Below are 105,860 nucleotides of genomic sequence, written 5' to 3' on the forward strand. Positions count from 1 at the left end.
CCATCCTTATCGATATTGTTACCCGATACTTTACCTGAAACCAGGATCAATTTGTCGACATACCGGCTGTTAGCTGCTGTTTCATTCTGTTGAAAGCTTTTTACAAGGTCTGCGGCCACTATTGCTGTGGTGGGTGTTTGCTTTCGGGTGTCTGCCGGCTTTTTATTATACAAATACCAGCCATACGATGCACCGGCCAGCAACACCACTGCAATGGCCGCCACGATTTTTTTCCATCTTCGCATATGATCTGTTTTAGTTATTAGGTGTTCCTGAATTGATCCAACAGGTTAAGATGGCAATTTCCGAGGTGGTTAGTGCAGCTCCGGGGGGCATGGTTTTGTCAACCAGAGCCCGTTGCTTTATGCGGCCCGCCAGTGCTTTCACCTGGTCATATGTTTCAAGCACCGTTGATCCGGCAGCCGATGCTGCATTGTGACAACCTGTTGTATTGCATTTGCCGGCCACGATCGGTTTAACGGCGGTGTAGGTAGCCGTTACCTTGCTACAGTCAACCGTACTGTCCGGATAAATTAGTTCCCCCTTGTCATAATAACATCCGGTTAATAGTACAATTATTATGGTAAGTAACGCCAAAGCGCTTGCTGAATGCTTCTTTTGTTTGTGCATATATTTTAATTATTGGGAGTTCCCGCCTGTATCCATTTTTCAACCTGCTGTATCTGGCAGTCTGCCAGTTTATTACCGCCCTGTGGCATGGCCGCATAACCGGTGGCATGTTTAATACTGCCCAGCATTCTTCCGCTCTGGGCCGCCGTTTTCACACCTGCATAGGTGCTTAGATCAACGCCGCCGCCCAGCGAGGCAGGGTTATGACAGCCTTTGCAATAGGTGTTCATTAAAGGCATCACTGCCCCTGAAAAAGTAAATAAGGTGGTGTCACAACCGCCGGTACATTGATTGTTTTTAGCACCCTGGTTTATCCATTTTTGAATGGAAGCTTTTGCTGATGCGCTGAATGGCTGATGAGGCGGCGGCGGCATAATATCGCCGGGGTTGGTAGTGTTGATGACCTGGTACAGTTTGCTGCCCGACGCATTTCCGGAAGTTACAATTTTCATGATACCGGAATAGCTGTTCAATACCAATCCTTCTTTATGCGTAGTGGCATCATGGCAGCCACTCAAAGCACATCCTGAGCTGATCAATGGAAGAATGGTATTGCCAAAGTAAACGGTATCTGCGCTGCATGAGTTGCTGATAACGGGCGGATTATTGCCGTTATTACCATTGTTGCCTGTAATCGGTATTTCGTGCTTACAGGTGATGAAAAGGCATGCGGTTGCCGCAACCGTAATAATGAATGTTAATTTCACAGTTGTTTTCTTTTGGGTGATGAATAGCGGTAAGGGGAACAGGTAATGTTCGTGGGGGTAGAGGCGCCTCTTATATTACAGACAAAATAAAATGTACATGGTCCCAGTGAGTTTTAAAGAATATTTGCCGGCTTTCAGCCGTTATGGTATTTTGCATGGTCACATGGCCTGTTTATTACACCTTTATTTACTTCCTGTAGCATAAATGAACGCAACAGATGATATCGTATGGCAGCAGATCCGCCAAAGAAATATGCCTGCTTTTGAAAGCTATTACAAGGAGCATTTCAAAAAGTATTTACTGGTTGCCTATAAATTTGTGCGGTCGGTCCCTGTAGCGCAGGAGATCGTGAACGACGTGTTCCTGAAGATCTGGGAAGATGCTGAAAAGATCATGATCGAATCCTCACTAAAAGCTTATATATATAAAGCGGTGGTAAACCGAAGCATCAATGCCTTGAACAAACAACAAAAGGAACAACAGCACCAGCGGGCACTTTCCCTGTTGCCAGAAGCATTCTATGAAGAAAAGCAACTGGAAACCAATGAATTGAAATTGCAGTTGTATAAAGCCATTGACAACCTGCCCGATCAGTGTAAAAGAGTATTTCAGCTAAGCCGCTTCGAGGGGCTGAAGCAACAGGAGATTGCAGACAAACTGGGCATTTCCATAAAAACCGTAAAAAACCATATAACACTGGCTCTTAAAACATTGGCCCGGCATGCCGATAGATCCCTGCTCCTGTTTTTGATTATAAAGTCTTTTTTATAGGCGACTGGGACCAGGCCTTATTTTATTTGTCATACCTATAGCGCATGGATCATTTATCAAACAATACTACCCCCTGGCCCCTGATCGGCTCCGCTTTACAGGGCGATCTCAGCGGGGAAGAAGACGTGGAGCTGCAGCAATGGCTGGCAGCTGATGTACAAAACAGGGAATTATTCAGGCAGTTACAAAATGCCTGGAATAATGACCTGGAAGAATTGCAAGCCTACCTGCAAGCCGATGAATCGGTTGCCTGGAATGCTTTGAGAACTAAAATGGAAGAACGGGCAACCCGTGAAAATGACGGGCACGAGAGGGGTATTGCCGGTGCAGGAAAAAGCCGCGCCCGTTTGATAAGGCTGGTAGCTATAGCTGCCCTTTTTGTTTTGATAACAGGTATAGTCATTTGGAAAATGAGCATTGATAGCAGTAGTAACTATAGCACAGGTAGCGCTGAACAACAGTCGGTTGCCCTGGCCGACGGTACCCGCATAAACCTGTTTCCTGCATCCCAGCTGGAAGTACCTGAAGGGTATAATAAGAAGTTACGAAAAGTGGTATTAAAAAGCGGGGAAGCATTTTTTGACGTACGGCACAAACAAATACCATTTATTGTAGACCTGGGTGTTGCCAGTGTAAAAGATATTGGCACCAGTTTCCGCATAAGGAAAGCAAAAGACAGTATACGGGTTGCTGTAGTTTCGGGCATAGTGGAACTAAGGAATAAAACAAATAACGAGGTGCACCTGTTAAAAGCTGGTATGCAGGTAACATTACTGCCAGGTACGGGCAATTCGAGCCCGCTTATTGTTATTGATTCTATTGACACTGCCGGGGATAACCCGTTGCGGTTTATTAATACTCCGCTGCCTGAAGTGATCAAAAGATTTGAAACCGTTTATAACAGGAAGATAGTTATAGCGGATCCGTCAATAATGCAAAAGCGCTTTACCGGTAATTTCGATGGACTGTCATTTGAAGGCGCCATGGAAGTACTTTGCCAATCTCTTAACATAACATTTATGCGGGAGAAGGATGCTTATTATTTAAAAAAGGAATAAATTCAGTAAAACCAGGAATACTGTACCATAGCAAAAAGAAAACGATGTGGCCTGTTACCATTGGGGTAGTTAATAAAGTGTTATTGCAGGTGGCTTCACTTGCAGTATTTGTATTGCTGTTTACCGCCGGGTTAAGGGCGCAAACCATCACTGATAAAGAGCAAAAGATCACTGTCGACGTAAAAAATGAATCGCTGCAAAATATACTTTTGAATATAGAATCGCAATCATCTTTCCGGTTTGCCTATGATGCAGCGCTGATCTCGGGGCTAAGCAGGATCTCGTTCAGGGCCATCGATCAGCCGATGACCGATGTATTGAATAACCTGTTTAAAGGAACCGGTATTACGTTCAGTATTAGCGGTAACCAGGTGATCTTACAAAAAAGCCAGCAAAGCAAAGTAACGCTCAGTGGTTTTACCAGTGATAAAAAGAACGGAGAGCTGCTGATTGGCACCAATATCTATTTCCCGGCCATCAAAAGAGGGACGGTGTCGAACAGGTATGGGTTTTATTCCATTACAATACCTGCTGCAGATTCTCTTGAAGTAGAAATATCCTATACCGGCTATCAAACCTTTCGAACTGTTTTAACTGGCCGTAAAGACGTGAAGCTGAATATACAGCTCAATCATCGGGAAGATTCTTTTACCTTCAAACCGGTTATTGTAGTGAACGATAAGGATAATGCCGTTACCAGGAACCAGGTAGACCTGATCGACCTCACGGCCGATATGATAACTGCAACACCTGCCGTGAGCGGCAATGGCGATATCATCAATGCGGTACAATTGTCGGCAGGGGTTCAGGCCGGCATGGATGGAACCGCAGGATACCTTGTAAGAGGCGGCAATGCCGATCAGAACCAGGTATTACTCGATGAAGCCACGCTCTATAACCCGGGCCATCTGTTGGGGTTGGTAAGTGTTTTCAATTCTCCGGCCATTAAGAAAGCGACGTTGTTAAAGGGCGGTTTTCCTGCTTCTTATGGCGATAATCTGAGTTCAGTGCTCGAAGTGCAAATGAAAGACGGAAGCGATCAGCAGTTGGGCGGCGAATTACAACTGGGCACCATGACCTCTTCACTGGCCTTATGTGGGCCTATAATTCCGGGTAAATCCTCCTTCTTTTTGTCGGCCCGCAGAAGTACGATCGACTACCTGCTTCGCCCGGTTTCAACGACCGCCTATTTCAGCAATTATTATTTTTACGATCTGAATGCGAAACTGCAATTTCAGCTATCGCCCAATGACCGGGTATATTTCAGCATTTACCAGGGGTACGACAAAGGCGCTTATAATTCGAATGGTGAAGATGATGGTTATAACAAAGAGGATTACATAGATTATAATATCGCATTCGGTAACCGGACCTTTGGTGCCCGGTGGAACCATGTTTTTTCAAAAAAACTGTTTTCCAATACTTCCCTGGTTTATACTTCGTATTTTCAGCGGCTTTCCACTATTGAGAAAAACTATTTTGCAGAATTGTATTCCGGCATCCGCGATCTTCATGCACGCACCGACCTGTATTATTACCCGAATGTGTCGCACCGGATACGGGTTGGGGCCGACTACCTGCAGCAATCGCTTTTCCCTGCTACTTTATCTGATAAGGTTTCGTCGGCAGGGTTTTTAGGCATCAATGAAAATGACATTCCTCAAAGAAGTTCCGACCGTTTTGCTGCTTACGTGGGTGATGATTATAAAATAAGCAGCAGATTCAATATATATGCAGGGGTAAGAATACCCCTTTACCGGAAAGTTGATGTGCAGTATATGAATGTTGAGCCGCGGTTATCGTTGTTATATCTCACCGGGGCCAACAGCAGCGTAAAATTGTCTTACAGCAATATGCATCAGTATATTAACCTGGTGCAAAGTTACAATGCCACATTCCCGGCCGAAATATGGATGGGAAGCAGCAACAAAGTGAGGCCACAGGGCAGTCACCAGGTATCTGCCGGCTTTTATAAAAATGTAAGTGGAAAAATGTACCAGGCAAGCCTGGAAGTTTATTATAAAACAATGAGTGACCAGTTGCTGTTAAAAGGAGGCGGGTCCTCTTCTGTAATAGACAACAACCTGGAAGATCAGCTGATTTTTGGTAAAGGTTGGAGCTATGGCAGTGAATTTATCGTCAGGAAAACCATTGGAAGAATAAAGGGATGGATCTCCTACTCATTCACCAATGCATTTCAACAGTTTGATTCATTGAACCAGGGCGTTGCTTTTCCACTGGCCATCAACAGAAAACACAGTCTGTATGTATTGTGCAATTATGACTTTGATAAGCATTGGTCAGCCTCTGCCACGGCATATGTTACAAGTGGCCGGTCTGTGACATTAAATTCAGGTTCAGGCAATCAGAATGGCAATCCTTTGTATGATGAAGATGATCATAATGAAGCCTATAACCACCAGCTTTCGCCATATAACCGGTTAGATGTAAGCGTTTCCTATAAAAAAAGCAGGGCTGCTGCAAACAGGACCTTTACAAGTGAGTGGGTGTTGTCGGTATTTAATGTATATGCGCATAAGAATACACAATTTTATTACAGATCAATTGATCCGCAGACTAAAAAACCATATATAAAGGAAATACCGTTTTTCCCGGTTATACCAACCCTTACATACAAGTTAAGTTTTTAAGGGACAAAACGACGCCATATTGAAAATGCCCCAATACAGGGCTGTTAACCTGGACCTTACTGCTACAAACTGAGAAAGATCAATCAGTTTTAATAATTCGTTTTGGCCGCCATGAGCTGGCCAGGCACAATTTTTTTATTTATGAAATTTCTTTTCGTGCTCTTGATCACCGGCATAAGCGGGTCATTCGCCGACTGGCAAACCGATTTCGAAAAAGCTAAAAAGCTGGCGAAAGAAAATGACCGGTATCTTCTGCTGAATTTTTCCGGCTCTGATTGGTGCGGTCCATGTATCCGGTTGAAAAAGGAAGTGTTTGAAAGCGATGCATTTAGCGAACTGGCTACCAGTTCATTGGTATTGTTCAATGCAGATTTTCCGCGTAGTAAAAAGAACCAGCTGCCGAAGGACATACAGGAACGGAATGATGCACTGGCCGGGCAATACAATCCATTGGGCAAATTCCCTTTTACGTTACTCTTAACAGCAGATGGTAGGGTCATTAAAACCTGGGAAGGCTTTCCGGGGAACGACAGCCGGTTATTTATTGATCAGATCAAATCTGCCTTACATGCAAACAATAACTAAATCGGCTTTGCTGGAATACAAACAGTCACAACGGCTGATGGGTAATACTTTTGAAATTACGGTGGTAGCCGATAATGAAGCCTGGGCGAAGGAAAAGATCGGCCTCGCCGTTGCGGAGATCAAAAGGATTGAAAAACTGTTTACCACATTCGACGACAACAGTGAAACCAACCTCATCAACAGGAATGCCGGTATTCAGCCGGTGAATGTATCCACGGAAGTTTTTAACCTCATCGAAAGATCGCTTAGGATCTCAGCTGTTACCGACGGCGCTTTTGACATTACTTATGGTTCAATAGACAAGGGCCTATGGAATTTTGACCGTAATATGACCCGGCTGCCTGATAAGGAAACTGCCCGCAAAATGGTGCGGTTGATCAATTACCGCAATGTGCTCCTTGATAAAGCAAGCGGTACCGTGATGCTGAAAGAAAAAGGAATGCGCATTGGTTTCGGTGGTATAGGTAAAGGGTATGCGGCTGATATGGCAAAAGCACTATTGATAAAAGAAGGCGTGCACAGCGGTATTGTCAATGCTTCCGGCGATCTGGTTACCTGGGGCCGCCAGGCTGATCAGCAACCCTGGACCATTGGCATAGCCCATCCCGATGATGCCCGCAGGGCCTTTTCCTGGCTCAATATTTCTGACCTGGCTATTGCCACCTCAGGCAATTACGAAAAATATGTAATGATCGACGGGAAGAAATATTCCCATACCATTAACCCCAAAACAGGTTTGCCGGTAACGGGTATTAAAAGCGTTACCATTATAAGCCCTTATGCTGAAATTGCCGATGCCATGGCTACCCCGGTGATGGTGATGGGCGTGCAGGCAGGGCTTCATCTCATAAACCAGATCCACTATTTAAGCTGCATCATTGTTGATGAGCATAATACTATTTATTCAACCAAAAACATTCAATTAACATGAACGGCAAAACGAAAATAATGCCAGTGTTCTTATTGGCCATGGGCATGCTTATGCTGGCAACAACAGGATGCCAGCCGGTGAAAGAATACCAGAAAAGCAAGATCAACGATGGGGAAATGAACCTCAGCAACCGCAAGGTGGAGAAAACAGAGCTCAGTTTTCAGGGATACCGCGAAGGTGCTTCAGGAGCCAATGCCGGTAAAAGCGGTGGCGGCTGCGGTTGTAATTAATTAATTTGTAAAACGATTTTCAAAATGAAGAAAATATTCCTGACTGTTTTGGGAATTGCTGCGTTGTTAAGATCATTTTCTCAACAGAACCCCGACACTACCGGCTTTCAAAGCAGGAAACTGAAAGTAGATGAGGTCAACCTGGTATCAAGCTACTACAACCAGATGGGCGATCATGCTGCGGTTACCGGCGGCATTGGAACACAAAAGCTCACTGATATTGCCAATGTAATTGATGTAAAACTGGTTAAGTATGACCGTAAGCTCCGAAAGCATGCATTTGACCTGGAAATAGGGATCGACCATTATACATCTGCCTCTTCAGACCAGATAGACCTGAAGGCCAATTCTTCTGCCTCGCATGCCGATACCCGTATTTATCCTTCATTGGCCTGGAGTATGGAAAATGAAAAGAAAGGCACAACGATAAGTGCAGGGGTTTCTTCTTCTACTGAATTCGATTATCAGTCCTTCGGGGCTAATATAGGTTTTTCCCAAAAAACGAAAGACCGGAACGGGGAATTTTCTGCAAAGGTGCAGGCCTATTTCGACCAGGTTAAACTGGTGACGCCTACTGAATTGAGGACCGGGGGAGGTGGTGGCAGGGGAGATAGCTATGGTTCTGACAACCGAAATACCTTCGCTGGTTCTTTGTCGTGGTCGCAGGTCATTAATAAAAACCTGCAGATCATGTTTCTGGCCGACCTGGTGAAGCAGCAGGGATTTTTGAGTCTTCCCTTTTACCGGGTGTATTTTACTGATGGCAGCGTGCACGAGGAGAAGTTGCCCGATTCCCGTTTAAAGGTACCGTTAGGTTTCCGCGCTAATTATTTTCTGGGCGACAACATTATCATTCGCACCTATTATCGTTATTATAAAGATGATTGGGGTGTTTCGTCGCACACGGTGAACCTGGAAGTGCCGGTGAAAATTACCCCGTTCTTTTCCATCAGCCCATTTTACCGCTTCTACAGTCAGTCGGCCATAAAGTATTTTAAACCTTACGGGCAACATACGGCGGCCGATGAATTTTATACCAGCAACTATGATCTGTCGAAGTTCAACAGCAATTTCGTGGGAGCGGGCATCCGGCTGGCGCCGCCTAACGGAGTTTTTGGTGTTCAACACTGGAATATGATAGAACTGCGTTATGGACATTATACCAAGAATATTAATATGAATGCAAATATTGTATCCATGAACCTCAGGTTTAAATAGCAATAAGCAATGAAATATTTGATTGTATTTACAGTATTTCCAATTTTCTTAGCGGCTAAGGTTAAGGCGCAGGCGACGAGGCCCGACCTGGCAGTTGTTGTAGAACTCATGGAAGATCGTAAGGAAGAACCCACTGAATTTTTTCAGCATTTATCCAATTCAACAAATTATGTAAGTATGTTAGTGCCCCTGTCGGTATTGGCCACAGGGTATGCCAGGGGAGAAAAAACTACTGTTCAAAAAGGATGGTACATGGCAGAGTCACTGGTTGCCTCCTCGCTAATTACGTGGGGATTAAAATATACGATCAGGCGCAACAGGCCATTTACAACCGATCCTTATATAGTGCCGGCCAGTTCGGGCGGCGGGCCTTCTTTTCCATCGGGCCATACCTCAGAAGCTTTTGCTACTGCCACTTCCCTTACACTGGCTTTTCATAAATGGTGGGTGGCGGTGCCTGCCTATGCCTGGGCGGGCTCAGTAGGCTATTCAAGAATGTACCTGGGTGTTCATTATCCGTCCGATGTGGCTGCAGGCGCGCTTGTGGGCGCCGGCAGCGCCTGGTTAATGTATAAAGCCAACCAGTGGCTGCACCGGCATAAAGCGGGTAATATGCAGCCGGTGCTATAACAGAGCCTCAGCTCATTAAATAGGATAGGCTGTAATGCTTTTAGTCTCTGATAATACAAAAAAGCTTTGAACGGTATTGATATTCGGTAACGTAGCCAGTTTATTTCTATAAAAATCATGGTAGGCATCCATATCGCTGGTAGCGATGCGCAGAATAAAATCAAAAGTGCCGGTCATTTGAAAACATTCCATCACCTCGGGAAAGCGGGACACTTCTTTTTCAAAGGTGGCGAGGGTTTGCGCCGTATGGTCATTTAACAGCACCTGGGAAAAAGCGATAAGCCCCCGGTTTACTTTCTTCCGGTCGAGCAGGGCGACGATCTTCTTTATATAGCCCTGTTCTTTCAATTTTCTGATGCGTTCATGTACCGTAGCTACAGATTTGTCGAGTTCAAAAGCGATCTCCTTATTGGTAAGAGAAGCGTCTTTTTGCAGCAGGCGCAGGATCTGTAGGTCAACTGTGTCTAATTCGGTGGTTTGCATATTGAAAAAAGTATCGGGAATTACCGTTTAATGATGGGGTTGGGCGAATAAAATTAAGAAAAGATGGTTGTTTGCCATAAAATTTATGGAAGAACGGCAACTCTATTGGAAATAAAAAGAAACTTCTCCAACTTTAGTTCCACAAGCAAGGGCTAGTAGCCAAACCCGATTCCTGGTATCATTATTTTTCCATCCTGATCTAAATTATAGTTTATGCGTTTTACAACGAAAGTGATTTTCGCTGCTGTACTTGTATTGCCATTCCTGAACGGGAAGGCCCAGATCCTTACCCCGGTACATTGGAGTTATGGCGCAAAAAAGATCAGTGCAACCGAAGCGGTGGTATTTATTAAAGCCACCATTGACCCCGGTTGGCATTTGTATTCTCAAACGGTTGCTGAAGGCGGCCCGGTTAAAACTACGTTTACATTTGCCCCTGCTGCTGCATACACCCTCAATGGCGCTACCCAGGAACCAAAGCCAATTGTACGCATGGAACCTGCCTTCAACATGAACGTAGCCTTCTTTGAAAAGTCAGTGATCTTTCAGCAAAAGGTAAAAGTGAAAAAGTTCCCCGTTGCTGTAAAGGGCTCGGTTGAATATATGACCTGCAACGATGAAAAATGCCTGCCCCCCGACACGCAATCTTTCAATGTTACTATTAAATAATTGCCCACACTTCCCTTATGCGTATACGTAAAACCTGGTTTGGCTGTCTGTTGGTGATCGTGCTGCTGTTCGCAGGAACACAGACCGGTTATGCGCAGGATACCGTTTCAACAGAGGATGTGGAGTTTACGCCAATGGCCGACAGCGCCCTTACAACTGCCGTGGATACCGCCGCGCATGCCAGGGATACCGGGGTGCATGTACAAACAGTTGCCCCGGCTACCAGTGCCGCAACGCCCGAAACCCTGCCTGCCATCTTTATTGCCGGCCTGCTGGGCGGTTTTGCCGCCGTGCTGATGCCCTGTATATTCCCGATGTTACCGATGACGGTGAGCTTTTTTACAAAGAGCTCAAAAGGGAAGGGGGCTGTTGGCAAAGCGGTCACTTACGGACTAAGTATTATTGTATTATATGTATTGCTGGGCCTGCTGATAACGGTGTTGTTTGGCGCCGATGCGCTCAACGATCTTTCAACAAACGGCATTTTCAATTTTTTCTTTTTTCTGCTGCTTGTCGTTTTTGCCGCTTCTTTTCTGGGCGCCTTTGAAATTGTATTGCCTTCCAGTTGGGTGAATAAAGTGAGCAGTAAGTCGGGCAATAGTGGGTTGGGCGGCATCTTCTTTATGGCGGCAACACTGGCGCTTGTTTCATTCAGCTGCACCGGGCCTATCATTGGCACTTTGCTGGTGCAGGCTGCCACTACAGGCGCCCTGCTGGGGCCGGCGGTAGGCATGTGTGGCTTTGCACTGGCGCTGGCGCTTCCGTTCACCCTGTTTGCAATGTTCCCCTCGTGGATGAATGCATTGCCCAAATCGGGTGGCTGGCTCAATAGTGTAAAAGTAACGTTAGGTTTTCTTGAACTGGCGTTTGCATTAAAATTCCTGAGCAATGTAGACCTGGCCTATCACTGGAAGTGGTTCGACCGTGAGATCTTCCTGGCCTTGTGGATCGTGATCTTTGGATTGCTTGGTTTGTATTTATTAGGCAAGCTGCGTTTCAGTCATGACAGCCCGCTAGCGCATTTGACCATCCCGCGCTTATTTATTGCGATCATTTGTCTTTCGTTTACGATATATCTTATTCCCGGTTTGTGGGGGGCGCCGCTGAAAAGTGTAAGTGCGTTTCTGCCGCCCATGTCGAGCCAGGATTTTGACCTGTCGGCCGGCGTTAGTCATGAAAAGCTTTCAAATAATAATACGCCTCATAAGTATGCTGACTTATTTGAGGCGCCGAAAGGATTTCAACCGTTTTTTGATTATGATGAAGGTATAGCCTACGCTCATCATGCAGGCAAGCCGGTAATGATCGATTTTACCGGCCATGCCTGTGTGAATTGCCGGAAGATGGAAGCGAATGTGTGGCCCGATGCGGAAGTGGCCAAACTGATCAATGACGATTATGTGCTGATCCAATTATATGTTGATGATAAAACCACATTGACCGATGCGGAACAATTCACTACTGCAGAAGGACGCCGTATAAAAACGATCGGCAATAAATGGAGTAACCTGCAAACAAGCGACTTTAAAGCCAACTCGCAACCTTTTTATGTGTTGCTTGATCCTCAATCAAAACAATTGTTGACGCCGCCGCAGGGCGCCGACTATGATGTGGAACGCTATAAGCAATTTTTGAAAAGCGGATTGAGCGCTTTTGGTAACCTGAAAAATAGTATTAAATAATTTGATCACCGGATGACAAAGCAACCTGTATATTTAGATAATGCCGCTACCACGCCGTTGGCTGAAGAAGTGCTTACCGCCATGTTGCCTTATATGAAGGAAACATTCGGCAATCCCTCTTCCACTTATTCTGTTGGCCGTATGTCGCGGCTGGGCGTTGAAACTGCCCGCAAAAAGGTAGCGCAATTATTGGGCGTGCCACCTGCGGGTATTTATTTCACAAGCGGTGGTACCGAGAGTAACAACACCGCCATTGCATCGGCCATTCGCGATCTGGGGTGCACACATATCATTACATCGCCTATTGAACACCATGCCGTTTTGCATACGGTTGAGTATTATAGCCGCACCAATCAAATTCCCTTTTCCCTGGTGGCCTTAACACCGGCCGGCGAAGTGGACTATAATGACCTGGAGCGTCAATTGAACCAGCTGTCCCTGGCAGGGGTTAAGCCGCTGGTTTCGCTCATGCATGCAAATAATGAAATTGGCGCCCTGTTAGATATTGCCCGTGTTGGGCGTCTTTGTAAACAATACAACGCCATTTTTCATTCCGACTGCGTGCAAACCGTGGGGCATTATCCATTGAATTTACTGGAATATGGCGTGCATTTTATTTCCGGCGCCGGTCATAAATTTCATGGGCCTAAAGGCGTTGGTATCCTGTATGTTCACAGCGAGTTGAAAATACAGCCACTTATTCATGGCGGCGGGCAGGAACGGAACCTGCGGGCGGGCACCGAAAATGTATATGGCATTGTGGGCTTTGCCAGGGCCCTGGAGTTGGCCATGGAGGAATATGAACAGGAAAGCAAAAACATTGCTCACCTGAAAGCATATATGAAACAGGAACTGGTGAAGGCCATACCCGGTGTAGGCTTTAACAGTCCCGATAATTCATTGTATACCGTGTTGAGTGTTTGCTTTCCAAAATCACCCAATGGCGAGTCATTGTTGCTTGAGCTGGACATGGCGGGTATTTGCGTATCGGGCGGAAGCGCCTGCAGCAGCGGTGACGATAGCGGTTCTCACGTTATTAAAGCCTTAAACAAAAATGCGGATTGTAACACCATCCGGTTCTCGTTCAGTAAATACAATACAATAGCAGAGATCGATAAAGTTATTATGGCATTGCAGGCAATACTGCAGGTGGCACCGGCCGCAATCGCCATTAAATAGTCTCATGTGACCATATATCTATAATAAGGGGCTTGTTTCTACTTGCCCCTTTTTTTATTTGACCTGAAACCACAACCCCTCGTTTTTTTAACTAAACCTTCCCTGGTTTAAGATGATAGCAGATCATTATATAGATCGCCGGCATTAACTTTAGGTATATCACCCGCCAGAGCCGCCAGTTCTTTATTTTCATCAAACAGCAATGGGAAAAAGCGGCTGTCAAGCACCTTGTTCTGCTCCATAGGCGGAAAATTATGCAAGGCCTCCATGCGTTCGTAGTTGGCCGTATTTCCCAATGTATGGCTGGCCATTGCATTCAATACAACAGCTCTTCTGGGGCGCGCAGAATAATTGGCATACGATCCATGGATCATCAACGGGTGATGGAAGCTCGCATAACCTTTTGGTAACTCATTGGCTACCTTATTTTCAAAAACGGTGTTTTGTTCTTCATTCAAAACGTTTTTGATCGCATTCATATCTCCTGTTAGACCAGTAATGGGCAATAAACCCCATTTGTGACTGCCGGGTAAAAAATAAAGACACCCATTTTCGGTATTGGCATCATCCAGGCCTATCCAGCAGGTAAGATGGTGCATCGGTTTGGTAAACGTCCAGTAGGAAAAATCCTGGTGCCATGCTACTACACCGCCATGAAGCGGCGGTTTGCAAAACAATTGATCATGGAAAAGTCTGAATGATTGTCCTAATAACTGGTAGGCAGCCATGCGATAAGCAGGCGACCAAATCAAGTCATGAAAGCCCGGTGTAACCCGCCAACCCCCAATGGCATGAAAAAGCACTTTATCGGGATCTTCCGCCTCATTGCTTTCGTAATGATAAAAGAGCTTCTTCTCTTCTTCGTTCACCGATTGAAGCTTTACCAGTTCTTCATTAAGGAGGCCTACCTGTTCCTCTGTCAATATGCGGATACCGCTAACAAAACCGTGTTCCTGAAAGGAGGCAACCTGCTCGCGGGTTAGCATATACTTTTCCCATTCTGCGGCAGTTTTTGGCTGTTCAAACAGGCCGGCGACGGGGCTGCTATACTGCGACAGGTCATTGTTTAATTTTAAAATCGATTCGTTCATATTGGCAGTTTAGAAATTAGCATTAATTAAATACTCAAATAGATTCCTGCAGAAGTTTTATTATTTGTTTGCTGCTATTGAGCTATTCCAGGATAAAACTGGCAGGCCCAAATGCTTTGATCGTACAACTGAATTTCCCGTTTATGATTTTGACAGGCTTCCCGTTTACTTCGCCCCGAAGATCTACCGGCGTGGCTTTCGTGCGTTGTTGCCCTGCCGGAAGCATGATCGTTACTGCTCCTGCGCTTCCTGCCTGTTCCCATAAACGCAGCAGGGTTCCTTTATTCCCATCAGGGTCTTCGCCAAATGCCGTTACCAACACGCCTTTCCGGGAAAGTTCAATTCCTTTTTGTGTGGCGGGTAATTTTCGGGAACTGTTTTCAGGAGCTATGGCCTGCAATGGATTGCGGGCTTCCAATGCAGGAACAGTCATGATCTGTTCTTTTGCTGTGTTGCGATCAAATGTCCAGATCCTTACACGTGAACTCCAGGTGCCGGGATACCAGTAACGGTAATTGGTATTCCATTGATTGTTGTATAAGTTGATATACACAATAGGTTTCTTCGGTATAAAGTTCAATGAAAACTTCCAGCAGCCGGGCGTATCCAAACTAATGAGCGGATGATCGAGCGGCGTCACGGCAATGCCTTTACCCGTTGCATCGGTTATCGTTACTCCTTGCCCTACTGTGTACATATCCTTGTTGGCGCCCATTTGAATATCTGTTGCCGGATCCATAGTGCCCAGTGGACGATATACCTTAAATACAGGGTTTTGAATATTAAACGGAAGCGCCAGCCAATCAGCTTCGGGCCAGTTATCTTTTGCTTTGTTAAGAATTGTTATTTCCATATCAAGATAAGGCTGGCCCCCGGTGAGTGTTACTGTTAAACGTGATGCAGGCAAATGATTGGCCGTATCGGCAGGCATGTTTACAATTGCCGTTTGTTGTAACGGGGTAGTGGCAACACTAAGCGTTCCGCCAACAGGAGAAGCTTTGCGATAGGGAACAATTTTTTCTGAGATCATACCGGGTTTGAATAAACCCGGATGCAGCCAGTCGCCACTTTCACCGAATACCTGCCAGGCGCGTTTTTGCTGGTAATCGGCTGTATATTTTGCAGTTTGTTCGTATGTAAAGCGTTCGTTGAAATATTGCCCTGTTTGGTTGCCCGAAATGTTTGCCGCCCAATTGTGGCCGGTACGTTTATCAATCAATGAAGTGATAGCACCCCTGGTTGCATCAAAACTTATTTTATAAAATTCATTTTCGATAAATTGACTGGTTGAGGTTGCTGCTATTTGCTTAGCCGGCAAAGCCACAGTTGTATAGCCGCCTGCGGGAATATTTTTCACCAACACCTGCTCACCATTCACGTCAACCACTCCGTTTCGCTGCCAGGGCAAAGGGTTGTAAACAAGTAAACTGTTGGGTGCGGCTTTTACCGATTGTGCCAATAATAGCAGGTTGTCTTTTTTTAGATTGTTGGCAATGCGCCATGCCGTGCGGATGTAATCTGTTTTATCCTCCCAGGAGGCCTCCAGGCCGGCATATTTTGATGCGGGCAGTTGTTTGAACTCATCGCCATACTTGTCAACAGAAGCCGCACCGCCCCAGGTGTGTTCGGCATACAGCGCCATCATTTCATACGCTTTGGCTATTGAATCGCTAATAGAAGACACAGGCAGTTTCCAGTTTTTCAACTGTGTATGCAATAGTTCATCTGCAGCTAACAGGGGCGCAGCATCTCTCGACATTTTTGAACCGCCCGGGTCGCACATAATACCATGCACCCAGGTATCGGGCATTTCTTTTTTAACAACAGGGAAGGTGGGGTTGCCGGCAAGTATGGATCTTACAAAGTCGTCCATTGTACCCACACGTATATTTACTCCCGGCATTTTTTTCCGGGCCTCTTCAAATAGTGCTTTTACATCCCTTTCTTTGGGAGGTCCGGTATTATCCATTGTTACAAGGATCGCCGGCCAAACCTTATAGGGCCAGTCAGCCGGCGGCAGCAATCCGTGTCCTACAAAATGTTCATTGCCTCCCCATTCAGAAGACCAGCCAGGGCCAATGGCAGTACTGTAAATGCTGGAGTAAAAAGTAAGCACCCTTGAGCCGTCAGGCCCTTCCCACCAGAAAAGCCCTGGTGTTTGTACAAAGCCACTTGGCCAGTTGCAGCCAATATGTAAAAATTTTACGCCTGCGTTCGCCAACACTGTTGCCAGCTCACCTCCATGCGAAGGCATGTCTGTAACTTTTGCTGATTGTGGTAGCGGAAGATGATATTGTCTGGAGAGTTTGGACGCAAAACCAAGCCCCCTTGTAATTACTTCCGGTTCGCATACATCGGTTTCCACGGTAAAAGGCATGGCATGGGTGATAAAGCGTCCTTTACTGAATGCGTCATCCAGTTTTTTTCTTCGCTCATCTGTTTGTCCCGGCCAGGGCTCCATCACTTTCGACATAACCCATCCGGGACAGGTCCATTTGAACTGTTGCCCGTCAGGCATTGACTGCGATGCCTCCATGGCTTTGAGTGCATTGTCAATCATGCCGGTACGGTAATATTGTACAACGTCTTTCGCGCGATGCGTATAACCGATATCGAAATGGGTTTTAAATACAACAATGATCTCTTTTACGTTATTGTTAAGGACAAAATTATCCGGCTGTTTTTTTCGCGGGATGGTCGTCTGCGACCATACATTGTTTTCAACAATGCATAAGATTGATAACGAGAAAAATAAAAGCTTTGATTTTTTCATTGCATATTTTTTATCGTTGCCACACTTTAATTTTTTGTTTTCCGCTTTGTTTAATTTCAAAAGCCCCTGGTGATGGGTTGGCTGTATTGCGTTGATTGCCTAAATAATCGGTATCGATCTTAAGTGTCGATCCGTCTGTATTTTCAAAAGGCAGGCTGGGAACAATAGCCGGTCTTAGTGATTGTGTTGTTACTAATTTTCTTGTTTGTTCGCTAAGCCAGTTTTTATCGAGATCGATCTCCAGGAAAAACGTTTCGTTTTGTGTTGACAAATCAGCAATGGCATCAAAATCATTTTTTACCAACGCATTTTTTTCAACAGCAGCTTGTTCTTTGTAATTTTTCATTTTCTCTTTTGCATCTTTGTCCATCTCGCCAAATTGCATTTGCTTATCATTATTGATGGCTCTTACCGTTCCTTTTGTATAAACGTTCCCGTCAAAGGTTACTGGCATCAGCGCCTTACTGTATTGACTCGCATTGCCTGCATTTACAAAGAGGTTGTTGATAAACTGGATATCGCCACCGGGATTATCGTGTAATCCGGCAACATAAGTGGAGTGGGGAAGATGGTAAGGAGTTAATCGTCCGTCGTAATTAATAATAGTCATTCCTCCACCAAAAATATTGTGCACAAAAGCCGCCCCGCTTGAATTCATCAGCAGGTTGGTTTTCGATAACAGGATATTATTGCTTACCAGCATGGGGCCATGGTCCACTTCCAGGAAAATGTCGTGGTCATTATCATGCATCAGGTTGTTTTTGATCTGTGCGCCCTGGGCCATCCAGTCGAGCCAAATACCAAAATTGCTGCGATAAATATGGTTATTGCGGATTTGCACATCTACCGCACCGTGAAATTTAATAGCGGCCTGTTCAGCTCCATCAAACAAGCGATGAATGTGAATGTCGTGGATGGTATTGCCTTCTACAATGCTGAACGCACAACCCATGCTGCCTACAATACCTGTTTGCTCGCAGTTAGTGATGGTATTGTTGCGAACAAGATGCCCGCCAATAGTAGCCTTGTTCCAACCGAATGCCAGGGCTCTGTTGATAGTACCTACATAACCTTTTGCCGATTCGGTTTCCCTGTTATCGAATTCATCGCCATATTTACCCAGTGCGATGCCCACGCATTTTGAATACCGGATCACATTATTCTCAATGATCCAGCCACGGCTCCAATGCGTGCCAATAAGGCCATGCTGTTCGGCAGTAGGTGGCGCCCAATTGGTAGCGGCCTGTTCCAGGGTAAATCCACGAACAGTAAGAAAATTTATGAATGGTTTATCGGGATAAAATACAGTTGCGCGAACATTGATCTCCACCAGCGCTGTATTGGGATCTGCATTTTTAAACTGCGCCCAGATGGTGGTGCTGTCGGCATCCACTGTTGCACACCAAAGTGGATTTTTTGCATCAGCTGTTTTGTTGAGCACTTCTTCTTTTTTCGCTGCCTCCATCAGCCAATCGCCATTTAGGTACACAGCGCCCCGCAGGTATTTTCTGTCTTTTGGCCTGGGCCAAAACCAATCGCCATGAATGTATTCTTTATACGGATTGAAATTTCCAAAGAAACTGTTGGGTAGCTTCAGCACCCAGGTATCATTCTCTTGCTTTTGCCAGCCTTTCACTACTTCTGATCCTTTTACGGCCACCTTCTCTCCTTTGGCTGCCTGATAAGTAATTCTTTCTTTATCAGAGTTACCGCCACGGGGCGGTACGATGGATTCACGGTAAATACCGGCGTGCACGGTAATTATATCTCCGGGCAGGGCTTTGCCGGCCGCCGCCATAATGGTTTTTAAAGGGTTGCCTGCCGAGCCATCGTTGGCATCATTGCCGTTTACCGAAACATGGTATTCTTTATATGCTTTGGCATTGCCATTGGATGTTTTTACTTGTGCAAATGTGCAGAAATAGCTGAATGCAAGCAGTGCGCAAAAGAAGGATTTCATTTTATAAACCAGTTTTTATTTTCAATACTTCGGGTCTCAAATAGGGTTTGTTTAGATCTACAAGCGGTTTTTGCACATAAGGGTCTTTACCTGCAACAAGTACAATGTTGCGCCAGATGGCCCAGCAAGATGGAACTCGCCTGTTTTCTGCATGGTCTACATTGTTTATGGAGTTACTGATAACGCTTTTTTAGCAATCGCATCATGTACACATTGATATCCCATTGGCTCGATAAAGGTTGCTTTGTATAAGGTACAGATGGTATGTACGGCCAGGGGCCAAATTCCGGAGTAATTGTAATGGCGCCTGCGCCGGTATTCTGATGATTGGCAATGATGGCATCCCACCATTGTAAATGTGCATTCAATGCATTTTGCCATTCGGGTGCACGGGGGTCATTCACCTGCGGTCCTTCTTCATACCCAATGCGTGCATGAATGTGAATGGCATGTTTGCAGGCCAACGCGGTTGCTTCTTCCTGATCTTCCAACAAAGTTTCGGCCACTGCACACCAATGCGAAAAATCGGCAGTGACAGGCAGGCCGGGTAATCGTTCTAAAATTAATTTTGAAGTATGTGCTGCAAACAATGCTTTATTGCGATGCGTTTCATGTGCAATAGGGATATTGTATTCTTCCGATAGTTTTTGGGCAAGGTCAAACAGTTCTTTATTCTGTTCAAACGAAAAATAATCCTTCCCGGTTTGCGAATCGATCTTCACCGGTTTTGCCTGTATCAGACTGATCAAATGTTTTTCATAATTGCTTTTATGTTCGGCAAAATCTTTTTCAAATGATTGGTAATACTGGCCTATCAGCAGCAGGTTGTACTTAACAAGTGCATTCGCCTGTTCTTCTCTCTCATTTGCATCAAAAGAAACAGGCGCTTCAATACCATCATATCCTGCTTCTTTTACTTTTCGGCAAAAGGCATCGTAGGTTTCATGTTCCTGCCCCCATCTGGGGCAGAAAAACTGCAAGCTTACATTAGTTGGTTGCATGTCGGCAATCGTTTTGTGCCAGCATTTTTTCAATCTCTTCCAAACTCTTTCCTTTCGTTTCCATCAGTTTACTTTTGGCATAGAAAAATGACAGGATACAGAAAAATGAAAAAATAAAAAATGTAACAGCTATACCCAATCCGTCGCGCAGGATAGGAAATAAAAGGTTTACCAGCCAGTCAGATACCCACATGGTCATAATACAAACAGATAATGCCGTGCCCCGGATGTGGGTTGGAAATATTTCGGTGGAAATGACAAATTTTAAGGGCCCCAGCGAAAGCGCAAAAAACAAAAGAAAGAGAATAATACAGCCCAGCATCAGCCATCCGGTGATGTTCAGCCAAAAACAAAAACCGGTTAGTGCCAGCGCTACTGCCGCGCATATGGAACCATACAGGTATAAGGGACGGCGGCCCCAGCTATCTACTTTCATAATGGCAAAAAATGTAAAAACCGTATTGGCAACCCCCAGGATCACCTGGTAAAACAGTGCGTCGCTGGTAACTATGCCGGCCGATTTCATGATGGTAGGGCCATAAAAAATAACCCCGTTAATACCGCTGAGTTGCGACAACGCCGTAAGTACCATGGCCAGAGCGAGTAATTTGCTTAATGGCAAACGCATCAGTTCGGCAAAACCGCCTTTTTTCTGCGACGCCATTTCCTGGATGGCCTTTAATTCAATGAGCGCATTTTTTTCGCCGGCCGTTTTAGTGAGCACCGCCATCGCTGCCGCTGCCTGTCCGTTTTGTACCAGCCAGCGCGGGCTTTCGGGCACTATCAGCAGTAACAGGGCAAATGTCAGGGCCGGTAGTACGCCCACCAAAAACATCCCACGCCATACGTTTTCAATAAACAACCAGTGAATTAAGCCCTGCCCGCTACCGGTATAGGTTGCCGCGTTCCTTTGTAAAAACAGGTTGCTCAGGTAGGCGCATAATATGCCAATAGTAATGGCCAACTGATAAAAGGTGACCAGTCCGCCGCGTTTATGCGCCGGGGCGATCTCTGAAATGTACAGGGGCGATACATTGGATGCCACGCCTACTGCCATCCCGGCCAGTATTCGAAAGAAGATCAATACTCCATAGGCTGTTGAAAAGGCAAAACCCGCTGCGCTGATCAGGAACAGGAAAGCAGCAATAAACAACACTTTCTTTCTTCCTGTTTTATCACTGAGATAACCTGAAACCGCTACGCCCGCAATACAGCCCAGCAGCGCACAGGAAACAAACAACCCTTCCTGCGAGGAAGATAACCCGTATTGCGTTTTTACGGGTTCAATAATGCCACTCACCACGGCCATATCGAAGCCAAAGAGAAAGCCTCCCAGTGCGGCAATCAGCGTTATAAGCGCAATGAACCGGTTTGTATTTGCCTGTGCCATATACTGTCGTTGTATGTTGATGGTTTTTATGCTTTAATTCATAAGGTTCAACAGTGCTCCGCTTTTACCTGCGCCACTACGAGAAATGCTTTTTCATTGTTGTTGGTGATCACTTCATATGCTCCGGTGGCCGCGGGTATCACAAAAGTTTCGGCAAAATGAAAATGGGAAGTGCCTGTTTTGGCTTTTACCGTAACGCTTTTCCCTTCTACCAGCATACAGATATGGCATTGATCATTGGTATTGATCAGCACGCTTCCTGTAAACTCATAGCGGTGTACGCTGTAAAAATGTTCTTCATGCGTGGGCAATTGTAATCTTCTGCCTCCCGGCCATTCTTCTTCTGTTACCGGGTGCGAGATCAGTTTTTTCGTTACATAATCGCCTTTCCTGTCGAAGTAAAGGTTGTTCATCGCATGTTCAATATTAATAGGGCGGGGTTGGCCGTTGAGGCCGGGGCGCAGCCAGTCATACTTCTTGAAAGTGAAAATATAAGGGGTGCTGCTTATTTCCAGCACCAGGTTGTTTTTGCCTGAAGCGTGTATGGTTCCGTTGGGGATCAGGAACAGATCGTGCTTATGCGCGGGAAACTTTTGTACATATTTTTCAACGTCCATTTCAATGCCGTTCTCCTGCGATTCGATCAATGCGGTCTGGAACGCTGCGGGATCAATGGGGTCCTGGAAGCCGAGATAAACAGCTGCGCCGGGCGCACAATCCAGGATATAATAAGTTTCGTCCTGCGTAAAATTTTCGCCGAAATGTTCTTTGGCATAGGCTGGTCTTGGATGACATTGAACAGATAGATTGCCGCCATTAAATGTGTCGAGGAAATCAAAGCGGATGGGGAACTCTGTGCCAAACCGTTGTGCTGCTTTGCCAAGCAGTTTTTTATTATCCTTGTAAAGCAGAAAATCAAAAGACACTTCCAGCAAATTGTTGGCGCCCTCTATTACAATGCCATTTTCAGGCGTGATCAGTTCAAACGACCAGGCATAGTTTATTTCATCCTGGTTTAGTTGTGGTATGTGCTTTTTCATCCAGTCGCCACCCCACACACCGGCTTCAAACCACGGCCTGGCGCGAAAAGGTTGTTGTACTATCTGGTGCAGGGTGCTCCTGAATGCATCGCCCTCCATCCAGGTAATTTCGGCTATGCGTTGCTCATCAATAATGCAATTTATCTGTGAAAGCAGTTGCGCTTTATGTTTATTAAGCACAGGCCAGTCAACAAAGTAAAAACGTTTGTACATCTGTGAGGGTTCGGCTACGGCATCGGCGCCCAAATTAGTAATGCTGCCCGCCCGCATGCGATACTGGATCTCATTTTTGGGCACTTCTGCATACAGCAACTTTCCTTTGATGCCGGTTAATGCGGCGCCGGTTCCGTAGATAATGCAAATGTCGGCCGATGGGTCGGGCGTGATCAGTTGCAGTTTTTTTTCATCAAAAAAATCAACCAGGTTACCGGTGTACCTTTTCCCAAATACCGGGTCTTCGCCGTTCAGGCTGCCGGCTATCATGGCGAGTATTTCATTAACTGGTTTCAGACAGGTACTTACATCATACCAGAAAACCCTTTTGTTTTTACGGCTTAGCGCTGCCTGCAGCTGCGTTCTGAATGGCTCCCATAATACCCCGCCATAGCCATCAAGGATAACTATTTTTTCTGTAGCTATCTCTGCTGCCAGTGAATCGAATCCTTTGCCAATATTTTTCCCGGATTGAAAGGAAGGGTAGAGGCCATAAATACCTGTATCTATCGTTGAGGCTGTTAGCGGTAAAAGTTCCTGTGAAGTTTTTCGCATTGTCTTTTTACTGTTTGAAAGTGTAGCATTGCCGGCAATAATGGCCGCACCGGTGATGATGCAGGCTTCTGTATCCTCAGTTACTACAATGCTGAGCTTATTGCGCAATTCTCCGAGTGCTTGTTTTAATGCAGGTGCAAACAGAGAAAACGCTTTCGCAATATTTCCACCAATGACCAGCTCGTTGCATTGAAATTTTTGCAGCCAGGGCAGCAGAAAGCGCCCGAGGTTCTTACCTAATTCACCCATTACTGTATTGGCGCTAACGGTACCACTCTCCACTAATTCTTTTACAGAAGAAATACGGGTGCCGGAAATTTGTTTATAGGCATTCAGGATCCACCGGGTAGAAAAACAGTCATCTGCGATGGTATCCAGAAAAGGCTGGTCGAAAAATGCGCCGGACGGGGGAATGTCTGGATGGGTTTGCACTAATTCGCCATTCTGCATAAAGGCAGAGCCCAACCCGGTACCCAATGTTATAAAAACTGTTCGTTTACCCGTTAGCCGGTGCAGCTCACAGGCGCCGGCAGCAAAGCAATGCGCATCATTGGAAAATGTAAATGCTGCGTTGTGCAGACCGGTAAGGTCCTGTACACACTGCCCGATATGCAGGCCAAAGGTTTTCTCAAATTTTCCGCCCACATTGGTGATTGCACTTACACCGTTTTCGTAGTTAAATGGGCCCGGAAAGGCAATGCCAACGGCTTCAATATCCTTTACCTGGGCCGTGAGTTCTTTAATACTATTACTTAATGCAGTAATGATAGCCCAGGCGCTGTCACTGGAATCAAGTGTTATTCTTGTTTTTAAAGATGATTCCCAACCACTGCCGGTATTACCAATAACAGCAGCAGTTATATGACTGCCGCCTACATCTATTCCTATTCTTTTACAATTCGCTGCCATCTGTTTTGGGGCGTTTTTATACTGATCCTTATTGTAAAGATATGTACATATGTTCAAACATATGGTTTAATTGGGTACTGGCCAAAAAATAAATACTTCACCGCAGTGCGATGAAGTATTTATAAAGATTTTATCAGTAAGTTAAAGGGGCAAAAAAACGCGGCTGTTGAGCAGCCTGGTGACCAGGAGCCGGGAGTTATTGGTCTCTTCTGCTTTCTATGGTATACACAAAGCTATCGGCCTTATAATAGCCTAAATTATATTCTATGGGACGTTCCGCCTGGTCAAAAACAAACCTTTTTCTTAGCAGGATGGGGCTGCCCAGGTCGAGTTTTAATTTGCCGGCTAAAAATTTGTCGGCCCCTTTGGCGCTGATCTCTTCTTTGGAAAGATCGGCCACAACATGATAATCCTGTTCCAGAATATCATATAATGGTCTTGTAAAATCTTCCTCGCCTGTAAGGCCGATACGGGGGTGAAAATAAGATACGAAATAAACAAATGGCCCTTCAGGCCGGCCCCTTAGCTTTTCTAATTTTAATACTTTCCTGTTCCCCCTTATATCAAAAAAATTGGATACCACTTCTTCCGGTTTGGCCCAGCTTATTTTGGTCTCAAAATCTTCAATGGGAATGCCCCTAACGGCCATTTCCTGGGAAAAGCTCAACCAGCTCACTGCTTTTGAGCTTACTATATTATTGACTTTAGTCCCAAATCCCTTTTTCCTTACAAGAAGGCCTTCATACACCAGTTTATTGATCGCCTGCCGTAAGGTGCCCCTGGAAATATTCAATTTTTGGGCAAGCTCAATTTCATTGGGCAGGTGCTTGCCTTTTTGATATTGCGGCTGCTTAATGAGCTTTCTAAGCAGTTCCTCCGTTTGAACATGCAGCGGGATGGGGCTCTTATGGTCAATTGTAAACGTCATATGATGCAATATTACCTTTTTTAGGGCAGTTTGGCAGCAGTAAAACCGGTGGGGTGAAAAAAAGTAAAGGAAAATGTAAATTATATGTACATATGTATATACATTTGAAGTGGAATGATTTTATTTGGTCCAATTATATTAAAATCATGATAAAGATTGCCAGGCTGACCTTTCTATCCCTGATCTTGTTTACTTCTGTAACTGTTGCACAGAAGAATAATAATAAGGAGTTTCATCCATCGCAATGGGTCGATCCGCAAATTGGTTCCGTGCATGGCCGGTGGTTTTTTTATACCCCTGCTTCCTTACCTTTTGGCATGGCCAAACTGGCCCCGCATACCAATGCCTGGGGAAGCAAGGGCGGCTGGGAGCCCTGTGGCTACGATGATCGCCATACTTCCATTGAAGGGTTTGGTCATTTTCATGAATTCCAGATCGGTGGCCTGGTGGTTATGCCCATTACCGGCCCGTTACAAACCATTCCTGGTCCGCTGGGAAATCCGGATGCAGGGTATCGTTCCCGTTTCGATAAAAGTGCTGAACACGCTGAGCCGGGCTATTATTCGGTTTTCCTGAAAGACTATGGCGTTAAAGCAGAGCTCACTGCCACCGAAAGAGTAGGGTATCATCGTTATACATTTCCCCAATCGAAGGACGCGCATATTATTTTTGATGTGGGACACCGCCAGGGCGAAAGCAGTGAGGTAACGGCGGCCTTTATCCGATTATCAGGGAAAAAAGAACTGGAAGGTTCCATTGAAACCTATCCCGAATACCTGAAGTTTTGCGACCCGGGCAAAAGGGTGAAAATGTATTTTGTAATTCAGCTAAACAAAGAACCCCGGTCGTACGGAACGTTTATTGATTCCATGGCCTCACTCAATAAAAGCGAATCAAAAGGAATTAATAATGGGATGTTTGTAACTTTCTCAACTGCCAGAAATGAAGTGATTGAAATGCATGTTGGGCTTTCTTACACCAGCATCGCCAATGCCAGAAAGAACCTGGAGGCTGAATCGGCTGGGAAGGATTTTGACCTGGTGAGAACAGCGGCCCGCACCCAATGGAATGAAAAGCTGGGCCGCATTAAAGTGGAAGGAAAGGACAGTATCGACAAAGTGAAATTTTACACCGGGCTTTATCATGCACTTTTGGGAAGGGGGCTGGCCAGTGATGGTAACGGACAATACCCAAAGAACGATGGTGGTATTGGCCAGATCCCATTGAACAAAAACGGGAAGCCTGCATACAATCATTATAATACCGATGGCATATGGGGTGCATGCTGGAACCTTGGCCAGTTGTGGGCATTGGTGTATCCGGAATATCAAAGTGAATACATGCGGTCGAACCTTGATTTTGCACAGGAAACCGGTTGGCTGCACGATGGGGTGGCCGCAGGCGCCCATGCAAACGGCGTATCAACTAATTTTTTCGGCTTTATGCTGGCGGCCACTTATAACTGCGGCATCAGGGATTTTGATGTGAACAGTGCCTATGCGGCTGCTTACAAAAATGAGACCGGGTACAGTAACAGGCCATTTGGTTCGGGTAAATACGATTTGCATTACCTGGTAAATAACGGCTATATCCCGTCAAAAGATACCACTTTGTCTAACGGTTGGGTTTTTAACTTCGGCGCCTCCCATACGCTTGAATTTTGCTTTAATTCCTATGCCGTTGCACAATTTGCCAAAGCGCTTGGAAAACAGGACGACTGTAACCGCCTTACAAAACAGGCGGCCTGTTGGAAAAACCTGTTCGATAAAAAAACAAAGTATATACGCCCCCGGTATGAGAATGGAACGTTTATAGAAAACTTTGATCCCATGCAGGCCTGGCGGGGATTCCAGGAAGGAAATGCGGTTCAATATACCTGGTATGTGCCGCAGGATGTGGCGGGGTTGATGCAGCTGTTGGGTAAAGACACTTTTAATGCGCGGTTAGAGAATACCTTTAATGAAAGCCGGAAATCAACCTTTGGCGGCGGTAAAGAAATAAACAGTTTTTCCGGATTGGAAAAATTATATAACCACGGCAACCAGCCCTGTTTACATCAATCGTGGCTGTTCAATTATTCGGGCAAACCATGGCTTACACAAAAATGGACCCGCGCTATTTGTGATGAATTTTATGGGGCTGATCCTTTGCATGGGTATGGCTTCGGTCAGGATGAAGACCAGGGACAACTGGGCGCCTGGTATGTAATGGCCGCTATGGGATTGTTTGATGTACAGGGGCATGCCGCCACGGACCCCACCTTCCAGTTTGGCAGTCCCCTGTTCGATAGAGTGACGATAAAACTGCATCCAAAATATTATACAGGCAAAACCCTGGTTATAGAAGCCAGGAACAACACGAAGCAGCATGTATATATTCAATCGGTATCCTTTAATGAAAAGAAAGGGAACAATTGCTGGATAAACCGGAAAGAACTTACCGGAGGAGGTGTTTTGCGTTTTGAAATGGGACCGCAGCCAGATACTTCATTTGGGATTACGGTGCCCCCGCCTTCGATGAGCACCGGCCAATAGATTGCTTAATAACAAATTTAATTGTAATGCCAGGAGTGAAAAAAGTAGTGCTCTTCTTTATGGTATTATCCATAACAGGAGCACATGCCCAACCGCCAAAAGAAAATAAGAATACCAACGCTAAAGTAACCGATATATGGGTGGTGTTTAAAACCCACTTTGATCTTGGCTATACCGATCTGCCCGAAAACGTGTTTAAACGTTACCGGGAAGAAATGATGGATAATGCCTTAAAGGTTATTGAGAACAATGCAACGTTACCACCCGAAAAACATTTTGCGTGGACGGTTTCAGGTTGGCCTTTACAGGCCCAGATCCTCGGCCCCCAACAAACGCCCGAACGCAAGGCAAGGATTGAAAAAGCGATCAGATCAGGCGCGTTGGCAGTGCATGGCCTTCCTTTTACAACACATACAGAATCGTTAGACTATGAAGACCTGGTACGCGGGATGGGTTTTTCTTCAACCGTTGCAAGAAAATACAGACTCCCGTTGCCCATCAGTGCAAAAATGACGGATGTGCCCAGCCATTCATGGATCATGCCCTCTTTACTAAAGCAGGCGGGCATCCGCTTTTTGCAATTGGGTTGTAACGACGCCAGCCAGTATCCCCGTTTTCCCGAACTGTTTTGGTGGGAAGGCGCCGATGGGTCGAAAGTACTCTGCAACTATACGGTATCGTATGGTTCCGGTATAAAACCAACCCCCAACTGGCCCTGCAAAAATTATCTGGCGATGCAAATGACAGGCGACAATCATGGTCCGCCCACCTCACAGGAGTTAGATAAGCTCCTGGCTTATGCCGCAAAGGAATTGCCCGGGGTGAAAGTACATTTTGGAACGCTTGATGACTTTGCCAAAGCTGTTTTGGCTGAGGGGCCCGATCTGCCAACTGTTAAAGGCGATTGTCCTGATACCTGGATCCATGGATTACAATCCAATCCGCAAGAAACAAAAATTGCAAGGAATATCCGCCCCCTTGAATCAGCGTTAGATGGCCTGCACACGCAAATGAAAGGGTGGGGCATAGGAGTTGCGCCTATTGCGGCAGAGCTGGCAAAAGCTTATGAGCAAAGTCTTTTGTATGGCGAGCATACCTGGGGAATGAATTCTGCTTTTGGCCCCCGCAATAGTTATGGCGATGACTGGAAAAAATGGATGGAGGAAGCAGCTGCAGAACCATTGCCTGAAAATGGCAATTATGCCCAACTGAAAAATGGGGATGCACATAACACCGCAACAGGAAGCAAAAGAAAATGGCTTCGTTCTTACGACGATAAACGGCAATACATTCTTACAGCAAAGGATATTGTAAGTAAAGAATTAAATGAACACCTCAACTTACTGGCGTCGTCCCTGCATATAAAAGGGAAACGCCTTGTTGTATATAATCCACTGCCCTGGAAAAGATCGGGGATCATTGAAAACCCCTGGGAAAAAGGAAGCTATTTCTTTGTGAAGGATGTGGCTGCCTCGGGTTACAGTAGTTATACCATCGATGAGTTAAAAGCACCTGATATTACCCATGATGAACAACCTGTCTTCAGCACCCCATATTTTAAAATAGCATTTGATTTAACAAAGGGCGGCATTGTTTCCTTAATTGAAAGATCAACAGGACGTGAGTTGGTTGATCAATCATCCCCGTATGTAATAGGCCAGTTTTTGCATGAGCGCTTCAGCAAAAATGAAGTGGATAGATTTTTTAATGCCTACCCCAGGATAAAAGAAGGCTGGGGGTTGAACGATTTTGGTAAACCCGGAATGCCCAATGCCCAGGAAGCGCCTTATGTAAGTTTTACGCCCAATGCCTGGAAAATTAACGTGGCCCATTCGGCTGTTGCAGACATAGCTACCTTAACAGCGGTGGAAACAAATGGTTATGCCAAAGGATATACCCTAACGTTTACGTTCCCCCGGAATGCGGCGTATGTTGATGTTGAATGGGGGGTAGATTCAAAAACGGCCGAGAAACAACCGGAAGGCGGCTGGCTTTGTTTTCCATTCAAAGTAGAGAACCCAACTTTTACAATAGGCCGCCTCGGCGGCCCTGTTAATCCGGCTACAGATATTATACCGGGTACCAACCGGCACCTGATGGCAGTGGCTACAGGGGTGTCAATTACACAAGCCGATCAGTCGGGCGCAGCACTCACGTCAATGGATGCTCCCCTGATAAGTTTGGGCGAACCGGGCTTATGGAGATTCTCGATGGATTATGTGCCAACGAAAGCATCGGTGTTCGTGAATCTTTACAACAATATGTGGAACACCAATTTTGCTTTGTGGCAGGATGGTTCATGGAGTGAAAGCGTGCGCATATGGCCGGTTGGTAAGCAAACACAAACTGTAGCCAACCTGGTTCAGTATGGCTGGGAAACCCGTTTGCCATTATTGACAGGAAAGGCGGAAGGTGAGCCCGGACGGTTGCCCGTTAGTAAGACAGGTATTTCTGTTTCCAGACCGGGCGTATTAATAACAGCATTCGGCGATAATCCTGATGGCGACGGAACAATTCTGCGTTTGTGGGAGCAAGCCGGTAGTACTGGTAACTGCATAGTAAGTTTGGGTAAAGAAAGTAAAGTAAAAGCCGTGGTGCCAATTGATTTGCGTGGAAATAAGACCGGGAATAAAATTTTGGTAAAGAACGGCGTATTCAATTTTAACCTGGGCAAATATGCACCTGCTTCCTTCCTGCTTGTTTATTGAGATAATAAAACTTGATTATAACGAATACACATAAAATGAAAAAGGGTTATTCATTGTTATTACTGCTTATTGTTTTTGCGGCTGCAGCACAGGAAAAAAATGCAGGTAACAAAATACTTGTTGAAAAAATAAAGAGCAATCAATATTTCCCGCTGGTAAAGGCCAAAGCGCTGGAAGTAATGAAAACCGGTTTTAATGCCGGTGATGGTTATCGCGAAGTGTGGATCCGCGATTACAATACATTTATAGAGCTGGCGGCACAGGTTTATCCAAAAGAAGTGTTGAAAGAAAACCTGCTGGTTTTTTTCAGAATGCAGGGCGATGACGGAAATATCATAGACGGGTTTACGCCCGCGGAAAAAATTGGCGCCGTGAATTATGATTTTTCCTATTCAAAGCTGGAGCCTCGTTATGCCGGGCATAAGAATACTGTGGAAACCGACCAGGAAACCTCGTTGGTACAGGCGGTGTATAAATACATTCAGCTCACCGGCGATAAAACAATTTTATCGGAAAAGGTAGGCGATAAAACCGTAAGCGAAAGATTGAAGTGGGCCATGGAATTTTTGATGAAGTACCGGTTTAACGGTAAATATGGTTTGTTGATTGGCGCTACCACGGCCGACTGGGGCGATGTGCAACCCGAGCATGGCTGGGGTGTTGACCTTGACAGCAATACGCACCCCGCTATTGATATTTATGACAATGCCATGTTTGTTGTTGCTTTGAATAATTTGATGAGCATGGACCCTGCTGCAAAACAGCAATGGAACAAGGTAAAAAACAATGTTGCCAGTAACTGCAGAAAGTATCTGTGGGATAAGCAGCAGCAAAAATTTATTCCGCATATCTACCTGAAAGGATCTCCTTTTCCGGCTGGTTTTGATGAGAACAGGATCTATTATTTCGGCGGCACAGCGGTTGCCATTGAAGCCGGGCTGTTAAACCGGGAGGAAGTAAAAGCCTCGTTGAACGAAATGATCAAAAGGGTTAAGCAGGCAGGTGCGGCTTCCATTGGCCTCACCCTGTATCCACCTTATCCCAAAGGGTATTTTGTAAATAAGATCATGAACCCCGTATATAGTTACCAGAATGGCGGCGACTGGACGTGGTTTGGGGCCCGAATGATTCAGCAGTTGATCAAATATGGGTTTGCAACAGAAGCGTACGAGCAATTACAACCCATGGTAAAACGCGTAAAGGACAACAATGGATTTTATGAATGGTACTCGGTCGATAACAAGCCCCGTGGCTCAGGTACATTCAGAGGCGAAGCGGGTGTTTTATATACAGCTATTGTGATGCTGGAAAGTTTGAAGTAGCAAAGCACGCTTATTGGCAACTGGTAAATTTTATTCTATGAAACGAATACTATATTTCAGCTTATTGTTTCAATGCGCCTGGTCCCAGAGGGGTTTTGCGCAGGAGACAATTTGGAAAATAGGAAAAGCCGATAACTCGGCCAAAGAGTTTGCGTTGGCCCCCGATAAATTCAGGGATTTTGTGAAGCATGATTTTGGCTATGAGGACAAATATTTTTTAATCGGGTATTCAAAAGAAGAAAACAACTTTCCTTATGTGCTGCCGGGACCAGTTGATACCTGGGGCGGTACCTGGCCTACTTCAGGCTGGCGCACGAATCAAATAAATATATTATTTGGAATAGAAAGCCTGCCGGCAAATGGGTCGTATAAATTGCTTATTAAGCTGGCCGATTATGCGAAGAAGTTCCTGCCTTTGATAAAAGTGGTCATTAATGGCCAGGAGGAAACGTTTCAATTAACAGCGCCCGGTTATGAGGTAAAAACGCAACCCACCCCCCGGCTGAACGAACCATTTGTTGACACGGCCTCCATTACCGGGCACCTGGCCGCTGCAATCGCGAAGACAATTGAAATTCCCATTAAGCCTGGGGTGCTCACAAAAGGCGGTAATAAGGTTACGATAACCGTATTACAAGGTTCCTGGATACTCTTTGACCAGGTTCAGTTAACTGGCCCCAACTGTAAATTAGCAGTACCGGAGAAGGTCTTTGTTTGTAATGTTGAACCGGCAAATTATACGTTGGAAAAAGCCGGTAAGGAAATACAGCCGCTATTGGTGAACGTAGAACATTTGAGCGGAAGACCAAAGTTGACCGTTGAATTAGATGGCAGGAATGTATTTGACGAAATGGTGGAGGAGGGGAGTTACGTATTTGAAGTGCCCATGGCTGCTGTTGCTGCACCTACGCAAAGCAGGTATACCATTTTTGCCGATGGTAAGGTGGTTGACGAAGGAGTGGTTAACCGGTCAGTACAAAAACGGCAAACCCCGGCCGATTATATTGATACCCGCATGGGTACAGCCCATTCGCGCTGGATGATTGCGCCCGGCCCATGGATGCCGTTTAGTATGGTTAAATTGAGCCCCGACAATCAAAATGCCGGTTGGCAGGCCGGGTACGAACCTGCTTATGAAAGTATAGGAACATTCAGTTATATTCATGAATGGACGTTGGGCGGGTTAGGGATCTTTCCAACAAATGGGAAGTTGAAAACAACTATGGGTGATGAATTAGGCCGGGTTCCGGGCTACCGGTCAAAAATAGATAAGCAATCGGAAGAAGCGCCCATTGGTTATTATAAAGTATTGCTGACCGATTATAACATCAAAGCCGAACTTACGTCAACTACCCGTTGCGGTTTTCAACGATTTACTTTTCCTGATAACAGCGATAGTTCCAGGATTCTAGTTGACCTGCACATCCCAACAGAGTATGATTACCAGTTAAAAAAAGTTTTTATCCGCAAAACAGGGAACAACCGGATAGAGGGATTCTCGAATCAACTTTCGCCCCAGGTGTGGAGCAATGACGCCGGGCAGGATTATACCGTAAACTTTGTCATTGAGTTCGACCAACCCATACAACGAATGGGCCGTTGGATAAATGGAGAAATTAAATATGAAGACATCGTTGATGTAAAGGATATAAAGGATGCCGGCATTTTTTTAGAATTTGATACGAAGACAAATCCTGTTGTGCAGCTTCGCACCGGCATCTCCCTGGTAAGCATTGCCAATGCCGGGGAAAATCTGGAAACAGAAATAATCCGCCCTTTCAATTGGGATTTTGATGCAGTTAGAAATAATCAAAAACAGGTTTGGAACGACATCCTCAACCGGGTTGCGATCACCACGGTAAACCGGCTCGATAAAATTCGTTTTTACAACGCCATGTACCGGTCGGTTTGCAGTAGAAATACCTGGAGTGATGTAAATGGCGAATGGAAAGGAACGGATGGCGCCATTCAGCAATTGAAAGGAAAAGACGAGGTGGCGTTAGGCTGCGATGCTTTTTGGAATACCTTCTGGAATTTAAATCAGTTCTGGAACCTGGTAACACCCGAATGGAGCAGCAGGTGGGTACGATCTCAACTGGCCATGTATGATGCCTATGGCTGGTTAGCCAAGGGACCGGCGGGTATGAACTATATTCCTGTGATGGTGGCAGAACATGAAATTCCCATGATGGTGAGCGCTTATCAAATGGGCATAACAGGGTTCGATCCTAAAAAACTGTTGAACGCATCGCTTAAAATGCAAACTACCCCGGCACAAAAAGTATTTACCGGTTTTGCCGGCAACCGTGACCTTACTGCCTACCTGCAATATCACTACGTGCCTTCCGATAAAGGCCGTTTCTCCAATACAATGGAATATTCTTATGACGATTGGTGTGTGGGCCAGCTGGCAAGATCGATCGGCGATTCAGCGGTATATAAAACCTATAACGGCAGGGGGTATTGGTGGAAGAACGCTATTGATAAAGCAGGCTATTGCCATATGAAATTAAGCAACGGCGAGTTTACAAAGAACTTCAATCCTTTCCGTAGCGGCGCCAATGAACATTATGTAGAAGGAAATGCCTGGCAACTTACTTTCTTTGTTCCGCAGGATGTGCCGGCATTGACCCGCCTGATTGGTAAAGATGAATTTGCAAAAAGGCTTGATTGGGGATTCACGCAAAGTGAACCCTGGCGATACAATGGAATGAACGACCAGTATTGGGATTATCCGGTTATGCAGGGTAATCAACAGTCCATGCATTTTGCTTTTCTCTTTAACTGGGCCGGCAAACCCTGGTTAACACAAAAATGGAGCCGTTCAGTTGTGGAACGTTATTACGGCAAAGGCATCGCCAATGCCTATCTCGGCGATGAGGACCAGGGCCAAATGAGTGGCTGGCTGGTGATGGCTTCCATGGGTCTGTTCCAAACAGATGGCGGCTGCAGCGTAAACCCCATCTATGAAATTGGAAGTCCGTTGTACGAAAGGGTGGAGATCAACCTGGGAAAACAATATGGACGGGGAGAGCAGTTTATTATTGTAGCGCACAACGCAAGCCGGCGTAATAAATATGTGCAAAAGGCCACGCTGAATGGTAAACCCCTGCACACATTTTATTTCCCCGCCAGTGAACTCCTGAAGGGCGGTGAATTACAATTGGAAATGGGGCCTGAACCAAATTATAATTGGGGAAAGAATTAAGTCATTGATAGCAAAAATAGCATCAGAAATTATCAAAATTGTGGTGGTTTCAACTTGTAGTCAACACGAGATTTGCTCTCCTGCCAATCGGGACTATATGCATACGCCAACCATAACGATGAATTGTAAGAAATTTAGCGGCTTTATTATTCTTTGTTTTTTTCTAAATATCCCTGCCTTTGCTGAAAATGATTCTGCTTTAATTCTTCCCATAGCCGGTAATACCTGGGCGCGGGGCAATACAGGTGGTGTAGACGTTATTACCGATGCAGGCATTGAAAACTGGAAAAATGCCGCCACCCAATTCGATACGTATGTGCGCATTGATCACCCGGGATCAATAAAGCTCAGGATCAAAGCTAAAACAGAAGGGGAATGCCAGCTGCGTATTGCTATTAAAGATAAATTCAACCCGGTAGTGATCAGGGGCAATGAATTTCAACTCTATGATGCGGGTACCTGGCAAATAAAAGATACCGGTTATATCAGGATCACGCTTAGTGGTGTTTCAACAACCGGTAAACAGATAGCCGATGTAAGCGATTATGAAATAAGTGGCTCTGCCACCAGGTCAGGAGTAAACTTTGTAAGATCAAATGAAGGCAACTTTCATTATTGGGGGCGCAGAGGGCCTTCGGTACACCTCAGCTATCCGTTCGACGAAAGCATTAACGCGCAATGGTTTTATAATGAAGTAACCGTTCCCGCAAAACAGGATGTCATTGGCTCCTATTTTATGAGCATTGGTTTTGGTGAAGGTTATTTTGGAATACAGGTGAACTCAGCCACAGAGCGAAGAGTGCTATTTTCAGTATGGAGCCCTTATAGCACCGATGATCCTAAAAGCATTCCGCAAAATATGCGGATCGAAATGCTAAGGAAAGGCAGCGATGTTCATACCGGTGAATTTGGCAGTGAAGGTTCTGGCGGACAAAGCTATCTGCGTTACAACTGGAAAGCAGGTACAACTTATAAATTCTTATTGAAGGGGGAACCGGATGGCAATAATAACACGGTATATACCGCCTGGTTTTTTGCTCCTGAAAAAAGCGAATGGATGCTGATCGCTTCCTTCAAACGGCCCCAGACAAATACTTACTTAAAGCATTTCCATTCTTTTTTGGAAAACTTTATTCCGGAACAGGGTAATATAGAAAGACAGGTGTTGTTCGGCAATCAGTGGACCGGTGATGCGAATGGAAACTGGATAGAACTTACAAAAAGCATTTTTACCTACGACAATACCGCAGCAAAAGGATACCGCATGGATTATGCAGGCGGTGTTTTAAACGGTAATTTTTATTTAAGAAACTGCGGATTCTTTAATCAGCATACACCTTTAAGATCCGGGTTCACCCGCACAAAGCGAAATAGTAAACCTGTCATCGACCTGGAGAAACTGCCTTAGGGCGCAGTAAAATTCATGCAAACGGTTGCGGAATAAACGCATTACTGAAAGTGGTATATTTGAAACAGATCATTGCTTTTAATCATAAACCCCGGAAGAAAGCTTCTTATCCATTTACTCAAAAGATCATAGTTAAATGCGCCGTTTATTATTTAATTAGTAGCGAGTGAATATGATTTGCCTGCATAATGAAAAGGAACTGCTGAAAAATGTAGCGGAAGGTAACCAGGCTTCATTTGGTATTATCTATGAAGCTTATCACGATGCCCTTTGCCAGTTTGTGCAGAAATACGTCAAAGCAACAGACCTGGCCAGTGATCTTGTACAGGATGTATTTGCCCATATCTGGGTTAAACGGGTTGATTTACCGGCTGTTGATTCTTTCGGCGCTTATATTTTCACTTCCGTTCGCAATCATACACTTAATTTTTTAAAAAAGGCTTCCCGGGAAAATACCCTGAAAGCAGCGATACTGCATAATTATCAACCGGCAGTAGGAAATGCCGATTATCATTTGCTGGCAAGTGAGTACAGGCAGTTCATACAGGATATTCTTAACACCCTTCCGCCACAAACACGCACCGTTTTTCAGCTTTGCCGGGAAGAAGGCATGTCGTACGACGAAGCGGCCAGCCATCTCGGCATTTCACGCAATGCAGTGAAAAAACATATGGTGCGCTCACTCAAATTATTCCGCGAGAAACTGCATTCCGATCCGCATTCAGCTTTGCTGTTGTTACTATTCTTTATTAAGTCCTGAATTTATTTCAAAAAAAAATTATAAAAGGGGTACCCTGCTTTCAGTAGAAGGTTGTCATCATGGTATATTAAATAATTGTTAATGGAAGAAAATTCCCCTTATTATAAGGAATTGATCCGCCGGTACAGAGATAGTAAGGCGACTGAAGAAGAGCTGGAAGTTTTTTTTCATTTATTGAGCGAGGGTACTATCAACCAGGAGTTGGAAGACGTAATGAATGAGGATATGCCAGGGGAAGAAAGAACGGTTCATCGCATCCCTTTTTATAAACTCACGGCTGTACGGGTGGCGGCCGCTGTGCTGCTGATACTGGCTACGGCTGGTGGTTACTGGCTTTCGAAAAAAAGACGGGAGTCTCCATTACTTTCAGATAACAAGCCGCTTATAAAGCATGATCTGCCACCCGGCGGAAACAAGGCTATCCTGGAGTTGGCCGATGGTTCTTCCATTGTGCTCGACAGCGCCTCAAATGGTACCCTCTCGCGGCAGGGCGCCACAGAAATTTCAAAGAAAGATGGCATGCTGGCTTATAACCAGGCTGGAAAAAAGCAGGGTGAAATTCTTTTCAACACAATAAAAACACCAAGAGGCGGGCAGTACCAACTTAAATTGGCAGATGGTACGAAGGTTTGGCTGAACGCCGCATCTTCTCTCCGTTTCCCCGCAGCCTTTTCAGGTAACGTAAGAAAAGTGGAACTAACCGGCGAGGCCTATTTTGAAGTGGCGAAGAATGCCAAAATGCCTTTTATTGTACAGGAAGGCGGAATGAGTGTGCAGGTACTGGGTACTCATTTTAATGTGAATGGTTATGATGATGAAGATGCAGTGAGAACCACCTTACTCGAAGGCTCGGTAAAAGTTTCGAAAGGTGGCGCCTCAGTTATGTTAAAGCCTGGAGAACAGACATCCGTATCCCATACATCCCAACTGTCCCAACCCATCCCGGTTCAGACAGATGAGGTAATGGCCTGGAAAAACGGCCTGTTCTATTTCAATGGCGAAAATATAGCCGTTATCATGCGGCAATTAGCCCGGTGGTACGATTTCGACGTAACGTATGAAAAGCCGGTAAAGGAGAAGTTCTATGTGAAAATAAACAGGAACACCAACGTTTCCAATGTTTTTAAAATACTGGAAACAACAGGCGGTGCGCATTTTAAAATTGAAGGAAAGAAGATCACGGTAATGCCGTAAACATAGTGGTTGCTCCAAAAGAAAGCTGGAGGCGCTTGCAACACCCCCAGCCAATAGTTTGGGTAACCCATAATGAAGGTCCCGCAAGACTGCTTTCCTCCCGACAGGTCGGGAGGAGTATACATTACTTAACCCAAACAAAACAAAGTTATGGATTTAAAATCTCTTTGTTTTCCCCTGCATGCTTACAGGAGAAAATTAAACCAAACACTGCGGATCGTGAACAGTACAATTCTTTTATTGCTGGTAGCCTGCCTGCAGGTGAGTGCCACCGGATATTCACAGCGAATTACGCTGTCGCAGCAAAACGCCCCATTGGAAAAGGTGTTGAAGGAAATTGAAAAGCAAAGCGGCTATACGTTTGCCTACACCGGCACCATGGTGGACAAGGCTAAAAACGTTTCTGTTAGTATTGTGAACGGGTCATTGGAGCAGGCGCTGAACCTGTGTTTCAACGGGCAGCCGTTTACCTACACCATCATCGAAAAAACCATTGTCATTAAACCGGCCATAGTGGTGGAGGCTGCACCAAAACCGGCGCCACCGCCCATTGAAGTGAAGGGTGTGGTTACAGATGCAGCCGGTAAAGCATTAAGCGGGGCATCGGTGAACCTGAAAGGCTCAACGCAGGGAACCTCTACAGATAAGAACGGAAATTTTTTGATTCAATTACCAGAAGGGGGCGGAAAGCTGGTTATTTCCTATGTAGGGTATGAACCGTATGAACTGGCTGTTTCGAGATCAGGAACGGTAAAGGTTGCTTTAAAACTGGCCGAAACAAAAGTAGATGAAGTAGTGGTAATAGGGTATGGCACACAGAAAAGGTTAAATGTCACCGGGGCGGTGTCAACGGTTTCGTCGAAAGATATTGCCGACAGGCCAATCACCAATATTCCCAATGCCATTCAGGGAAAAATGGCCGGTGTTACAGTAACCACTTCCAATGGCCAGCCGGGCAGGGACGCAGGTACCATCCGCGTCAGGGGTATTGGTTCGGGTATAGGTAGCGGTGGCGCCAGTACCACGCCTGCTGTTATCATCGACGGCGTTCCCGGTTCTATCGGTGATCTTAACCCCAATGACATTGAATCGATGTCGGTGCTCAAAGATGCTGCCTCATCGGCTATTTACGGCGCAAGAGCTTCAAACGGCGTGATCCTGATCACCACAAAAAAGGGGAAAAAGGGCAGCCTGCAAATGCGTTACAATATGTACGCCGGTGTACAGGATATTACCCGCAAACCTGATTTTTTACCATCCTGGCAACAGGCTGAATTATACAACGAAGCCCGGGCTAATGAAAACGCACCGCTCAAATGGACCGATACCGACATCCAGTTGTTTAAGGACGGCACTGACAAAACAGGCGCGCATCCCAATACCGACTGGTTATCGCTGTTGTATTCGGAACCGGGCTGGCAGCAAAACCATAATGTAAGTGTTAGTGGGGGAGATGAACGCACCAATTACATGGTTTCGCTGGGTTATTTTGACCAAAAGGGAAACATCCAAAAGTCCCGGTATCAAAAATTCAACGGCTTAATTAACCTCAATTCTCAACTCAATAAAAAGATCGGCGTCAATGCGGGGCTCGGCTTCCTGTATGCGCCTTTCCAGGAACCGGTAAGCACCTATGCCACCAGCTTTTCGCAAATCATAAGAATGGCAAACCGCATTTCCAATACCGTTCCCGATAAATGGGAAAATGGTGCGTTGGGCTATGTGTCAGACGGTAGTGCCATGGCGTGGCTTCAATCGCCCTCATTCAACAGATGGCAAAACTATACCGTTACGGCCAATGCCGGGGCCGATTGGTCGCCATTGCCCGGGCTGCATGTAAAGCCTTCATTTGGCTACCGGTTAGCTATAGGTCAGCAACAGCAATATGTTTCCGACATTCAGTATTATAAGGGTGGACCGGCCGGTACGCCGCTTACCCCCACCAAGTACCAGGGCCCGAATAATTTACTCAACGCTACCGATAGAACTGTTTATACCCTGGTGCAGGGTCTTGCTGAATACACAAAATCGATCGGCCATCACAATATGAAGCTGCTGGCCGGCGCTTCACAGGAATACTCCGTTTATAATATTTTCTCCGGCTCGCGCCAGGGTTTCCTGAACAACTCACTCACACAGCTGAACGTAGCGCCCGCTTTAGGCCAGGAGGCAAAAGGAAGTTCGAACGACTGGGCGTTGCAATCTGTTTTCGGCAGGTTCAACTATAATTTCAGGGAAAAATATTTGCTGGAAGCTAACCTCCGCTTCGACGGCTCCTCCCGTTTTGCAAAAGGGCACCGGTGGGGGAAGTTCCCTTCGGTTTCAGCAGGCTGGGTATTGTCGAAGGAAAATTTCTTCAGTGGCTTAACCCCCGCAATAGACCTGTTAAAGGTGCGTGCATTCTGGGGTAAGCTGGGTAATCAGCAGATCGCCAACAACTATGCCTATTTTGAATCTATCGCCGGTGGACAGGTGTACTCGTTTAACCAAACGCTGGTAACGGGTGTGGCGCCTAACGCGGGAGCTAATCCGCTGCTGCAATGGGAAGAAACTGAATCATCGGGCGTGGGCATCGATGCTGCCTTCCTGGCAAACAAACTGACCCTGTCATTGGATTACTTTGAAAGGAAAACGGAAAACCCGTTAATGCGTTCACAGGCCGGCGCGCCTTATGCCTTTACACCGCCCTATGTAAACGTAGATGGCGCCATGACCAACAAGGGCATTGAAGTAAGTGCAGGATACAGAGATGCCATAGGGGCATTCAATTATAGTGTTAACGGTAACTTCACTTACATCAAAAATAAAGTGACCCGGTTAACTGGCGGCAGGGTGATCAATGATAATACCTTTTATGATGTAGGTACGCCTTTATACTCTCTTTATGGTTACGAAACAGAAGGCATCTATCAAAAAACTGCCGATATAACCGGCACCGCTGTGATCAATAACAAGGTTTCGGCAGGCGACCTGAAATATAAGGACCAGAATGACGATGGAAAGATCGATGCAAAGGATAAGGTCTTCCTGGGCACTTATTTCCCAAAAATAACCTATGGCTTCACGTTGTTTTCCGGTTACAAAAATTTCGAGCTTACCCTGTTCTTCCAGGGAGCGGCTGCAGTAAAGGCCATGGCCGGAACCCTTATTGGGAGCGTTGGACCAGATGTAGGGAAACCCACCAGTGTATTCCTGGACAGATGGACGGCTGCTAACCCATCTGCTGCTTTTCCCCGGCTTTGGTACAGTTACAAACAAAATGATCCGCTTACGAACCCTTCCTCTTTCTGGGTAAAGGACGCATCGTACCTGCGCCTCAAAAACGTGATGGTTGGTTATAATATTCCGCAGGCAATTGTTAAAAAGGTGGGACTGAATAATGTGAAAGTGTACTACAGTGGTCAAAATTTGCTGACGTTCACAAAGTTTTACAAATGGATAGATCCAGAAACAGGATCAGCCGGCAGCATCTACAACTATCCCCAGGTAAAGATCAACACATTTGGAGTTAACGTAACATTCTAAAAAGCCCGACAAATGAAAAAGAAATTATTCTATATATTATTTGCAGGCACTTCACTGGTTGCCTGTAAGAAAGATGTTTTAAATACTGCGCCTCTTGATGAATATAGCAATAGTTCGCTTTGGACCTCAAAGGCCGATGCCAATGCCGCATTGACCGGCTGCTACAGCGGCTGGGAGCTCGGTGATAATATCCTGTACGACGACTGTATCTCAGATAATGGATTTGACCAGTTCCCGTGGGAAGGGTATGAAACCTTTGCATCGGGACTGGCCACGCCCAGCAACCCGGGTGTAAATAAGTACAGTTATACCACTATTCAGCGGTGTAACTGGTTTTTGGAGAATGTTGATAAAGTATCTGCAACATTACTCGACAATACCCTCAGAGACAGAATGAAGGGCGAGGCCAGGTTCCTGAGGGCATACCGGTATTTTGTGTTAAGTCAGGTGTATGGCGATGTGCCGCTGACGCTCACCAATATAACTACCGCCGAGGCTAATACGATCACGCGCACACCCAAAGCGACCGTGGTTGATTTTGTTCTTAAAGAACTGGCTGAGATCGCCCCTGCATTGCCGGTCAGTTATTCGGGCAGCGACATAGGCCGCATTACCCGTGGGGCTGCCCTGGCTTTAAAGGCCAGAGTAGAACTGTTTAACGCAAAGTACACAGATTGTATAACAACCTGTCAGCTATTGATGACCGCGCCATTCAGCTACAGCCTGTACCCCAATTATGAAGGGTTGTTCAGGCCGCAGAATTCCAATAACAAGGAAGTGATCCTCGATGTGCAGTACCTGCAAAACGACAATGCCGAGTGGGTGTTGGGTGCCATGCTGCCCAATTCGTACGGCGGCTGGAGCTCTATGGCGCCTACACAATCCCTGGTAGATGCGTATGAAACAAAAAATGGAAAGGAGATCCAGAACGATCCTTCCTACGACCCGCTGCAACCCTATAAGAACCGCGACCCCCGGTTGGATGCTTCCATTATCCGTCCCGGTCTTTATCACAATGGCGGTTATTTTGACCCGTTAAGCCAGGGCTCAAGCGACCTGGTAGGAAATAACAACGCATCGCCAACAGGCTACAACTGGAAAAAATATGTGGCCGACCTCGATGACTATAATAACTCTGCCTATGGAACCGACATCTGGAATACCGGTGGAAGTATTATAGTGATACGGTATGCAGAAATATTACTGGCCTATGCAGAAGCAAAAATTGAAGCTAATCAAATAGACGCTTCGGTGTATGCAGCCATTAACCTGGTGCGGCAAAGGCCAACAGTCAATATGCCTGTAGTTACCAATGCCCTTTATCCCGACCAGGCTTCCTTGCGTACGTTGATCCGGCGTGAAAGAAGAGTGGAGCTGGCTGGCGAAGGGCTTCGCTGGTACGATATTCAGCGCTGGAAAATAGGTTCAACCGTATTGAATGGAAATGTAAAAGGATGCCTCAATGGCTCAGTAGACCCTTCTAACGGTAACCTCACCCTGATACCCAATTCGAATTTCGTGGCCGGGTCAAGGTCTTTTGCCGATAAGAATTATTTATGGCCTATTCCGCAAAAAGAAAGGGATATCAATAAAGAATTGTCGCAAAATCAGGGATACTAGTGTGCCAGCACATTTATTTAGGAGAACATTATGAGAATAATAAAGCTTACTGCCGGGAGAAGATATATTTTCGACCGGCAGCTAAGCCTGCTCCCTGAGAAATGAATTAAAACAAAATATGAAAAAACTGCCTTCCCTTTTTTTGCTGTTGCTGGCACTTCAGGCCGGAAAAATTAAAGCCCAGTCAAAACCCGTTACGAACCTTTTGACCACCTCGTCCTTTTCAATTTCGGATGAGGATTTTATGCTCAATGGTAAACCATTTGTGATCCGTTGTGGTGAAATGCATTTTGCCCGTATTCCACAGGAATATTGGCGCCACCGGCTCAAAATGGCAAAAGCCATGGGATTAAATACCGTTTGTGCTTACCTGTTCTGGAACCTGCATGAGCCGGCTCCCGGGCAATTTCAATGGAATGGTATGGCCGATGCGGCACAGTTTTGCCGCATGGCACAGGAAGAAGGATTGTATGTGATACTGCGGCCCGGGCCTTATGCCTGCGCAGAATGGGAGTTTGGCGGTTTCCCCTGGTGGTTACTGAAGAAAAAAGATCTGAAAGTTCGTACGCAGGATGCTTATTACCTGGAACGTTGCCGGCTTTACCTGCAGGAAGTGGGCCGGGTACTGGCCCCGTTGCAGGTAAGCAATGGCGGTTCCATTATAATGACGCAGGTGGAAAATGAATATGGCTCATATGGGAATGATAAGGAATATATTGGTAAAATAAGGGATTACCTGGTGGAAGCCGGTTTTACCGTACCACTTTTTACCTGCGATGGCCCTTCCCAGTTAGTACAGGATGTGCGGGATGATCTGTTCTGCGTAGTAAATTTTGGCGGCAACCCCGAAGCTAATTTTAAAGCGTTGCGCGCTATACGGCCTAAGGGCCCGCTTATGTGCGGTGAATATTACCCGGGCTGGTTCGATTCGTGGGGTACCAGGCACCACAGCGGTTCTTCAGAAAGAGTGGAAAAAGAAATTGGCTGGATGCTCGATCACAAGGCTTCTTTCAGTATCTATATGGCCCACGGCGGCACCTCGTTCGGGTTGTGGTCGGGCGCCAATTGCCCGCCATTCCTTCCCCAAACCAGCAGTTACGATTATGATGCACCCATTAACGAAGCCGGATGGGAAACCCCGAAATTTGTTGCCTTGCGGAATTTATTTTCCCGCTACCTGCAGCCTGGCGAATCGCTGCCCGATGTTCCTGCAAGGAACCCGGTTATAACCATTCCTGCCTTTCATACAACAGAAACAGCGCCTGTATTTTCGAACCTGCCGTCGCCAATAGCCGATGAAACGGTGCGCAACATGGAAGAATACAATGAGGGGTACGGTGCTATTCTCTATCGCACAAAGCTGGCTGGTGGCGATGCCGGTAGTTTACAGATCAAAGAGGTGCACGATTATGCACTTGTTTACCTGAATGGAAAAAAGATAGCTGCCCTCGACAGAAGGAAAAATCAAAATACCTGTCAGTTGCCTGCTACCAAAAAAGGCGATGTGCTCGACATCCTGGTTGAAGCAATGGGCCGGGTGAACTATGGCGGCCATATACACGACAGAAAAGGCATTACTGAAAAAGTGGAGCTGATCGTTAATGATAAAAATACCGAGCTTAAGAACTGGAATGTATACCCGTTGGCGTTGAATAACGATGCGGCGCCTTCCAATTTGAAATTCCGTGCTGGTGAAACAAACGCACCTGCGTATCATAAAGCGAAGTTTGTGTTAGACAGGACCGGCGATACATTTCTTGATATGGGTACCTGGGGCAAGGGCATTGTTTGGCTCAACGGTCATTGTTTGGGCCGGTTTTGGAATATTGGCCCCACACAAACCATGTATGTGCCCGGTCCCTGGTTAAAAAAAGGTGTGAATGAGATCATCGTACTCGATTACAACGGACCAAAAATGAATGTGCTGGCCGGGTTGGAAAAACCTTTGCTGGATGCGGTAACTGAAAAGTCTTCAGTAAAAAAACACCGCAAGGAAGGGCAACAGGTAAACCTTGCATATAGTCAACCGGTATTTACAGGCGCGTTCAACGAAGGCATTGAATGGCAGACGGTGAATTTCAAAGCAACTGCCGGCCGGTATTTCTGCCTGGAAGCATTAAATGCCCAGCGTGCAGATGATCACTATACCACCGGGGCCGAGCTGTACCTGATCGATGAAAAAGGAAAGGAAATTCCGCGGAATAAATGGAAGATCGTTTATGCCGACAGTGAAGAAATGGAAGGGGAAGATGGCAAGGCCGACAACCTGTTCGATCTGCAGAACACCACCATTTGGCATACCCAGTGGCAGGATGCATCGCCCAAACACCCGCACCAGGTAGTGATTGATCTGGGCGCTGAATACAGGATCGCGGGCATGAGGTACCTGCCGCGCCAGGATGCACCCAATGGTCACATAAAAGACTTCAATATTTACCTGAGCAAGACGATGTTCAAAGGACTATAGAAAGTGCTATGCGAAAATTGTTACTGCTTTTTTTTATAACCACCACCTGTGCTGGACAGCAGCTCTATGCACAGAAACAGGCTGCTTCACCCGTTTATACAGCCGATAACGGTGACGGCACCTATAAAAATCCCCTGCTTTGGGGCGATTGGCCCGATCCCGATCTCATAAGGGTGGGGGATGAGTTTTATTTCGTTTCTACCAGTATGCATTATGTGCCCGGTTGCCCTATCTTAAAATCGAAGGACCTGGTGAACTGGGAAATGGCGGGGTATGCAGTTGACCGGTATAACGAAGACCCGCGCTATAACCTGCAGGGCGGTAACATGTACCTGCGTGGTTCCTGGGCGGCAACCATCAGACATCATAACGGGTTATTCTATGTTGGGTTTTGTACGCCCCGGTGGGATAAGGAGAAAGGACAGTTCTCCATTTGCACGGCAAAGGAGGTGAAAGGTCCCTGGACGCGCACCATTTTTCCGGAATATTTATACGATCCCGGTTTGTTTTTTGACGATAACGGAAAAGTATATGTGGTGCATGGGCAGGGAAAGTTGTATGTGACCGAGCTGGCCGCCGATGCCCGCTCTGCTATTGGCGCTGCCAAAGAGATCTGGACAAAACCTATAGAAAAGCCGGCAGGTTCTACGGCCCCGGGCCAGCGTTATGGTATGGAAGGCTCGCATGTATACAAGATCAATGGTTATTACTACATAACCTGTCCGGCCGGCGGCACCGAAGGCTGGCAGGTGTGTTTACGCAGTAAAAATATCTATGGCCCATACGAAAGCAAAGTCATTGTACAGGATGAATCGTCGTACCCCGCCAATGGGTTGCACCAGGGCGGTATGGTACAGTTGAAAGATGGAAGCTGGTGGTTTTTGATCATGCAGGACCGCGGGCCTATTGGCCGGGTGCCGCATTTGGTACCCGTAGTGTGGAAGGAGGGATGGCCCCTGTTGGGAATAGACGGCAATGGCAAAGGCGTTCTCACCTATACAAAACCGAATGTAGGTAAAACCTGGCCGGTAAAAGTTCCTGCAACCACCGATGAGTTTAACAAGGCCACGCTGGGCCTGCAATGGCAATGGAACCACAACCCCGATCGGGAAAAATGGTCATTGAAAGAAAGAAATGGGTATCTGCGTTTGCATGCTTCGCTGGCAGCAGAATTACCTACAGCACGAAATACATTGACGCAACGCGTGCAGGGACCTGTTTCGGAAGCAACCGTTGAGCTGGAGCTTAACGGATTGAAGACCGGCAACACGGCGGGATTTGGGGTATTTCAATCACCCTATGCCTATATAGCAGTAAGGAAAGCGGGAAATAACAGTTGCCTGCTGATGGTAAATAATGGGAAGGTGATCGACAGCATCGCACATTTCAATGCGCAAAAGATCTGGATCAGGGCGCATGCCACCCATCTATCGTACATCGCTACGTTTTCATACAGTACAGATGGAAAGCATTTCATCCCATTCGGAAATGAATTAAAAATGGGGCTGGGGTACGACTGGACGGCCAACCGCTTTGCGCTGTTTAATTTCAGCGCAACCAAAGAAGGTGTTGGTGGATATGCCGATTTTAACTGGTTTCATTTTACCGGTTCCAACCCAAACTCCTCTACTGTTTCTATTGCAGATGCGGCGCGCAGCGTTTTTAACTTAAATACCAACTGGGCTTTCTTCAGGGGCGATGTTAAAGACGCCGAAGCACCCGGGTACAATGACAGGGATTGGGTATCGGTGAGTGTTCCGCATACCATGCGATTGGAAAAAAAGCACAATGGCGGCAACAATATTTACCAGGGTATAGGCTGGTACCGCAGGTATTTCAAATTAAACAGGACGTACGCAGGCAAAAGACTGGTGCTGAATTTTGATGGCGTGCAAAAGAATTGTGAGGTATTTCTCAATGGCGAAAAACTAACCACGCATTACGGCGGGTATATAGGATTTGTAGTTGATATAACCAATAAGGTGAATTTTGACACTGACAATGTGCTGGCTGTTCGGGTTGCTAATTTGGATGATCCCCAAACCCCGCCCGGCAAGGAGCAGGCAAAACTGGATTTTAATTATTACGGCGGTATTTACCGGGACGTAACACTCATAGCGACCAATAAGGTTTATATCTCAAATTCGCTTGAAGCCAATAAAGTTGCAGGTGGGGGCGTATTTATTACTTACCCAAAAGTGAATGCGCAACAAGCTGCAATAAATGTGAAAACCCATGTTGTAAGCCAAACCCCGGGCACAATTCCCGTAAGGCTTGTAACAAGCATCCGCGATAAAGAAGGGCAGGAGGTGGCAAGGGCAGAGACCGAAGAAATAGTGAGCGGTGAAAAAGAATTTGAACAGCGGCTCCAGGTGTTAAACCCCCAGCTATGGCATCCTTACCACCCTTATTTGTACCAGGTAGTTTCACAGGTGTACAATGGAACAGAATTATCTGACGACGTAACAACGCCCAGCGGCATTCGTACCATTTCTTTCAGATCACCCGATGGTAAAGCCGATGGGTTTTATATTAATGGAGAGAAGTTGTATCTGCGGGGCGTGAATCGCCATCAGAGTTATCAGAATATAGGAGATGCAGCCGCTAATTCCATGCAGTACAGAGATGCCCTGCAGATCAAAAAGGGCGGGTTCAATGCAGTGCGGGCGGCGCATTATCCGCAATCGCCTGCGTTTTTAGATGCCTGTGATAAACTGGGGTTATTGGTGATCGAATGTGAGCCCGGGTGGCAGGCATTCAATAAAGATTCCGTTTTTATAAAGAGATCGTTTCAGCAAATACGTGAAATGATCAGGCGTGACCGTAACCGGCCGTCTGTGTTTTTATACGAAACATCTTTAAACGAATCGCCCACGCCTGAATCATGGGCCAGGGAAGCAGTGCGCATTGCACACGAAGAAATGCCCAATGATCAGCTGTTCACTTCAGATGATTTTTTTGCCAACGGAAAGAAGTGTTACGATGTAAGTTATAAAGTGATCAATGAAGATGGTACCGACCCAATGCCCGAAATGCCATCCCTGACAAGGGAATGGGGCGACACCTGGATTGCAGACCCAGCAAAAGAAAATGGTCTCAGGGCCTCTATGAGCTACACTGCGAAAGGACTGTTAACTCAGTGCCTGCTGCGGCAAAATGCATTGAATGGTACCATGCTGGAGGAGGAGGGCGGGTATTGGGATCACGCCCGGCTCGATGCCAACGAAAGGATCAGCGGGTATTTTTTGTGGAGTTTTAATGATATAACGAGAGGGTGTGATCCGGTTACCGCTTATTGTGGCGTAGTGGATATTAACCGGTATGAGAAGTTCGGTTATTATCAGTTACAGGCCATGCAGGACCCCAAAAGAACTATTTATGAACCAATGGTATTTATAGCCAGTTATAACAGCCTTCCCGGCCTCGACTCAAACATCGTTGTTTTTTCCAACTGCGACAAGGTGCGGCTATCCAGGAACAATACATTAGTTGGAGAAATGACAAGAGCAGAAAATGCAGCCACCGCTCCATTTGTTGCCGCTAAAGGCGGAAGCCCCTACTATTGTTTTAAGACCGGCCGCTATGAATCAGGTGAGTTGAAAGCAGAAGGGATGATCGATGGCAAAGTGGTGAAAACGCATGTTGTAAGAACGCCGGGGAAGGCCCACCACCTCGAAATTGTAATGGCAGCTGATGGTATAAAACCGGTGGCAGACGGTTCAGATATGTTGCCTGTGTATATTAAAGTCTGCGATAAGAACGGAACAGTGGTGACAAATACAAAACCGCTTCAATCTTATACCATCCATTTAAATGTATCAGGCAATGGAACGCTTATAGGCGCCAATATGCCCGGTATTTCCATTGCAACCCAGCAAACGGAAGGCGGAATAGGTTATGGCATTATTCAAACGGCAAAGCGCGCGGGACGCATTACCATGACTGCCACCAGCCCGGGATTATTACCGGCAACGGCCGTGATCAATACAAGCCCCTATAGAGGAAGTTATTTGCCCGACGGTGTTCACGTACAATGGAAAAATGAAAAAGAAACCGGGACCAGGGTGGTAAAAGACAGTGCCGGAACCGCCCTGCCTGCGGTCATTAAACTTACCCGGGAAATGATAAGAGTGTCCGGTGAAGTGAATAGCAGGGGTGTTGAAAATTTAACAGATAATAATTCCTCAACTGTATGGACGCACGAAAGAAACAGCTTGCCGGTTGAGATAACCATTGACCTGGGCCGGAATTATATACTTGGTGGCAGCAGGATCTTCTGGGGAAAAGACAGTGACTGGTATACTTACTCCCTTGCTGCTTCTTTAAATGGAACGGAATGGCAAACGCTTATCAATAAAGAAAAAGTGTCGGGCCAGGAGTATAAACCAGTATTATTTAATTGTTATGATGTGAGGTATATCAGGGTGGTTGTTTTTGACGTGCAGCCTGAAAAAAGTAAAGCCGCAATTAAAGAACTGGAGTTTTACGGATACCCGGTAAAGAAGTAGCTTTACCAAAATATTTGCTCATGCTCCTCGATTTTATCGGCTGGATCGGGTTTGCTAGTTGTGTAATTGCCTACTTCCTATTAAATATTGGGTATATCCGGTTCAACGGGTGGCCTTTTCAGCTGTTGAACCTGCTGGGTGGTACAGGGCTGGCCATAAAGGCCTACCAGCTTCATGATGTGCCCAACATGCTGGCAAACGGTTTATGGGGACTGATCGCTGTTGGAGGTATTATCAAGTATTTTATAAAAAGGTCCGATCAGGAGATCCCGAGCAAACTGTAAGCGGCCGCTTTATGCCGGATCACTATTTTTTCATATTCTTTTTTATCGTTGATAACACTTACATAAAAGTAAGACCCATCCACTAACACAAAAAGCTTATCGGCCACTTCCTCAACGTTTTTTACCGACAATATTTTACCCTTATTACACGATTCAATAAAGGATGCCAGCCTGCTGCGTAGCGTGCTGCCAATGCTGTGGTACATTTGCTTTATCTTTTTATCCCTGAAGGTGAGCGCATAGCAACTATAAAATAAGCCATCGTCAAAAAGGTTGTTCCATTTTTTTGAAAATAGATTGTCGATCATTTTTTTAAGGTCGGCCAGGGTAGGTTTATCGGTATTTTCCACCCTGTAAATAAGCATGTACTTGTCGAGGATATACTCAATGAGGGCATACACCAGTTCCTGTTTGTTCCTGAAATAATGAACAATTAAGCTGGGGTTTATTTCCATTACCTCCGCAATTTTAGCAATGGACGTTTCTTCCAGGCCCTCTTTTTTAGCTACTTTATAAAAGGCTTTTATGATCTCTTTCTTTCTTGGTTCTTCCAAACTTTTTCTTCCCATAAAGCTACTCTTGGTGTCTGTGAATTGATTCAAAAGTGAAAAATACACAATCTGTTCAAATAACAATTATATGTGTGCTTATTTTTTTAGCAGCGGAAGAATGGTCGTATTTCCCCTGCAACTGATCGTGATAATTATTGAAGGAGGCAGGTGCCGCAGTTTACACAATCGATTGCGTGATCTTTAAGTTAAACATTTTATCGAATATTATAAATTGAATGAATGTTCAATCAAAATAATTAATAATTTAGTAAGGGAAAATTGCTAATTAGTTAAACTGCCAAAAGGAATTATTGCAACTGTAATTGTGAATTTTGCAACGATCAGGATTCATGATTTTTAACTCATTTACAAAATCTTAAAATGCCAACAATGCCAAAACTAACTTTCGCGCTTTTGTTTTGTGTACTTTGCCACTACGCAGGCGCGCAGGACGTAAAAATCAGCGGTGTGGTACGGTCTGCCCGCGATAGCAGCCTGCTACAGGGAGTTTCTGTTACCGTAAAGGGTACCAAAAAAGGTGCCACCACCAATGCATCGGGAACGTATAATATTACCTGTCAAAAAGAAGCTGTGCTGAGCTTTAGTTTCATCGGTTATACATTACAGGAAATTCCGTTGAACGGAAACAATACAGTTAATGTGTATCTGCAGGTGGAAGCCAACGGCGATCTGCTGCAGGAAGTGGTAGTGAACGTAGGGTATGGAACCCGCAAAAAAATTGAGGTTGCCGGGGCCGTTGACCAAATTGCCGGCCGTAAAATAGCTGAACGGCCGGTTGCCAACATCCTGCAGGGATTGCAGGGCGTGAGCGCCGGTTTAAATATTACCTATTCCGGTGGCGCACCCGGTAGTACGCCTAATATTAATATCCGGGGCCTGGGGTCAATCAACGGTGGCGGTGGCGCGCCTTTGATCCTGATCGATGGGGTGGCTGCCCAAACCGATGACCTGCTGCGGATAAATCCTTCCGATGTAGAGTCCATCACCACGTTAAGAGATGGCGCATCAGCTGCAATCTATGGCGCCCGGTCGGCCTTTGGTGTTATCCTGATCGTTACCAAAAAAGGAAAATCGGGCGGCCGGCACACTATTTCTTATAACGATTATTTCGCTATCTCAAAAAAGACGGTGATGCCTGACCCGGTAACTGATCCATTCATTTATAAAAAAGTAATGAAGATCGCCACCCAGAATACACCCTGGGATTATGCCAGCTTTACCCCCTGGGAACAAACCTGGGCCAAACAGCGGAGCGATGATCCTTCCTCTGCCCCTGAAGTAATGCCGAATCCGGATAATCCAACGCAATGGGCGTATATGGGTAATTATAACTTTAATGATTATTTTTTCAGCAAGACCAATTTCTCGCAATACCACACCATTTCTTTCAGCGGATCTTCGGCAGGAAAAATGCCGGTCAATTATTTGTTATCGGCTGATTACACTAAAGAGAATGGCCTTATCAAGCTTGCCAAAAATGAGTGGAACCGGTATGGCCTGAGGTCTAATCTCAGTATTAATCCATTACCATGGTTACGGGTGGAAGATAATATGAGTCTTTACCAATTGGTAAAAGATATGCCTTCTTACAATATTACAGATGTGTATTACACGCAACCTGTTAACGTGCCTAAAAACCCCGATGGCTCGTGGGGAAACAATACGGCGGGCATTCTTGCCGGTGAGTTGGCAGATGGCGGACGGAATAAAGAAACCCGTTTTGGCTTTAATAACATTTTAAGAGCTATTGTAACGCTGTTAAATGGCGATCTTACCATTACCGGAACGGCCAGTAATAAAAGAGAACTCTGGAATGGGTATTACTCCTATTTACCTATACAGGTGGGCTATGGCCCTAATGATATAAGGACCACCAATTCGCCCGGCTCAATTACCAATGTGAATGGTGTTGCCAGGCAGGATATTTATGACCTGTTTGCAAACTATAACAAAACATTCGGGTTGCATAATATTAAATTGACGGCAGGTTATAACCAGGAGTACTACCAATGGGACCCATTGTCGGTGAACAGAAATCAATTGATCTCTACCAGTCTGCCATATTTAGGCCTTACCCTGGGAACAAACCCCAGTATTACACAATCTGGTTTTGGGGCTTCTTACTACGACTACGCTATCAGAAGTTATTTTGGCCGGGCCGAATATACGTTTAACGACCGTTATATTGCCACATTCACCGCCCGCAGGGATGGTTCATCAAGATTTCCTGCCAGTGGCCGTTGGGCATTTACACCCGGTGTTTCAGGCGCGTGGATAGTGAATAAGGAAAATTTCTGGAATGCAGTAGCCCCCTATGTTTCCACTTTTAAACTCAGGGCCTCTTATGCAAAACAGGGAAATCAGTCGGTTAGCTATTATGGATATGTGCAGGGATTGGGACTGGGTACTTCGGGATATTTGATCAATGGCGCGGGGCAGCAACCCATTACTACGGTGCCTGGCCTCAGCGTTGATCCCAATAACTACACCTGGGAAAGCGTAAGTTCAAACAACTTTGGAACCGATGTAAGTTTCCTCAATAACCATTTGAATGTTACGTTCGACTATTATGTGCGCAATACTACGGGCATGCTGGTGCCATCGAAAGTATTGCCTGGTGTGTTGGGAACTTCAGCGCCCCAGCAGAATGCAGCCAATATGAGCACCAAAGGCTGGGAGTTTACAGCAGCATATAATACCTCGTTTAATGTAGCCGGCCAACCTTTTTCATTTAATATAAAAGGCCAGTTGTGGGACGATAAAAGCAAGATCACCAAATACGATAACCCGCTTGGATTATTTTCGGCTCCATACCGGCAGGGACAAACTGTTGGCGAAATGTGGGGGTTAGTGAATGATGGCTACTTTAAAGATCAAAATGAGATCTCGGCTTTGGATGAAAGCGCCATTATTCCCTGGGGATCGCTTAATGTGGTGCCGGGCTGGCCGAAATATATTGATCAGGATGGTGATAAGAAAATTACAACAGGGCCCAGCGATAAAAATCCTGGTGACTTACGCGTTATCGGCAATTCAAGACCCAGGTATCGCTATTCATTTAACATAGACATGGCATGGCACAATATTGATGTGTCCTTATTCCTGCAAGGGGTGGCAAAAATGGATTATTATCCGCATCACTACCTGTTCTGGGGACCTTACCAACAGCCTTATGCAAATATTTATCCCTGGAACCTTGATTTTTACCGGGGTACCGCTGCAACTGATGCAGAAAAAGCCACCTACTCACAGTCATATATTAATGCCGGGCTGGCCAATGCAAATACCAATTCCAGCTACCCGGTATTGCAGTCATGGCTTGCCGATGCTAATTATGGCTCAGGTCTTGATATTCCACAAACAAAATACCTGTTGAGCGGTGCGTATTTAAGAGTTAAGAACCTGACAGTGGGCTATAGTTTGCCGCATACTGTGATCAAACAATTGGGCATTCAACGATTCAGGGTATTCTTCACCGGCGAAAACCTGTTTGAATTTTCTTCGATAAAAAAATATGTGGATCCTGAATCCATCGCTACCGGCAATGGCTGGGTGTATCCTTATCAAAGAAAATATTCTGTTGGTGTAAATCTTGATTTTTAATTATCCTGTTATAAGGAATCATTCCAAAAAAATAGTCGGATGAAAAAATATATAGCGATCATCATCACGTTTGTAGTGGTAAGTTCCTGTAAGAAGGACTTTTTAGACCGCTACCCGCAAACAAGCATCTCACCACAACTCTATTTTAATACCGAGAGCGATCTGTCATTGTATGTCAACGGTTTTTTAGACCATCCGGGAACATCCCTGTTTGTGAACGGAAATGAACAGGGAACCGACGACTATGCCACAACGGGCAATGTTACCATGAAGAACCTGATGAGTGGGAATATAAGCTCTAAAAATACACCTAATAACTGGGGCTGGGGCCGGCTGCGCTCTATTAATTATTTCCTGGGTAATTATGCAAAAGCCAATGTGGCGGATGCTGTTAAAAACCATTACGCAGGTTTGGCAAGATATTACCGGGCAAAATTTTACCTTGATAAAGTAAAGAACTATTCAGATGTTCCCTGGTATAGTAGTGCCATTAACCCTTCCGACTCGGCCATGTTATACAAGGCCAGTGATGCCCGCACCCTGGTGGTCGACAGCATTTTTGCCGATCTTGATTTTGCCGTCAACAACGTAATGGAAAAGGTTCCTGCAGGTACACCCGGCTTATGGGCTGTAAAGGCCATGTATGCACGGATGGCGCTGTTTGAGGGCACTTACCGCAGGTATCACCCTGAACTGAACCTGCAAAGCACAGCCACCCGGTTTTTGCAACTGGCCCGGCAACAGGCAGGTGATATTATGGCTTCCGGAAAGTTTGCCTTGACCGCAAATTATTCAGATCTGTTCAACAGCCAGGACTTAAGCCAGAACAAGGAAGTTATTTTGAATACCGGTTATGATGCAGCAAAAGGCGTTTCAAGTTCAGGGAATTTTGGATTGCTGGATTATGAACAATCTCCCTCAAGAGACCTGGTGCAAACCTATTTAATGAAAGATGGTACAAGATTTACCGATATTCCCAATTACCAGCAAAAGCAGTTTGTAGAGGAATTCCAGAACCGCGACACCCGGTTGTATGCTACGTATATGTATCCGGGTTTAATGATCATTCCGTCCACAAAGCCATATGTGCAAAAGCTCAGCAGCAATTTCACCGGGTACCATCAACTGAAAGGGTTCAATAACAATAGCACCGATGGCACCATTGTCAGCAGCGTTGATGTAGCTGCGATCAGGTATGCAGAAGTGTTGTTGACATACGCAGAGGCCAGTGCCGAACTGGGTACCGTAACCCAGCCGGACCTTGATAAAACCATCGGTTTATTAAGAACGCGAGCAGGCCTACCTGGGCTGAACATGGCAATCGCCAACGCAAATCCTGATGCCGTTTTGCAGGCCAAATATCCTGATGTTACCGGCGCCAACCAGGGGCTTATCCTCGAGATCAGAAGAGAAAAAAGAGTGGAATTTGCGTTGGAGGGGCAGCGCTATAACGACCTGATGCGCTGGAATGCAGGCGTCACCTGTTTTGCGCCCTATGCACAGGGCCTTTATTTCCCTGGCCTGGGTCAATACGATCTTACAGGCGATGGCATCCCTGATATTATTTTGATCAGTAAGTCAACACCGATACCCAGCGATAACAACAAAATAAAAAATTCCCTGGGTGTAACCCTGGTTTATTACAAAGCCGGCAGCTATGGCGATCAAGGTGTAACGGTTTATTTGCAGAATGGCGAGAGTGGCGGCCCCACTGTTACCGGGGTTAGTGCAAGAACTTTTACCGCGCCCAAATATTATTATTTACCTATACCGGTTTTGGAAATAACGCAAAACCCGAATTTGAAACAGCCATTTGGCTGGCAATAATAATGGTCAGTTAAAGAAACCGCAATAAGAGGTTGCTTCAATGAAGCAACCTCTTAAATAATTTTAAAACTATGAACAGAAAAAAATTCCTGACAGGCCTGCCCATACTGGCAGCTGCGCCCGTATCAATTTTGGCAAATGAAGCGGCTCCGCCACGGAAGGAGAAGCCTGTACTTACCCTGGCCCATATTACCGATGTACATATACGAAGTGGAGACAATGCACCCCAGCGGTTTAAGGATTGCCTCAGCAAGATCAAAAAACTGAACGTCGACTTTTTTTTAAATACCGGCGACTCCATCAACGACGCTTCGTACGACAATGTAAAAAGAGAAAGTGTAACGGAACAATGGCAGCTATGGGACAACTGTTTGCAGCAGATAAAAGGATATGATATCTACAGTTGCATTGGCAATCATGATATCTGGTGGGCCGCGCCTGATAAAAACGATGACATGTATGGAAAAGAGTATGTGGTAAAACGATTGAACATTCCGCACCGCTATTACAGCTTTACCCGCAGTGGCTGGCATTTTATTATCCTGGATGGAAATAATAAAAATATTTCACTGGACGAAGAACAGTTTAACTGGTTGGCGGCTGATCTGGAAAGTATTCCTGCCAATACGCCCACACTGATCATGTCGCATTACCCTACATTTGGCGCTACACCCATACTGGTAGGCGGCAACCATAGTGATCGTAATAAATTAAAAGATCTTTTTTATAAACATAAAGATAAAGTAAGGGCTTCCCTCAGCGGGCACAACCATTTGTATGATAAAACATTTTACAATGGCGTATGGTATTGCTGTAATGGCGCCATGAGCGGGTTCTGGTGGGGCAAAGGCGATAAGGATTCAACCGGGCCGGGTTATTATTTTGAAACGCCGCCTGGTTTTGCCATTCTGAAGTTATATAAAGACGGCGGGTTTGAAAGCGAATACTACGCGCATGAGCTTTAGCAATAGCATTTGAAAACCGGCAGGGGAGTATTGCGATATTTCCCTGCTGTGAACCAGGCAACTTCAATAATATTGATAAAAACAGATGCAATATTTACAAATAACAGGGCCTGTATTTTTTGTCAGTCATTTTAATGGATATTTGGGACCCGATACAAAATGATTCGCTGACAAATAACTGCTTTGCATGAAAATAAATGGTTTGTTTTTGGCATTAATGTGTGTGACAGCAACGATCAATGCCCAAATACAACAGCCCGCCGATTATGTAAATCCTTTTATAGGGGCCAGTACCAGCATAGAGAAGGCCGGTGCATCGCATGGGTTGGGTAAAACCTTTCCCGGCGCCACTACACCTTTTGGATTGGTGCAGGTAAGTGCGAATACCATTACCGGTGGCGATAACGGAAGTGGTTACAGTTATGAGCATACTACCATTGAAGGTTTTGCCTGTACACAAATGAGTGGGGTGGGGTGGTATGGCGATCTGGGCAATTTCCTGGTAATGCCCACCACCGGACCATTACACACGGCTGCGGGGAAGCCGGGGGAACCTGGCAGCGGCTATCGTTCGCGATATGATAAACAAAGTGAGAAAGCAAGGGCCGGGTATTATGGGGTACGTTTAACAGATTATGATATCAGGGCAGAGCTTACTGCGGCTCCCCATAGTGCTGTAATGCGTTTCACTTTTCCGGCACATCAGCAATCGCGTTTACAAATAGACCTGGCTCGCCGGGTAGGAGGTACCTCGGTGCTACAATATGTAAAAGTGGTGAATGAAAATACGATCACCGGTTATATGAAATGCACCCCCGAAGGCGGAGGTTGGGGCAATGGGGATGGGAAGGGGGATTACACGGTTTATTTCTATACGAAATTTAGTAAGCCATTACAACATTACGGAGTTTGGAGCGCCGATATACCAGATGGGCTCAGGCGAAAACGGGAGAATATTGAAAGCGATAGCTATCAGCAACGGATTGCAAAAGCGGAGGTGCTTCCCGGTGTAAGAGAAAAAGAAGGGAAGCACCTGGGCTTTTTTACCGAGTTTGCCACCACGGCTAATGAAGCAGTAACGATGAGCACAGGTATCTCGCTGGTAAGTATGGAAGGGGCCCAAAAGAACTGGCAGGCAGAGATCGGCAACAAAAGCTTTGATGATGTTTGCCGGCTGGCGCATGAAGAGTGGAACAAAGCGTTAGGTAAAATAACAGTGACAGGTGGCAGCGACAATGATAAAACCATTTTTTATACGGCGCTGTACCATACCATGATCGACCCGCGCAGTATGGCCGATGTAGATGGTAAATATCCCGGTGCAGATGGACAAATTCACAGCAGCACTTTATTCACCAAACGCACCATTTTTAGCGGGTGGGATGTGTTCAGAAGCCAGATGCCGCTGCAAACCATTATCAATCCCCGCGTTGTGAATGATATGATCAATTCCCTGGTTGAGCTGGCTGATCAAAGCGGTAAACATTACCTGGAGCGTTGGGAGTTTTTTAATGCCTATAGTGGATGTATGATAGGTAATCCCGCTATCGTGATGATCACAGATGCGTATGCCAAAGGCATCAAACAGTTCAATACGCAAAAAGCATTGGCCTATGCCATTAATACTTCGGAACGGTTTGGGACTGGTGACAAAGGATATTGCGCCGGTGGTTCATCTGTATCCAATACCCTGGAATATGCCTTTAGTGAATGGTCGTTGTCAAAGCTGGCGGGCATGCTTGGTAACAACGCGGTGAAAGAAAAATATGAAATGCGAAGCCGGTCGTGGCAGAATATCTTCGATACAACAGTACAATGGTTCAGGCCCCGGAACAACGACGGCAGTTGGGCAGCCTGGCCTGCCAATGGCAGGCTGGAGCAAAGTTATGGTTGTGTAGAGTCGAACTTATATCAGCAAGGCTGGTTTGTACCCCACGATGTTACAGGTATGATTAAGTATATGGGGGGCAGGGAAAAAGTTTTGAATGACCTGCTTCATTTTTTCGACAGCGTGCCAGCTAATATGCTATGGAACAACTATTACAACCACGCCAATGAACCGGTTCATCATGTTCCTTTTTTGTTTAACTGGCTGGGCGCTCCCTGGTACACGCAACAATGGACAAGAGCTATTTGCGCGAGGGCATACCATAATTCGGTGGAGGGATTGGTAGGAAATGAAGATGTGGGGCAAATGTCGGCCTGGTATGTGTTGGCCGCAAGCGGTCTGCATCCGGTTTGTCCTGGCAATACCCGTTATGAAATAACCAGTCCGGTATTCGATAAAATTACTATCCGGCCGGGTATGGGTAAACTGTTTACAATTATCGCAAAGCATAACAGCAAGCATAATCTCTATATACAAAGGGCTACCCTGAATGGCAAACCCTGGTCAAATTGTTTCATTGATCATGCACAAATTATTGCCGGGGGTGTGCTGGAATTGGAAATGGGATCAGTGCCTAACCAGGAATGGGGGAGGGGGGCGGTCAATTGATTTCAATTACATTTCTTAGCGCCGGTTATCAGGATGTTTCCATTGGTCAGGGCGTAAAAAAAGCATCAGTCTTTATCAAAATAGCGTCGGTTTTAAAGCCGCTATAAAGGTAATTTCGTATGCATAACTTGTACATTAAAACCGAACATTCTCCATACCCCACTATTTGAGGAATTTATCTATGATAAAGTTTTTTAGACCTATTGTCATTTTCGCTGTCAGTTTTCAAACAGTTATAGTGCAGGCCCAACAAATAGCTTCAGCAATTACAGGCGACTGGTTGGTAAAACCGGTGTTGCAAAAAGCCGGAATGCATATCAGCGATGATAAAAAGAATATTACCCTGTTCAATGGCCTGGTCGAAAGAACTTTCCGGCTGTTTCCTAATGTAGCATGCACTGGTTATAAAAATATAACAACCGGTCAGCAATTGATACGGGCCGTAATGCCCGAAGCAGTGATCACTATTAACGGTAAAGAGTATAATGTAGGCGGATTGTACGGTCAAAAGGAAAAAGCCTACTTATTGCCCCAATGGCTCGATGGTTTTACCGCCGGTGAAAATGATTTCCGGTTTGTCAGTTATGACACCGGTGAATTAAAACCCTTCATAAACTGGCAAGCCAGGGATTGGTGGTCGTCAAATACCCAACATCCGAAGGGAAAACAGATCAGCTTTGCCTACCGGAATAATGAAGCATCGCTGAAAGACCTGCTGGTAAAAGTGCATTATGCTGTGTACGATGGTTTGCCTTTAATGGCCAAGTGGGTTACCATCGAAAATAAAGGAACAGCTACCTATAAAATTGACGGGCTGAAAAATGAAGTGCTGGCATTGGTGGAAGAGGAGAGCGCCGTGGTAGGTAAGCCGGAGATCATGAAAAAGCAGCAGGGCATTTATATTGAAACCAATTATGCTTTCAACAATGCTATGCGGTATGAGCTCAGCGACCAAACCACCCACTGGAAAGTTGATAAGTCTTATACCTCACAGGTTAATTATGATTATAACACGCCATGCGTGTTGGAAATATATCCCGATAAGGCGCCGGGCATTGAGCTGCAACCGGGAGAGTCATTGACCTCCGTTCGCAGTTTTGAATTGCTGATGGATAGCTATGACCGGGAAAGAAGAGGATTGGCAGTAAGAAAAATGTACAGGGCCGTTGCTCCCTGGACCACTTCGAACCCCATCTTTATGCACCTGGTTAGCCGGAATGATGAAGAGGTGCAGCATGCGATCGATCAATGCGCTGCCACGGGATATGAAGCATTGATCCTGAGCTTTGGCAGTCACATCAATATGGAAGATACTTCTGCCGCCAATATTATGCGCTGGAAAAAAAATGCCGACTACGCGCATAGCAAAAAAATAAAGATCGGCGGTTATTCCCTGTTCAGTTCGCGCCGCATCAGTGAAGAAGATGATGTAATAAACCCGTTAACGGGAAAAACAGGCGGCGCCTTCTTTGGAAATGCGCCCTGTTTCGGAAGCAGGTGGGGCCTGGCCTACCGGGATAAAATAAAAACATTCTTTACGCAAACCGGTTTCGACATCTGGGAAAACGATGGACCGTATCCCGGCGATGTATGTGCATCTACCGTGCACCCCGGGCATAAAGGGTTAGATGATTCGCAATGGCGGCAAATGGAAACGCAGAAAGAATTGTACAAATGGCTGAATGAAAAAGGAGTTTATATCAATGCGCCCGATTGGTATTTTTTAGATGGAACCAATAAGATAGCGATCGGTTACCGGGAAGTGAATTTTTCTTTGCCCAGGGAAGATCAAAAAATATTGAACAGGCAAAACATTTACGATGGCACCTGGGAAAAAACACCTTCCATGGGCTGGGGCTTTGTACCGCTTACCCGCTACCAGGGCGGTGGAAAGGAAGCAATACTGGAACCATTGAGCGAACACCTCACCGATTATGAACAATTAATGATACAATACTATGGCGCCGGTGTGCAGGCTTGTTACCGTGGACCAAGATTGTATGATACCGATGCCACCAAACAAAAGGTCATTGAAGTGATCAGCTGGTATAAAAAATACCGCGATATCCTTAACTCCGATATTATTCACCTGCGCCGGGCCGATGGCCGTGACTGGGATGGAATACTGCATGTGAATGCCGCTTTGAAAACAAAAGGATTGCTGATGCTGTACAATCCTACAAAAGAAAGAATAACGCGCACCATTAAAGTGCCGCTTTATTACACAGGTTTAAGCACTGTTGCTGTTGTTGCAGAAAAAGGGAATACACGAAAGACCTATAAGCCTGACCGGAATTACGATATAGAGTTGTCATTTAGCATAGAGCCAGAAGGGTACACGTGGTTTACAATTGAATAAGGAAGCGTCTCATTTTCAAATCAAACGTTTGCGCCAATTTATTACTATACAACTGTTACCTGAACTGAGTTGTTACTTTGTTGACGAATGTTTATCAATGATAGCATGAACTATCATTGATTATAATTATACACTTCGATTGCTGCATGGAAAAAAAGGAAAATATTACCTCTATTTTTCAACGCCTGGCTTATAGGGATGATCAGGATGCTTTCTATCGGTTGCATGCTGATTTTTTCCCTCGTTTGTTCCGGCTTGTTTATTCGCTCACTGGTCAGCGCGAAGTGGCAGAAGAGTTAACCAATGATGTTTTTATTCAAATTTGGCAGAACCGGAGAAAGTTAAACAGCATAAAGAATCCTGAAGTGTATCTTTTTGTATGTGCAAAGAACATAGCCTTCGCCTACCTTAAATCAATAAAACTTCCCATTGTAAGCCTCGATGGCTTGCAACAATTCGACCTGCAGATTGAAAGAACAGCCGAAGATATACTGATCTCCTCTGAAATGGTCTCCCGTATCAATACTGCTATTGCCCAACTCCCGGCTCAATGTAAACTGGTGTTTTTATTAGTTAAGGAAAATAATTTGAAGTACCGTGAAGTGGCAGCGGTATTGGATATTTCGGTTAAAACCGTTGAGGCGCAAATGAACATCGCCTTAAAGAAACTTACCAGTTCCATTCCTTTTTTGCTTCCAGCCTTTTCCCGTTAAAAAAAACTTTTCCTGCTTTAGGGGTAACATAGCTGTTTACCACTCCTTGTATAAAAGGAGTTATTAAACAATGTCTATCGACCGTATCTGGCAACTGCTTACTAAACGGTTTAACAAGGAGATTTCAAAACAGGAGCTGGAGGAGTTGGAATTGTTGCTACGGAAAAATCAGGGATCTATTCAGGTGAATGAATTGTTAACCGCTTTTGACGGGCTTACCTTCAGGCCGGTTAGTGATGCGGCCATGATAAAAAGAAGCGCCAATGTGTTAAAAGAAACAATTGCGGCCAGTGCTCCCGATGGCGGTGATGAAACTGCCGGCGATGATCAGGGGCCGGTTGTGCCTTATGGCAAAAGCCGGGTAAGAATAATGATGGCGCTGGTTGTGCTGGTGCCTGTAATTGTTTTCCTGAGCAGTATATGGAAAAAGAATGAGCCTGCTAAAGAGATGGCCACCGTAAATGAAATTAAAACCGATGTTGGAACAAAAACTACCATAAAACTCCCCGATGGTTCCATCGCTGTTTTAAATGCAGGCAGCAGCCTGAGTTATAATAAAGATTTTGGAATTAATTCAAGGGAGATCAAATTGACGGGTGAAGCTTACTTTGATATAAGGAAAAACCCCGAGATGCCATTGGCGGTTCATGCCGGAACCGTTGATATCTGGGTTAAAGGGACCACCTTTAATGTGAAAGCTTTTCCTAAAGATTCTACTATAGAAGCAGCCTTGTTTACCGGTATTATAGAATTGGTTTCGCACAAGGACCCTGAAAGAAAAATACTGCTTCGGCCTAATGAAAAGATCGTGATCAGCCGCTCGCCGGTTGAAAAAGAACTTAATCCTTCCAGCAACAATACAACGCCCGTAAATGAAGAAATAGTTTCATTGGGAAGAATAAAGCCTGATCCGGTCGACAGCAGCTATGCAGAAATAGCCTGGTTACAGAACAAACTGGTATTCCATTCCGAATTGTTCAGTCAGATAGCCCGGGATATGGAACGCAGGTATAATGTAACGATCAAATTTTTGGATGCTTCTGTAAGTGAATTGAAATTCACCGGCTCTTTTACCAATGAAAGCCTGGTTGAAGCGCTGGATGCAGTGAAAAGCATCGTACCCTTTCACTATACTATTGAAAATAAAACGGTTTTGATCAGGAAATAAATTGTAAACCAAAACAGTACCACATGAAGTAAGGCCTGCCCAAAAAATAAGGGAGATGCGCTAACATCTCCCTGAATTAAAGTCACCGGGAACCGGCTGTAACCAATGTTCCCAATTTATAACTCTAACACTTGCAAAGTTATGCAATTAACCAAAATTGACTGCAAAACAGCTAAGGTTTTGCGATCACCCCATTTGCCGTTTTTTATGAAAGTGTCTTTTGTTTTTACCACAATGTTTTGTATGCACCTGAGTATGTGGGCGCACACACAGAACACCATTTCGCTGGTAGTAAAGAAAGAACAGTTGAAAAACGTTTTTGAACTCATTGAGCGCCAGTCGGAATACAGGTTCCTGTACAACGATAACCCGGTTTTTGAAAATAAAAAAATTACCCTGAAAATACAGGAGGCTCCGGTAGATAAGATCATGGACCAGTTGTTGGAAGGAACGGGGTTGCAGTATAAAATAACTGCCAATAACCTGATCACCCTTTTTTTTCCCGTTGCCGATGGAAAGAGCGGCCGGCCATTTAAAATAATAAAGGGTACCGTGAAAGATGAAAAAGGCTTGCCATTGGCCCGGGTAACTATAACCGTAAAAGGCACCAGTAAAGGCACTGCAACGGATTCAAAAGGTACCTACACTATAGAAGCTAATGCGGGCGACGTACTGGAATTTTCCAATATAGGGTATAAAAAGGTGTCATTGACCGTAGGTGAAGACGAAACGATAAATGTAAGTATGGAACTGGAGATGGCCGGGCTAAATGAAATAGTGGTAATAGGTTATGGTACACAACGAAAAGCGAGCCTCACGAGTGCTGTTACTACTGTCAATACCCGGGAAATGACCAATATTCCTGCTTCTAATTTATCAAATTTGCTGGCCGGACGTGCTTCCGGCGTATTTGTGCAATCGCCAACAGGCATTCCTGGTAAAACCTCCTCAGTGCGAATACGTTCAGCATCTTCCTGGAACGCTGCGCCGCCGTTATTTGTGATCGATGGTATTGTGAGAGATCAGAGCGCGTTTGACGCGTTAGACCCCAGTCAGATCGATAACCTGACGATCCTGAAAGATGCTGCTTCCACTGCGATCTATGGTTCACGGGCATCGAATGGCGTATTGTTGGTAACTACCAAAACCGGGAAAAAAGGAAAACCACAGGTGCAGTTAAGTTCAGTTTTGGGGGTGCACAGTAAGCCTGCGATAAATTTTAAGTACATGCCGCTGCTGCAGGCAGCAGATATTGTAAACAATTTGTATGCTCCCGACGTAAAGTATAACGATTTCGACAGACAGTGGATTGCTAAAAATAATCCTGAAGGCAAAATTTATTACAATGAAGTTTATCAGGATCCCTTCAGTCAAAAGCATGCGATAAATATTTCCGGGGGTAACGAGGATGTTTCTTATTTTATTGGCGGCAATTATTATAATGAAAAAGGATTTTTACCCCAACTGCGGTATGAGCGTTATAATTTTCGCGGTAATGTTGTAACCCACCTGAATAAAGACCTTTCAGTAGGATTAAATGTGAATGTCAACAATGGTAATCGCCGCACCTTTTGGAGTGGGTTGGCAAATGATGAAGATCTTTCAGGGTTCTATGAAAAATTGTTTTACCTGGGTGGTGGTTCTACACCGGCGTATGTCGATGGAAAACCCGTTAACCCCAAATGGCTTGGCGGCAACCCCATTGAGGTAATGCGTAATGGCGGTTATTCCAAATACAATGATCAGCAAATTGACGCCTTGTTGACTGCAGAGTACAAAGTGCCGTTTATAAAAGGGCTTGGGTTGAAATTCATTTACAGCCAGAACTTTAATAACAGGTTTTCCAAAAAGTTTGCAAAAAAAACAACACTGTATGATTTTAAAGCCGATCCGGCTTCCAAAGCAGGTGTGTTGACCAATGAAGTGACTGGTACTGTAGAGAGCGGCTTACCTACAACCCCTTTTGTTGAAAATACGAATGGTAAAACAAGGTCTTATCAATTAAATGGAATGATCACTTACGATAAAAAGATCGCACAGCATTCCATTAATGTTTTAGCCGCCTATGAACAGGCAGAAGGATATTATACTTATTCTTCTATTAACAGACAGAATTTTCCGTTTTATACTGCCGATCAGTTTCCATTTACCAGTTCCGCTTCTGCAGATACAAAGGCAACCGGGTATGAATTCAATATGCCTGCCCGCATCTCTTATATTGGCAGGATCAATTATGATTTTGCCGGAAAATACCTGGCCTCTGTTTCAGTACGGGAAGATGGTTCCAGCAATTTCGCACCGGCCCAACGATGGGGCTTTTTCCCTTCAGCCTCCGCAGCATGGGTCATTTCGAACGAATCTTTTTTTGGGAACCTGAATAAGAAAGGATTGGTGGATGTTATGAAACTGCGGATGTCGGTTGGTACTACAGGTAATGATCCTTCTTTTAACTGGTTGTGGAAAGAGCTTTACAATGCCTCTGTTACTTCATATGCAGTAGGTGATCCTGTTGTCAATTCCAGCATACTGGCTTATAATGGCATTTCTAACCCTGGTTATACCTGGGAAACTTCAAAAGCTTTTAATGCAGGCCTTGATCTCAGCTTCCTTAAGCATTGGAATATTACCGCTGAATTATGGGAGAAGAAAACATTTGACATCCTCGGCAAGCGCGTGCTGACATTGCCAATTGAATTTGGCGCAAATTTTCCGCCGGAAAATTATGGGAAAATGAATGCGAAAGGTTTGGAGGTTGAACTGAGTTATGTGAAAGCAAAATTGGGTAAGGACCTTGAAATGAATGTTTCGGCCAATGTAGGATTGGCTACAACAAAGGTTGTTCAAATTGATGCGCCGGCTAACAGTCTGGCAGCAGAAAACCCCAACGGAAAACCATTGAATGCAATGGCAGGCTATCATGCTACCGGTATTATAAGAACACAAAACGATCTGAACGCTTTACCCGGTGGTTACACAATATTTGGGGCAACTCCTGAATTGGGAATGATGAATTTTGAGGATGTATCAGGGCCAGATGCGAAACCTGATGGAAAAATTGATAACTACGATAAAGTAGTGCTCGCCAAATACGGCAACACCGGGAATACTGCAGCCAGTTATAATAATGATGCCTCATTCGCATCAAACAATGCACCGGTTTCCTTTGGCCTGAATTTCAATTTTAAATACAAAGGTCTTTCGCTGGATATGCTTTGGGGCGGATTGGCTGGTTATAAAATTCTTTACAATGATCCATGGGGACGCAGCTTCCCGGGCCTGGTGGCGCCGACATATTATGAAGATGCGTGGACAACCGATAATCCTGGTGGCAAAGCACCAAAGATCTTCCGGTCAGGCGATCCACGAGAAAATGGATACAAAGTTCCTTCCACTTACAACATCTATAATGGGGCATTTGTAAGATTAAAGAATTTGCAGGTATCCTATGACCTGGGCCGTGTATTGAAAAATGGAGGAATTAAAGCGGCAACTGTATTCGTTAATGGTACTAATTTATTGATCATCCGTGGGTTTAAATATTATGATCCCGAAACGTTTTCCAGTTCAAGCTATCCTGTAATGCGAAATGTGAATATGGGGGTCAATTTCCAATTTTAATATTCCTGATTGTTGTCAGAAAAAAGCTTCATACAATGAAAAATGTTTTATCAATTATATGGGCAGTTGCCATTGCGATCCCAATGTTCATTTGTGGTTGCAATAAAATATTAGACAAAGAACCAATGAATGCACTGGACGAATCAAAAGTTTGGGCCAATGCCACAGCGGCAACGGCATTCCTTGATACGGTGTATTACAACCTGATGCCGGGTATGGCCTATGGAACAGGTAACCCCGGTGGATGCTCCAAGGGCATGAACAACTGGTTCTGGGGCGGATGGAACGCAAATTCAGATCTTGTGCAATACGGTAACTATACCGGTACTGATGAAGCATGCCCTACCGATATGGAAACTTCGAGGTATTTATTAGGTACTGCTACTTATGACTGGCTTGAAAATTATGACAGAACAGATGTTGCTGAAAAATGGGCGATGAAAAATTATGGAAGCATCCGTAATATCAATCAGATCCTGGCAAAAATTGACGGAGCAACATTTGATGACGCAAGTAAGAAAGCAATAAAAGGACAGGCGTTATTTTTCAGGGCATGGGCTTATCATGCAATGGTGAAAGATGTGGGTGGAATGCCGTTGATCTTAACGCCGCAACCTGTTGGCGATCTGGCAGATCTTCAGCAACCCCGCAATAAAACTTCTGAATGTGTAACCCAGATCCTGAAAGACCTCGATGATGCCATTGCGTTGTTGCCCGACAGTTGGGGTGGCCGGGATGCCGGCCGCATAGACAAAGGCGCCGCGATGGCCTTTAAAGGCCGGGTGTTATTATTCTATGCCAGTCCGTTGTTTAATGGCCTGGGCGGTATTGCAACCTGGCAAAAAGCATACGATGCTAATTTGGCAGCAAAGAATTTCCTCGACTCAAAAGGTAAAGGCCTGTACCCCGTGTTTGGTAAAATATGGGATGATGAAATGAACAAAGAGGTGATCATGGTACGGCGATTTAACTATCCCGATTCCTATTACCCGGCACCTGGCTTTGTGCCCTTATTTGCATCAGCAGATGACTGGGAATCTGATTGCCCGTCCTGGGAATTGATCAGGGCATTCCCTATGAAAGACGGATCGGCCTTCAACCCGGTTAATGCTGACGATTTTGCAAAATATTTCATCAATCGCGACGATCGTTTTTATGCTACCATCTTATATAATGGGGCCCCGGTAATGTGGAGCGAAAAATGGAAAAAACAAAACGTGTACAATTGGTCTTTTTTACAATATGGAGAAATAGATGCAAACAATAACGCACATGATAAAAGCAGTGGGAAATATAAGAACGATCTGAATCAATCATGGTCCGGGCTTACTGATCTTTCACCTAATTGTACTTACCGTGCCAAAGCGGTTGATAAAATAGCACCCGATGCTGATCATTCAGCTACCGACTGGCCCGAGATCCGCTATGCTGAAGTGTTGCTGAACCTCGCAGAGGCGGCTTATGAATCGGGCAACATTTCAGAAGTGTTAGGTTATTTAACACCGCTACGTAAACGGGCAGGTATAGCTGCAGGCAGTGGAAATTATGGTATTGATGTTGCCAATTTACGCAAGGCGATCCACGACGAGCGTTTTGTTGAATTGGCATTCGAAAACAAGCGTTGGGATGATCTGCGCCGCTGGAAGGCGTTTGGCGATCTAAGATCATTAGGCAAACGGCACGGATTTGCTATTTTATTAAAAGCAGGGGAGTCGATGCCGGGAAAACTGGATGATATTTACCAGCCATCAGTTTATACAAAATTTTCCTGTAAGGTGGTTAATGGCGATAAAGCGCCGATAGCGATCCAGGATAATCAGTATTTGTTTGGATTGCCCTATAGCATTTTACAACGCAACCCTAAACTGCAACAATCAATTGCCTGGGGTGGCAGTTTCAATCCATTTCAATAGTTAGTGTTTCATTTGTGGCAGTTTGTTTGGTAATGCAGGCCATTAATTATTAATGCGCCTGCATTTTTTTCTACAATGGTTTTTTTCCTGGTAACAGGGACGCTTTGTTTTGAAATGAGCCAGCCCCGGGCAAAAATGACACCGGTTATTATCAAAATAGAACAGGTTTTAAAACAGGCAATGCAGGTAATTTCGCCGCTGGTAACTACATCCCCGGGTTTGGTAAAAGGCAATTGATGCCGTCGATATATCAAAAAACTACCCCTATATTTAATAATGATTATGAAAACAACCGGCATCCGATTAGTCTTTAGTAGTATATTACTATTTTTTGTACTCACAGTTCAGGCATTTGGAAATGGAGGTGAGCTATGGTATACACGTCCGGCCGAAAAATGGGAGCAGGACGCGTTACCAATAGGTAACGGCAGAATGGGGGCGATGATCTTTGGCGGAATAGCGCGCGATCATCTTCAGTTTAATGAACAAAGCCTGTGGTCGGGCGATAATAACTGGGATGGAGGCTATGATACAGGCGATCATGGTTTTGGTTCGTACCGTAATTTCGGGGATGTATTTATTGACTTCACACATTCCGCAACGGCCAGCCTGTACCGGCGGGCGTTGAATATTTATACCGGGGTACATACTACCGCATTTCAAATTAACGAGGTGCACTATACGCGCCAGGCCTTTGCCAGCTATCCCGATCAGGTAATGGTCTTCAGGTATGCAGCTGATAAAAAGCAGGCCCTTTCGGGCGCTATATCGCTGGTGAGCGCGCAGGGGGCAACCACTGTTGTACAAGGCAATCAGTTGAGCTTTCAGGGCGAAATGCCCAATCATTTACGGTATGCCACTATGATAAAGGTGGTGAGCGAAGGCGGGCAGGTTCAGGTGAAAGAGAACAAACTCTTTTTCAGCAATTGTAACACGTTGGTGTTATATGTTTCGGCCCGCACCAATTATAAACCGGCTTACGCGGCCAACTGGCGGGGCGGCGACCCAATGCCGTTGATCGATAAGGAATTGATAAATGCCCTTCGCACCGGTTATCCGGCATTACTAAGCCGCCATACAAAAGATATTACCGCATTGACCCGTGCCGCAATAATAGATGTGGGAAGCACAACCGATTCCATTTTACAACTTCCCGTTGATGTGCGGTTGGGCAAATATGCGGCCGGTGGCACTGATCCCGACCTTGAAGAAATGCTATTTCAATATGGCCGATATCTGCTTGTCAGCACTTCGCGACCCGGCGGTTTACCTGCCAATTTGCAGGGGTTATGGAATAACAGCAACAATCCGCCATGGGCCAGCGACTATCACAACAACATCAATATCCAGATGAATTACTGGTCTGCTGAATCTACTAATTTATCTGCCTGTCATCTTCCCCTCATCGACTTTATTGTAGCAGCACAGGAACCCTGCCGTATTGCCACCCGCAAAGCTTTTGGTGAAAACGTGCGTGGCTGGACGGCCCGCACCAGTCAAAGTATTTTTGGCGGTAATGGCTGGGAATGGAACATTCCGGCCAGCGCCTGGTACGCTCAGCATGTGTTTGAGCATTGGGCATTTACTGCCGATACGGTTTACCTGCGCAATACCGCTTATCCTATACTGAAAGAGATCTGTAATTTTTGGGAAGACCGGCTGAAGAAAACGCCCGATGGAAAACTGGTGGTGCCCAATGGCTGGTCGCCCGAACACGGGCCAAGGGAAGATGGAGTGATGCATGATCAGCAACTGATCTGGGACCTGTTTCAAAATTACCTCGATGCGGCCAAAGCACTGCAGGTTGATAACGCTTACCGGCAAAAGGTTGCTTCTATGCAACAGCAACTGGCGCCTAATAAGATCGGGAAATGGGGACAGCTGCAGGAGTGGCAGGAAGACCGGGACGACCCCGATGATCTGCACCGCCATACTTCCCATTTGTTTGGGGTGTTTCCGGGTAAGCAAATAACCCCTGATCGTACACCGGAGCTGGCCAATGCCGCGGTTATCTCATTGCTTGCCCGTAGCGGTAATTACGGGAAGAACAGCAATAAAGCATTTACGGTGGAGCTAACTGTTGGCGACAGCCGCCGATCATGGACGTGGCCCTGGCGATGCGCCTTGTGGGCAAGGTTAAAACAGGGCGATAAAGCTGGTATGATGCTTCGCGGATTGCTCACTTATAATACATTGCCCAATTTGTTTACCAGCCATCCGCCTTTTCAGCTCGATGGAAACCTGGGCATCAGCGGTGCCATACCCGAAATGCTGCTGCAAAGCCAGGACGGTGAAATTCATTTGCTGCCGGCCCTGCCTGCCGGCTGGGCGGTTAGCGGTTCATTTAAGGGGTTAAAAGCCCGGGGTGGTTATAGCGTTAATTGTGTCTGGAGAAACGGTAAGGTTATTCAATATAACATTACTTCAAAACAACCCCGTAAGGTTTTGGTACATATAAATGGAATGGTAAAAGAAATTACAACAAAGCAGGGGGCATGATCTACTGCTATAGTTCGAGGCGCAAAAATAGCACCGGTTCTTATCAAAATAGCGTAGGTTTTAAGATGGCTAAAGCGGGTAATTTCGCGCTAATTGCTTGTTTATGAAAAAGGGAATATTTTTCGTAGCTATTGTTTTCATTTGTAATGTGGTTATAGCCCAGCTGCAGGCCCCATACCTCGGTACTGTTCAATGGGTGAACGGCTATGCAAAAGATGTGCAGGGTGAAACCATCAGCTATTTTTCGGCTTACCCCGATTATGCCAACATCGCTTTATTAACACGCTGCACCGATGGCGCCAAAGTAATTGAATGGGAAACCGCCCCGGTGCCCAAAAAGACCAGCGGCAATTATATTTACTTCAGCTGGGTGGCAGCCCATTCTTCCGGAACCAGTAGCGGCAACCGTAATTTTGATCTGTATGTGAATGATCAAAAGGTGCTCACGTTTACTACCATGCCTGGTAACCAATTGCCCACCTGGACGTATGCTGCACCCGACAGTTCCCGGCTTGTTTTTCAACAAACGAAAAGAGATGGCGCCAATGATGCGCATGGCCTTATTTTTCTGCGATTGCCTGTAGCCCGGGTTAAACGGGGGCAATTTGCAAAGATCAAAATTGTTGGCGCGGCCCAGCAAAGCAATGACTGGTTCATGACCTTCAAATTTTCCTTTGAAGAAAAAGCAGATGTTGAGCCAATGCCTTTCAGGCTCAAAGACGGAAAACAACCTGTGGCTTTAACTGTGCTGCATTTTGGAAAAGAGGCGTTGGCGCATGTTGCTATAAACCAGAAAGAGGCATATTCATTTTTATGTAAGAATGGTGTAAACCATTTTGAGATACCTGTAAATGCCGTACAGCAGGAAGATAGCCTGCAGGTGCGGGTTTCAATAGGACAAAAAATACTGGCGAACCGGTATATAAAATTACAACCGGTTATTTACCGGGAACTTCACCTTATTCATCATTCGCACACCGATATCGGTTATTCGCATTTGCAACCGGAAGTGCTGCGGATACAAATGAAGAACATTGACGATGCACTGCATATGATCGATAAAACCAACACTTTGCCGGATGCGGCCAGGTTCAAATGGAATATTGAGTCGTTATGGGTGGTAGAAAATTACCTGAAACAGGCATCGGCCAGTCAAAAGGAAAAGTTTATCAGGGCCGTTAAAGAAGGCAACATCTGTTTGTCGGGCCTGTATGCCAATATTCTTACCGGTTTAAGTGAGCCGGAAGAAGTATTTCATTATACTGATTATGCAGCGCAATTGCGGGAGCAATTTGGATTGCGCATCAATAGTGCCATGATAAGTGACATTCCGGGTTATGCCTGGACAACCGTAACAGGACTTGCCAAAGGAGGCATCAGGTATTTTTCAAGTGGCCCAAACTTCATGGGCGAAACACATCCATATCTTGGCGACAGAGCAGGGCATTTTGTAAAAGCCTGGGGCGATAAACCTGTTTGGTGGACGTCCCCGTCGGGTGAAGAAAAGATCTTATTCTGGACAGCTGGTAAAGGCTATTCTTCCTGGCATGGTACGGCCATAGGTGGCGTGTTTGAGCGCGGCCCCAAAAAAATTGCCGCTTATCTGAACGAACTGAGGCTGCATAATTATCCGTATGATCTGGTGCAATGGCGGTACAATGTAGTATCGGATAACGGGCCCATTGATTCCACCATTTCTGAGTTTGTTGAACAATGGAATAATAAATATGCATCGCCGAAGATCGTTTTAAACACCACGGAGAAAGTCTTTGAGCAGTTCGAACAAAAGTATGGGGCCAGCATTCCTGTAGTAAAAGGCGATATAACACCCTATTGGGAAGACGGCGCCTTGTCAACCGCCGCCGAAGAAGGAATGAACAGGCGGAACAGCCTCAGGCTGCAACAATTAACAAACCTGTATGCGATGCTTGCCCCTGAAAAGTACAACCCCGCACATTTTTATGAAGCATGGAAGAACATCCTGTTATTTCATGAACATACCTGGGGCGCCTATAACAGTGTCAGCGAGCCCGACAAGCCTTTTGTAACGGAACAATGGCGAATAAAAAAGCAATTCCTGCTCGATGCCGGTGAGCAGATCGATCAGTTGGAAACCGGTCTTTTGAATGATTTTGTTCAACCCGGCTCAAAGAAAATAGCAGTTATAAATACATCGTCTTTTGTTCGCGACGGTTTGGTGGTATTACCAGTGGGGGTTACAGGAAATTCAGTGAAAGATCTTTCCGGCAAAATATTCCCCTTGCAAAAACTGAGTAATGGCAGCAGTATTTTTTGGGCCGGTCAGGTGCCACCCCTGGGAACAACCATCTATACGATCACAGATAATAAAGCAGTGCCCGGGTATAACGGTTTCCATTACACCGACAGCTCGGTATCGAATGGGAAGATCACTTTGCGCTGGGATAAAAAAGGAAGTATAATACAGTTGTCTGACAGTACGGGCTTTAACTATGCGGAAACGTTTAATGGGCAGGGGTTGAACAGTTTTTGGTATGTGCCTGGTTTGGATCCCGCAAAAGCGTTGACCAATGATGCCGTGCAGGTAAAAATAGTAGAAAATGGTGCGGTAGCCATTACCATCGCGTTTGTATGTAACGCCCCGGGTGTTAACCGTTTTGAACGACAGATCACTTTATATGCAGAAAGTAACGAAGTAGTAATAGAGAATACAATAGACAAGAAGGCAATCCGGGAAAAGGAAAGTCTTCATTTCGGTTTTCCGTTCCGGTCATCTTTGAACCAGGTAACCCTTGATGCCGGGTATGGTACCATAAAGTATTTGGCCGATCAGTTGCCGGGGTCAAACAAAGACTATTTATATACGCGGAACTGGCTCGATCTGTCTCAGTCTGATAAAGGAATACAGTGGATGGTGCAGGAAGCGCCGCTGCTTGAACCGGGTAGTATGATCGATGAACGCCGTACTATCTATGGTGCGCATAAAGAATGGAAAAGCGAGGGAAATATAACCTCAACCTGGTTTAGTTATATTATGAACAATTACTGGCATACCAATTATAAGGCCGACCAGGATGGAGTAAGTAGTTACCGGTATTGTTTGAAACCGCATGGTATGTTCAGCAATAGCGAAACAGAAAAAGCAGCCATTGTGTTCAGTGCGCCATTACAGGGCTGGCTTGTTAAAGAAGAGGCTGCCTTACCCGGCTCTTTGTTTGAACTATCGAATGCGCGCATAGTGGTTACCAGTGTAACGCCGTTGAAAGAAGGCGGGTATACAATTAGACTGTTTAACCCCGAACCGGCTGCAGAGCAAACGAACTTCCGTTGGGGTAAGCTCAGGCCTTCGCAATTGATAAATAGTCAAAACGGAAAAATAATGGCCGCCGGCGATAGCATTATGTTACCGGGCCAGGGTGTGATCGACATGAAATTAGTTCCCTGATCATACGCTGCTTCATTTTCCCGTCACCTTTCTATTGGTCAAATTAATTGGGGCGGGTAAAATAGCATCGGTTATTATCAAAATAGGTTAGGGTTTAAAGCAGACAATGCAGTTAATTTCGCCATTATTACTTATAGATGAAAGCCGGAAAATTCTTTGTTGTATTGCTAAGTTCAATACTGCCTGTTGCCACATTTTCACAACAAAAAGAGCTGTCCTGGGAAGAGTTGCGTAATCAATACCAGTTTCCCAAATGGTATACAGAAGCCCGTTTCGGCATTTGGGTGCACTGGGGCGCACAAACCCAACCCGATAGTGGGGGAGGCTGGTATGCCCGTCACATGTATATGCAGGATGTAGGCAGCCAGGCCTGGGGAAAAAATGCATATCCTTATCACCTTCGCCACTACGGTCATCCGTCAGAGATAGGGTATAAGGATGTGATCCACGCCTGGAAGGCCGAAAAGCTGGATACGGATTCGTTGCTGCGCTATTTCAAAAGCATCGGCGCTAAGTATTTTATGGCCCTGGCCAACCACCACGATCATTTCGATAATTTCAATTCTACCTACCATGCCTGGAACTCGGTAAATGTGGGCCCTAAAAAAGACATTATCGGGTTGTTCAAACAATCGGCGGTTAAATATGGGATGCCGTTTGGCGTAAGCTCACATGATGATCGTTTCCTCGGTTGGTGGCTGTCTGCATTTGGAGCGGATAGCTCTGGCCCCAAAAAAGGTATTCCCTATGATGGCAACATGACCAAAGAAGATGGCAAGGGTAAATGGTGGGAGGGGTTAGACCCCGCCGATCTGTATGGCCTTCCGCCGGCCAAAAGAACACCTGAATGGATAGCCGGCGTGAAGAAAAATTATGTACAGCGGCAAATTGAACTGGTTACCAAATATGATGTGGATATGCTTTGGTTCGACGGATATGGATTTCCGTATGGCGATTATGGTAAACAGGTTTGCACGGCTTACTTCAATGATAACCTGCGCAAGCATGGAAAAATAACCGCGATCATTGCCGGTAAGTTTGACAAAGAACCATCGATAGCAAAAGATATTGAGCGTGGCAGCGCTACGGAAATATTGCCTTATCCCTGGCAGGGTATAATCACTTTCACCGACTGGTTTCTTAAATATGATAATCCGCCCATACATAATGCGCGTACCATTATTGAAGCGCTGGCCGATATGAACAGTAAGAATGGCAATCTGGTTTTAAATGTAGAGCTGCAACCTGATGGACGTATTCCCGGCTGGCAGAAAATGATCCTGGATACCATTGGCCGGTGGATTAACCGGAACGCCGCAGCCATTTATGCCAGCAAACCCTGGAAAACGTTTGGCGATAATATCGGCGGCAGGCAACAGGAGAAAATTATCAGCAACGCCGATCTCGCAGCAGTGAAAAAACAAAAAAGCAATGACTTTAATGAACGTACTGTTGCAAGCAAGCCATATCCACAGGATGAAGTGCGGTTTACTACTGACAAGGGCAACCTGTACATCTTTGTGATGAACCCCGGCAAAGGTGGTGCTGTTACCATTCCCAGCCTGGGCTATCAATCGCCCTATAATTCAAAAAAAATAAGTTCGGTCCGTTTGTTGGGTTCCCGGCAAAAGATCTCCTTTAAACAATCAGCGCAGGAATTGCGTTTGAACATCCCTGAAACACCTGGTGATACTTATACAAAAGTATTTGAAGTAAAAGGTGTGCTGTAAGTTAAAGGACCGCCATAAATGATCTGGTGAGATGGCAAGCAGTCTCACAGTATAGACAAGCAATCTCCCGGGCCCGTTTCTACGGGCCTGGTTTTTTTAGCGCAGGAAGGCAAAAATACCATTGGTTAAAGTCAATATCGTTGCAATTTATCAGGGGCATCTACACCTAACTTTAACCGCTTAACATATTGAAATTGATGTGTAAAAGACCCCTTTCTTTTTGGATGGGCCCCGTGGCGGCCTGTATGGGCTCTCTATTATTAACATGCCTGGGATTTCCAGGAAATTGTCAGCAGGTGAATCCGCAACCGTTTGTGATCCCGGCACTACGCGAATGGACAGGTGCGCAGGGAACGTTTATGCTGAAAAACAATGCCGCGATCGTAGTTGATCCGGCTTACAGCGAACAACTGATGACTGCGGCCATTACCTTCCGCGATGATCTGCAAGCAGTAAAAGGTACAGCTCATTGTAAAGTAAGGATAGGAAAACCGGCAAAAGGGGATCTCTACCTGACCCTTGACCCCGCCGACACTTCATTGGGAAAAGAAGGCTACCTGTTTTCAGTAAAAGATATTATCGACATCAAAGCCAATACGCCCACCGGTGTTTTTTGGGCCACCCGCAGCCTGTTGCAGATCCTGGAACAGGACCCCTTGCACCAACGCATTCCCGCCGGCATGGCCAGGGACCTTCCCCGTTTTGCAGTAAGAGGGTTTGTGCTCGACTGTGGCCGTAAATTCTTTACCATGGATTTTCTGCGCAATTATGTAAAGCTGATGTCTTATTACAAGATGAACGATTTTCATGTGCATTTGAATGATAATGGATTTAAAGGTTTTTACAATAATAACTGGGATAGTACGTATTCAGCTTTTCGTTTAGAGAATGCTACTTATCCTTCACTCACCGCCAAAGACGGCCATTACACCAAAAAGGAATTTATTGACCTGCAAAAGCTGGCCCAACAATATGGGGTGAACATTGTACCCGAGATCGATGCTCCGGCGCACGCCTTACCTTTTACCAAAGCAGTGCCGCAAATAGGCAGTGATAAATACGGGAAAGATCACCTCGACCTCGATAATGCGCTTACCTATGAGGTAATGGATAATATCTTTAAAGAATACCTGCAGGGCCCAAACCCTGTTTTCATTGGGAAAGAGGTGCATATTGGCACCGATGAATATGCAAAACAGGAAGCGGAAAAGTTCAGGGCATTTACCGATCATTATATCAGGCTGGTTGAAAGCTATGGCTACAAAGCCCGGTTATGGGGCGCGTTGACACACGCTCCGGGTACAACGCCGGTTAAATCGGCCAACGTTACCATGAATTTGTGGTATAACGGGTATGCCGATCCTAAAGAAATGATCAGGCAGGGGTATGATGTTATCAGTACGCCCGACGGCTGGTTATATATTGTACCTGCCGCCGGCTATTATTATGACTATCTGTATTTAGACAAACTGTATCACAAATGGACCCCGAATGTTATCGGTGACCAGGTATTCCCTATAGACCATCCGCAGATCAAAGGTGGCTCATTTGCCGTTTGGAACGATCACGTTGGTAACGGCATTACAGAAAAAGATGTGCATCACCGGGTGTTTCCAGCCATGCAGGTACTGGCGCAAAAAATGTGGGATGGTACCGATACGGCCGTGAGTTATGAAGTGTTTGCTGAAAAAAGCAAGAACATTGGCGAAGGCCCGGGTTTGAACATGATGGGAAAGCTGAAAGGGGATGGGGCCGACTCCCTGGTACTGCATTATAATTTTAATCAGAAAGAATTTCCGCAGGGCGTACTTAGCCTGAAAGGGAATAACAGCTATCTCAGGACGCCGGTAAAAGGAATAGGATATGGATACACGGTTTCCTTCTTTATAAAGCCCGATGAAAATAATAAAGATAATGCGGTGCTTTTTTCATCGCCCGATGCTGTGGTGAAACTGAAACAGGGAACTACCGGTAAACTGGGCTTCTCACGCGAAGGGTACGATTATACATTTAATTATTCGGCGCCGGCCGGCAAATGGACGCATATTGCAATTACCGGCGATAACAAAACCACCAGCCTGTATGTGAACGGGGTTTTATGCGACAGGCTTGAACAGGGCAAACGCCTTTTCCCCAATAACTATAAGATGGCAGTGGTGCAAACACTGTTCTTCCCATTACAATATATCGGCGATCAGCACAACGCAGTCAAAGGTTCGTTTGATGATATTAAAGTATATAACCATGTCTTGCAACCTGAGTCTATTTTGAAACTTTCTGTACGGAATATGGGTCATTTTTAGGGTAAACCAGGCTTTTCCAGGCCTGGTTTTTAAAATTTATTGTATGCATTCAAACCGGAATATATTTTTAGTAAGTGTTGTTTTAATGAGTTGGTTACCCCTGATAACAACAGGTCAAAATAAGCAGGCTGCACTTTTTGATGCCAACTGGTTGTTCAGGCGGGTGGGTTTACAGGCCGATGGATCGGTAGTTGCCGAGCCAACAGGCTTGCAGGAAATAAGTGCCGATGAAACCGGGTGGCGAAAACTCGATCTGCCACACGATTGGGCCATAGAAGGGCCTTTCAGGATTGACCTGGCTGGTGAAACCGGTAAATTGCCTTATAAAGGAATTGGCTGGTATCGAAAACATTTTACCCTCCCGCGTACAGATAGCGCAAAACAGCTCTTTCTCGATTTTGATGGCGCCATGGCTTACGCACAGGTATGGCTAAACGGCCATTATTTAGGGACCTGGCCATATGGCTACAGTTCATTTCGCATGGAGTTGACGCCCTTCTTACAATTCGGCAAAGAAAATGTGCTGGCTGTGAGGGTAAGCACCGAACACTGGGATTCCCGCTGGTATTCAGGGGCAGGTATTTACCGGCATGTGTGGCTGGTAAAAACAAACCCGGTGCATGTTGCCCATTGGGGAACGTTTATAACAACGCCCCACGTTACCAGGCAAAAGGCTGTTGTACAGGTACAGGTGAAGGTCGATAATCAAAGCGGTAACCCGGTATTGGCAGGTGTGCATACCGAGCTGTTTACAATGGATAACCATAATAAGCCTGGCGTTCGGGTTGCCACTTTAAAAGATTCGGTATTATCAATTGCGCCCGGCAAAACGGCAGAGGCAATGGTAAGTGCAGTGGTGGTGAACCCACAATTCTGGGATCTTGAGTCCCCGCACCGGTATCTGGCACGTACAACTATAACCGCAAACAAAAAATTAGTCGATACCTATTACACCGCATTCGGCATTCGTACCCTTCAGTTTACTGCCCGGAACGGCTTTTTGTTAAATGGCCGTCGGGTTCAAATACAGGGAACCTGTAATCACCACGACGCGGGGGCGCTGGGTGCTGCCATCAATACCAGCGCATTACGCCGGCAGCTCACCATCCTGAAAGAAATGGGCTGTAATGCCTTGCGCACCTCACATAATCCACCTGCTCCTGAATTGCTGGAGCTGGCCGATGAAATGGGCTTTCTGGTATGGGACGAAGCCTTTGATTGCTGGAAGCATGGAAAGAAGAAAGAAGATTATAACAAACTGTATGACGAGTGGCATGAAAAAGACCTGGAAGCGCTTGTGCACCGCGACCGCAACCATCCATCTGTATTTATCTGGTCAATCGGTAATGAAGTGATGGACCAGCGTGATTCGGCCATGACGGCTCACCTCGCAAATATTGTTAAACGCGAAGACCCCACCCGTCCTGTTTCAAATGGCTATAACGATCCCGATGGGGGCAGGGAAGTGGGCGCTGCCGTGGCGCTCGATATTATGGGGGTAAATTATTTCTTTAGCAGGCAGCCGCAATGGGATGCAGATGCCCGGTATGCCAATAAACCTACTATTGGCAGCGAAACATCATCCTGCATATCTTCACGCGGCGAATATTTCTTCGATAAAAAATATGCAAACTGGCAGGTATCTTCCTATGACAATGCATATCCCGGTTGGGGCTGTTCACCCGATGAACAATTTCGCACCAATGCAAAATTCGCGCATTTACTGGGGGAGTTTGTATGGACGGGTTTCGATTACCTGGGTGAGCCCACGCCGTATAATTCAGATGAGACCAATTTGCTGAATTTCAGAAATGACCCCTCCATGAAGGAGGCGCTGGAGCAAAAGCTGTCAGCACTGCGCAAATCAAAAGCGCCGGCCCGCAGCAGTTATTTTGGCATTGTTGATCTGTGTGGTTTTCCCAAAGACAGGTATTACTTATATCAATCACACTGGCGGCCCAATTTTCCAATGGTACATATATTGCCACACTGGAACTGGAAAAACAGGATCGATTCAATTGTACCCGTTCATATATACACTTCAGGCGATGAAGTTGAGTTGTTTTTAAATGGCCAATCGTTAGGCCGTAAAAAGAAGGCCCCACAGCAGTATCGCCTGCAGTGGGATAGCGTGGTATATAAGCCGGGTGAATTAGTGGCCATTGCCTACAAGGCCGGAAAACAGTGGGCCCGGGAAGTACGAACCACTACCGGCGAGGCGGCCGCTTTACAGCTGCAGGCAAATAGGTCATCTATAAAAGGGGATGGCCAGGACCTTGTTTTTATTACCATTTCAGTAACTGACAGTAAGGGAAGGCTGGTGCCAACAGCCCGGCATACTATTAACTGCCGCTTGCAGGGCGAAGGGGAAATGGTGGCTACCGACAATGGCGATGCTACCAGTTTTATTCCGTTCAGCAGTTCAGTGCGGCCGGCCTTTAATGGCTTAATGCTGGTAGTAGTAAAAGCACATGCAGGCGCCCGGGGCAAATTAAAACTGATCGTTGAATCGCCGGGATTAACAACCGGTGTGTTGGAAATTTCCTGTGCGAATACGTTAAACAACAATAAGAAATAATCAGCCAAACAATGAATAAGGTACTGTTATTAGTGGGTTCTTTTTTTCTGCCGTTTTTATTAGCAGGGCAGCAGGTAAATATTATTCCGCAACCGGTAAGTGTTGAACAGTTGCCCGGAAGTTTTAGTATTGATGCCAATACCACCCTGAAGATAAAGCCGGGTGACGAAGCGCTGCAATCACTGGCCGTTTACCTGCAGCAACATATAAAGCAACAATATGGAATTGAATTGTCCATTAATGGCAACAGTGGCAAACGTATTGAGCTGGTTAAAAAAAGAGTGCGGTCGGCTGGCGATGAGGGTTATTTACTGACCATTTCAACCGGTAACATCCGGATCGCCGCACCAACAGGCGCCGGGATCTTTTATGGAATGCAATCGCTTTTACAGTTACTGCCGGTTACAGGTGCGGTAGCGGCTGTAAACGTGCCTGCGGTAAAAATAAAAGATAAGCCCCGGTTTAGCTGGCGGGGTATGCACCTCGATGTAAGCCGGCATTTCTTTCCTGCTTCCTTTATAAAAGAATATATTGACCTGCTCGCTTATTATAAACTCAATGTGTTTCACTGGCACTTGGTTGATGACCAGGGCTGGCGCATTGAAATAAAAAAATATCCCAAATTAACGGAGACAGGGGCCTGGCGCGTTGATCATACTGATATGGTATGGGGCAGCAGACCGGTGGCCCAACCGGGCGAAAACCCTTCCTATGGCGGATTTTATACCCAGAATGAGATCAGGGAGATTGTTAAATATGCAACCGAACGCCATGTTACCATTGTGCCCGAAATTGAGATGCCGGGGCATGTGGCCTCCGCCATTGCAGCATACCCTTTCTTAAGTTGCACACAGGCGCCGCAGTTGCCATTGACTGGTGGTAACTATACCAACGCGTCCTCAAACTACTGCGCCGGGAACGACAGTGTTTTTACATTCCTGGAAGATGTACTGAATGAAGTGCTCACATTATTTCCTTCAAATTACATTCATATCGGTGGTGATGAAGTGGATAAAAGCAACTGGAAGAAATGTGTGCGTTGCCAGGCTCGCATGAAATTGCTACAGCTGAAGAATGAAGAAGAGCTGCAGAGCTATTTTATAAAACGTATTGAGCAATTCCTGATAAGCAAACAACGGAAAATGATAGGCTGGGATGAAATACTGGAAGGCGGCCTGGCGCCCGAAGCCACTGTAATGAGCTGGCGGGGCGAGTCGGGCGGTATAGAGGCGGCCAAAATGAAACACCAGGTGGTAATGACGCCGGGTGAACCCCTGTATTTTGATCATTACCAGGCGGGCCCCGCAGGCGAACCCAGGGCTATTGGTGGATTTAATTCGCTTAAAAAGGTGTATGGTTATGACCCTATACCTGCCGAGCTTACAAAAAAGCAGGGCCGTTTTATAATGGGCGCGCAGGCCAATGTGTGGACGGAATACATAACCACCAGCAAACACGTGGAATATATGGTGCTGCCAAGAATGCTGGCGTTGGCTGAAGTGGTATGGACCCCCAAAGAACATAAGTCCTGGGATAGTTTTAACGAGCGGCTGCAACCCCATTTCCGGTTGTTTGAAGCCAGGAATTTTAATTATTGTAAGGGAAATTTTACTGTTCAGCTACAACCTAAAGCCGAAAACGGGACCCTGTTTGTAAACCTCAGTACTGAAGCTTATAAAGGCGATGTGTATTATACCCTTGATGGCACTACTCCCTCTGTTACCAGTAACAGGTTCATAACGCCTGTAAAAATTGATACATCCCTTACTGTGAAGGCTGTAACGGTTGTGAACGGAAACGTGATGGGTACTGTGGTGGAACAACAGTCCTTTGTAAAGCATCAGGCGGTTGGTGGCAATATGAGCTATGCCAATCCCATTAGCCGGTATTATATGGCCGATGGGCCCAATACGCTGACCGATGGCATAAGAGGGAAGAACAGGTTGAACAGGTACTGGTTAGGGTTTTCGGGAAAAGAACTGATTGCCACCCTCGATATGGGAACCGAAAAACAGGTGCACCAGGTAACGCTGGGTTGTATACAGCAATACGGCGATTGGGTGTTTTTGCCACAATGGGTGAAGTTTGAAGTCTCCAGGGACGGCATTAATTATACCGCATTACAGGTGGTCAATAACCCCATACCGGTAAACGAAAAAAGTTCAACTATCTACGATTTTACAACCACCTTTAAAAAGCAGGGCGCAAGGTATATCCGCGTCACTGGTAAAATACTGGATGCCTGTCCTGAGGGACATCCGGGCGCAGGAAAACCCGCCTGGCTATTTGCTGATGAAATTATTGTTGATTAATAACAATTTTCCGGAAGCAAAAAAGCATTGGAACATGTCAAAATCACGTATTTAAAAAATTGTCAAATCAGGTAATTTTAATCCTTCAAACGAGGCTAAAAATAATTGCCGGCCTCCGTAAATTCCTGCCTTACCAAAACGGGTTAATTAAAAAGCTAAAATAAAATATGAACCACTTCGGTCTCGGGAAACTGCGAATGGCCCTGTATGCATGCATACTGCTTTCACCGGTACAGCGGCTGTTTGCGCAGGCCTTTCAATTGCAAACGCAGTATGCCCGCATATCTGTTGACAATAAAGGTTTTGTTACATCCATAAAAGATAAGGGAACAGGCCGGGAATATTGTCCTGCAGGGATGTCCTCGGCGTTGATGAGTTTGCAAAGCAATAAGCAGGAGATCCTGCCGCAAAAAGCAGTTTATAATGCAGCTGGTAAAGAAATTGTGTTGACCTATGCTAATGGATCAGTAGCCCGCATAAAGGCAGAACAAAAAACGCAATACCTGCGCTTTCAATTACTGGCCTTAACAAAAAGTGATGATATCGATAACATAGTGTGGGGACCATACAAAACCAATATTTCAAAAACCATTGGCGATGTGATAGGGGTGGTACGCAATGATGATTTTGCCATTGGTTTGCTGGGGTTAGATGATAATACAACGAGTGGCCCGCCCACGGGTGGCGATCTGTCGTTCATGTATTACTATATACACTCGCCCGACCCTAAAAAATATCCGCTGCCGGCGCATCTTAAAGAAGGGCAAACCTTCAGTATTGGCGGTGATGGGGTAAATGATGTGGCTTTTTATTCTAACCCTGAAGAGTATTTCAGAATGAATTATGGAAACGGTGCAAAACTGGAGCCGGCCTTCGGTTCTACCATTTGCATGCATGCAAGGGACCGCCGCAAAGAGCAAATGATCCGTTTTCCTGAATATCCGGATAATATAGATGGAAAAGCGAACTCGAGCCGTTACCAGCTCGTGCTTCCCACCAACGCGCAATTTATAGGATCATCCCTGGCTTTTTATGCCTGCCCCGATTCATTGGGATTAAAGACCATTGAAAAGGTCGTGCTGAATGAAGGATTACCACATCCTATGATCGATGGCAAATGGATAAAAGATCCTGCCGCCTATCGCCCTGATATTGCCTGGTGGGGGCCGCACGATAGCCTCGCCAGTTATGCCAAACAGTTAGGCATAAAAGGAATCCAGGATGAAGGATGGGGCGAATACTATCCTAACCCCGCCAACCGGTTTACGAACAGGCAGATCGGGTTTAAGAGTTCATCCATGAGCATACCCGATTATGGCGCCCTGATGCAACAAAATGGCCTCCGTTACGGGCTGCATACGCTTTGTGAGTTTTTACAACCGGGAAGCAGCGATGTATCACCGGTGCCCAGTGACAGCCTCGGTATTATGCAGCGTACTTTCATCACAAAAGATCTTTCGCCCGATGATACGGTTATCACTGTTACCGACACGGCTTACTTTAATGAATTTGGCGGTTGGGAAGGCAATCATACCAATGTGCTGAAAATTGGAAAAGAGTTAATCGAATACAACGGCATTACTACCACACCACCGTATACCTTCCTGAAAATAAAAAGAGGTTTTCATAGATCGGTTCGGGGTACTTACAAAGCCGGTACCATGATCGTGAAATTGCAACCGAATTGTTATCGCGGGTTTGTGCCCGATATGAATTTGCAGGAAGTGTATGCTGACTATTACGGCAAATGGCTTACTGAAGGCAAAATGGATTATATAGATTTTGACGGCCTTGAAAGTTGCATGTACCAGGGGCATGGGCAATATTCATTCAAACGCTTTTTCAGGGGGCTTTTTGATAGTTACACAAGAAATGGCGGCAGGTACCTGCGGGTGATGGGCAGCGCCGTGTACGAAGGCAGCTGGCATTATATGAGTGTTTGCAATGTAGGCGGCGGTGATAACATGTTCAGCCCGGTGCTCAATAAATGGGGTATAGAAGGGAAAGACATGCGCTATGTTTTTGAAGGCAGTTATTTCCCGGCTACATTCGGCATCCAGGGCCTGCAAACAGGTTGGACGGTTTACGATATCGAGAACCTGCAGGCAAAATCTATTGGCTGGAACGCCACCTATATGCTGGGCATTAGCCAGGGTACGTTGGAGAAATGCGCCAACAAACAGGCGCTCATCGATGCTTTCCGCACCTGGGAAGATGCGCGGGTGGCGCAATTATTTACAAAAGCGCAAAAAGAAAAGCTGAAAGACCTTTCGCATAAATTTCACCTTACGCGCATTAAAAGTAAAGTGTACCTGTTATCTCCGGTGCAGGAGAACCGGTACCGCAATCAACCCCTGGTTAAGGCAGCGCAACCGCTTGAACTGAACAATGAATTTGATGCGCAACCGCTTGATCTCACTATACGCATCGATGCACCGAAAGAAGCACATGCCGATGGTCTTAAAATTACGGTAGATGGCGCCGTTATAACCATTGACCGCAAATTGATGCCGGGGCAACAGCTCATTTATCAGAATAATAGATTATACCTGGCCGATGCCGGCCGCAATAAGCTGGAGGAATTTCCGGTAACAAAGAAGTTGAATTTGCCAAAGGGGCGTTCAACAATTACGGTAGAAGTATTGGGACAACAGGATGATAAAATAAAATTTGAACTGGTGGTAGCTGCCATCGGAAAAGGAGAAAAGATCGGAAAATGAAAAGAATGAAAGTTTCTTTAGTGGCCCTGGGCTTAACCTGCTGTACAATTGTAAAAGCGCAGGAGTACAAAAGTTATCCCATGTGGAATGCGGCCTTGCCGGTTGAACAAAGAGTGACCGACCTGGTAAGCCGGTTGACCCTCGAAGAAAAAGTAGCCCAAATGTTGAATACGGCGCCAGCCATCCCACGCCTCGGTATTCCGGCCTATGAATGGTGGAATGAAGTGCTGCATGGTGTTGCGCGTACCCCTTACAAAACAACCGTGTTTCCCCAGGCCATAGCAATGGCGGCAACCTGGGATACGGCGTCCCTGAAATTGATGGCGCATTATTCGGCTATAGAAGGCCGCGCCATTAATAACAGGGCTGTAGAGGAAGGAAAAACAGGCGACCGCTATAAAGGACTTACTTACTGGACCCCCAACATCAATATTTTTCGTGATCCCCGGTGGGGAAGGGGGCAGGAAACCTATGGCGAAGATCCGTTCCTGACAGCAAAGCTCGGCGCAGCCTTTGTAAGCGGGTTGCAGGGCGACGATCCCCGTTACCTGCTGGCAGCCGCCTGCGCAAAGCACTATGCGGTGCACAGCGGTCCCGAACCTACCCGGCATACTGATAATATCAACCCCGGGTTGCATGATCTGTGGGATACTTATTTACCAGCATTCAGGGAACTCGTAGTGAATGCTAAGGTGGCTGGTGTTATGTGTGCCTATAATGCGATCAATGGTCAGCCCTGTTGCGGCAACGATCTGTTGATGAATGATATTCTTCGCAATCAATGGAAGTTCACCGGCTATGTAACAAGTGATTGCTGGGCCATTGATGATTTTGTAAAAAATCACAAGACGCATGCTACCACGGCTGCAGCTGCCGCAGATGCAGTAATGCATGGAACCGATGTGGAGTGCGGCACTTCCGTATATAAGTCTCTGGTGAACGCTGTGAAGGACCATATAATCGAGGAGAAGCAAATTGATAGCTCATTAAAACGGTTGTTCACCATTCGTTACCGGTTGGGTATGTTCGATCCAACACAGGATGTACCATATACAAAAATACCTTTCTCTGTGCTGGAAGCACCCGAACACAAAGCGCTTGCCCTGAAAATGGCGCAGCAATCAATTGTGTTGCTAAAGAACGAGCACAACCTGTTACCGCTGAGTACCCGGTTAAAAAAAGTGGCGGTCATAGGTCCAAATGCCGATAACCGGAATGCCCTGTTGGGAAATTATAACGGGCACCCCTCACATACCGTATCCATACTGGAAGGCATCAGGGAAAAACTGGGCGCCAATGTTGACCTTCGCTATGAGCAGGGAATAGATTATACCAGTGATGTGGCGCCTTCCAAAGACAGCGCAGGTAAAAAAGCCGATCTGAAGGCAATAGCAGCAAGAGCCGCCGATGCAGATGTCATTATTTATGTGGGGGGCATTTCACCTGACCTGGAAGGCGAGGAAATGTCGGTAAATGCGGTGGGGTTTAAAGGGGGCGACAGAACATCTATTTTATTGCCGGCAGTACAAACCGAATTGCTTAAAGAACTGAAAGCAACGGGCAAACCCGTGGTGTTTATAGTATTAACAGGAAGTGCCATAGCGATTCCCTGGGAAAAGGAAAGTATTCCTGCTATCCTCAACGCATGGTATGGCGGCCAGGGGGCTGGATCAGCTGTTGCCGCTGTATTGTTTGGTTCATGTAATCCCGGGGGTCGCTTGCCTGTTACCTTTTATGGCAGTGATAGCGATCTGCCCGCCTTTTCTGATTACAGTATGCAGGGGCGCACCTATCGTTATTTTAAAGGCGAAGCCTTATTTCCATTCGGTTATGGATTAAGCTACACCACCTTTAAATACAGCCATGTTCAAATGCCGGCAACCATGCAGAAGGGGAAACCCATTATGGTAACTGCAGCCGTTACGAACACCGGCCGGTACGATGGAGAAGAAGTAGTGCAGTTGTATTGCTCATATCCGGAGGTAAATGCACCCATCCGGGCATTAAAAGGGTTCCAGCGGTTTAAGGTACGAAAAGGAGAAACCAGGATGATCGTCTTCAGGCTGCAGCCCGAAGATCTGATGGTGGTAGATGATTCGGGTAACCAGTACCAGCCCACCGGCAAACTGGTGATCAGTGTTGGGGGCGGACAACCAATAGCCACCATAAAGACCACCTCGAATGTGGTTACAAAAACTATTTTGATCAAATAAAATAAAAGGGAAAGTATAACCATGGGAAGGGCAAAGCTGTTATTGGCGCTCGTTAGTGCAGGCCTGGCTTCTTCATTCACAAATGCTCAACTGCCTGAAAGCGTAAACAAATTCCTGGAACCGCTGAATGGAATTGTTCAATACAATATTGAAACGTTTTCAGGGACCGATCTGGTAAGCAGAAGAACCTTTCCCGGAAACCAGTTGAACACCGGTTCAGCAGTGTGGGCATTGAACCTGGTAACGAAACCGGTACCGGGGCAACCGGATGCCATTGATGTAACCGCCGGTTTTACCTTGCAAAAGGGACAGGCAACGGCAACAGCAGTGAGCATATCGATCGATTTCGGGCAATGGAGCCGCACCAATTATGTAATGGTGCCGGCCGTTGTTTATAACGGCAACCGGTACCGTTCAATTGGGAATGGCTATAACCCGCCGTATCCGAAAGATATGTTTTACAATCCGCAGGCGCCGCTTACCATTTCCAACAATCCACGTTTGTCAGTTGAGGAAGGAAAGCCGGCTGTAATTGAACTGCAAACCGGGAATGCCGCCACGCCGGCCATGTGCTTTTTAGCTGCAACCACAAAAAAAGGATTCATCCTGTTAACTGAACAACAAACGAAATTCGGGAACAGTGGTTTAACCATTTCCGAGAATGCCGCACAGGACAGCAGCCGCTTTGCGGTTTCTGCCCCGGCGGTACGGAAACTGGCGCCTGGCTTTGGCGATTTTCATAAGAGTGGTGATAAGGCCCCTGACTGGAATGCGGGGGATGCCGTTTCCATTCACTTCCGTTTGTATGTGTTCAACGCGCAAAACATTCCCGCGCTGCTTGTAAAATTTAACCAGGTGCGCAAACAGGTAACAGGCCCTAACCAACCACGGAACCAGTTGCCTATGAGTAAATACCTGCAACTGGCCACCACCATTTGCAGCAATAATTTTGTTACGGTCCCTGTTGGCAGTTATTATTTGCCTGAAAATAATAAAGATTTTCAATTGGGCTGGGTAAGTGGCATGATGAACAGTTACCCCATGCTGGCATTGAATAATGAAACAGAAAGAAAAAGGGTGGCGGCCGAGCTTGATTTCGTAGTGGCAAAGCTGCAGGGAAAGAGCGGTTATTTTTATGGTGGTATTAAGGCCGAAGGGGAACTAAGGGGCGATAAACCAAATCCATATTCAGTTCAGCTCACCGCCATGGTGCGAAAGAACAGCGATGCGCTGCTTTGGTTCATGAAACACTTCCTGCTCTTCAAAGAACAGGGGCACCAGGAGATGATAAAAGTTGAATGGGAAGAAGCTGCCAGAAGATTAGCCATGGCTTTTGTAAACACCTGGAAAAAGTATGGCGAGTTTGGTCAGTATATAGAACCGGAAACAGGGGAAGTAGCTGTCTTCAATTCAACCGCCGGCGCCATTGCACCCGCAGGTTTGGCCATTGCTGCTGACTATTTTAAACAACCTGCCTGGTTGCAGGTTGCCCGGGATGCTGCGAATTATTATTACAACCGCGATGTAGTGAAGCAGGGGTTAACCGGTGGCGATTGCGGTGATATTTCGCAGGATGCCAACTCTGAAAGCGCTTATGGTTTTCTGGAATCGCTGATGGCGATGTATTACTATACCGGCGATAAAAGCTGGTTACAAAAAGCAGAAGTGCAGGCCGCGCTTTGCGCTACCTGGGCATTGTCTTATGATCCGGTGTTCCCGCCGAACAGCGAGATCGGTAAATTACAATGTAAAATGGCCGGCGCTGTGTGGGCAAGCATACAAAATAAACATGCCGCGCCGGGTATTTGTACCGCATCAGGTGATTACCTGTTCAGGTTATACCGGGCTACCGGCAATGCATTATATGCTGAGCTCATCAGGGATATACAGCATGCACATGCCGAAGCGGTGAATAGGCCGCCCGGTCATATTACCACCAACAATTTACCCGGTTCCAGCATGGAACGCATTCAACCCAGTGATGCAGAAGGCAAAGGAAGCATTGGTAATTTTATCAATACCCGCAATTCGTGGACGGAAACCAATGGCATGTTGATGGCGTTGGAACTGCCAGGTATTTATGTGCAAACAGATAAAAAGAAACTGGTTGTCTTCGATCATGTGGAAGTGCGGGTTATTAAAAGTGATAATAAGCAGTTGACGATTGAAATAAAAAATCCTACTGCTTACGATGCCAACGTGGCTGTTTTTGCCGAAACCGGTGCACAGGCTCAAAAGCCGCTGCCCTATACCGCATTTGTTCAATGGCCTAAGGTGGGCGTAAAGGCGGGTGAAACAAAACTGATTGGTATCAATACCAAAGGAAAGGTGGTTATTCAATAAAACTGTTGTTACAAATGAAGCGGTCCCTATTATGTTTGGCATTGTTGCTTGGGAAGGTGATGGCGCAAACACCAGTGAGCTTTTGTAATCCATTAAATTTAAATTACCGGTTTGGTTACGATACCCCATCTTATCGCGAGGCGGCTGACCCGGTAATACATTTGTTCAGGGGGAAATATTATTTATACGCATCAAAATCGGGTGGGTACTGGTTTTCAGATGATCTGGTAAACTGGCATTACCGGCCCTGTAAAACCCTGCCGGTCGAAGAGTATGCGCCCACCGTTGAAACCATTCACGACACGGTATTCTTTATTGCCTCAGGCGGGGGCCACAAAATATTTTATAGCACCGATCCGCAGCAGGATAACTGGAGCACATATAGCAGTACGTTTCCATTGAGTATGACAGACCCGGCATTGTTCTGCGATGACGATGGCCGGGTTTATTTTTATTATGGCTGTTCAAGCAAAGACCCCATTCGCGGAGTTGAACTGAACCCATTAAAGCAATTCGATACTATTGGCAGCCCGGTGGTCCTGATCGGCCATCATTTCAATGAATATGGCTGGGAAGAACATGGCGAATTGAACAATAATAAAAAAGATGGCTGGAACGAAGGCAGCTGGATGACGAAATACAACGGTAAATATTACCTGCAATATGCGGCTCCCGGCACCGAATTCAAGGTGTATGGCGATGGGGTATATGTTGCTGATAAACCGCTTGGGCCATTCCGTTATATGCCCAACAGCCCCTTTTCGTATAAGCCCCGGGGCTTTATCAATGGCGCAGGGCATGGAAGTACATTCAAAGATAAATATGGCAACTACTGGCATGTGGCTACCATGACCATTTCCGTGCGCCACATGTTTGAACGCCGTATTGGGTTGTTCCCCGCTTTTTTCGATAAGGAAGGCGAGCTCCATTGTTTAACGGCATTTGGCGACTATCCAATGACAATGCCTGCCCGCAAAATGAATTATGAAAAAGAAAGTTTGTTTGCGGGTTGGATGTTGCTCTCGTATAACAAGCCTGCCATTGCTTCCACATCAATCACGCAACATGCACCCGGACTGGCTTGCGATGAAGAGGTGCGCACCTGGTGGAGTGCGGCAAGTGGTGATCCCGGCGAATGGTTACAGGTAGATCTGCAAAAGAAGGGTTCGGTAAATGCCATCCAGGTAAATTTTGCCGATGAGGGCGCCACACTAAAAGCGGGCGATCCCATAAAACCATACCGGTATAAAATTGACGTCTCTATAGATAGCCTTCATTGGAGCACGCTTGTTAATAAAACTAATAATACCGCAGACATAACCCATGATTATATAGTGTTGCCCAACCCAACTGTAGCCCGGTTTGTACGCATTACGGGTTTGCAGGTGCCTGATGGGAAATTCTCCCTGTCGGGCTTCAGAATATTTGGGAAAGGCGCTGGAAAAAAGCCAATGCCTGTGACGGGTATTGGCGTTTCCAGGGATAAGCGTGATAGCAGGCGGGCGCGGGTGAGCTGGCAACCGGTTAAAAACGCAACAGGTTATGTTGTTCATTTTGGCACCAAACGCAACAAGCTGTATCATTCGGTAATGGTATACGACGATCATTTTCTCGACCTCACCGGATTAAACAGGGATGTGCCTTATTTCTTCAGTGTTGATGCATTCAATGAGAACGGGGTTACAAAGGGGCAGGCTGTACGATAATGGGGTAGGGTAAAATAGTAAGTAAAAAGATCAAAATAGGCGTTGTTTGCCCTTTTTGCCCTTACGAAATTTATCTTAACTTAAACACCCTAAGCGTTTGGACCTATGTGCATGGAACGAGTTATATTAGGAACTGCAGCCCTGGGCGGTATTTGGGGCACTGTAAAGGAAGAAGCGGCTGTTGAAACAATGTTAGCAGCCCTGGAACTGGGTATTGGCGCCATCGATACCGCACCGGCCTATGGAGATGCTGAATTGTATATAGGAAAAGCCCTGCGGCAATGGAAAGGCAAGCCTCCCGTGATCAGTACAAAAGTGGGCAGGTTACGGGGCCTTTCAATAGATCAGGGTGCTTATGATTATACAGCCTATGGCATGCACCGTAGCCTTGAGCAAAGCCTTGTTAGAACGGGCGTAAATAAAATGGGCGTCGTTTTTTTGCATGACCCGGAACAACTGCGCGAGAACCAGGTTGAAAATGTACTGAAAGCCCTGGTGTCATTTAAAGAAAAAGGGTATACTGATAAAATAGGATTGGGCGGCAATGCGCCTGCCTGGTTCGATCGCTACATTCATTCCGGTGTGTTTGATGTGGTGATGGAGTTTAATAAGTTAAATGCCTGCAATGCCTCTGCTTTAACCGAACACCTTCCGTTTTGTAACGAATACCAAATTGACTATTACGCAGCCAGTTTATTGAACATGGGACTGCTGGGAAACTGTTACGATGCTTATACAACCAACCCGCCCGCCTGGTTAGATTATTCATTTGTTGAAGCAGCTAAAAAGATAAAAGTAATTGCCGATGCGCATTCAATTCCCCTTGCATCATTGGCTCACCGGTTTGTAATATCACTACCACAGCAATTTAAGCTGGTTATTGGTCCCCGCGACCTGGTACAGCTGTTGACCACCCTGAATGATTTTGCGGCAGGACCCCTGGATGAAAGTTTGGTACATGAAATATATAAATACACTGTTGGAAATTTTTATTTAAATGAGCAGAATAGAAAATGAAACATTTAATATAACGAAAGTTTATCTGCGGGTGTTGGAACCTGCGCCGGCGGTTATCCCATTTCAGGATTCTACGATGGGCCCCTTTAATACGTTCGGGTTGGCCATACTAACAATTGAAGATGAAGATGGATGCCAGGGCGAGTCGCCTGTTTATGGATCGTATACGAATATCCTGGAAACCTGTTTGCTGCCAATACTGTTTTATTCAAAACATCTTACTTATACTGAATTATATAGAAAATTATATTGGTCGGTTCGCAATGAAGGCTTCCGCGGCCCGGCGGCGGCCCTGGTGGGGCAAATAGACATTGCCCTGCACGACCTGGCGGCCCGCAAAGCGGGAATACCTTTGCATAAATACCTGGGCGCTATCCATAACGATGTAACGGTTTATGGCAGCGGCGGTGGTACAAACTATACGCTGCAGCAACTGGAAGCAGAGGTGGACTATTTTCTGCAGGCTGGTGTAGACTGTTACAAGATGAAAGTGGGAAAAGACCATGGCGCCAATATGCAGGAAGACGTTGAGCGGGTAAAGTTTGTGCGGAACCTGGTGGGAAAGAATATGAAGCTGGCAGTAGACGCCAATCAGATCTGGACCACAGAACAGGCGCTCCGGTTTGTAGAGATGACAGCGGCGGAAGACCTGGCCTGGTTTGAAGAACCCGTGCATTCAGCATCCTATGAGCAGATACAGCAGTTATGCAGCCGCACTAAAATGGTAATATCTTATGGAGAATCTGAACGGTCATCGAAAATGTTCCCCACACTGGCAAGCATGGGCGTTCAACACCTGCAACCAGTTCCCATGCATCTGGGTGGCGTAAAAGAATGGGTGGAGGTAAAAGACCTGGCCATTAATGCAAACCTTACTTTTTCTTCCGGCGGTTATTCCATGTATACTGCGTCACTGATGGCTACTGCACCCAAACATTGCCAGGTGGAGTATTTGTATGCTATAATGGCCGGCCTGGAGCAATATTTTTACATCCGACCCCAATGGAAAAACGGAAAATTCATTCTGCCTGAAATTGACGGCATGCCGGTTCGCATCGATTGGAAATATTGTACAAACGAAAACAAGATCATCAGGTCACAAACCTGGACAAGCAAGAACGTGAAAGAATATCGTCCAAATGTATCGCTGTAATTTATTCATGTGAATGTAACCCTCACAACAGTTGACTATTTAGTCGTTCTGGGCTACGTTGTAGCACTTTTTATCATCGGATTTCTGCTGATCAGGAAAGGTGCATCAGCTGATGCCGATATTTTTTTAGGAGGCCGCTCGCTGAAATGGTGGCAGATAGGCTTCTCCCTGTTTAGCGCCAATGCAGGTCCCATGATGCTGGTAGGGTTAGCCAGTATCGGATTTTCGCGGGGGGTAGTGGGTAGTAATTTCGAGTGGCTGGCCTGGATCTTCCTGCTGCTGCTGGCCATGTTCTTCCTGCCGCATTACCTGGCCACCAGAATAAGTACCATGCCCCAGTTCCTGTTGGTGCGCTTCGGAAAACGTTCCTATAATTTCCTCGTTGTATACAGTCTTTTTTCCATACTGGTAGTATGGTTGGGCAGTGCTTTGTATGCGGGCGGGCTCATCATTTCTCAAATATTTGAATGGCCATTGATGCGGTCAGTAATATTGATCGCTTTAATGGCGACCAGCATTACAACCGTTGGCGGCTTGAAAGCAGTGGTGCGAACCGGTGTCTTTCAGTCAATCATTATAATTGTATCGTCGGTGATACTCACCTACATGGCCCTGCAAAAGATCGGCGGTGTGCATGCCTTTGTACATGCAGTGCCCGCTGATTACTGGCCATTGTTCCGTTCGGCATCAGACCCGGAGTATTCATGGCTGGCGGTCGTATTGGGATACCCGGTAGTGGCCGTTTATTATTGGTGTACCGACCAAACGATCGTGCAAAAAGTGTTGGCGGCAAAAGACCTGAAGCAGGGCCAGTATGGCGCGCTTTTTATTGCCGCGCTTAAAATATTAATGCCGTTCATTTTTATTTTTCCGGGTATCATGTGTTTTGTGCTGTATAAAGATATAGCCCAGCCTGATAATGCCTATATAACCCTGGTTAAACAGCTATTGCCACATGGTTTCCTCGGGTTGTGCGTAGCGGCGCTTATTGCCGCGCTTATCGATACGGTTTCATCGGGATTGAATTCGTTCAGTACTGTATGTACGCTGGATGTGATAAGCCGGTTAAGGGCAATGGATGAAACCCGGAAAAGAAATACCGGAAAGCTGCTTACGCTTATTGGCGCTGTACTGGCTGTATTGATCGCTTACTTATACAGTCATTCCGGAAAAAGCTTTTTTGAATTAAGCCAGGGTCTGGTGTCTATTCTGGCGCCGCCCCTGTCGGTTGTTTTTCTGGCAGGTGTTTTATGGAAAAGGGCCAACAGTATGGCTGCAGATGTTGTACTTTATGGCGGTGGATCAATTTGTATGGCAGTAGGTGTTTGCCATGTGCTTAATTTGCCTTACAAAGGATTCTGGCCGCATTTTTTAATGTTGTCGGTTTATTTATTTGTGGGGCTTGCAGTGGTAATGGTATTGGTTACTTTATTTACAAAGCCCGGTGAAAATAAAAGCTTACCTTCTTTACTCGAAACGAACAGGAAAGCAGGGCATCAACCCCGCTCGGTATGGCTGGGCTGGCTGTTGTTGGCAATCGTAATGCTGTTCATTTATTTACTGTTTTAATAAGAAATATTAATTGTCATGAACCCGAAATTTAATTGGTGCTTTGCGATGCTATTGTCTTTACTATTTGCGGGCTGTTTTCAAACAACTACCTCCAGCAAAACGGGGCCGGCGCTGGAAGAACGGGTATTTGTAGTGAACATCGCCGATGACGATATAAAGCTAAAGGAGTACCTGCAATATCATAAGCAGGTTTGGCCCGAGGTGGAAGCCGGTTTTAAAAAGGCCGGGTATAAAAAGATCGTCTTATACCGTTATGCAAATTTGCTGGTAATGACAATTACAGTGCCGGCAGGGGCCGATCTGAACAGCATGGGCAAAATTGCCGAAGGGTATGATCCCAAATGCGCTGAATGGAATAAATTAATGAGTAATTACCAGGTTGGCGTTAAAGGAACGAAACCAGGTGAAACCTGGGTTGAAGCCACTTCGTTTTACTCATTTATCAATCAATAAGCTGCAGTAAGCAATCGTTCTCCTATAATATTCATAATAGAGAAAAGCAACGGCCGTCAGATCACTTCTGATGGCCGTTGCTTTTTCATTTATCATAACAGCTGCATAATGCTAAAGCAAAGATAGCATGGGTTATAGTCAATTTGACTGTGGTTATGGGGTGTGTTATTTGTGACATTTATGAAAATTTTAATAATGAAAATGTAATGTCAAAAAAGTAAACACACTTTTTGAATTTTTCTCGCCTGATTTTTCAAAAGACCAAAACAAACTAGTTATGATGAAGCTAACGAAAATGCTATTGTCCATAGTAGGCGTCCTGAGCCTGCTTATAATCCCCGGTTTGTCAGTCGCACAGGAAGCAGTGCGCATAAGGGGAAAGGTTATTGACTCAAAGGATAAAAAGCCTTTGAGTGGTGTTACCATTCAGGAAGTAAAGGGAACGCAAAAGACAATTTCCGAACTGAATGGATATTTTCAACTAAACACAAAACTGAAACAGGAATTAACTTTTACAATGGTTGGCTATGATGCAAAGACCGTTATTGCAGATGGCACTGAGGTGATCGTTGAACTGGAAAAAACAGCAACAACGCTCGAAGATGTAATTGTGATAGGTTATGGTACACAAAAGAAAGAATTGCTCTCGGGGTCAGTGGTTACCATGAAAATGGACGATGTGCGACGTACCAGTCCCACCACATCATTAGGTAATCTGCTGGCAGGCCAAATGGCCGGCGTAAGGGTTGGTACGCCCGCAGGCGCTCCCGGAACGGCTCCCAGCATAACTGTACGTACGAAGAGTTCGATTAATGGCCAGGATGTGCTTTTTGTGATTGACGGAATGGTTACCAGTTCGGCCGATGATTTTAACAACCTGAGCCCGAATGATATTGAAACATTAACTGTACTAAAAGATGCCGCATCAACGGCCGCTTACGGGGCCCGGGCTTCCGGCGGTGTAATTGTAGTTACCACCCGCCGTGGTAAAAATGGGAAACCGCGTATCAACTATTCATTCAATACCGGCGTTGATAAAAGAGGTAAGAATGCACCTTTGACAAGTGCCATTGAAACCGGTGAAATTTATAACAGGATAAATCCTACCTCAAGCACCTTGTGGTCACAATCTGATTTTGATTATTTCAAAAACATCAATAACGGCTGGGGCTATAACCAGTTAGATGCAGTTTGGCAGGACCCTTATACCAAAAGCCATAACATCAGTATCACCGGCGGGGGCGAAAAAATAAAATATTTTGTGGGGGGCTCTTATGTAAAGCAGGGCGCTTTTATGAAGAACCTTACCTACGACAAATATAATTTTCGCGCAAATCTTACTGCCGATCTAACCCGCGATCTTACCCTTTTTGCCGGACTTTCCCTGAATAATAACAAGACTTACACCCCTACCAATACATCAGTAGGTGATGTGAACGGCATTTACCGTAAACAATTACTGTGGCAGCCGGAACAACCTGTATGGACCGATGGTGGCAACCCGATAGATTATGGCTGGATCGGTAACGTAGGCGCTGAGGTGCGGGGTGATGGCGGTTATATAAAGAACAATTATGTAAAGCCGGTTGTAAACCTGCAGGCTACTTATAAAATACCGGTGATCCCGGGTTTAAGTGCATCAACCCAGTACATAAAAGCTTATACTGCTAACCGGAACAAGACCTTTGGAAAGCGGTACGATATGTGGGTAATGAAAACAACCGGTGTACGGCAGATCAGTACGAACGACGCTGACCTGGTAACCCTCAAGAAATCATCACAGATAGGCAAGGATTTTTTAGAAGAAACCAATCGCTGGAACGAAGATTACCAACTGAACTTCCAGTTGAACTATGAGCGCACTTTCGCTAACGTGCATCACGTTAAAGGCTGGCTTACCTATGAAAGAGCGGAAGGCAGATCGGGCGGATTCACTGGGGGCCGGGAAAACTTCCCGGTATATACCACCGACCAGTGGTGGGCTACAAGCGGTGACCGCCTGGATTCTTATGTGTCGGGCAGTACAGAACAAACCATTGGCCGTAAATCGTGGGTAGGCCAGTTTTTCTATGACTACGACAATAAGTACATCGCCAACTTCACTTACCGCTACGATGGGTCGTATAAATTCCCCCAGGACAAGCGTTGGGGCTTTTTCCCTTCAGGATCGCTGGGTTGGATCATTTCAAAAGAGAATTTTTTCAATTCGGTGCGTGGCGTAGAGTTGCTTAAGTTACGCGCTTCTGCAGGTTTAACCAGTGCCGATAACATAAGTGCATTCCAGTATCAGCAAAGTTATGTTACCGGTAACAGCGCTTATTTTGGTACTTCACCTGTTACCAATGTGGGCGTTACTTATGGTTCAATAGTTAATCCCGACATCACCTGGGAAAAATCCTTTAATTACAATGTTGCGGTGGATGTGAATTTCCTCGAGCATTTTAATGCCACTGCCGATTATTTCTTTGTGCGTACGTATGATATCCTTACCGGCAGAGTAGCGGTTGTGCCGCCCACCTTTAGCCGCAGCCTCCCTTCCAGCAACTATGGAGAAGTGCAATCGAAAGGTGTTGAGTTGTCACTGGGTTACAAGAACTTTGTAGGTGATGTGAATTACTACATAAATATGAATGCGGCCTATGCAGCAGCCAAACTGATCAGACAGGATAAAAATATCACTTACCCATGGCAGAAAGATGAGGGAAATTCCATGACCCGCATCACATCCTACGTAACTACCGGCATGTTGCGTACACAAGCCGATGTGGATGCTTTTATAACTGCAAATCCTAATTACAAGTTCAATGGAATTGCGCCGGCAGCAGGACAATTGACCTATGCTGATTTGAGTGGCAAAGACGGCAAACCCGATGGCGTTATTGACTCCTGGGACGTTACTACCGTAAAGAAGAACAATAACCCGGTTGTACTGGGGCTCAACCTGGGTGTTGAATGGAAAGGTTTCACCATCGATGCCTCTTTCAGTGGAAGCCTGCACCAATGGAGAATGGTCAATAACCTGGTTAGTGGCAATGTGGAATGGAACCGGATGTGGCGTAAATGGTATACCGATGCATGGACACCCAATACACCCAATGCTACCCTCCCCATCAGGTATTCTGCAAACGATGGAACGCAGTCGGTAACGAATACGGCCAGTACATTCTGGTTGAAAAGCTCCAACTTCATTCGCATGAGATTGCTCAATATTGGCTATTCAATTCCGGCTGGCATAATTCATAAAGCAGGCCTCAACGGCCTCAGGATGTATTTCAGCGGATCGAACCTGTTCCTGATAAGCAAATTCAATAAGGATTATTTCGATCCTGAAATAGGTGATGGCTTTAGCTATCCTACGATGAAAACATACAATTTCGGTTTCAATGTGACATTGTAAAATTCAAAAACAACTACAGTATGCGATTTCATAATAATAAACTGGTTAAAACCCTTGTTGGTGTAACAACCGTTGCGTTGTTGACTGCAACTTGCAAGAAGGGGCTCGATTATACTAATAACGGGGTGATTGTTCCGGAGGCGGTTTGGGGAAATGCAACAATGATCAAAGCTTTTTTAAGTGATATCTACGGGCAAATGCCGGGTTGGCCTTTCAATGGCGGCTCAACCGATGAAGGCATTTCAACGGCTAAAAGTTTGGGTAATTACCAACGGGGTATCATTACAAAGGATAATATCGGCGTTAGCCTTTCTTACACCAATATAGACAAGGTAAATTACTTTTTGGATGAATTGGAAAATGTGAAGGCCAGTGTTTTACCCGACGATCTGAAAAAACAGTTTATGGGCGAGGCAAAATTCTGGCGCGCCTGGACTTATTGGGGAATGGTTAACCAGATCGGTGGCGTGCCTATTATCCTGCATAAACAGAATTTTAATGATATTAATGGACTTTTTGTTCCGCGGAACAAAACATCTGAATGTGTTGCCCAGATCGTGAAGGATCTGGATAGCGCTATCCTGTTGCTGCCCGGTGTTTATGCCAATCAAACTGATTATGGACGTATTACCAGGGTAGCTGCCATGGCGGTGAAGGGACGCATTTTAATGACGTATGCAAGCCCGTTGTTTAATCCTGCCAATGATGCAGCGCGCTGGCAAACGGCGTATGATGCCTGCAAGGCTGCAGTTGATTACGCCAAAAGCCAGGGCCACGCATTGCATCCGAACTTCCGCAATATCTGGTATCAGGAAAGAAATAAGGAGGTGATCATGGTGAACCAGTTCTTCTATCCCAGTCACTCCAATAATTTCAATGGCATTCGTCCTGAGCCGCTTACCAAAGATGCATCGAATAATAATCAGCCTTTGTTGTCGCTGCTGCTGGCCTTCCCCAAACGTGATGGCGCTCCTATGCAGTTTGACAAGAGCCAGCTCGGTGATGCTACGTACAATGCCCAGTTCCTGACTGATTTTTATACAAACAGGGACGATCGCTTTTATGCTACGGTCTTCTGCGGAGGTACCCCTTATCCTTGTCCCGATGAAGTTACTCCCATATATGTAAAAGGAAACAGTTATTGGAATGTTTGGCGCTACGATGCTGCCGGCAGCAAGTACGTAAATATCATTAATGTGATCCATCCGGGTATGCCCGGCAACCCGGGTATTACCGGTTTCTTTCAACGGAAAGGGCTCGATACAACGGTGACTGCCGGGTTAGGTAACCAGGCCCAGACCGATTGGGTTGAAATGCGGTTTGCAGAAGTATTAATGAACTATGGTGAATGTGCCAATGAATTGGGGAAAACAGCAGAAGCGCTCGGTGTGTTGTATCAGATAAGACAACGTGCCGGTATTGCGGCCGGTGCAGGCAATAATTACGGAGTTACTGCAGCCAACCAGCCCGAAATACGGGACGCTTATTTGGCCGAACGGCAGGTTGAGTTTGCTTTTGAGAACAAACGCTTTGGTGATCTGCGGCGCCTGAAGCGATTCGATCTGCTGAACAACCAGGGAGCCCGCCACGGCCTGTATATTACCCTGAAGACCGGTGAAACCGTTGTGCCTGCCGATAACATTATGACGGCATCAGTACGGGCTAAATTTACAGCCAACTTTATCGACAATCTCGATGGCGATCCGGCTTTCAAATTCAGCTTTGACCTAAGTCACTGGTTTTATCCGCTTGCGCCGGCAAATATTTCACAATCAAAAGATGTATTGGAACAAAATATTGAATGGGGAGGAAGTTTTGATCCCCTGAAGTAGGTTTTCTCTATAGCAGTTGTTTAGAAAAAAAAGGGGACTTTTCAGTCCCTTTTTTCATTCCATTGCAATTTTGGGATCGTATTGCTTTAAGAAATTGCGGGAAATGCCTGTTGACCGGGTGCCTTTAAGTGTCTATAAACAGATTGTATATTGACCAATATCGATTCTATTTTGACGAATTGCAAATACATGTAATGCTTATTCGTGTACATCATCAGGTAATTAAATTTTCACTTTTAAAGTGCTTTCATCTAACCCTGATGAATAAGGTAATTTTAACTTGAATTTTCAGAGACTCTCTTTTAATTTGCGCCCCGGCAAAATAGCAAAAAGTAAAATTGAAGTATGAAAGCACGAACATCAATCCTGGCAGTAATTACATGCGCTTCATCCCTGGTTGCGTGTAATAGTAATAATGAGCCTAAACAAAAGGAGAACTCAGCAGAAACAAACCCCGTAACTTCAACAACAATAGCGGAGCCTGCACCCGTTGGTAAATTGGTAGGGAAATGGGTTCAGCCCATCCCTGGTCAGGAGCCTGGTAAACAAGGGTTTCAATTAAATGCGGATGGAACCGCCAGTTCAATTAATATGCACACGCTTATTTATGATAAATGGAAGGTAAAAGGCGACACACTGATGTTGTGGAATCATACTACAGGCGTTAAAGCAGCAGGCCAGGGTATTGATACTACTATTGTTAAACAGATAACTGACTCTACTCTTATTCTGATGGAGAATGGCGGCATGGAACTTAGCTATACTCGTGAGAAATAATAATCCGGTTCCTTTTATAATCCTGCCATTGCCCATTTTTATGAAATGCTCTGACCAATTACGCACTGAACGACATTAAATATTTCACAATCAAAAGATGTATTGGAATAAAATATTGAATGGGGGAAGTTTTGATTCCCTGATGTAGGTTTTCTCTACATCAGTTGTTTAAAAAAAGGGGGCTTTTTAGTCCCTTTTTTCAATCCATTGCAATTTCGGAATCGTATTGCTTTACGAAATTGCGGGGCGACATTTTCTTTACCTCTTTAAAATGTTTGTTGAAGTTGGAAAGGTTGTTATAGCCGCAATCAAAACAGGCCTCGGTTACGTTGTGTTTGCCCTCCAGTAATAATTTGGCCGCATGGCCAATCCTGATCTCTTTTACAAAATCTATTAATGTTCTATTGGTCTTTGTTTTGAAAAAGCGGCAGAAGGCTGCCGGCGACATGGGGATAATATCTGCCACCTCCTTTAAGCTGATCTCCTGTTTGAAATTGGCAAAAATGTATTCAAATACCCTGTTTAATTTCTGGGCATCGCCCGAATTGCCAACCTGGTGAAAATAGGGCGAACTAAGGATCTGGGCATTTTCTGACCGGGCAAGGATATCGAGTAATTGTAACATAAGCGCTGCCCGCCTAAGGCCGGTTTCAACCAGCATCTGTTGCATGATCACTTTTGCCTCTAACCTGGTGGGTTCTGTAAAGATCACCCCTTTGGCTGCATCATCAAGAAGCCGGTTCATTTGTTTTGCCTCCGGCTTGTTAAGCAGGTCTTTTCCCAGGAAATCAGGGAAAAAATGGATCACAATTGCCTCTGGTGCTATCAGGGGATCCATCGTTTTATAATATTGCCAGCAATGGGGCAAATAACTGCCCAGTAATACCAGTTCTTCACCTTCAAAGTCCTGAATATGATCACCTATGAACCGTTTGCCACAACAATTTTCAATTAATGCTATTTCAAAATTAACATGTGATTTTAAGGCAGTGTATTTCCTTACTTCCAGTTTTTCAGATCTTATGGTAAAAGACTGATCGGGGGGAAAGGTGAAATTTTCGTAAATGTATTGCATATACTTGTTGGCACCTGCCATTAGAGGTTATAAAAAATATAACTGTTACAACGCAAATAAAGCATCAGATGTCGTCAATTTAACTATTGCCCAAGGTTGATAAGTTGAAGATATTTGAGGCCTTATTTCATTTGCTTTCTAATACCAGGCTTAATGAATATGGCATGACCAAAGTTACTATATTCTTTATTCTTTCTGACGTTGGTTAAATATTGACGCAAACGAGTGCGTAATGTATTGCCGTGATTATCATGATTATCAAATGGGACTGAATTCTGTAAATATAAGCTATAGCGATTTGGCCCGGAAGAGCGTTAGTTAAGGGTCGTTTTTTATGGGCGTCGTTGTAACGACAAAAAGGTTGGTTTTTACCAACCTTTTTTGCTCCCGGCCTTATCACCCAATATCTGTAATATTTTTTGAAAGCCCGATTTAAACAGAACCACAAAATGCGGCTCTTTAACAAAGCTCAATTGTTTTCTTTCAGCCGTTAATCGTAGCCGGTTTAACCCTGCTTCATTTGTTTAATTTCTCTGACAGTATTTTTCTTAATAATATCATACTGAAGTCTTTAGTTGTGGCTCTGTTATAAATGATATGTCCTTTTTTGTCTATCAAATAAAGTTGGGGAACGCCGCCTTTTCCCAATGAGCCAAAAAGCCGGTTGTCTCCAAAAACCTGTATCCAGTTCATCGAAT

Annotated in this window: 63 protein-coding genes (1 of these 63 cut by a window edge); 49 read left to right on the forward strand and 14 right to left on the reverse strand. The window is 45.6% G+C overall.

The window, feature by feature from the left end; all coding sequences use genetic code 11:
- The 3 genes in view from A3860_RS15050 to A3860_RS15060 are tightly spaced (at most 10 nt apart) and all read right to left on the reverse strand, a layout consistent with a single transcriptional unit that may run on beyond the window.
- Window positions 1-245, reverse strand: the 5' portion of a protein-coding gene (locus A3860_RS15050) for an OB-fold protein (RefSeq protein ID WP_081147538.1). It extends 178 nt beyond the left edge of the window; 245 of the gene's 423 nt are visible here — the first part of the coding sequence; its start codon is at window positions 243-245; its stop codon lies off the left edge, out of view.
- A gap of 10 nt (window positions 246-255) precedes the next feature.
- Window positions 256-630, reverse strand: a complete 375-nt coding sequence (locus A3860_RS15055) for a hypothetical protein (RefSeq protein WP_081147539.1) — start codon at window positions 628-630, stop codon at window positions 256-258.
- A 5-nt stretch (window positions 631-635) separates the two neighbouring features.
- Window positions 636-1,337 (reverse strand): c-type cytochrome domain-containing protein, encoded by a 702-nt coding sequence (locus A3860_RS15060; protein WP_158085263.1) that lies wholly within the window; start codon window positions 1,335-1,337, stop codon window positions 636-638.
- Between the two features lie 205 nt (window positions 1,338-1,542).
- On the opposite strand from A3860_RS15060, the gene A3860_RS15065 reads away from it, so the two are divergent.
- The 8 genes from A3860_RS15065 (at window position 1,543) to A3860_RS15100 (ending at window position 9,412) form a co-directional block, all read left to right on the forward strand.
- Window positions 1,543-2,109 carry an RNA polymerase sigma-70 factor gene (locus A3860_RS15065; RefSeq protein WP_081147541.1) on the forward strand — a complete coding sequence of 189 codons (567 nt, stop codon included), beginning with the start codon at window positions 1,543-1,545 and terminating at the stop codon, window positions 2,107-2,109.
- A gap of 44 nt (window positions 2,110-2,153) precedes the next feature.
- Entirely contained in the window at window positions 2,154-3,167 is a 1,014-nt protein-coding gene (locus A3860_RS15070) for a FecR family protein (protein ID WP_081147542.1), read from the forward strand.
- Between the two features lie 44 nt (window positions 3,168-3,211).
- Window positions 3,212-5,818 carry a TonB-dependent receptor gene (locus tag A3860_RS15075; RefSeq protein WP_081147543.1) on the forward strand — a complete coding sequence of 869 codons (2,607 nt, stop codon included), beginning with the start codon at window positions 3,212-3,214 and terminating at the stop codon, window positions 5,816-5,818.
- Window positions 5,819-5,959: 141 nt separating this feature from the next.
- Window positions 5,960-6,403, forward strand: coding sequence for a thioredoxin family protein (locus A3860_RS15080; RefSeq protein ID WP_081147607.1), 444 nt, complete (start codon window positions 5,960-5,962; stop codon window positions 6,401-6,403).
- Window positions 6,387-7,334: an FAD:protein FMN transferase gene (locus A3860_RS15085; protein WP_081147544.1), complete on the forward strand. Its 948-nt coding sequence runs from the start codon at window positions 6,387-6,389 to the stop codon at window positions 7,332-7,334. Before A3860_RS15080 ends, A3860_RS15085 begins: the two co-directional genes overlap by 17 nt.
- On the forward strand, window positions 7,331-7,564 hold the full coding sequence (locus A3860_RS15090) for a DUF4266 domain-containing protein (RefSeq protein WP_245843544.1): 234 nt from the start codon (window positions 7,331-7,333) through the stop codon (window positions 7,562-7,564). Before A3860_RS15085 ends, A3860_RS15090 begins: the two co-directional genes overlap by 4 nt.
- 24 nt (window positions 7,565-7,588) lie before the next feature.
- Window positions 7,589-8,782, forward strand: coding sequence for a DUF3570 domain-containing protein (locus A3860_RS15095; RefSeq protein ID WP_081147545.1), 1,194 nt, complete (start codon window positions 7,589-7,591; stop codon window positions 8,780-8,782).
- 9 nt (window positions 8,783-8,791) lie between these two features.
- Window positions 8,792-9,412, forward strand: a complete 621-nt coding sequence (locus A3860_RS15100) for a phosphatase PAP2 family protein (RefSeq protein ID WP_081147546.1) — start codon at window positions 8,792-8,794, stop codon at window positions 9,410-9,412.
- A gap of 15 nt (window positions 9,413-9,427) precedes the next feature.
- Here A3860_RS15100 and A3860_RS15105 read toward each other — a convergent pair whose 3' ends face one another.
- Complete coding sequence (locus tag A3860_RS15105) at window positions 9,428-9,895, reverse strand: Lrp/AsnC family transcriptional regulator (protein ID WP_081147547.1); 468 nt, start codon at window positions 9,893-9,895, stop codon at window positions 9,428-9,430.
- 213 nt (window positions 9,896-10,108) lie between these two features.
- On the opposite strand from A3860_RS15105, the gene A3860_RS15110 reads away from it, so the two are divergent.
- Genes A3860_RS15110 through A3860_RS15120 form a run of 3 tightly spaced genes read left to right on the forward strand, consistent with a single transcriptional unit; the run spans window position 10,109 to window position 13,425 of the window.
- Window positions 10,109-10,564, forward strand: coding sequence for a protein-disulfide reductase DsbD domain-containing protein (locus tag A3860_RS15110; RefSeq protein ID WP_081147548.1), 456 nt, complete (start codon window positions 10,109-10,111; stop codon window positions 10,562-10,564).
- A 17-nt stretch (window positions 10,565-10,581) separates the two neighbouring features.
- The gene (locus A3860_RS15115) at window positions 10,582-12,246 is read left to right on the forward strand and encodes a protein-disulfide reductase DsbD family protein (RefSeq protein WP_081147549.1); all 1,665 of its coding nucleotides are present in this window, start codon (window positions 10,582-10,584) and stop codon (window positions 12,244-12,246) included.
- Between the two features lie 12 nt (window positions 12,247-12,258).
- Entirely contained in the window at window positions 12,259-13,425 is a 1,167-nt protein-coding gene (locus A3860_RS15120) for a cysteine desulfurase family protein (RefSeq protein WP_081147550.1), read from the forward strand.
- A 107-nt stretch (window positions 13,426-13,532) separates the two neighbouring features.
- On the opposite strand, the gene A3860_RS15125 is transcribed toward A3860_RS15120, so the two are convergent.
- From A3860_RS15125 to A3860_RS15155, 7 genes are all read right to left on the reverse strand, one after another.
- A complete protein-coding gene (locus tag A3860_RS15125) occupies window positions 13,533-14,516 on the reverse strand; it encodes a phytanoyl-CoA dioxygenase family protein (protein WP_081147551.1) in 984 nt (327 codons plus the stop codon).
- 82 nt (window positions 14,517-14,598) lie between these two features.
- Window positions 14,599-17,289 carry a glycoside hydrolase family 38 N-terminal domain-containing protein gene (locus tag A3860_RS15130; RefSeq protein WP_143774109.1) on the reverse strand — a complete coding sequence of 897 codons (2,691 nt, stop codon included), beginning with the start codon at window positions 17,287-17,289 and terminating at the stop codon, window positions 14,599-14,601.
- Between the two features lie 10 nt (window positions 17,290-17,299).
- A complete protein-coding gene (locus A3860_RS15135; protein ID WP_081147553.1) occupies window positions 17,300-19,249 on the reverse strand; it encodes a right-handed parallel beta-helix repeat-containing protein in 1,950 nt (649 codons plus the stop codon).
- 173 nt (window positions 19,250-19,422) lie between these two features.
- Complete coding sequence (locus tag A3860_RS15140; RefSeq protein WP_081147554.1) at window positions 19,423-20,250, reverse strand: xylose isomerase; 828 nt, start codon at window positions 20,248-20,250, stop codon at window positions 19,423-19,425.
- Entirely contained in the window at window positions 20,237-21,640 is a 1,404-nt protein-coding gene (locus tag A3860_RS15145; protein WP_081147555.1) for a sugar porter family MFS transporter, read from the reverse strand. Before A3860_RS15145 ends, A3860_RS15140 begins: the two co-directional genes overlap by 14 nt.
- 47 nt (window positions 21,641-21,687) lie before the next feature.
- Window positions 21,688-24,357 (reverse strand): ROK family protein, encoded by a 2,670-nt coding sequence (locus A3860_RS15150; protein WP_081147556.1) that lies wholly within the window; start codon window positions 24,355-24,357, stop codon window positions 21,688-21,690.
- Window positions 24,358-24,553: 196 nt separating this feature from the next.
- Window positions 24,554-25,285, reverse strand: coding sequence for a GntR family transcriptional regulator (locus A3860_RS15155; RefSeq protein WP_081147557.1), 732 nt, complete (start codon window positions 25,283-25,285; stop codon window positions 24,554-24,556).
- A gap of 146 nt (window positions 25,286-25,431) precedes the next feature.
- Here A3860_RS15155 and A3860_RS15160 point away from each other — a divergent pair, with 146 nt between their 5' ends.
- The 12 genes from A3860_RS15160 to A3860_RS15215 all read left to right on the forward strand — a co-directional run bounded on the left by A3860_RS15160 (window position 25,432) and on the right by A3860_RS15215 (window position 50,823).
- Entirely contained in the window at window positions 25,432-27,819 is a 2,388-nt protein-coding gene (locus tag A3860_RS15160; protein ID WP_081147609.1) for a GH92 family glycosyl hydrolase, read from the forward strand.
- A 26-nt stretch (window positions 27,820-27,845) separates the two neighbouring features.
- Window positions 27,846-30,527 carry a DUF5054 domain-containing protein gene (locus A3860_RS15165; protein ID WP_081147558.1) on the forward strand — a complete coding sequence of 894 codons (2,682 nt, stop codon included), beginning with the start codon at window positions 27,846-27,848 and terminating at the stop codon, window positions 30,525-30,527.
- 35 nt (window positions 30,528-30,562) lie between these two features.
- Window positions 30,563-31,849 carry a GH36-type glycosyl hydrolase domain-containing protein gene (locus A3860_RS15170; RefSeq protein ID WP_081147559.1) on the forward strand — a complete coding sequence of 429 codons (1,287 nt, stop codon included), beginning with the start codon at window positions 30,563-30,565 and terminating at the stop codon, window positions 31,847-31,849.
- 37 nt (window positions 31,850-31,886) lie between these two features.
- Window positions 31,887-35,057 (forward strand): GH92 family glycosyl hydrolase, encoded by a 3,171-nt coding sequence (locus A3860_RS15175; protein WP_081147560.1) that lies wholly within the window; start codon window positions 31,887-31,889, stop codon window positions 35,055-35,057.
- Between the two features lie 97 nt (window positions 35,058-35,154).
- Complete coding sequence (locus A3860_RS15180; RefSeq protein WP_081147561.1) at window positions 35,155-36,465, forward strand: DUF3472 domain-containing protein; 1,311 nt, start codon at window positions 35,155-35,157, stop codon at window positions 36,463-36,465.
- Between the two features lie 172 nt (window positions 36,466-36,637).
- A complete protein-coding gene (locus A3860_RS15185; RefSeq protein ID WP_081147562.1) occupies window positions 36,638-37,225 on the forward strand; it encodes an RNA polymerase sigma factor in 588 nt (195 codons plus the stop codon).
- Window positions 37,226-37,306: 81 nt separating this feature from the next.
- Window positions 37,307-38,419, forward strand: a complete 1,113-nt coding sequence (locus A3860_RS15190) for a FecR family protein (protein WP_081147563.1) — start codon at window positions 37,307-37,309, stop codon at window positions 38,417-38,419.
- A gap of 150 nt (window positions 38,420-38,569) precedes the next feature.
- Window positions 38,570-41,944 (forward strand): TonB-dependent receptor, encoded by a 3,375-nt coding sequence (locus A3860_RS15195; RefSeq protein WP_081147564.1) that lies wholly within the window; start codon window positions 38,570-38,572, stop codon window positions 41,942-41,944.
- 12 nt (window positions 41,945-41,956) lie between these two features.
- Complete coding sequence (locus A3860_RS15200) at window positions 41,957-43,564, forward strand: RagB/SusD family nutrient uptake outer membrane protein (protein ID WP_081147565.1); 1,608 nt, start codon at window positions 41,957-41,959, stop codon at window positions 43,562-43,564.
- A gap of 118 nt (window positions 43,565-43,682) precedes the next feature.
- Window positions 43,683-46,031 carry a beta-galactosidase gene (locus tag A3860_RS15205; protein ID WP_081147566.1) on the forward strand — a complete coding sequence of 783 codons (2,349 nt, stop codon included), beginning with the start codon at window positions 43,683-43,685 and terminating at the stop codon, window positions 46,029-46,031.
- 8 nt (window positions 46,032-46,039) lie between these two features.
- A complete protein-coding gene (locus tag A3860_RS15210) occupies window positions 46,040-50,539 on the forward strand; it encodes a family 43 glycosylhydrolase (protein ID WP_081147567.1) in 4,500 nt (1,499 codons plus the stop codon).
- 20 nt (window positions 50,540-50,559) lie between these two features.
- The gene (locus A3860_RS15215) at window positions 50,560-50,823 is read left to right on the forward strand and encodes a CBU_0592 family membrane protein (RefSeq protein WP_081147568.1); all 264 of its coding nucleotides are present in this window, start codon (window positions 50,560-50,562) and stop codon (window positions 50,821-50,823) included.
- Here the strand turns inward: A3860_RS15215 and A3860_RS15220 are convergent.
- Window positions 50,799-51,392 carry a TetR family transcriptional regulator gene (locus A3860_RS15220; protein WP_081147610.1) on the reverse strand — a complete coding sequence of 198 codons (594 nt, stop codon included), beginning with the start codon at window positions 51,390-51,392 and terminating at the stop codon, window positions 50,799-50,801. The two genes, A3860_RS15215 and A3860_RS15220, sit on opposite strands and share 25 nt — an antisense overlap.
- Window positions 51,393-51,764: 372 nt before the next feature.
- On the opposite strand from A3860_RS15220, the gene A3860_RS15225 reads away from it, so the two are divergent.
- The 26 genes from A3860_RS15225 to A3860_RS15355 all read left to right on the forward strand — a co-directional run bounded on the left by A3860_RS15225 (window position 51,765) and on the right by A3860_RS15355 (window position 104,087).
- Window positions 51,765-54,998: a SusC/RagA family TonB-linked outer membrane protein gene (locus A3860_RS15225; protein WP_081147569.1), complete on the forward strand. Its 3,234-nt coding sequence runs from the start codon at window positions 51,765-51,767 to the stop codon at window positions 54,996-54,998.
- A 39-nt stretch (window positions 54,999-55,037) separates the two neighbouring features.
- The gene (locus A3860_RS15230) at window positions 55,038-56,825 is read left to right on the forward strand and encodes a RagB/SusD family nutrient uptake outer membrane protein (protein WP_081147570.1); all 1,788 of its coding nucleotides are present in this window, start codon (window positions 55,038-55,040) and stop codon (window positions 56,823-56,825) included.
- Between the two features lie 71 nt (window positions 56,826-56,896).
- Window positions 56,897-57,790 carry a metallophosphoesterase family protein gene (locus A3860_RS15235; RefSeq protein ID WP_081147571.1) on the forward strand — a complete coding sequence of 298 codons (894 nt, stop codon included), beginning with the start codon at window positions 56,897-56,899 and terminating at the stop codon, window positions 57,788-57,790.
- A 187-nt stretch (window positions 57,791-57,977) separates the two neighbouring features.
- Window positions 57,978-60,287 (forward strand): GH92 family glycosyl hydrolase, encoded by a 2,310-nt coding sequence (locus A3860_RS15240; RefSeq protein WP_081147572.1) that lies wholly within the window; start codon window positions 57,978-57,980, stop codon window positions 60,285-60,287.
- 238 nt (window positions 60,288-60,525) lie between these two features.
- Entirely contained in the window at window positions 60,526-62,646 is a 2,121-nt protein-coding gene (locus A3860_RS15245; RefSeq protein WP_216823450.1) for an alpha-galactosidase, read from the forward strand.
- Between the two features lie 146 nt (window positions 62,647-62,792).
- The gene (locus A3860_RS15250) at window positions 62,793-63,359 is read left to right on the forward strand and encodes a sigma-70 family RNA polymerase sigma factor (RefSeq protein ID WP_081147574.1); all 567 of its coding nucleotides are present in this window, start codon (window positions 62,793-62,795) and stop codon (window positions 63,357-63,359) included.
- Window positions 63,360-63,429: 70 nt separating this feature from the next.
- A complete protein-coding gene (locus A3860_RS15255; protein WP_081147575.1) occupies window positions 63,430-64,527 on the forward strand; it encodes a FecR family protein in 1,098 nt (365 codons plus the stop codon).
- Window positions 64,528-64,770: 243 nt separating this feature from the next.
- Window positions 64,771-68,145 carry a SusC/RagA family TonB-linked outer membrane protein gene (locus A3860_RS15260; protein ID WP_158085265.1) on the forward strand — a complete coding sequence of 1,125 codons (3,375 nt, stop codon included), beginning with the start codon at window positions 64,771-64,773 and terminating at the stop codon, window positions 68,143-68,145.
- Window positions 68,146-68,180: 35 nt separating this feature from the next.
- Complete coding sequence (locus tag A3860_RS15265) at window positions 68,181-70,058, forward strand: RagB/SusD family nutrient uptake outer membrane protein (protein WP_081147577.1); 1,878 nt, start codon at window positions 68,181-68,183, stop codon at window positions 70,056-70,058.
- A gap of 282 nt (window positions 70,059-70,340) precedes the next feature.
- Window positions 70,341-72,557, forward strand: coding sequence for a glycoside hydrolase family 95 protein (locus A3860_RS15275; RefSeq protein WP_143774112.1), 2,217 nt, complete (start codon window positions 70,341-70,343; stop codon window positions 72,555-72,557).
- Window positions 72,558-72,660: 103 nt separating this feature from the next.
- Complete coding sequence (locus A3860_RS15280) at window positions 72,661-75,981, forward strand: glycoside hydrolase family 38 N-terminal domain-containing protein (protein ID WP_081147580.1); 3,321 nt, start codon at window positions 72,661-72,663, stop codon at window positions 75,979-75,981.
- 137 nt (window positions 75,982-76,118) lie between these two features.
- A complete protein-coding gene (locus A3860_RS15285) occupies window positions 76,119-77,711 on the forward strand; it encodes an alpha-L-fucosidase (protein WP_081147581.1) in 1,593 nt (530 codons plus the stop codon).
- A 296-nt stretch (window positions 77,712-78,007) separates the two neighbouring features.
- Window positions 78,008-80,014, forward strand: a complete 2,007-nt coding sequence (locus tag A3860_RS15290; protein ID WP_216823451.1) for a family 20 glycosylhydrolase — start codon at window positions 78,008-78,010, stop codon at window positions 80,012-80,014.
- Window positions 80,015-80,099: 85 nt separating this feature from the next.
- Window positions 80,100-82,592 (forward strand): beta-galactosidase GalB, encoded by a 2,493-nt coding sequence (gene galB / locus A3860_RS15295; RefSeq protein ID WP_245843545.1) that lies wholly within the window; start codon window positions 80,100-80,102, stop codon window positions 82,590-82,592.
- A gap of 11 nt (window positions 82,593-82,603) precedes the next feature.
- Window positions 82,604-84,904 carry a glycoside hydrolase family 20 protein gene (locus tag A3860_RS15300; protein WP_081147584.1) on the forward strand — a complete coding sequence of 767 codons (2,301 nt, stop codon included), beginning with the start codon at window positions 82,604-82,606 and terminating at the stop codon, window positions 84,902-84,904.
- Window positions 84,905-85,071: 167 nt separating this feature from the next.
- A complete protein-coding gene (locus A3860_RS15305) occupies window positions 85,072-87,624 on the forward strand; it encodes a hypothetical protein (RefSeq protein ID WP_143774113.1) in 2,553 nt (850 codons plus the stop codon).
- Window positions 87,625-87,629: 5 nt separating this feature from the next.
- Window positions 87,630-89,837: a glycoside hydrolase family 3 C-terminal domain-containing protein gene (locus A3860_RS15310; RefSeq protein WP_216823452.1), complete on the forward strand. Its 2,208-nt coding sequence runs from the start codon at window positions 87,630-87,632 to the stop codon at window positions 89,835-89,837.
- A gap of 21 nt (window positions 89,838-89,858) precedes the next feature.
- Entirely contained in the window at window positions 89,859-92,180 is a 2,322-nt protein-coding gene (locus A3860_RS15315; protein ID WP_081147587.1) for a hypothetical protein, read from the forward strand.
- A 14-nt stretch (window positions 92,181-92,194) separates the two neighbouring features.
- A complete protein-coding gene (locus A3860_RS15320; protein WP_081147588.1) occupies window positions 92,195-93,886 on the forward strand; it encodes a family 43 glycosylhydrolase in 1,692 nt (563 codons plus the stop codon).
- A 111-nt stretch (window positions 93,887-93,997) separates the two neighbouring features.
- Window positions 93,998-94,903, forward strand: coding sequence for an aldo/keto reductase (locus A3860_RS15325; protein WP_158085266.1), 906 nt, complete (start codon window positions 93,998-94,000; stop codon window positions 94,901-94,903).
- On the forward strand, window positions 94,884-96,056 hold the full coding sequence (locus A3860_RS15330; protein ID WP_081147590.1) for a mandelate racemase/muconate lactonizing enzyme family protein: 1,173 nt from the start codon (window positions 94,884-94,886) through the stop codon (window positions 96,054-96,056). Before A3860_RS15325 ends, A3860_RS15330 begins: the two co-directional genes overlap by 20 nt.
- A gap of 9 nt (window positions 96,057-96,065) precedes the next feature.
- Window positions 96,066-97,625 carry a sodium:solute symporter family transporter gene (locus tag A3860_RS15335; protein WP_158085267.1) on the forward strand — a complete coding sequence of 520 codons (1,560 nt, stop codon included), beginning with the start codon at window positions 96,066-96,068 and terminating at the stop codon, window positions 97,623-97,625.
- An 18-nt stretch (window positions 97,626-97,643) separates the two neighbouring features.
- Complete coding sequence (locus tag A3860_RS15340; RefSeq protein WP_081147592.1) at window positions 97,644-98,081, forward strand: L-rhamnose mutarotase; 438 nt, start codon at window positions 97,644-97,646, stop codon at window positions 98,079-98,081.
- Window positions 98,082-98,358: 277 nt separating this feature from the next.
- Window positions 98,359-101,478 carry a SusC/RagA family TonB-linked outer membrane protein gene (locus A3860_RS15345; RefSeq protein WP_081147593.1) on the forward strand — a complete coding sequence of 1,040 codons (3,120 nt, stop codon included), beginning with the start codon at window positions 98,359-98,361 and terminating at the stop codon, window positions 101,476-101,478.
- A 20-nt stretch (window positions 101,479-101,498) separates the two neighbouring features.
- The gene (locus tag A3860_RS15350; RefSeq protein ID WP_081147594.1) at window positions 101,499-103,310 is read left to right on the forward strand and encodes a RagB/SusD family nutrient uptake outer membrane protein; all 1,812 of its coding nucleotides are present in this window, start codon (window positions 101,499-101,501) and stop codon (window positions 103,308-103,310) included.
- A gap of 345 nt (window positions 103,311-103,655) precedes the next feature.
- A complete protein-coding gene (locus A3860_RS15355; protein WP_081147595.1) occupies window positions 103,656-104,087 on the forward strand; it encodes a lipocalin-like domain-containing protein in 432 nt (143 codons plus the stop codon).
- A gap of 199 nt (window positions 104,088-104,286) precedes the next feature.
- Here A3860_RS15355 and A3860_RS15360 read toward each other — a convergent pair whose 3' ends face one another.
- Complete coding sequence (locus A3860_RS15360; protein ID WP_158085268.1) at window positions 104,287-105,162, reverse strand: AraC family transcriptional regulator; 876 nt, start codon at window positions 105,160-105,162, stop codon at window positions 104,287-104,289.
- 516 nt (window positions 105,163-105,678) lie between these two features.
- Window positions 105,679-105,860 (reverse strand): thioredoxin domain-containing protein (locus tag A3860_RS41645; RefSeq protein WP_216823453.1); only part of this gene is annotated, 182 nt, incomplete at its 5' end.

Source organism: Niastella vici (assembly GCF_002077945.1).
GTDB classification, from domain to species: Bacteria; Bacteroidota; Bacteroidia; order Chitinophagales; family Chitinophagaceae; genus Niastella; species Niastella vici.

Bases quoted from the DNA above. Each gene is read 5' to 3' on its own strand.
- A3860_RS15055 (WP_081147539.1), bottom strand. From the start codon at position 630: ATGCACAAACAAAAGAAGCATTCAGCAAGCGCTTTGGCGTTACTTACC.
- A3860_RS15065 (WP_081147541.1), top strand. From the start codon at position 1,543: ATGAACGCAACAGATGATATCGTATGGCAGCAGATCCGCCAAAGAAAT.
- A3860_RS15070 (WP_081147542.1), top strand. From the start codon at position 2,154: ATGGATCATTTATCAAACAATACTACCCCCTGGCCCCTGATCGGCTCC.
- A3860_RS15075 (WP_081147543.1), top strand. From the start codon at position 3,212: ATGTGGCCTGTTACCATTGGGGTAGTTAATAAAGTGTTATTGCAGGTG.
- A3860_RS15080 (WP_081147607.1), top strand. From the start codon at position 5,960: ATGAAATTTCTTTTCGTGCTCTTGATCACCGGCATAAGCGGGTCATTC.
- A3860_RS15085 (WP_081147544.1), top strand. From the start codon at position 6,387: ATGCAAACAATAACTAAATCGGCTTTGCTGGAATACAAACAGTCACAA.
- A3860_RS15090 (WP_245843544.1), top strand. From the start codon at position 7,331: ATGAACGGCAAAACGAAAATAATGCCAGTGTTCTTATTGGCCATGGGC.
- A3860_RS15095 (WP_081147545.1), top strand. From the start codon at position 7,589: ATGAAGAAAATATTCCTGACTGTTTTGGGAATTGCTGCGTTGTTAAGA.
- A3860_RS15100 (WP_081147546.1), top strand. From the start codon at position 8,792: ATGAAATATTTGATTGTATTTACAGTATTTCCAATTTTCTTAGCGGCT.
- A3860_RS15105 (WP_081147547.1), bottom strand. From the start codon at position 9,895: ATGCAAACCACCGAATTAGACACAGTTGACCTACAGATCCTGCGCCTG.
- A3860_RS15110 (WP_081147548.1), top strand. From the start codon at position 10,109: ATGCGTTTTACAACGAAAGTGATTTTCGCTGCTGTACTTGTATTGCCA.
- A3860_RS15115 (WP_081147549.1), top strand. From the start codon at position 10,582: ATGCGTATACGTAAAACCTGGTTTGGCTGTCTGTTGGTGATCGTGCTG.
- A3860_RS15120 (WP_081147550.1), top strand. From the start codon at position 12,259: ATGACAAAGCAACCTGTATATTTAGATAATGCCGCTACCACGCCGTTG.
- A3860_RS15125 (WP_081147551.1), bottom strand. From the start codon at position 14,516: ATGAACGAATCGATTTTAAAATTAAACAATGACCTGTCGCAGTATAGC.
- A3860_RS15130 (WP_143774109.1), bottom strand. From the start codon at position 17,289: ATGAAAAAATCAAAGCTTTTATTTTTCTCGTTATCAATCTTATGCATT.
- A3860_RS15135 (WP_081147553.1), bottom strand. From the start codon at position 19,249: ATGAAATCCTTCTTTTGCGCACTGCTTGCATTCAGCTATTTCTGCACA.
- A3860_RS15140 (WP_081147554.1), bottom strand. From the start codon at position 20,250: ATGCAACCAACTAATGTAAGCTTGCAGTTTTTCTGCCCCAGATGGGGG.
- A3860_RS15145 (WP_081147555.1), bottom strand. From the start codon at position 21,640: ATGGCACAGGCAAATACAAACCGGTTCATTGCGCTTATAACGCTGATT.
- A3860_RS15150 (WP_081147556.1), bottom strand. From the start codon at position 24,357: ATGGCAGCGAATTGTAAAAGAATAGGAATAGATGTAGGCGGCAGTCAT.
- A3860_RS15155 (WP_081147557.1), bottom strand. From the start codon at position 25,285: ATGACGTTTACAATTGACCATAAGAGCCCCATCCCGCTGCATGTTCAA.
- A3860_RS15160 (WP_081147609.1), top strand. From the start codon at position 25,432: ATGATAAAGATTGCCAGGCTGACCTTTCTATCCCTGATCTTGTTTACT.
- A3860_RS15165 (WP_081147558.1), top strand. From the start codon at position 27,846: ATGCCAGGAGTGAAAAAAGTAGTGCTCTTCTTTATGGTATTATCCATA.
- A3860_RS15170 (WP_081147559.1), top strand. From the start codon at position 30,563: ATGAAAAAGGGTTATTCATTGTTATTACTGCTTATTGTTTTTGCGGCT.
- A3860_RS15175 (WP_081147560.1), top strand. From the start codon at position 31,887: ATGAAACGAATACTATATTTCAGCTTATTGTTTCAATGCGCCTGGTCC.
- A3860_RS15180 (WP_081147561.1), top strand. From the start codon at position 35,155: ATGCATACGCCAACCATAACGATGAATTGTAAGAAATTTAGCGGCTTT.
- A3860_RS15185 (WP_081147562.1), top strand. From the start codon at position 36,638: ATGATTTGCCTGCATAATGAAAAGGAACTGCTGAAAAATGTAGCGGAA.
- A3860_RS15190 (WP_081147563.1), top strand. From the start codon at position 37,307: ATGGAAGAAAATTCCCCTTATTATAAGGAATTGATCCGCCGGTACAGA.
- A3860_RS15195 (WP_081147564.1), top strand. From the start codon at position 38,570: ATGGATTTAAAATCTCTTTGTTTTCCCCTGCATGCTTACAGGAGAAAA.
- A3860_RS15200 (WP_081147565.1), top strand. From the start codon at position 41,957: ATGAAAAAGAAATTATTCTATATATTATTTGCAGGCACTTCACTGGTT.
- A3860_RS15205 (WP_081147566.1), top strand. From the start codon at position 43,683: ATGAAAAAACTGCCTTCCCTTTTTTTGCTGTTGCTGGCACTTCAGGCC.
- A3860_RS15210 (WP_081147567.1), top strand. From the start codon at position 46,040: ATGCGAAAATTGTTACTGCTTTTTTTTATAACCACCACCTGTGCTGGA.
- A3860_RS15215 (WP_081147568.1), top strand. From the start codon at position 50,560: ATGCTCCTCGATTTTATCGGCTGGATCGGGTTTGCTAGTTGTGTAATT.
- A3860_RS15220 (WP_081147610.1), bottom strand. From the start codon at position 51,392: ATGGGAAGAAAAAGTTTGGAAGAACCAAGAAAGAAAGAGATCATAAAA.
- A3860_RS15225 (WP_081147569.1), top strand. From the start codon at position 51,765: ATGCCAAAACTAACTTTCGCGCTTTTGTTTTGTGTACTTTGCCACTAC.
- A3860_RS15230 (WP_081147570.1), top strand. From the start codon at position 55,038: ATGAAAAAATATATAGCGATCATCATCACGTTTGTAGTGGTAAGTTCC.
- A3860_RS15235 (WP_081147571.1), top strand. From the start codon at position 56,897: ATGAACAGAAAAAAATTCCTGACAGGCCTGCCCATACTGGCAGCTGCG.
- A3860_RS15240 (WP_081147572.1), top strand. From the start codon at position 57,978: ATGAAAATAAATGGTTTGTTTTTGGCATTAATGTGTGTGACAGCAACG.
- A3860_RS15250 (WP_081147574.1), top strand. From the start codon at position 62,793: ATGGAAAAAAAGGAAAATATTACCTCTATTTTTCAACGCCTGGCTTAT.
- A3860_RS15255 (WP_081147575.1), top strand. From the start codon at position 63,430: ATGTCTATCGACCGTATCTGGCAACTGCTTACTAAACGGTTTAACAAG.
- A3860_RS15260 (WP_158085265.1), top strand. From the start codon at position 64,771: ATGCACCTGAGTATGTGGGCGCACACACAGAACACCATTTCGCTGGTA.
- A3860_RS15265 (WP_081147577.1), top strand. From the start codon at position 68,181: ATGAAAAATGTTTTATCAATTATATGGGCAGTTGCCATTGCGATCCCA.
- A3860_RS15275 (WP_143774112.1), top strand. From the start codon at position 70,341: ATGAAAACAACCGGCATCCGATTAGTCTTTAGTAGTATATTACTATTT.
- A3860_RS15280 (WP_081147580.1), top strand. From the start codon at position 72,661: ATGAAAAAGGGAATATTTTTCGTAGCTATTGTTTTCATTTGTAATGTG.
- A3860_RS15285 (WP_081147581.1), top strand. From the start codon at position 76,119: ATGAAAGCCGGAAAATTCTTTGTTGTATTGCTAAGTTCAATACTGCCT.
- galB (WP_245843545.1), top strand. From the start codon at position 80,100: ATGAGTTGGTTACCCCTGATAACAACAGGTCAAAATAAGCAGGCTGCA.
- A3860_RS15300 (WP_081147584.1), top strand. From the start codon at position 82,604: ATGAATAAGGTACTGTTATTAGTGGGTTCTTTTTTTCTGCCGTTTTTA.
- A3860_RS15305 (WP_143774113.1), top strand. From the start codon at position 85,072: ATGAACCACTTCGGTCTCGGGAAACTGCGAATGGCCCTGTATGCATGC.
- A3860_RS15310 (WP_216823452.1), top strand. From the start codon at position 87,630: ATGAAAGTTTCTTTAGTGGCCCTGGGCTTAACCTGCTGTACAATTGTA.
- A3860_RS15315 (WP_081147587.1), top strand. From the start codon at position 89,859: ATGGGAAGGGCAAAGCTGTTATTGGCGCTCGTTAGTGCAGGCCTGGCT.
- A3860_RS15320 (WP_081147588.1), top strand. From the start codon at position 92,195: ATGAAGCGGTCCCTATTATGTTTGGCATTGTTGCTTGGGAAGGTGATG.
- A3860_RS15325 (WP_158085266.1), top strand. From the start codon at position 93,998: ATGGAACGAGTTATATTAGGAACTGCAGCCCTGGGCGGTATTTGGGGC.
- A3860_RS15330 (WP_081147590.1), top strand. From the start codon at position 94,884: ATGAGCAGAATAGAAAATGAAACATTTAATATAACGAAAGTTTATCTG.
- A3860_RS15340 (WP_081147592.1), top strand. From the start codon at position 97,644: ATGAACCCGAAATTTAATTGGTGCTTTGCGATGCTATTGTCTTTACTA.
- A3860_RS15345 (WP_081147593.1), top strand. From the start codon at position 98,359: ATGATGAAGCTAACGAAAATGCTATTGTCCATAGTAGGCGTCCTGAGC.
- A3860_RS15350 (WP_081147594.1), top strand. From the start codon at position 101,499: ATGCGATTTCATAATAATAAACTGGTTAAAACCCTTGTTGGTGTAACA.
- A3860_RS15355 (WP_081147595.1), top strand. From the start codon at position 103,656: ATGAAAGCACGAACATCAATCCTGGCAGTAATTACATGCGCTTCATCC.
- A3860_RS15360 (WP_158085268.1), bottom strand. From the start codon at position 105,162: ATGCAATACATTTACGAAAATTTCACCTTTCCCCCCGATCAGTCTTTT.